The organism is Pseudaminobacter sp. Soil_N_29, from assembly GCF_057656055.1.
Map to the genome: position 1 here is coordinate 109,084 of NZ_JBDGLC010000009.1, position 109,697 is coordinate 218,780.

General features: G+C 65.3%; 113 protein-coding genes, 1 tRNA gene and 1 riboswitch (2 of these 115 only partly in view). Of the genes, 61 read left to right on the forward strand and 53 right to left on the reverse strand.

The window, feature by feature from the left end; genetic code table 11:
* The 3 genes from AC3A4H_RS19665 to AC3A4H_RS19675 all read left to right on the forward strand — a co-directional run.
* Positions 1-861, forward strand: the 3' portion of a protein-coding gene (locus AC3A4H_RS19665) for a cell division protein FtsX (protein ID WP_487768221.1). 108 nt of this gene lie to the left of the window's left edge; 861 of the gene's 969 nt are visible here — the last part of the coding sequence; the start codon falls outside the window, past its left edge; its stop codon occupies positions 859-861.
* 138 nt (positions 862-999) lie between these two features.
* A complete protein-coding gene (locus AC3A4H_RS19670; RefSeq protein WP_487768330.1) occupies positions 1,000-1,686 on the forward strand; it encodes a YdcF family protein in 687 nt (228 codons plus the stop codon).
* Between the two features lie 89 nt (positions 1,687-1,775).
* A complete protein-coding gene (locus AC3A4H_RS19675) occupies positions 1,776-2,564 on the forward strand; it encodes a lysophospholipid acyltransferase family protein (protein ID WP_487768222.1) in 789 nt (262 codons plus the stop codon).
* 50 nt (positions 2,565-2,614) lie between these two features.
* Here the strand turns inward: AC3A4H_RS19675 and AC3A4H_RS19680 are convergent, their stop codons facing one another.
* Positions 2,615-3,127, reverse strand: coding sequence for a gamma-glutamylcyclotransferase (locus tag AC3A4H_RS19680; protein WP_487768223.1), 513 nt, complete (start codon positions 3,125-3,127; stop codon positions 2,615-2,617).
* Positions 3,128-3,260: 133 nt separating this feature from the next.
* Here AC3A4H_RS19680 and AC3A4H_RS19685 point away from each other — a divergent pair, with 133 nt between their 5' ends.
* Complete coding sequence (locus AC3A4H_RS19685; RefSeq protein WP_487768224.1) at positions 3,261-4,271, forward strand: DUF2125 domain-containing protein; 1,011 nt, start codon at positions 3,261-3,263, stop codon at positions 4,269-4,271.
* A 251-nt stretch (positions 4,272-4,522) separates the two neighbouring features.
* Here AC3A4H_RS19685 and AC3A4H_RS19690 read toward each other — a convergent pair whose 3' ends face one another.
* Together AC3A4H_RS19690 and hisC are read right to left on the reverse strand one after the other, a co-directional pair.
* The gene (locus AC3A4H_RS19690) at positions 4,523-5,467 is read right to left on the reverse strand and encodes a prephenate/arogenate dehydrogenase family protein (RefSeq protein WP_487768225.1); all 945 of its coding nucleotides are present in this window, start codon (positions 5,465-5,467) and stop codon (positions 4,523-4,525) included.
* A gap of 3 nt (positions 5,468-5,470) precedes the next feature.
* Positions 5,471-6,583, reverse strand: a complete 1,113-nt coding sequence (hisC, locus tag AC3A4H_RS19695; protein WP_487768226.1) for a histidinol-phosphate transaminase — start codon at positions 6,581-6,583, stop codon at positions 5,471-5,473.
* A 326-nt stretch (positions 6,584-6,909) separates the two neighbouring features.
* Positions 6,910-6,988, forward strand: a riboswitch (SAM riboswitch).
* A 54-nt stretch (positions 6,989-7,042) separates the two neighbouring features.
* On the opposite strand from hisC, the gene metA reads away from it, so the two are divergent.
* Together metA and AC3A4H_RS19705 are read left to right on the forward strand one after the other, a co-directional pair.
* Positions 7,043-7,975 carry a homoserine O-acetyltransferase MetA gene (gene metA, locus AC3A4H_RS19700; RefSeq protein WP_487768227.1) on the forward strand — a complete coding sequence of 311 codons (933 nt, stop codon included), beginning with the start codon at positions 7,043-7,045 and terminating at the stop codon, positions 7,973-7,975.
* A gap of 242 nt (positions 7,976-8,217) precedes the next feature.
* Entirely contained in the window at positions 8,218-9,420 is a 1,203-nt protein-coding gene (locus tag AC3A4H_RS19705; RefSeq protein ID WP_487768228.1) for an AI-2E family transporter, read from the forward strand.
* 13 nt (positions 9,421-9,433) lie between these two features.
* On the opposite strand, the gene AC3A4H_RS19710 is transcribed toward AC3A4H_RS19705, so the two are convergent.
* The gene (locus AC3A4H_RS19710) at positions 9,434-10,063 is read right to left on the reverse strand and encodes a TetR/AcrR family transcriptional regulator (RefSeq protein WP_487768229.1); all 630 of its coding nucleotides are present in this window, start codon (positions 10,061-10,063) and stop codon (positions 9,434-9,436) included.
* 71 nt (positions 10,064-10,134) lie between these two features.
* Here AC3A4H_RS19710 and AC3A4H_RS19715 point away from each other — a divergent pair, with 71 nt between their 5' ends.
* Complete coding sequence (locus tag AC3A4H_RS19715; RefSeq protein WP_487768230.1) at positions 10,135-11,421, forward strand: MFS transporter; 1,287 nt, start codon at positions 10,135-10,137, stop codon at positions 11,419-11,421.
* Positions 11,422-11,424: 3 nt separating this feature from the next.
* Here AC3A4H_RS19715 and AC3A4H_RS19720 read toward each other — a convergent pair whose 3' ends face one another.
* Positions 11,425-12,180, reverse strand: coding sequence for a class I SAM-dependent methyltransferase (locus tag AC3A4H_RS19720; protein WP_487768331.1), 756 nt, complete (start codon positions 12,178-12,180; stop codon positions 11,425-11,427).
* Positions 12,181-12,295: 115 nt separating this feature from the next.
* Here AC3A4H_RS19720 and gloB point away from each other — a divergent pair, with 115 nt between their 5' ends.
* Positions 12,296-13,063, forward strand: a complete 768-nt coding sequence (gene gloB / locus AC3A4H_RS19725) for a hydroxyacylglutathione hydrolase (protein ID WP_487768231.1) — start codon at positions 12,296-12,298, stop codon at positions 13,061-13,063.
* Entirely contained in the window at positions 13,060-13,506 is a 447-nt protein-coding gene (locus AC3A4H_RS19730) for a cupin domain-containing protein (RefSeq protein WP_487768332.1), read from the forward strand. The genes gloB and AC3A4H_RS19730 overlap by 4 nt, the downstream gene beginning before the upstream one ends.
* Positions 13,507-13,524: 18 nt before the next feature.
* Here AC3A4H_RS19730 and AC3A4H_RS19735 read toward each other — a convergent pair whose 3' ends face one another.
* Genes AC3A4H_RS19735 through AC3A4H_RS19745 form a run of 3 tightly spaced genes read right to left on the reverse strand, consistent with a single transcriptional unit; the run spans position 13,525 to position 15,903 of the window.
* Entirely contained in the window at positions 13,525-14,196 is a 672-nt protein-coding gene (locus AC3A4H_RS19735; protein WP_487768232.1) for a lysoplasmalogenase family protein, read from the reverse strand.
* Complete coding sequence (gene yddG, locus AC3A4H_RS19740; RefSeq protein WP_487768233.1) at positions 14,193-15,080, reverse strand: aromatic amino acid exporter YddG; 888 nt, start codon at positions 15,078-15,080, stop codon at positions 14,193-14,195. The genes AC3A4H_RS19735 and yddG overlap by 4 nt, the downstream gene beginning before the upstream one ends.
* A gap of 28 nt (positions 15,081-15,108) precedes the next feature.
* Positions 15,109-15,903: a DUF3108 domain-containing protein gene (locus AC3A4H_RS19745; RefSeq protein ID WP_487768234.1), complete on the reverse strand. Its 795-nt coding sequence runs from the start codon at positions 15,901-15,903 to the stop codon at positions 15,109-15,111.
* Positions 15,904-16,156: 253 nt separating this feature from the next.
* Here AC3A4H_RS19745 and AC3A4H_RS19750 point away from each other — a divergent pair, with 253 nt between their 5' ends.
* The 5 genes from AC3A4H_RS19750 to AC3A4H_RS19770 all read left to right on the forward strand — a co-directional run bounded on the left by AC3A4H_RS19750 (position 16,157) and on the right by AC3A4H_RS19770 (position 19,087).
* Entirely contained in the window at positions 16,157-16,747 is a 591-nt protein-coding gene (locus AC3A4H_RS19750; RefSeq protein WP_487768235.1) for a biotin transporter BioY, read from the forward strand.
* Between the two features lie 4 nt (positions 16,748-16,751).
* Positions 16,752-17,195 (forward strand): DUF1284 domain-containing protein, encoded by a 444-nt coding sequence (locus AC3A4H_RS19755; protein WP_487768236.1) that lies wholly within the window; start codon positions 16,752-16,754, stop codon positions 17,193-17,195.
* 118 nt (positions 17,196-17,313) lie between these two features.
* Entirely contained in the window at positions 17,314-17,607 is a 294-nt protein-coding gene (rpmB, locus tag AC3A4H_RS19760) for a 50S ribosomal protein L28 (protein WP_348780354.1), read from the forward strand.
* A 97-nt stretch (positions 17,608-17,704) separates the two neighbouring features.
* Positions 17,705-18,388, forward strand: a complete 684-nt coding sequence (locus tag AC3A4H_RS19765; protein ID WP_487768237.1) for a queuosine precursor transporter — start codon at positions 17,705-17,707, stop codon at positions 18,386-18,388.
* Positions 18,389-18,391: 3 nt separating this feature from the next.
* Positions 18,392-19,087: a spermidine synthase gene (locus tag AC3A4H_RS19770; protein WP_487768238.1), complete on the forward strand. Its 696-nt coding sequence runs from the start codon at positions 18,392-18,394 to the stop codon at positions 19,085-19,087.
* Between the two features lie 24 nt (positions 19,088-19,111).
* On the opposite strand, the gene AC3A4H_RS19775 is transcribed toward AC3A4H_RS19770, so the two are convergent.
* Positions 19,112-19,540 (reverse strand): Lrp/AsnC family transcriptional regulator, encoded by a 429-nt coding sequence (locus AC3A4H_RS19775; protein ID WP_348780351.1) that lies wholly within the window; start codon positions 19,538-19,540, stop codon positions 19,112-19,114.
* Between the two features lie 127 nt (positions 19,541-19,667).
* Here AC3A4H_RS19775 and AC3A4H_RS19780 point away from each other — a divergent pair, with 127 nt between their 5' ends.
* A complete protein-coding gene (locus tag AC3A4H_RS19780; protein ID WP_487768239.1) occupies positions 19,668-20,768 on the forward strand; it encodes a saccharopine dehydrogenase family protein in 1,101 nt (366 codons plus the stop codon).
* A 174-nt stretch (positions 20,769-20,942) separates the two neighbouring features.
* On the opposite strand, the gene AC3A4H_RS19785 is transcribed toward AC3A4H_RS19780, so the two are convergent.
* The 4 genes from AC3A4H_RS19785 to AC3A4H_RS19800 form a co-directional block, all read right to left on the reverse strand.
* The gene (locus AC3A4H_RS19785) at positions 20,943-21,965 is read right to left on the reverse strand and encodes an esterase-like activity of phytase family protein (protein ID WP_487768240.1); all 1,023 of its coding nucleotides are present in this window, start codon (positions 21,963-21,965) and stop codon (positions 20,943-20,945) included.
* Positions 21,962-23,857: a cobaltochelatase subunit CobT gene (cobT, locus tag AC3A4H_RS19790; protein WP_487768241.1), complete on the reverse strand. Its 1,896-nt coding sequence runs from the start codon at positions 23,855-23,857 to the stop codon at positions 21,962-21,964. The genes AC3A4H_RS19785 and cobT overlap by 4 nt, the downstream gene beginning before the upstream one ends.
* A 4-nt stretch (positions 23,858-23,861) precedes the next feature.
* Complete coding sequence (cobS, locus tag AC3A4H_RS19795) at positions 23,862-24,848, reverse strand: cobaltochelatase subunit CobS (protein WP_348780347.1); 987 nt, start codon at positions 24,846-24,848, stop codon at positions 23,862-23,864.
* A 119-nt stretch (positions 24,849-24,967) separates the two neighbouring features.
* Positions 24,968-25,579: a J domain-containing protein gene (locus AC3A4H_RS19800; protein ID WP_348780346.1), complete on the reverse strand. Its 612-nt coding sequence runs from the start codon at positions 25,577-25,579 to the stop codon at positions 24,968-24,970.
* A 163-nt stretch (positions 25,580-25,742) separates the two neighbouring features.
* Between AC3A4H_RS19800 and AC3A4H_RS19805 the strand changes: the two genes are divergently transcribed.
* From AC3A4H_RS19805 to AC3A4H_RS19820, 4 genes are all read left to right on the forward strand, one after another.
* Positions 25,743-26,045: a BolA family protein gene (locus AC3A4H_RS19805; protein ID WP_487768242.1), complete on the forward strand. Its 303-nt coding sequence runs from the start codon at positions 25,743-25,745 to the stop codon at positions 26,043-26,045.
* A gap of 117 nt (positions 26,046-26,162) precedes the next feature.
* Positions 26,163-26,516, forward strand: coding sequence for an ArsR/SmtB family transcription factor (locus tag AC3A4H_RS19810; protein WP_487768243.1), 354 nt, complete (start codon positions 26,163-26,165; stop codon positions 26,514-26,516).
* Positions 26,513-27,040 carry an arsenate reductase ArsC gene (locus tag AC3A4H_RS19815; RefSeq protein ID WP_487768244.1) on the forward strand — a complete coding sequence of 176 codons (528 nt, stop codon included), beginning with the start codon at positions 26,513-26,515 and terminating at the stop codon, positions 27,038-27,040. The genes AC3A4H_RS19810 and AC3A4H_RS19815 overlap by 4 nt, the downstream gene beginning before the upstream one ends.
* Positions 27,040-27,753, forward strand: a complete 714-nt coding sequence (locus AC3A4H_RS19820) for an aquaporin (RefSeq protein WP_348780444.1) — start codon at positions 27,040-27,042, stop codon at positions 27,751-27,753. Before AC3A4H_RS19815 ends, AC3A4H_RS19820 begins: the two co-directional genes overlap by 1 nt.
* On the opposite strand, the gene AC3A4H_RS19825 is transcribed toward AC3A4H_RS19820, so the two are convergent.
* From AC3A4H_RS19825 to AC3A4H_RS19835, 3 genes are read right to left on the reverse strand one after another with little or no spacing between them, the layout of a single operon-like run.
* Positions 27,698-28,996 carry an HlyC/CorC family transporter gene (locus tag AC3A4H_RS19825; protein ID WP_487768245.1) on the reverse strand — a complete coding sequence of 433 codons (1,299 nt, stop codon included), beginning with the start codon at positions 28,994-28,996 and terminating at the stop codon, positions 27,698-27,700. The two genes, AC3A4H_RS19820 and AC3A4H_RS19825, sit on opposite strands and share 56 nt — an antisense overlap.
* Entirely contained in the window at positions 28,993-30,114 is a 1,122-nt protein-coding gene (gene aroB, locus AC3A4H_RS19830) for a 3-dehydroquinate synthase (protein WP_487768246.1), read from the reverse strand. Before aroB ends, AC3A4H_RS19825 begins: the two co-directional genes overlap by 4 nt.
* A complete protein-coding gene (locus AC3A4H_RS19835; RefSeq protein WP_487768247.1) occupies positions 30,111-30,719 on the reverse strand; it encodes a shikimate kinase in 609 nt (202 codons plus the stop codon). The genes aroB and AC3A4H_RS19835 overlap by 4 nt, the downstream gene beginning before the upstream one ends.
* A 115-nt stretch (positions 30,720-30,834) precedes the next feature.
* Between AC3A4H_RS19835 and AC3A4H_RS19840 the strand changes: the two genes are divergently transcribed.
* The 5 genes from AC3A4H_RS19840 to AC3A4H_RS19860 all read left to right on the forward strand — a co-directional run bounded on the left by AC3A4H_RS19840 (position 30,835) and on the right by AC3A4H_RS19860 (position 34,783).
* Entirely contained in the window at positions 30,835-30,984 is a 150-nt protein-coding gene (locus AC3A4H_RS19840; RefSeq protein ID WP_348780339.1) for a histidine kinase, read from the forward strand.
* 7 nt (positions 30,985-30,991) lie between these two features.
* The gene (locus tag AC3A4H_RS19845) at positions 30,992-31,915 is read left to right on the forward strand and encodes a site-specific tyrosine recombinase XerD (RefSeq protein ID WP_487768248.1); all 924 of its coding nucleotides are present in this window, start codon (positions 30,992-30,994) and stop codon (positions 31,913-31,915) included.
* Positions 31,916-32,002: 87 nt separating this feature from the next.
* Complete coding sequence (locus tag AC3A4H_RS19850) at positions 32,003-32,953, forward strand: acetyl-CoA carboxylase carboxyltransferase subunit alpha (RefSeq protein WP_487768249.1); 951 nt, start codon at positions 32,003-32,005, stop codon at positions 32,951-32,953.
* A gap of 274 nt (positions 32,954-33,227) precedes the next feature.
* Positions 33,228-34,535, forward strand: a complete 1,308-nt coding sequence (locus AC3A4H_RS19855) for a L,D-transpeptidase family protein (RefSeq protein WP_487768250.1) — start codon at positions 33,228-33,230, stop codon at positions 34,533-34,535.
* Between the two features lie 11 nt (positions 34,536-34,546).
* The gene (locus tag AC3A4H_RS19860; protein WP_487768251.1) at positions 34,547-34,783 is read left to right on the forward strand and encodes a sulfurtransferase TusA family protein; all 237 of its coding nucleotides are present in this window, start codon (positions 34,547-34,549) and stop codon (positions 34,781-34,783) included.
* 28 nt (positions 34,784-34,811) lie between these two features.
* Here AC3A4H_RS19860 and AC3A4H_RS19865 read toward each other — a convergent pair whose 3' ends face one another.
* Together AC3A4H_RS19865 and AC3A4H_RS19870 are read right to left on the reverse strand one after the other, a co-directional pair.
* Positions 34,812-35,930, reverse strand: coding sequence for a CobW family GTP-binding protein (locus tag AC3A4H_RS19865; protein ID WP_487768252.1), 1,119 nt, complete (start codon positions 35,928-35,930; stop codon positions 34,812-34,814).
* A 2-nt stretch (positions 35,931-35,932) separates the two neighbouring features.
* Positions 35,933-37,087, reverse strand: a complete 1,155-nt coding sequence (locus AC3A4H_RS19870; protein ID WP_487768253.1) for a D-alanyl-D-alanine carboxypeptidase family protein — start codon at positions 37,085-37,087, stop codon at positions 35,933-35,935.
* Between the two features lie 211 nt (positions 37,088-37,298).
* Between AC3A4H_RS19870 and AC3A4H_RS19875 the strand changes: the two genes are divergently transcribed.
* The 3 genes from AC3A4H_RS19875 (at position 37,299) to AC3A4H_RS19885 (ending at position 39,237) form a co-directional block, all read left to right on the forward strand.
* Positions 37,299-38,462 (forward strand): M20 aminoacylase family protein, encoded by a 1,164-nt coding sequence (locus AC3A4H_RS19875; protein WP_487768254.1) that lies wholly within the window; start codon positions 37,299-37,301, stop codon positions 38,460-38,462.
* 130 nt (positions 38,463-38,592) lie between these two features.
* Positions 38,593-38,669 (forward strand) — tRNA-Arg (locus AC3A4H_RS19880).
* 226 nt (positions 38,670-38,895) lie between these two features.
* Entirely contained in the window at positions 38,896-39,237 is a 342-nt protein-coding gene (locus AC3A4H_RS19885) for a YciI family protein (protein WP_487768255.1), read from the forward strand.
* 83 nt (positions 39,238-39,320) lie between these two features.
* Here AC3A4H_RS19885 and AC3A4H_RS19890 read toward each other — a convergent pair whose 3' ends face one another.
* Complete coding sequence (locus AC3A4H_RS19890) at positions 39,321-40,007, reverse strand: hypothetical protein (RefSeq protein WP_487768256.1); 687 nt, start codon at positions 40,005-40,007, stop codon at positions 39,321-39,323.
* 362 nt (positions 40,008-40,369) lie between these two features.
* Here AC3A4H_RS19890 and AC3A4H_RS19895 point away from each other — a divergent pair, with 362 nt between their 5' ends.
* Positions 40,370-41,077: a carbonic anhydrase gene (locus AC3A4H_RS19895; RefSeq protein WP_487768257.1), complete on the forward strand. Its 708-nt coding sequence runs from the start codon at positions 40,370-40,372 to the stop codon at positions 41,075-41,077.
* 37 nt (positions 41,078-41,114) lie between these two features.
* Here AC3A4H_RS19895 and AC3A4H_RS19900 read toward each other — a convergent pair whose 3' ends face one another.
* On the reverse strand, positions 41,115-41,447 hold the full coding sequence (locus tag AC3A4H_RS19900) for a GCG_CRPN prefix-to-repeats domain-containing protein (protein ID WP_487768258.1): 333 nt from the start codon (positions 41,445-41,447) through the stop codon (positions 41,115-41,117).
* Between the two features lie 149 nt (positions 41,448-41,596).
* On the opposite strand from AC3A4H_RS19900, the gene AC3A4H_RS19905 reads away from it, so the two are divergent.
* The gene (locus tag AC3A4H_RS19905; protein WP_487768259.1) at positions 41,597-42,190 is read left to right on the forward strand and encodes a DNA-3-methyladenine glycosylase; all 594 of its coding nucleotides are present in this window, start codon (positions 41,597-41,599) and stop codon (positions 42,188-42,190) included.
* On the opposite strand, the gene AC3A4H_RS19910 is transcribed toward AC3A4H_RS19905, so the two are convergent.
* The 5 genes from AC3A4H_RS19910 to AC3A4H_RS19930 are packed head-to-tail and all read right to left on the reverse strand — an operon-like array spanning position 42,154 to position 47,082.
* On the reverse strand, positions 42,154-43,614 hold the full coding sequence (locus AC3A4H_RS19910) for an aldo/keto reductase (protein WP_487768260.1): 1,461 nt from the start codon (positions 43,612-43,614) through the stop codon (positions 42,154-42,156). The genes AC3A4H_RS19905 and AC3A4H_RS19910 overlap by 37 nt on opposite strands.
* Positions 43,615-43,626: 12 nt before the next feature.
* The gene (locus AC3A4H_RS19915; RefSeq protein ID WP_487768261.1) at positions 43,627-44,625 is read right to left on the reverse strand and encodes a branched-chain amino acid ABC transporter permease; all 999 of its coding nucleotides are present in this window, start codon (positions 44,623-44,625) and stop codon (positions 43,627-43,629) included.
* The gene (locus AC3A4H_RS19920; RefSeq protein WP_487768262.1) at positions 44,622-45,533 is read right to left on the reverse strand and encodes a branched-chain amino acid ABC transporter permease; all 912 of its coding nucleotides are present in this window, start codon (positions 45,531-45,533) and stop codon (positions 44,622-44,624) included. The genes AC3A4H_RS19915 and AC3A4H_RS19920 overlap by 4 nt, the downstream gene beginning before the upstream one ends.
* The gene (locus tag AC3A4H_RS19925; RefSeq protein ID WP_487768263.1) at positions 45,530-46,270 is read right to left on the reverse strand and encodes an ABC transporter ATP-binding protein; all 741 of its coding nucleotides are present in this window, start codon (positions 46,268-46,270) and stop codon (positions 45,530-45,532) included. The genes AC3A4H_RS19920 and AC3A4H_RS19925 overlap by 4 nt, the downstream gene beginning before the upstream one ends.
* The gene (locus AC3A4H_RS19930) at positions 46,267-47,082 is read right to left on the reverse strand and encodes an ABC transporter ATP-binding protein (RefSeq protein ID WP_487768264.1); all 816 of its coding nucleotides are present in this window, start codon (positions 47,080-47,082) and stop codon (positions 46,267-46,269) included. Before AC3A4H_RS19930 ends, AC3A4H_RS19925 begins: the two co-directional genes overlap by 4 nt.
* A 181-nt stretch (positions 47,083-47,263) precedes the next feature.
* On the opposite strand from AC3A4H_RS19930, the gene AC3A4H_RS19935 reads away from it, so the two are divergent.
* From AC3A4H_RS19935 to ybaK, 8 genes are all read left to right on the forward strand, one after another.
* The gene (locus tag AC3A4H_RS19935) at positions 47,264-47,989 is read left to right on the forward strand and encodes a GntR family transcriptional regulator (protein WP_487768265.1); all 726 of its coding nucleotides are present in this window, start codon (positions 47,264-47,266) and stop codon (positions 47,987-47,989) included.
* Entirely contained in the window at positions 47,982-48,332 is a 351-nt protein-coding gene (locus AC3A4H_RS19940) for a TIGR04076 family protein (protein WP_487768266.1), read from the forward strand. Before AC3A4H_RS19935 ends, AC3A4H_RS19940 begins: the two co-directional genes overlap by 8 nt.
* Positions 48,333-48,339: 7 nt before the next feature.
* Complete coding sequence (locus tag AC3A4H_RS19945; RefSeq protein WP_348780320.1) at positions 48,340-49,389, forward strand: aldo/keto reductase; 1,050 nt, start codon at positions 48,340-48,342, stop codon at positions 49,387-49,389.
* Positions 49,390-49,475: 86 nt separating this feature from the next.
* Positions 49,476-50,741: an ABC transporter substrate-binding protein gene (locus AC3A4H_RS19950; protein ID WP_487768267.1), complete on the forward strand. Its 1,266-nt coding sequence runs from the start codon at positions 49,476-49,478 to the stop codon at positions 50,739-50,741.
* A 255-nt stretch (positions 50,742-50,996) separates the two neighbouring features.
* Positions 50,997-52,196, forward strand: a complete 1,200-nt coding sequence (locus AC3A4H_RS19955; protein ID WP_487768268.1) for an aromatic ring-hydroxylating oxygenase subunit alpha — start codon at positions 50,997-50,999, stop codon at positions 52,194-52,196.
* Between the two features lie 223 nt (positions 52,197-52,419).
* Positions 52,420-53,970 carry a hypothetical protein gene (locus tag AC3A4H_RS19960; RefSeq protein WP_487768269.1) on the forward strand — a complete coding sequence of 517 codons (1,551 nt, stop codon included), beginning with the start codon at positions 52,420-52,422 and terminating at the stop codon, positions 53,968-53,970.
* 221 nt (positions 53,971-54,191) lie between these two features.
* Positions 54,192-54,914, forward strand: a complete 723-nt coding sequence (locus AC3A4H_RS19965) for a DUF1868 domain-containing protein (protein ID WP_487768270.1) — start codon at positions 54,192-54,194, stop codon at positions 54,912-54,914.
* 88 nt (positions 54,915-55,002) lie between these two features.
* Positions 55,003-55,476, forward strand: a complete 474-nt coding sequence (ybaK, locus tag AC3A4H_RS19970) for a Cys-tRNA(Pro) deacylase (RefSeq protein ID WP_487768271.1) — start codon at positions 55,003-55,005, stop codon at positions 55,474-55,476.
* Positions 55,477-55,533: 57 nt separating this feature from the next.
* On the opposite strand, the gene AC3A4H_RS19975 is transcribed toward ybaK, so the two are convergent.
* Complete coding sequence (locus tag AC3A4H_RS19975; RefSeq protein ID WP_487768272.1) at positions 55,534-55,833, reverse strand: putative quinol monooxygenase; 300 nt, start codon at positions 55,831-55,833, stop codon at positions 55,534-55,536.
* Between the two features lie 78 nt (positions 55,834-55,911).
* A complete protein-coding gene (locus AC3A4H_RS19980) occupies positions 55,912-57,324 on the reverse strand; it encodes an aminotransferase (protein ID WP_487768273.1) in 1,413 nt (470 codons plus the stop codon).
* Positions 57,325-57,579: 255 nt separating this feature from the next.
* Between AC3A4H_RS19980 and AC3A4H_RS19985 the strand changes: the two genes are divergently transcribed.
* Genes AC3A4H_RS19985 through AC3A4H_RS19995 form a run of 3 tightly spaced genes read left to right on the forward strand, consistent with a single transcriptional unit; the run spans position 57,580 to position 60,429 of the window.
* Positions 57,580-58,497 carry an ABC transporter permease gene (locus AC3A4H_RS19985; RefSeq protein WP_487768274.1) on the forward strand — a complete coding sequence of 306 codons (918 nt, stop codon included), beginning with the start codon at positions 57,580-57,582 and terminating at the stop codon, positions 58,495-58,497.
* Positions 58,494-59,315, forward strand: coding sequence for an ABC transporter permease (locus tag AC3A4H_RS19990; protein WP_487768275.1), 822 nt, complete (start codon positions 58,494-58,496; stop codon positions 59,313-59,315). Before AC3A4H_RS19985 ends, AC3A4H_RS19990 begins: the two co-directional genes overlap by 4 nt.
* 40 nt (positions 59,316-59,355) lie before the next feature.
* Positions 59,356-60,429, forward strand: coding sequence for an ABC transporter ATP-binding protein (locus AC3A4H_RS19995; RefSeq protein ID WP_487768333.1), 1,074 nt, complete (start codon positions 59,356-59,358; stop codon positions 60,427-60,429).
* Between the two features lie 164 nt (positions 60,430-60,593).
* Here AC3A4H_RS19995 and AC3A4H_RS20000 read toward each other — a convergent pair whose 3' ends face one another.
* The 4 genes from AC3A4H_RS20000 to AC3A4H_RS20015 are packed head-to-tail and all read right to left on the reverse strand — an operon-like array spanning position 60,594 to position 64,509.
* The gene (locus AC3A4H_RS20000) at positions 60,594-61,883 is read right to left on the reverse strand and encodes a flavin monoamine oxidase family protein (protein ID WP_487768276.1); all 1,290 of its coding nucleotides are present in this window, start codon (positions 61,881-61,883) and stop codon (positions 60,594-60,596) included.
* Positions 61,880-62,962, reverse strand: a complete 1,083-nt coding sequence (locus tag AC3A4H_RS20005; RefSeq protein WP_487768277.1) for a type 2 periplasmic-binding domain-containing protein — start codon at positions 62,960-62,962, stop codon at positions 61,880-61,882. The genes AC3A4H_RS20000 and AC3A4H_RS20005 overlap by 4 nt, the downstream gene beginning before the upstream one ends.
* A gap of 26 nt (positions 62,963-62,988) precedes the next feature.
* Positions 62,989-63,681, reverse strand: coding sequence for a transcriptional regulator BetI (gene betI / locus AC3A4H_RS20010; protein WP_487768278.1), 693 nt, complete (start codon positions 63,679-63,681; stop codon positions 62,989-62,991).
* A gap of 27 nt (positions 63,682-63,708) precedes the next feature.
* Positions 63,709-64,509 (reverse strand): class I SAM-dependent methyltransferase, encoded by an 801-nt coding sequence (locus tag AC3A4H_RS20015; protein WP_487768279.1) that lies wholly within the window; start codon positions 64,507-64,509, stop codon positions 63,709-63,711.
* A gap of 167 nt (positions 64,510-64,676) precedes the next feature.
* Here AC3A4H_RS20015 and AC3A4H_RS20020 point away from each other — a divergent pair, with 167 nt between their 5' ends.
* The 4 genes from AC3A4H_RS20020 (at position 64,677) to AC3A4H_RS20035 (ending at position 69,771) form a co-directional block, all read left to right on the forward strand.
* On the forward strand, positions 64,677-66,296 hold the full coding sequence (locus tag AC3A4H_RS20020; protein WP_487768280.1) for a phytoene desaturase family protein: 1,620 nt from the start codon (positions 64,677-64,679) through the stop codon (positions 66,294-66,296).
* Positions 66,283-67,986, forward strand: coding sequence for a phytoene desaturase family protein (locus AC3A4H_RS20025; protein WP_487768281.1), 1,704 nt, complete (start codon positions 66,283-66,285; stop codon positions 67,984-67,986). Before AC3A4H_RS20020 ends, AC3A4H_RS20025 begins: the two co-directional genes overlap by 14 nt.
* Before the next feature lie 277 nt (positions 67,987-68,263).
* Positions 68,264-69,523 (forward strand): aminomethyl transferase family protein, encoded by a 1,260-nt coding sequence (locus AC3A4H_RS20030; protein WP_487768282.1) that lies wholly within the window; start codon positions 68,264-68,266, stop codon positions 69,521-69,523.
* Positions 69,524-69,525: 2 nt separating this feature from the next.
* The gene (locus tag AC3A4H_RS20035) at positions 69,526-69,771 is read left to right on the forward strand and encodes a hypothetical protein (protein WP_487768283.1); all 246 of its coding nucleotides are present in this window, start codon (positions 69,526-69,528) and stop codon (positions 69,769-69,771) included.
* A gap of 198 nt (positions 69,772-69,969) precedes the next feature.
* Here AC3A4H_RS20035 and AC3A4H_RS20040 read toward each other — a convergent pair whose 3' ends face one another.
* The 3 genes from AC3A4H_RS20040 to AC3A4H_RS20050 are packed head-to-tail and all read right to left on the reverse strand — an operon-like array spanning position 69,970 to position 71,887.
* The gene (locus AC3A4H_RS20040) at positions 69,970-70,269 is read right to left on the reverse strand and encodes a GNAT family N-acetyltransferase (protein ID WP_348780303.1); all 300 of its coding nucleotides are present in this window, start codon (positions 70,267-70,269) and stop codon (positions 69,970-69,972) included.
* Positions 70,266-70,907: an alpha/beta hydrolase gene (locus AC3A4H_RS20045; RefSeq protein ID WP_487768334.1), complete on the reverse strand. Its 642-nt coding sequence runs from the start codon at positions 70,905-70,907 to the stop codon at positions 70,266-70,268. Before AC3A4H_RS20045 ends, AC3A4H_RS20040 begins: the two co-directional genes overlap by 4 nt.
* A gap of 47 nt (positions 70,908-70,954) precedes the next feature.
* Entirely contained in the window at positions 70,955-71,887 is a 933-nt protein-coding gene (locus AC3A4H_RS20050; RefSeq protein WP_487768284.1) for a VOC family protein, read from the reverse strand.
* Positions 71,888-72,097: 210 nt separating this feature from the next.
* Between AC3A4H_RS20050 and AC3A4H_RS20055 the strand changes: the two genes are divergently transcribed.
* A complete protein-coding gene (locus AC3A4H_RS20055; protein WP_487768285.1) occupies positions 72,098-73,645 on the forward strand; it encodes an alkaline phosphatase family protein in 1,548 nt (515 codons plus the stop codon).
* Positions 73,646-73,700: 55 nt separating this feature from the next.
* On the opposite strand, the gene AC3A4H_RS20060 is transcribed toward AC3A4H_RS20055, so the two are convergent.
* Positions 73,701-74,555 (reverse strand): PRC-barrel domain-containing protein, encoded by an 855-nt coding sequence (locus tag AC3A4H_RS20060; RefSeq protein WP_487768286.1) that lies wholly within the window; start codon positions 74,553-74,555, stop codon positions 73,701-73,703.
* 485 nt (positions 74,556-75,040) lie between these two features.
* On the opposite strand from AC3A4H_RS20060, the gene AC3A4H_RS20065 reads away from it, so the two are divergent.
* Positions 75,041-76,567: a sensor histidine kinase gene (locus AC3A4H_RS20065; RefSeq protein WP_487768287.1), complete on the forward strand. Its 1,527-nt coding sequence runs from the start codon at positions 75,041-75,043 to the stop codon at positions 76,565-76,567.
* Positions 76,568-76,613: 46 nt separating this feature from the next.
* On the opposite strand, the gene AC3A4H_RS20070 is transcribed toward AC3A4H_RS20065, so the two are convergent.
* From AC3A4H_RS20070 to AC3A4H_RS20085, 4 genes are all read right to left on the reverse strand, one after another.
* Positions 76,614-77,075 (reverse strand): hypothetical protein, encoded by a 462-nt coding sequence (locus AC3A4H_RS20070; protein WP_487768288.1) that lies wholly within the window; start codon positions 77,073-77,075, stop codon positions 76,614-76,616.
* A 76-nt stretch (positions 77,076-77,151) separates the two neighbouring features.
* Positions 77,152-77,487: an ElaB/YgaM/YqjD family protein gene (locus tag AC3A4H_RS20075; RefSeq protein WP_348780440.1), complete on the reverse strand. Its 336-nt coding sequence runs from the start codon at positions 77,485-77,487 to the stop codon at positions 77,152-77,154.
* Positions 77,488-77,682: 195 nt separating this feature from the next.
* On the reverse strand, positions 77,683-78,231 hold the full coding sequence (locus tag AC3A4H_RS20080; protein WP_348780297.1) for an RNA polymerase sigma factor: 549 nt from the start codon (positions 78,229-78,231) through the stop codon (positions 77,683-77,685).
* Between the two features lie 5 nt (positions 78,232-78,236).
* Positions 78,237-78,425: a NepR family anti-sigma factor gene (locus AC3A4H_RS20085; RefSeq protein WP_487768335.1), complete on the reverse strand. Its 189-nt coding sequence runs from the start codon at positions 78,423-78,425 to the stop codon at positions 78,237-78,239.
* 212 nt (positions 78,426-78,637) lie between these two features.
* On the opposite strand from AC3A4H_RS20085, the gene AC3A4H_RS20090 reads away from it, so the two are divergent.
* From AC3A4H_RS20090 to AC3A4H_RS20105, 4 genes are all read left to right on the forward strand, one after another.
* The gene (locus AC3A4H_RS20090; RefSeq protein WP_348780296.1) at positions 78,638-79,432 is read left to right on the forward strand and encodes a response regulator; all 795 of its coding nucleotides are present in this window, start codon (positions 78,638-78,640) and stop codon (positions 79,430-79,432) included.
* Between the two features lie 123 nt (positions 79,433-79,555).
* A complete protein-coding gene (locus tag AC3A4H_RS20095; protein ID WP_018429836.1) occupies positions 79,556-79,720 on the forward strand; it encodes a DUF1328 domain-containing protein in 165 nt (54 codons plus the stop codon).
* A gap of 136 nt (positions 79,721-79,856) precedes the next feature.
* Positions 79,857-80,888, forward strand: a complete 1,032-nt coding sequence (locus tag AC3A4H_RS20100) for a sensor histidine kinase (protein WP_487768289.1) — start codon at positions 79,857-79,859, stop codon at positions 80,886-80,888.
* A gap of 117 nt (positions 80,889-81,005) precedes the next feature.
* Positions 81,006-81,305: a hypothetical protein gene (locus AC3A4H_RS20105; protein ID WP_487768290.1), complete on the forward strand. Its 300-nt coding sequence runs from the start codon at positions 81,006-81,008 to the stop codon at positions 81,303-81,305.
* Positions 81,306-81,351: 46 nt separating this feature from the next.
* Here the strand turns inward: AC3A4H_RS20105 and AC3A4H_RS20110 are convergent, their stop codons facing one another.
* The 4 genes from AC3A4H_RS20110 to xylF all read right to left on the reverse strand — a co-directional run bounded on the left by AC3A4H_RS20110 (position 81,352) and on the right by xylF (position 86,556).
* Positions 81,352-83,010: a CHASE domain-containing protein gene (locus AC3A4H_RS20110; RefSeq protein ID WP_487768291.1), complete on the reverse strand. Its 1,659-nt coding sequence runs from the start codon at positions 83,008-83,010 to the stop codon at positions 81,352-81,354.
* Positions 83,011-83,101: 91 nt separating this feature from the next.
* Positions 83,102-83,890 carry an ATP-binding cassette domain-containing protein gene (locus AC3A4H_RS20115; protein WP_487768336.1) on the reverse strand — a complete coding sequence of 263 codons (789 nt, stop codon included), beginning with the start codon at positions 83,888-83,890 and terminating at the stop codon, positions 83,102-83,104.
* 14 nt (positions 83,891-83,904) lie between these two features.
* On the reverse strand, positions 83,905-85,254 hold the full coding sequence (locus AC3A4H_RS20120) for a sugar ABC transporter permease (RefSeq protein WP_487768292.1): 1,350 nt from the start codon (positions 85,252-85,254) through the stop codon (positions 83,905-83,907).
* 258 nt (positions 85,255-85,512) lie between these two features.
* Positions 85,513-86,556, reverse strand: a complete 1,044-nt coding sequence (xylF, locus tag AC3A4H_RS20125) for a D-xylose ABC transporter substrate-binding protein (RefSeq protein ID WP_487768293.1) — start codon at positions 86,554-86,556, stop codon at positions 85,513-85,515.
* A 190-nt stretch (positions 86,557-86,746) separates the two neighbouring features.
* Here xylF and AC3A4H_RS20130 point away from each other — a divergent pair, with 190 nt between their 5' ends.
* On the forward strand, positions 86,747-87,982 hold the full coding sequence (locus AC3A4H_RS20130; RefSeq protein WP_487768294.1) for an ROK family protein: 1,236 nt from the start codon (positions 86,747-86,749) through the stop codon (positions 87,980-87,982).
* A gap of 17 nt (positions 87,983-87,999) precedes the next feature.
* On the opposite strand, the gene phoB is transcribed toward AC3A4H_RS20130, so the two are convergent.
* From phoB to AC3A4H_RS20165, 7 genes are all read right to left on the reverse strand, one after another.
* Positions 88,000-88,689 (reverse strand): phosphate regulon transcriptional regulator PhoB, encoded by a 690-nt coding sequence (gene phoB / locus AC3A4H_RS20135; protein WP_348780289.1) that lies wholly within the window; start codon positions 88,687-88,689, stop codon positions 88,000-88,002.
* 19 nt (positions 88,690-88,708) lie between these two features.
* Positions 88,709-89,422, reverse strand: a complete 714-nt coding sequence (gene phoU, locus AC3A4H_RS20140) for a phosphate signaling complex protein PhoU (protein ID WP_348780437.1) — start codon at positions 89,420-89,422, stop codon at positions 88,709-88,711.
* A gap of 47 nt (positions 89,423-89,469) precedes the next feature.
* A complete protein-coding gene (gene pstB, locus AC3A4H_RS20145) occupies positions 89,470-90,294 on the reverse strand; it encodes a phosphate ABC transporter ATP-binding protein PstB (RefSeq protein WP_487768295.1) in 825 nt (274 codons plus the stop codon).
* A 17-nt stretch (positions 90,295-90,311) separates the two neighbouring features.
* A complete protein-coding gene (gene pstA / locus AC3A4H_RS20150) occupies positions 90,312-91,631 on the reverse strand; it encodes a phosphate ABC transporter permease PstA (RefSeq protein ID WP_487768296.1) in 1,320 nt (439 codons plus the stop codon).
* Positions 91,628-93,094 carry a phosphate ABC transporter permease subunit PstC gene (gene pstC / locus AC3A4H_RS20155; protein WP_487768297.1) on the reverse strand — a complete coding sequence of 489 codons (1,467 nt, stop codon included), beginning with the start codon at positions 93,092-93,094 and terminating at the stop codon, positions 91,628-91,630. The genes pstA and pstC overlap by 4 nt, the downstream gene beginning before the upstream one ends.
* Before the next feature lie 71 nt (positions 93,095-93,165).
* Positions 93,166-94,203 carry a PstS family phosphate ABC transporter substrate-binding protein gene (locus AC3A4H_RS20160; protein ID WP_487768298.1) on the reverse strand — a complete coding sequence of 346 codons (1,038 nt, stop codon included), beginning with the start codon at positions 94,201-94,203 and terminating at the stop codon, positions 93,166-93,168.
* Between the two features lie 199 nt (positions 94,204-94,402).
* Positions 94,403-97,672 (reverse strand): PAS domain-containing hybrid sensor histidine kinase/response regulator, encoded by a 3,270-nt coding sequence (locus AC3A4H_RS20165; protein WP_487768299.1) that lies wholly within the window; start codon positions 97,670-97,672, stop codon positions 94,403-94,405.
* Between the two features lie 197 nt (positions 97,673-97,869).
* Between AC3A4H_RS20165 and AC3A4H_RS20170 the strand changes: the two genes are divergently transcribed.
* Positions 97,870-98,130, forward strand: a complete 261-nt coding sequence (locus tag AC3A4H_RS20170) for a hypothetical protein (protein WP_487768300.1) — start codon at positions 97,870-97,872, stop codon at positions 98,128-98,130.
* A gap of 5 nt (positions 98,131-98,135) precedes the next feature.
* Here AC3A4H_RS20170 and AC3A4H_RS20175 read toward each other — a convergent pair whose 3' ends face one another.
* A complete protein-coding gene (locus AC3A4H_RS20175; RefSeq protein WP_487768301.1) occupies positions 98,136-99,059 on the reverse strand; it encodes a LysR family transcriptional regulator in 924 nt (307 codons plus the stop codon).
* A gap of 91 nt (positions 99,060-99,150) precedes the next feature.
* Between AC3A4H_RS20175 and AC3A4H_RS20180 the strand changes: the two genes are divergently transcribed.
* The 8 genes from AC3A4H_RS20180 to AC3A4H_RS20215 all read left to right on the forward strand — a co-directional run bounded on the left by AC3A4H_RS20180 (position 99,151) and on the right by AC3A4H_RS20215 (position 108,647).
* Positions 99,151-99,960: a phytanoyl-CoA dioxygenase family protein gene (locus AC3A4H_RS20180; protein ID WP_487768302.1), complete on the forward strand. Its 810-nt coding sequence runs from the start codon at positions 99,151-99,153 to the stop codon at positions 99,958-99,960.
* A gap of 214 nt (positions 99,961-100,174) precedes the next feature.
* Positions 100,175-101,236, forward strand: coding sequence for a dipeptidase (locus AC3A4H_RS20185; protein WP_487768303.1), 1,062 nt, complete (start codon positions 100,175-100,177; stop codon positions 101,234-101,236).
* Between the two features lie 37 nt (positions 101,237-101,273).
* Positions 101,274-102,920, forward strand: coding sequence for an ABC transporter substrate-binding protein (locus tag AC3A4H_RS20190; protein ID WP_487768304.1), 1,647 nt, complete (start codon positions 101,274-101,276; stop codon positions 102,918-102,920).
* A gap of 37 nt (positions 102,921-102,957) precedes the next feature.
* Positions 102,958-104,004 (forward strand): ABC transporter permease, encoded by a 1,047-nt coding sequence (locus tag AC3A4H_RS20195; protein ID WP_487768337.1) that lies wholly within the window; start codon positions 102,958-102,960, stop codon positions 104,002-104,004.
* Positions 104,001-104,918, forward strand: a complete 918-nt coding sequence (gene nikC, locus AC3A4H_RS20200) for a nickel transporter permease (protein WP_487768305.1) — start codon at positions 104,001-104,003, stop codon at positions 104,916-104,918. Before AC3A4H_RS20195 ends, nikC begins: the two co-directional genes overlap by 4 nt.
* On the forward strand, positions 104,915-105,748 hold the full coding sequence (locus AC3A4H_RS20205; protein ID WP_487768306.1) for an ABC transporter ATP-binding protein: 834 nt from the start codon (positions 104,915-104,917) through the stop codon (positions 105,746-105,748). The genes nikC and AC3A4H_RS20205 overlap by 4 nt, the downstream gene beginning before the upstream one ends.
* Complete coding sequence (locus AC3A4H_RS20210) at positions 105,745-106,494, forward strand: ABC transporter ATP-binding protein (protein WP_487768307.1); 750 nt, start codon at positions 105,745-105,747, stop codon at positions 106,492-106,494. The genes AC3A4H_RS20205 and AC3A4H_RS20210 overlap by 4 nt, the downstream gene beginning before the upstream one ends.
* 638 nt (positions 106,495-107,132) lie before the next feature.
* Positions 107,133-108,647 carry an ATP-binding protein gene (locus AC3A4H_RS20215; protein WP_487768308.1) on the forward strand — a complete coding sequence of 505 codons (1,515 nt, stop codon included), beginning with the start codon at positions 107,133-107,135 and terminating at the stop codon, positions 108,645-108,647.
* Positions 108,648-108,669: 22 nt separating this feature from the next.
* Here AC3A4H_RS20215 and AC3A4H_RS20220 read toward each other — a convergent pair whose 3' ends face one another.
* The gene (locus AC3A4H_RS20220; protein ID WP_348780273.1) at positions 108,670-108,849 is read right to left on the reverse strand and encodes a hypothetical protein; all 180 of its coding nucleotides are present in this window, start codon (positions 108,847-108,849) and stop codon (positions 108,670-108,672) included.
* Between the two features lie 365 nt (positions 108,850-109,214).
* Here AC3A4H_RS20220 and AC3A4H_RS20225 point away from each other — a divergent pair, with 365 nt between their 5' ends.
* Positions 109,215-109,364, forward strand: a complete 150-nt coding sequence (locus AC3A4H_RS20225; RefSeq protein ID WP_348780272.1) for a hypothetical protein — start codon at positions 109,215-109,217, stop codon at positions 109,362-109,364.
* Between the two features lie 64 nt (positions 109,365-109,428).
* Here the strand turns inward: AC3A4H_RS20225 and AC3A4H_RS20230 are convergent, their stop codons facing one another.
* Positions 109,429-109,697, reverse strand: partial view of a hypothetical protein gene (locus AC3A4H_RS20230; RefSeq protein WP_487768309.1) — the 3' portion only. It continues 13 nt past the right edge of the window; the window shows 269 of its 282 coding nt (coding positions 14-282); the start codon falls outside the window, past its right edge; it ends in the stop codon at positions 109,429-109,431.

Consider the following 109,697-nt stretch of genomic DNA (forward strand, 5'->3'; position numbering starts at 1 on the left):
GTCATCGCCATCATGACCTTCCTGTCATGCCTGACGCTGGGCGCCGTGACCCTGGTGCGCGACACCGCTTCGACCTGGGAAAGCCAGATCGCGCGCGAGGCGACGATCCAGATCAGGCCGGTCGACGGGCTCGACATGGAGGCCGCACTGCAAAAGGCCGCCGAGATCGCCGGCCAGTTCGCAGGCGTGCGCGGCGTCAAGATCGTGGACCGACAGGCCACCGCCCGCCTGCTCGAACCATGGCTGGGATCGGGCCTCGACATGGACGAGTTGCCGGTGCCGCGGCTGGTCATCGTCACCATCGACGAGGACAACCCGCCCGACTTCGTGGCCATGCGCCAGCATCTGCTGCCGGCCGTGCCCAGCGCCACGCTGGACGACCACCGGACCTGGGTCGACCGGCTGGTCGCCATGGCGCACACCACCGTCACGCTCGGCATGGCCGTGCTGGTGCTGATGCTGTCGGCCACGGTGCTCACCGTGGTGTTCGCCACCCGCGGCGCCATGTCGGGCAATGGCCACATCATCGAGGTGCTGCACTTCGTCGGCGCGGAGGCGCGCTTCATCGCCGCGCAGTTCCGCAAGCACTTCCTGCTGAGCGGCATGAAGGGCGCGGCCGCCGGCGGCCTGGCGGCCATGATCGTCTTCGTCGTGTTTTCGTGGTGGTCGTCGCGCAACCTGGCCACGCCGCAGGCCGACCAGGCGACCGCGCTGTTCGGCAATTTCGCCATCGGCGCGGCAGGCTATGGCGGGGTCGCGCTGGTCGTACTTCTCATCGGAGCGCTGACGGCAGCCACCTCGCACGTGACCGTGGTGACCTACCTCAAGGACATCGAGGTCGGGCATCACGACGGGCTATAGACCGGAGCAGGACTGATCGCATCATCCTCTCACGCAGCACGACCGGCCGTAACCGAATGTGCGGAAACCTGCATGGCGTCCATTCGCAAATTTCCATGATATGATGACGTGGTTCGAAAAGAGGATGCCAGCGACGGCATGAGGGACGATCCGGTGGCGGCCACAGCACAATCCAAGCGCACAGGCGACGTTCTGCGCACGGCGGCCGTGGGGTTCGTCTGCGCAGGCATGCTGTTTGCCGCCGGCTTTGGCGTGTTTGCCCACCATATCAGCAGTCTCACCACGCCCACAAATCCGCCCAGCGCCGATGGCATCATCGTTCTGACCGGCGGCCAGGCGCGCCTCGACGCCGCGCTGGAACTACTCAAGTCGGGCAAGGGCAAGCGCCTGCTCATCAGCGGCGTGCACCCTTCGGCCGGGCGCAAGTCGCTGCAGATCGCGACCGGCGCCGACAAGGCGCTGTTTTCCTGCTGCGTGGATATCGACCATGCCGCACTGGACACGATCGGCAATGCCGAGGAAAGCGCCAAGTGGATCGAGGACCACGCCTATTCCAGCGTCATCCTCGTCACCAACAACTATCACATGCCGCGCAGCATGCTGGAACTGGGCCGTCTCATCGCCGATGCCGACCTGAAGCCCTATCCGGTGGTCAACACGCGGCTGGACGGCGGCGGCTGGATGACCAATCGCGGCGCGCTGAGGGTGCTGTTCACCGAATACACCAAATATGTCGCCGCGCTGGCACGCGCCGTCGTGCCGTTGCGCTCAACGGCGGGCGGCGTCGCGGTGGTCGATGCTTCGTCGAAAACCGCCGCCAACTGAGATCTCTTGCCGTCACGGCGTCGCGCCATGGTTTTCCTTTGGCGGTTCTTGGTGTAACCAGCCCTGACCTTCCGTCTCAGGTTTCATCCATGGTTCAAATTCGCTCGCTGGCGTTCAACATCGTCTTCTACGCCAACCTGATCCTCCAGATGCTGTTCTGGACGCCGTTCTATTTCCTGGCGTCGCGCCAGCGCGCCTGGTTCGTGCCGAAATTCTGGGCCTGCTCCAGCCTGTGGCTGCAGGAGAAGATCGCCGGCACGAAAAGCGAGGTCACGGGACAGGAGAACCTGCCGCAAGGCTCCTACATCCTCGCGCCCAAGCACCAGTCCTTCTGGGACACCATCGCCTTCCTGCCCTACATTCCCGACGCGCTCTACATCCTCAAGCGCGAGCTGACCTGGATTCCCTTCTTCGGCTGGTACATCGCCAAGATGCGCATGATCCCGGTCAATCGCGGCAGCCGCTCCAAGGCGCTGAAGGCCGCCGTGGCCGCCACCAAGGCCGAGCTTGCCCGCAACAGCCGCCAGCTCATCATCTATCCCGAAGGCACCCGCCGCGCACCCGGCGCCGAGCCCGCCTACAAGTGGGGCATCGTGGAGCTTTATTCGCAGCTCAACCTGCCGGTGGTGCCGGTGGCGCATGTGGCCGGGCTCTACTGGCCGCGCCGCAAGTTCCTGCGCCATCCGGGCACCATCCACGCGCGCTTCCTGCCGCCGATCCCGCCAGGGCTGGGCAAGGAGGAGTTCATGCAGCGGCTTATCGCCGAAACGGAAGCCGCCTGCGACCAGCTTCTCATCGAGGCGGCAAGGTCGGAAAACCCGCCGCCGCTGCCGCCGACCGCCGTGGAGCGGCTGAAGGAACTGGGCGCGAAGGTCTAGGGCCCGTTTTCCTCAGCCCTCGGCCCTCACGCCTGGCGAGGGCCGATTGTCTAGAGCCGCCGCGCCACAGCTTCCAGCCAGTGGTCGCGAATGCCGAGCGCTTCCAGATGCCGGAGCGTATTGAGCACATATTCCTCGTTCGGACCCGATTGCCCCACCGCGCCGGCAACGATGCGCGCCGCGTCGACCTCGTGGAGGTTGCCGGCATATTGCTCATGCGCGCGGTCGACGATGTAGCAGAGCGCCTCCACCCTCTCGCCTGCGGCGAGGCGCACGACATGGGTGCGCTCGACATAGACATTGGTGACCAGTTCGCGCTCGCGCAGGTAGCTCACCACCTCCTCGCGCAACTCGCCGGGAACGCGGAAGGCAAGGCCGACACAGGAGCCGCCTCGGTCGAGCCCCAGCACCAGGCCGGGACGTTCCTTCGTGCCGCGATGGACATAGGATTGCACGCATAATGAACGGCGAAAGCCATGCAGATGCGCGCGCTGGGTCTCGACATGCGCAAAGCCGGGACGCCAAATCAGCGAGCCATAGCCAAAAACCCAAAAATCGCCCATATCGAGAAGCCAACTCCGAATGCAGCGCACTGCTGCCTCGAAGCCATGCATAAAATATCGCCGCCGAAAGGAAAGACCGGATTTTGCCGGATCGGCCCGTTTCGGAAAAAGGATGCTCCCGAAAAGGAGCGCCGTGAAGAAGAGGATCTTCGCCAAGATGCCGTCAGACGACAGCCACAAGCCAAACTACAGCCGCCGCTTCATGTGGCTGGCGCTTTTCATCGTGGTGCTGTTCGGCGGCTACAGCCTTGGCTGGTTCTACCTTGCCGACAAGCTGGAGGCGCAGGCAAAGTCCCGCATCGCGGCGCTGAACCATGACGGCGTGACCGCCGACTGCGCCAACCCGGTGGCGCGCGGCTTCCCGTTCAGGCTCGGCCTGTTCTGCGACCGCGTCGCCTTCACGGACCCGGCGCGCGGCATCAGTATCACCGCCGGCAGCTTCCGCTCGGTGGGCCAGATCTACGATCCCGCCCATCTCATCGCCGAGCTTGACGGCCCTGCCCGCATCGACGTGCCGCAGGCACGGTCGCTCGCGCTCGCCTGGGGCAATCTTCGCGCCAGCGTGCGGCTGGCCCAGCCGCTGCCGCAGCGCGTCTCGCTGGAAGGCAGTCAGTTGAACGCCGACACCACTGACGGCGCGCACCTGGCAACCGTGGAGACCTTCGAGGGCCACATGCGCCCCAACGGTGCGGACGTGGACCTCGCCGGCACATTCTCCAGCCTCTCGCTCGACCCGTCCGTCGTGGACGGCCGCACCGTGCCGCCGCTGTCGGGTGAGACCGACCTCACCATCAACAACGGGGTCCAGCTGATCGGCAGCCGGACGCAGAGCCTGCGCGGCCAGTCCGGCACCATCCATACGCTCGACCTCTCCACGGCCCAGACCACCGGCCTCTCGCTGAGCGGCCCGTTCTCGGTTGATCAGGACGGCCTGCTGGACGGCGATTTCAAGGTAAAGGTTCGCGACCCTCAGGGCCTCGCTACCGTGCTGGGCGGCGTGCTGCCGGAAAAGAGCCGGGAAATCCACCAGGGCTTCATGGGCCTTTCCCTGCTCGGCAGGGAGCCGTCATTGCCGCTGAAGATCGTCAAGGGCAAGGCATCGCTGGGCTTCATCAAGCTCGGCCAGGTGCCGCCGCTGCAGTAGAGCAATCGGACAATAGAATTCGACCCCCACTCCGTCTCGGCTTTGCCGAGCCACCTCTCCCCCGCTCGACGGGGGAGAGGAAGAGCCGGCCGCGAACCTGGCGCCCTTCCTCTCCCCTTTTTGAGGGGGAGAGGTGCCGAGCGAAGCGAGGCGGAGTGGGGGTAATCACATCGTATGCGATTGCCTCCCTTCGGGAGAGGACGCGAGCGAGTGAGGGGCAACTGTCAACGCAGCCCCCAAACCAGCAGGGCTCAGCCCTTCGCCAGCTTCTCCGGATGCGCCACGACCTGGCGGCCGAAGTCGGGCGCGTCGATGTCCTGGCCCGCGTCGATGATCGAGCGCCGGATGGTGCGGGTGCGCGTGAACAGATCGAACAGCTTCTCGCCGTCGCCCCAGCGGATCGCCCGCTGCAGCGAGGCAAGATCCTCCGAGAACCGCGCCAGCATTTCCAGGATCGCGTCCTTGTTGTGCAGGCACACGTCGCGCCACATGGTCGGGTCGGATGCGGCCAGGCGCGTGAAGTCGCGGAAGCCGGAGGCGGAATACTTGATCACCTCGGACTTCGTCACCGTCTGGAGATCATCGGCGGTGCCGACGATGTTGTAGGCGATGATGTGCGGCAGGTGCGAGACGATCGCCAGCACCATGTCGTGGTGCTCGGGGTCCATGGTGTCGATGTTGGAGCCGCAACGGCGCCAGAACTCCGACAGCTTCTCCAGCGCCTCCGGGTCGGTGCCCGGCAGCGGCGTGAAGATGCACCAGCGGTTCTCGAACAGTTCGGCAAAGCCGGCGTCGGGACCGGATTTTTCCGTGCCCGCCAGCGGGTGTCCGGGAATGAAGTGCACGTGCGGGGGCATGTGCGGCTTCATCTGCGCGATCACCGAGCCCTTGGTCGAGCCGACATCGGTGACGATGGCGCCGGGCTTCAGCGCCGGCGCGATCTCGGCCGCCACTGCGCCGGACGAACCGACCGGCACCGAGACGATGACAAGGTCGGCGTCCTTCACCGCCTCGGCGGCGCTGGTGGTGTAGGAATTCCCGAGATCCAGTTCCTCGGCACGTTTCAGCGTGTCGGGGCTGCGGGTGGCGATGGCGACATGGCCGGCGAGGCCCTCGCGACGAATGACCCGCGCCAGCGACGACCCGATGAGGCCGATGCCGACGAGGGCGATCTTCTCAAACAATGGAGCGGACATTTTCTAGCTTTTCAAAAACTCGGTGAGAGCGGCGACGACGCCGCGATTGGCTTCTTCGGTTCCGACTGTCATCCGCAGCGCGTTGGGAAAACCGTAGCCTGCAACGCGCCGCAGAATATAACCGCGCTCGCCTAGATAGTCGTCGGCCGCCGCCGCCGAGTGCTTCCCGTCGTCGGGGAAGTGAATGAGGATGAAATTGCCGACGCTGGGCGTAACGCGAAGGCCGAGTTTGGTCAGCTCTTCCGTCAGCCATGCCAGCCACTGCTCGTTGTGCGCCACGGTGTGCTCGACATGGGCGCGGTCGCGCATCGCTGCCACGCCCGCCTCGATGGCCGCGGCATTGACGTTGAAGGGCCCGCGCACGCGGTTCAGCGCATCGACGACATGGGCGGGCGCATAGGCCCAGCCCAGGCGCACGCCGCCAAGCCCGTGGATCTTCGAGAAGGTGCGGGTCATGACCACGTTCTGCGAGTTCGAGACCAGCTCGATGCCGGCTTCGTAGTCGTTGCGGCGCACATATTCGGCATAGGCGGCGTCCAGCACCAGCAGCACGTGCCCGGGCAGGCCGGCGTGCAGGCGGCGAACCTCCTCGAAGGGAAGGTAAGTGCCGGTCGGGTTGTTCGGGTTGGCCAGGAAGACGATCCTGGTCTTGTCCGTCACCGCCGCGAGGATGGCGTCGACATCTGCGGTCTCGTTCTTCTCCTTGGCCACGACCGGCACGCCGCCAGCGGCCTGGATGTAAATGCGGTAGACCAGGAAGCCGTGCTCGGTGAAGATGCCCTCGTCGCCCGGCTGCATGTAGGTCTGCGTCAGCAGGCCGATGACCTCGTCCGAGCCGTTGGAGCAGATGATATTGGCCGGGTTCAGCCCATAGGCCTCGCCGATCGCCTCGCGCAGCCTGGTCGCCGAGCCGTCGGGGTAGAATTCGAGCCGGCCTGCCACATCGCGCACCGCCTCGATGGCGGCGGGCGAAGCGCCGAGCGGATTTTCGTTCGAAGACAGCTTGTGCACCTTGGTGACGCCCGCAGGCGCGCTGCTCTTGCCGGGCACATAGGCAGCGATGTCCATGATGCCTGGCTTCGGCTGCGGGCGGCCCACGTCATTCGCTTGCGTCATGGCTGAAAAATCCGGCTTTCCACGGTCAAAAGGGACGCGAGGGAAATACCCGCCAGGGCGCGGATTGTCGAGAAAAAGCTTTTGGTCCTCGGCTCGAGGACACCGGTCGGCTTATACCCCCACCCCTGCCCCTCCCCACAAGGGGGAGGGGTTTCTTGCGGCGTGGCTGCCCGGCGCCAACCTTCGCCGTTTCGGGTGGCAACGGTCCCGAAAATCGTCCCCCTCCCCCTTGTGGGGAGGGGTTAGGGGTGGGGGTCCATCGGGTGCAATTGCAATGCGACACCCCTAAGTGATTGACGCCGCCCGGGCACGGACGTAAAAAAGCTGCAACGTTCCGTGGTGATTTGGCCGGTCGGCTTGCAGCCACGTTAAACAAGTCGCTAAAGGGACCGATTACGACAAATTCGTTCGGACCGGTCGCGATTTCGCCACCGGTCTTTTTTGTTTGGAGTTTGTGCGATGCCGATCAAGATCCCCGATCAGCTCCCCGCCCGCGAGGTGCTCGTGCGCGAAGGCGTGTCCGTGATGGACGAACGGACGGCGCTGCGGCAGGACATCCGTCCGCTGCAGATCGGGCTCCTGAACCTCATGCCGAACAAGATCCGCACGGAAACGCAGATCGCCAGACTGATCGGCGCCTCCCCCCTCCAGGTGGAGCTGACGCTGGTGCGCATCGGCAACCACAAGGCCAAGAACACGGCCGAGGAGCATCTCATCTCCTTCTACCAGACCTGGGAAGAGGTCAGGCACCGCAAGTTCGACGGCTTCATCGTCACCGGCGCGCCCATAGAACTGCTGGACTTCGAAGACGTCACCTATTGGGACGAGCTCAAGCGCATCTTCGACTGGACCACCACCCACGTCCATTCCTCGTTCTTCATCTGCTGGGGGGCGATGGCGGCTGCCTGGCATTTCCACCGCATTCCGAAGTACACGCTCGACAAGAAGGCCTTCGGCGTCTTCCGGCATAGCAACAATGCGCCCGCCTCGCCCTATCTGGCCGGCTTTTCGGACGATTTCGCCATTCCCGTCTCGCGCTGGACGGAGGTGCGCAGCGCCGACATTCCCACGGGCGCGGGGCTGGACCTGCTGATGGAATCGGACGTGACCGGGCCCTGCCTGCTGGCCGAGGCGACCGGCAACCGGCTCTATATGTTCAACCACATCGAATACGACTCCACCTCGCTCAAGGAAGAGTATGACCGCGACGTGGCCGCCGGCACGCCAATCGAGGTGCCGCACGGCTATTACCCCGACGACGATCCGGCCCGCCGGCCGCTGAACCGGTGGCGTTCGCACGCCCATCTTCTGTTCGGTAACTGGATCAACCAGGTCTATCAGACAACGCCCTACGACCTGGAAAACGTCGGAAGTTCTCCCGAGAGGCCATAACCCTCGCTGAGGCTTCCGCAATCTCTCGCCCGGCAATGGCGGCGGATCGCATTGTCCGGCGAAAACTCCTGGCTGGTCACAAAGCGGTACGCTTCCGCTGCTATGCTTTCGGCAGTCGACTTCGCCGGGCCCCGAGCTTCCGGCGTGCGGCAGATGCTCCCCCTTGCGCGAAATCCCTTGGTGCGGCCCGCGCAAGAGAGTAGTGAAGAAGACGCCGCGTCAACGCTGAGGAGAAAAGGCATTTGAGCGAACAGGAACTCGGGCCCTCGAAGCGGGAACCTCGCCTGCTCGGGCTTTCCACGCCCGCCCGCATCCCGCTCATCCCGCCGCTCACGGCGGCCCGATGGCTGTTGGTGCTGATCATCGCGGCGGGCGTCTATTTCTTCAACGGCTTCCTGGTACCGGTGCTCGCGGCGCTCGTCATCGCCTTTGCGAGCTGGCCGCTCTACCAGCGGCTGCGCGACGCCGTGGGCGGAAGTCGCACCGTCGCGGCCACGCTGGCGCTCGTCTTCATCATCACCTTCCTCGTGGTGCCGATCGTTCTGGCCGGAACCTACACCGTCAACGAAGTGCGGGAATGGTTCAGCTGGGCGGTCGAAACCAACCGCAACGGCGCGCCGACGCCCGAATGGATGACCGCGCTGCCAGCCGTGGGCGAATGGCTGGACCAGCAATGGGTGCGCCATATCGGCCACCCAGGCGCCATCGGCGAGCTTATCCAGATCGTCAGCGGCGCCAATATCGGGAGCATCTATCGCGGCGTTCTGGCGGCCGGCGGCGGCGCCTTCAACCTGCTTTTGACGCTGCTGTTCATGCTGATTGCGCTGTTCTTCGTCTATCGCGACGGCGAAAGCTTCGCCAGGCAGATAGACAAGTTCGGCGAGCGCATCCTGCCGACCCGCTGGGAACGCATTTCCCGCGTGGTGCCGGCAACCATCAGTTCCACCGTCACCGGCATGACGCTGATCGCCATCGGCGAAGGCGTGGTGCTCGGCACCGCCTACTGGGTCGCCGGCGTACCCTCGCCGGTCACGCTCGGCGTGCTCACCGGCGTCATGGCCCTCATCCCCGGCGGCGCGCCGCTGTCGTTCACGCTGGTTTCGGCCTATCTGGTCGCGCGCGGCACGCCCATCGCCGGCGTCGGGCTGTTTGCCTGGGGCTCGATCGAGCTGTTCATCGTCGACAAGACACTGCGGCCCAGGCTGGTCGGCGGCCCGATCAAGCTGCCCTTCCTGCCCACCTTCTTCGGCCTTGTGGGCGGCGTGAAGACTATGGGCTTCCTAGGCCTGTTCATCGGCCCGGTGCTGATGGCGCTTCTGGTCGCGATCTGGCGCGAATGGCTGCGCGAACTCGACCCCGCCGAAAGCCCTGCGGGCGGCGTAGTCCAGGCAACCGAGGAACTTCTGCCCGAGCGGGAGCCGAAACGGCTCGTGAGTTCGGAATAATCCTGCCGGCTTGCTAGCGCGCCTTCAGGCTCGCCGCAATCAGACGGTCGGCGTTGTCGGCCACGCTCGCGGCAGGCCCTCCGGGTCCGAACAGCTGGCCCGAGACATAGGCGCCCTCGATCAAGAGCAGCAGCCCGTCGCCGAGTCTGTCGGCATCTTCCGCGCCCATCTCAGCCGCCATGGCGCGCAGGCGCCGGCGCAACTCGCGCTTGTTGGCTTCGCTGACCAGCCGCGCCGGGTGGCCATGCTCCGGATATTCGATCGCGGCATTGGTCATGCCGCAGCCGCGGTAGTCCGGCTGCACGGCGCGCTGGCCTACCCCTTCCAGGAAAGCACGGATCTGCTTGCGCGGATCGCCTGGATGGTCGGCCACCGCCTTGTCGAAGCGCTCCCAGAACTCCGCCTCGTAGCGCCGCAGATAGGACGCTGCGAGTTCGTCCTTGGACGAGAAACTGCGATAGAGGCTCGGCTTGGTCACGCCCGCCTGGCGCACGATCTCGTCCACGCCGATGGCGCGGATGCCCTGGCGATAGAACAGGTTGCGGGCCGCGCCCAATATGCGCTCGGCTGCGCGCGGCGGTTGCTGGGCTGCGTCCGGCCTGGCAGCATCTGGCAGCTTCGTGATGCTCGTCTTGGTCGACATGCACTGGCTCTCTTGACTTTGTTACTGACCGGTACGTAAAAAAGACGACCCGCAACGTACCGGTCAGTAACATGAGCTTAGTTCAAAAGCGTCCCTTTGGCCAGCGTTACGCCTTCGTGGTCGTGGCGGTGATCTTCCTTTCGCTGCTGATCGCAGCCGGCCTGCGCTCGGCGCCGGGCGTTCTGATGCTGCCCCTGGAAGAAGCCTTCGGCTGGCGCCGCGACGTGATCTCGCTTTCCGCGGCGATCGGCATTTTCCTCTACGGACTTGCCGGCCCCTTCGCCGCCGCGCTGATGGAGCGCGTGGGCCTGCGCCGAACTCTGCTCGCCTCGCTGGCGCTGATGTCGGCCTCCACCGGGGCCAGCCTGCTGATGAGCGAGCCCTGGCACCTGATCGCAAGCTGGGGCGTGTTTTCCGGCATCGGCTCGGGCGCGGTGGCTTCCGTGCTCGGCGCAACGATCGTCAACCGCTGGTTCAAGACCAATCGCGGCCTGATGATGGGGCTTATGTCGGCATCCAGCGCCACCGGCATGCTGGTGTTCCTGCCCTTTCTCGCCGCCATTGCCCAGTCCGGCGGCTGGCAGCCGGTGGTGATTGCGGTCTCGGTCGCAACCGCCGCGCTCATCCCGCTGGTTTATCTGCTGGTGCCCGAACGCCCGGCCTCCATCGGCATCAGCCGCTATGGCGCCGAGCCGGGCGAGATCGAGCAGCCATCGCTCGCCGCCAGCGGCAACTTCCTGACCGTGACATTCGGCACGCTCAGGCAGGCGGCGGGCACGCGCGTGTTCTGGTATCTCTTCGCCACCTTCTTCATCTGCGGCTTCACCACCAACGGGCTGGTCGGCACCCATCTCATCGCCTTCTGCGGCGACATGGGCATTCCGGAAGTGCGCGCGGCGAGCCTGCTTGCCCTGATGGGCATATTCGACCTCGTCGGCACCACGCTGTCTGGTTGGCTCACCGACCGCTTCGACCCGCGCAAGCTGCTCGGTATCTATTACGGCATACGCGGCCTGGCGCTGGTCTATCTGCCCCTTTCCGGCTTCTCCGGCACCAGCCTGACCATCTTTGCCGTCCTCTACGGGCTCGACTGGATCGCCACCGTTCCGCCGACGCTCAGGCTCTCCAACGAAGCCTTCGGCGACCGCTCGGGGCCGCTGGTATTCGGCTGGATCGTGGCCGGCCACCAGATCGGCGCGGCCACCGCCGCCTATTTCGGCGGTGCCTTGCGCGAGATGCAGGGCGACTATGCGCTGGCCTTCCAGATCGCCGGCATGACGGCGATCGCCGCCGCCGCGCTTTCGCTGCTTATCGACCCGAGCGAGACCTTGCGCCGCCGGGCGCCGCAGCCAGCGTGAAGCCTAACGGCCTTTCGCGGCTTTCCTGGCGTGGCCGCTGATGCCTTGCGGCGTCAACACCGGCACGAAGACCCGGCGCGAGGCGCGCTGGGCCACCGGCACGCCCTGATACAGGCGCTTCTGCGCCTCCACCACGACGACGCCGGAAAAGATCGGCCAGAAGCGGCGGCCGGTGCGCTCCAGCAGGTTGTGGAAGCGCATGACGAGGCCGCTGTGCGAGGGCGGAAACAGCAGCGCCTCCGTCCAGGCGGCGGGCGTGAAATTCGCGTCTCGCAACAGTTCCATGAGCTGGCCGCGCGAAAACGGCCGCCCGGTGCCGAAGGGCGTGTGTTCGAAGCGGGCCCAGACGCCGCGCCGGTTCGGCACCACGATGACGACGCGCCCGGCCGGCGCCAGAACCCGCCAGATCTCCTTCAGCGTCTCGCGCGGATTTTCGGCGTGCTCCAGCGAATGCACCAAAAGCATGCGGTCTATCGAAGCATCGGGCAGCGGCAGTTCCTCGTCGAACACCAGCGCCGTAGCCGAAGGCTGCGCCGGCGGCCAGGATACCGCACCTTGCGTGGCCGGCATGAAGGCGAAGACGCGCTCGGCATCGGCGCCGAATCGGTCGAGCCAGGGCAGCGCATAGCCAAGCCCCACCAGCCGCTCGCTGGGAATGCTGGCCCAGATCGAGGTCAGCGCCATGCCGATCGCGTCTGCGACCGCATGGCCGAGCGGCGTGCCGTAGAAGGAGCGCAGGTCGACGATGTCCGAATTCATGGAGCCGACGGTAGCGACCTTGCGAGGCGAGTTCAACAAAGCCTTCCTGGAAGCGCCGCGGGGATGACAGAAGGCACCCGCCGCCCTATCGTCCCCGACAGCAAGGAGAGTAGCTATGACGCTCGAGTTCGAACAATTCATGTGCCGCAGCGACAATTTCGGCGTGCTGGTGCACGACGCCGCAAGCGGACAGACGGCGTTGATCGACGCGCCGGAGGAAGCCTCGATTCTCGCCGCGGTCCAGCGCACCGGCTGGAAGCCGACGATGATTCTCACCACCCATCACCACGGCGACCACGTCGAGGCCAATCTGGCGCTGAAACAGCGCTTTGGCCTGCGCATCGTGGGGCCGAAGGCCGAAGCCGAAAAGATCCCCGGTATCGACCACGGCGTGGAGGAAGGCGCCACCATCCCCTTCGGCAGCCACCTCGTCTATGTCATCTCCACGCCGGGCCACACCGCCGGCCATGTGTCCTACTACATCCCCACGGCAAATGTGGTGTTCACCGCCGACACGCTGTTTGCGCTCGGCTGCGGGCGGCTGTTCGAGCGCCCGGCGGCGGTGATGCTCGAATCGCTGAAGAAGCTTGCCGCCCTGCCGCCGGAGACGAAGGTGTTTTGCGGCCACGAATACACGCAGGCCAATGCGCGCTTTGCCCTGACCATCGACCCCACCAACTCGGCGCTTAAGGAACGCGCCGCCCGGATCGACCGCCTGCGCGCCGAGGGCAAGCCGACGCTGCCCACCACCATCGGCGAGGAGCTTGCCACAAACCCGTTCCTGCGCTGGCACGACCCGGCGATCCGCCGGAATCTCGGCATGGAAAATGCCGCCGACGAGGCGGTGTTCGCCGAAATCCGCAAGCGCAAGGACCTGTTCTGATGCCGGCCGAGATGACCGCTGCAGCCATCATCCAAACGCTAGGCATGCAGCGGCATCCCGAGGGCGGCTGGTATGTGCAGACCTTCCGCGACGCGACTGCCTTCAACCCGCGCGGCCATTCCACCGCGATCTATTTCCTGCTCGAGGCGGGCGACGTTTCAGCCTGGCACCGGGTGAAGGATGCGGCCGAGGTCTGGCACTTCTATGCCGGCGCGACGCTGGAGATCACCATGCACGAGGAAGGCGGCGAGGTGACCCGCCATCGCCTCGGCCCGGATCTTGCCGCCGGCGAGCGCCCGCAGCAGATCGTGCCGGCAGGCGTATGGCAGACGGCGAAAAGCCTCGGCGAGTGGACCCTTGTCGGCTGCACGGTCGCGCCGGGCTTCGAGTTCTCGCAGTTCGAGCTGGCAAAGGAAGGCTGGGAGCCGGGCAAGGCGGAATAGCTTCCCGCCCCGCCAGTTTCACGCCACTGTCAAAAATCCGAGCGCGATCAGCGCCTGCGCGGCATAGTAGAACGCCCACACCCCGTGGAGCATCCAGAAGCGCAGCGTCGGGTTCGGTCCCAGCAGGAACCTTTCCGTCGCCAGCAGCGCATCGGACGCGATGAACAGGACCGCGCCGACAATGATGCGCCAGTCGGACAGCGTCAGCGCGGCCAGGCCCATGGCCAGGATGGCGACGACATAGATGGCGATCGGCACCCGGAGGCCGGCCTCCACGCGCGGCCACAGCACAGCCAGCATGCCCAGCGCGAGCACGACAATGACGGCCGCCAGCAGCAGGCGAGGCGTCGAAAACAGGGCCCCAACGCCGCCGCCGGCATGCGCAAACAGCACGACATAGAGCAGATGCGCGGCAAGGAAGCTGGCCAGCCCGGCCAGAAAGGCCTTCTCGCCCTCGCGCGACAGGAAGGCATCGCCCAGCGCGCTGAGCGCCAGCGCGCCTGCCAGCAGCTTCGGCCCGCCAACCGTCACCGTCAGCGCCGCCAGGAGGGCCACCGGAACCGTCTTCACCACCGTGCGTCTGATCGACACCGGCGCGTCGAGGAGAAAGAAATAGATGCAGGCCGCCGCCACTGAAAACAGCAGCATGCCGTTGGCCGTCGCTTCAATGCCGCCGGAAAAGGGCATCATGCTTCGGCTCCCGCAGGCTGGTTCCTTCCAAACAGCATCGATTTGGCGGCCAGCACCGCGCCGCCGGTGATCAGTATGCAGGCGGCGATGATGCTGGGCGTCGGCGCGGCAAATCCGGCGACGATCAGCACCAGCGTCGACAGCAGCGGCGCGGCATAGCTCGCCGCCCCCAGAACCTGGATGTTGCCGCGCTTGACGCCGTGGTCCCAGGCGTAGAAGGCGGCGCCCACCGGCATAAGGCCGAGGCCGATAACGGCCAGCCACTGGCCGGCATTTGCCGGAAGCACCGTCTCCTCAAGCGCGAAGTGGCACAGCAGCGACAGAACGGCCGTCGCCGCGCAGAACCAGGTGACGATGGTGGTGGGCACGGAAGGGAAGCGGCGCGACAGCAGCGAATAGCCCGACCACAGGAAGGCGCAGACACCGGCCATTGCGTAGCCGAAGGTATAGCGGCTGTCGAAGGAAAGCCCGCCGCCCTTGGTGACGATGAGAAAGGTGCCGGCAAGTCCCAGCAGCGCGCCGGCAATGTGGTTCCAGCGCAGCCGCTCGCCCGGCATCAGCGCCGAGCCGAGCACGATGAACAGCGGCCACAGATAGGCGATCAGGCTCGCCTCCACCGCCGGCGCATTGCGCAGCGCGGTGAAGTAGAAGAAGTGGTAGCCGAACAGGCCGGCAATGCCGATCAGCCAAACCTGCGGCGGGATCTTCGGCTGTTCCGCCGGTTGTGCCATGAACAGCCGCGCGACGAGGCCCACGCAGGTGCCGATGGCGAAGGTGATGGCCGAGAGCAGGAATGGCGGAACCTGGCCGGATGCGTCTGTCAGAAGCGCCAGCAGCGCCCACATGGCAACTGCCGAAAAGCCGATAAGCGTGGCACGACCCATATTCCCCCCGGTCGGGGCTGCCAGGCCCCTAGTTCACAGCCTCGAAATTCCGCGCCCGGATTGTTATTGTGCCGATCTGCGTGCCGACCGTGGCGTGGACAGGCGCATATACCCCGGTTGTGCCGATTGGCGCAAACGAGATGGCTATCTTGCTGCGGTTTTTCAGGTACTCGATCGACTTGTGGCCGCTGCGATAGCCGCCGACCGGCACGAAACGCGCGCTGCAGGTCACCGCCTCGCCCGAATAGCCTGGTATCGAAACCGTCCCCGTCGAGACGTAGCTGAGCACCAGGTTTGCGCGCATCTCGCCGTCGAACATCTTGACCGTGCGGCCGCAGACCTGCTCCGGCCTGTCGGCGCGCACCAGCGTCGCCGACAGCGGGTCCAGCACGGCGCGCAGGTCGGCCTTTGCCACCGGCACCCAGTCGTCGCCGCGCTTCTTCGGCGCCGGCACGTTGACCACCTTGCTCACATTGCCGCCGGCAAAGCCGATCTCCGTCTTCTTCGCCTTACGCCCCGACACATAGTTGGTGACGAAGCCGTCGGGCCGGGGCGATGTGCCGGAGAATCGGCCGGAAGCCGAGACCGTGCCCTTTGTGTCGTCGAATATCTGGGCAATACCGGCACTCGACATGCTGCCGCGCACCCGAAAGCGGTCGCCCTCGAAGCTGCTGTCGAATTTCGAGCGCGCGAGAGTGAGCCCGAGGAAGGAAATGGTGTATTCGCTGCGGAACGACTGCGCCGCCGCAGCCCCCGACAAAAGCGGGGTGAAAACAAATGCAGCCGCAATCGCGGCCGAAACCGGCTTGAAAATGCTCGCCATGGCTGGCGCCCTCTATGCTTTGCGCGTCCGAAGCGCGACGCGCGAAAATCCCTTCGCGGCGATAAAACGTATAATTTCGGCGGATATATGGGCCGCGGCCGGTAGCCGGCCAGCCCCCAGCGCGCACGCCGCGCGGGTTTTGCAGCCGGCCTTATTGCACTGCATCATCAGACTGTGGAATACCATGCGCCCGCGATGCGCGCCGGCAGAGGCCTGCGACGTCCACGGAACATCTGATATCTGGAGACCCGAGATGAACAACCTTTCCACCGCGACCGCCAGCAGCGCCTATGTGCCGCTTCGCCTGCGCGACCGTCCGCTTGCGCTGCGCGCCGCCGTCGTGGCGCTGGGCACGCTGTTTCTGGCCGCTTCGTCCTGGGTCGAAGTGCCGATGGTGCCTGTGCCCATGACCATGCAGACCTTCGCGGTCACGCTCATCGGCGCGCTTTATGGCTGGCGCCTCGGCGCCATCACCGTTCTGGCCTGGCTCGGCGAAGCAGTGGTGGGCATGCCTGTGCTGGCGGGCGGCGCCGGCGGCCTCGCGCATTTCGCAGGCCCGACGGCCGGCTATCTCTTCGCCTTCCCGATTGCGGCCGCCATGGTCGGCTGGCTGGCCGAGCGCGGCTGGACCGGCAGGGGCAACCTGCTGAGCAGCTTCCTCGCCATGCTGCTGGGCAACGCCTTCATCCTGGTGATGGGCGGCGCCTGGCTGGCCGCGATGATCGGCGTGGAAAAGGCCATCACCTTTGGTGTCACGCCCTTCATCCTCGGCGCCATCGTCAAGTCCGCGCTCGCCACGGCAAGCGTCGAAGCCACCCGCCGCGCCGGCAAGCCCACGGCCTAAGGCTGTGACAGTCCGTATTCGCGCCCACCATCTCCTGTGCATGCTGACCTATGCCGGCAAGGGATACGGCGGCGCGTTTACGGCAAATTTCGACGGGATCGTCGAAAGGCTCGGCAATGGCGAGGACCTGATTCTCGTCACCGGGCCCGACGACATCTGCACCCCGCTTCTGGCCGACAAGGACGAACATTGTTTCGGCCAGAGCGTTGTCGAGCGCGACGAAAACGCGGCGCGGGCAGTGGAAACGCTGCTCGGCCGCCCGATGCGACCGGGCGAGCGATTCTCGCTGGACGGGGAATGGCTGGCGCGCATGCGCAAGGCTTTCGCGGCGGGGGAAACCCGCCAGCCTTGCGAAGGATGCGAATGGAACGACCTCTGCACCGAAATCGCGGGAAAAGCCTATCAAAACACCCGCCTCGCCATCGAAGCGCCGAAGCCTCGCCCTTGACGGGTCAGCCAAACCCGATTAAGGAACGCCAACTTTTCCATGCGGCCGCTTGACCAGATTGCGCGCCATGCACTTTTGGTGCGCCGCATTTGGCCGTCTCGAACCGAAGGTAAGTAATATGTCTCGCGCTTGTGAATTGACCGGCAAGGCCGTTATGACCGGCAACAACGTAAGCCACGCCAACAACAAGACCCGGCGCCGCTTCCTGCCGAACCTGGTCAACGTGACGCTGATTTCCGAAGCGCTGAACCAGAACGTGCGCCTGCGCATTTCGGCCAACGCCCTGCGCTCGGTCGAGCACCGCGGCGGCCTCGACGCCTTCCTCGTGAAGGCCGATACCGACGAACTGTCGCAGCGCGCGCGCCTGCTGAAGAAGCAGATCGCCAAGAAGCTGGCCGAGCAGACCGCCTGATCGCCTTTCCGGCGGGGGACGACCGCCTGACAGAGAGCGCGATTCGGCCATTTTACCGGCGTCGCGCTCCACTGGTTCCATCACCCAGGTTAAAAAAATGAACTTTTCAGCTCGTTATTTGCCCTTCGTGGCTGCCATGGCGATTGTCGTCGTGGCGTCGAACATTCTCGTTCAGTTTCCCGTACAGGGGCAGCTCGGCTCTCTCGCGCTTGCCGACCTCCTGACCTGGGGCGCCTTCACCTACCCCGCCGCCTTCCTCGTCACCGATCTTGCCAATCGCCGCTATGGTCCGCAGATGGCGCGCCGCGTCGTCTTCATCGGCTTCATGACCGCGGTGATCTGCTCCATCGTTGTGCCGCCGCTGCTGTTCCGCCACGGCCTGATCGAATACGGCACCGCCGCCGACCGGCTGGCGCGCATCGCCGCCGCCTCCGGCGCAGCCTTCCTTTTCGGTCAGCTGCTCGACGTCACCGTGTTCAACTGGCTGCGGCGCCAGAGCTGGTGGCGCGCGCCGGTGTTCGGCTCGCTGTTCGGCTCGGTCATCGACACGATCATCTTCTTCTCCATCGCATTTGCGCCGGCCTTTTTCTTCGTCGGTCCGAGCGACGATTTCGCGCTTGAAATGGCGCCGCTGTTCGGCGTGTTGCAGCACGAGGCGGCCCGCTGGCAGTCCTGGGCGCTGGGCGACCTGTCGGTAAAGCTCATCATCGCCGTGGTCGCGCTTATTCCCTACCGCCTCATCGCCGCCCGCTGGAACCAGCCGGCAGTGGCAACGGCATAGCCGATGCTGCCCTGGGTCCAGCTTGATTCGGCGACGACGCCGGGCGGCGGAGAGCTTCGCCTGAAAAGGCGCGGCGGCGAGTTCTCGATCATGCTGGGTACGAACGAGCTGATGAACAGCCGTCTCAGCGGCTCGGAGGAGGCGCTGGCGACATTGTCCTGCCAACGGATCGGCGGGCGCCGTTCGCCTCACATCCTGATTGGCGGACTGGGCATGGGCTTTACGCTTCGCGCCGCGCTTTCCGCGCTCGGCGCCGATGCCCACGTCACCGTCGCGGAACTGGTGCCCTCGGTCGTCGCCTGGGCGCGCGGCCCGATGGCGGAAGTCTTCGGCGACTGCCTCGACGACCCGCGCGTGACCATCCGCGAAACCGACGTTGGCCTCCTGATAAAGGAAGCCTCGTCGACCTACGACGCCATTCTCCTCGACGTGGACAACGGGCCTGAGGGGCTTACCAGGCAAGCCAATGACGCCCTCTACAGCCTGCCCGGCCTGCACCGCGCACGCTCCGCATTGCGGCCGGGCGGCGTGCTTTCCGTATGGTCGTCGGGGCCGGATCGGTCGTTCACGAACAGGCTGCGCCAAGCCGGGTTTTCGACCGAGGAAGTGAAAGCCCGCGCAGGCGGCAAGCGCGGCGCGCGCCACGTCATCTGGCTGGCCACCAAGCAGGGCGAATCAGGCTCGGCAAAAGCCGGCTGATTCCATCAGGCGGCACTGCCCGCTTCAGCGATCTATCCGAGTAGACAGGATGATCGACGACAGGGTGCGTTCCACACCTTCCAGCGCACCGATCCGGTCGATCAATATGTCGAGGTCGCGCACCGAGGGCGCCTCCACCACGATGATCATATCGAAGCTGCCGCTCACCGAATGCAGCGTGCGCACCTCGGGAATACGCCTCAGCACCGTCTCGACCGAGGCCGACAGCTTTGGCAGCGCCGTCACCAGAATATGCGCGCGCACGAGGTTCTTTTCATAGTCCGCCGACAGCTTGACGCTGTAGCCGGCAATGACCCCGCTTCTTTCCAGCCGCTCCAGGCGGCTCTGCACCGTCGTGCGCGACACACCCAGCCGGCGTGCCAACTCGGCGGTGGAGGCGCGCGCATCCTCCCGAAGCAGGGCGATCAGGGCGCGGTCGGCATCGCTCGTCATTATGTCCAGTCCCCTCGGCAGATTGGCAATCATGTACCGATATTTTGCGCAAAGTGATACTGCCTTCCGACGTGGCTCCGGATTACCATCTGCCATTCTTTGCATTTGCATTTCGAGGGGCACTACCATGCACGAGATCGTCGTCGTCGGCGCAGGCAAGATCGGCGCAACCATTGCAGACATGCTGGCTGGCAGCGGAGACTATAGCGTCACCGTCGTCGATCGTTCGCAGGCGCAGCTCGACGCGCTGGATGTCGGCGCCGACATCGCCACCCGGCAGATCGACATCGGCGAGGCCGGCGCGCTGGAAGCCGTGCTTGCCGGCAAGTTCGCCGTACTGAGCGCCGCGCCCTTCCACCTCACCACACGGATAGCCGAGGCTGCGGCCGCGACCGGCGTGCATTATCTAGACCTCACCGAGGACGTTGCCAGCACCCGCCGCGTGAAGGAACTGGCCGCCAGCGCCTCCAGCACCTTCATCCCACAGTGCGGGCTTGCGCCGGGGTTCATCTCCATCGTCACCAACGACCTGGCCAGGAACTTCGACACGCTGGACAGCGTGCGCATGCGCGTGGGCGCGCTGCCGCAATATCCGTCCAACGCGCTGAACTACAATCTCACCTGGAGCACCGACGGCGTCATCAACGAATATTGCGAGCCCTGCGAGGCGATCGTCGATGGCGAACTGACCGAGGTGCCGCCGCTGGAAGAGCGCGAGGAATTCTCGCTCGACGGCGTCACCTACGAGGCCTTCAACACCTCGGGCGGGCTCGGCACGCTGTGCGAAACCTACCAGGGCAAGGTGCGCACGCTGAACTACCGCACCATCCGCTATCCCGGCCATGCAGCCATCATGAAGGCCCTGCTCAACGATCTCGGCCTGCGAGACCGCCGCGAAGTGCTGAAGGACATCCTGGAAAACGCCCTGCCGGCCACGCTGCAGGACGTGGTGGTGATTTTCGTCACCGTTTCGGGCCGCAAGAACGGCCGCCTGATGCAGGAAACCTACGCCAACAAGATCTACAGCCGCCGCGTTGGCAACACGGTGCGCAGCGCCATCCAGATCACCACAGCCTCCGGCATTTGCTCCGTGCTCGACATGCTGGCTTCCGGCGCCCTGCCCGCCAAGGGCTTTGTGCGCCAGGAAGACATCGCGCTCGACACGTTCCTGGCCAACCGCTTCGGCCGCAACTACGCGCTGGCTAACAGCACCACGCTGGCAGCCTGAGGCGCCTTGGGCGGCAAGGAGGAGATGAACGCGTCTTCTCCCGAAGCCGGACCGCAGCATCCATTCTCCCAATACGCTTTGCCTCACCACCTCTCCCTCACGAAGGAAGAGGTGGTTTTTTTACGCCAGAGAGCCGCAAAGGGGCACGCGATTCGGCGCCTTGAGGAAAAGCGCTCACTCCCCCTGCAGCAGGAACTCCAGATAGAGATTGCGCTGCAGGATTGACTGGTTGTCGTCCGACATCAGCGACACCACCAGCGCACCGTCGGCGCGGCGCCAGACGTCCATCGCTTCCATATTGTCGATCTGGTAGTTCATGTCGGCCTGCATCAGCACCGGCCCATCGGCCACCTTGCCCTTGCCGATGGCGGAAGCCGGAAGGCGGCGGATCCGCATCTTCACGCCCTGCATCATGGAAAAGCTGCGCTCGAGCAGCAGCAGGTCGCCGCTCGGCAGGAATGCGCCGTCGGTGATGTCGAAGCCGTCGCTGCGCACCACGGTGAAGACGCCCTTGCGCGGCCCGTCGAGCACGGCAGCAAAGACGTTCCCTTGGCTGTCGAGGCTGCGTTCGGTGACGACGACCAGCGCGCCCTTCAGCGCGCTGTCGGCCGGCGCATAGGCTACCGTCTCGAAGCTGCGGTTCATGCGCAGCTCATGCTTTGGCACCAGGAAATCGAGCTGCCGAAACGGTGCGCGCATGTCGTCCGGCTTGATGCGGAACTGCGCCACACGGTGATCGCGCTCGAAGCCGACGGTGGCAACACCGTCCTTCACCGCCAGCCCCTCGGCATCGACCCGCCATTTGTCGTCGATCGGCTGCCCGGCCGCATCCACCATCTGCACCATGCGGAAATCGCCAATGCCGGTGGGGCGTTGTTCTGCGTCTCGCGTCACCTGTCCGAAGAACCAGAAACCGGTGTCGGCCACGCCGATGAAGCGGCCTCCCGGCGTCAGGAAGCGCATGGCCGAAAAGCCGCCGAAGTTGCGCGACGACGAAACCATCTCCAACCCGCCGACGAATTCCAGCGGGCCGAAGCGGGTTTCATTGCGCCCGATGTGAAACTGGGTGATCTGCCGGGTCGAAACTTCTGCCCGCTCCACCGGAGCGGGCTCGGCCTGAGCCGGCGCGACAATCGCCGCCCCGCTCAGCGCTGCCGCCAGCAACAGGCCGAGCAAGCGCGCCGGAAAGAGCCTCATCCGGCCCGGCGGCGGCCGCCGCGGCGAACCTCGCGCACGGTCTCCTCGCCGAACAGCGAGGCAAGCTGCTCGGTCATCGCGCCGGCCAGTTCCTCGGCGTCGACGATGGTGACGGCGCGGCGATAGTAGCGGGTCACGTCATGGCCGATGCCGATGGCCAGCAGCTCCACCGGCGAGCGCGTCTCGATGAGCTCGATCACCCCGCGCAGGTGGCGCTCCAGATAGTTGCCCGGATTGACCGACAGGGTCGAATCGTCGACCGGCGCGCCGTCCGAAATCATCATCAGGATCTTGCGCTGTTCGGGGCGGGCGATCAGGCGCTGATGCGCCCACAGCAGCGCCTCGCCGTCGATGTTCTCCTTCAGCAGGCCCTCACGCATCATCAGGCCGAGATTGCGCCGCGCGCGCCGCCAGGGCGTGTCAGCGCTCTTGTAGATGATGTGGCGCAGGTCGTTGAGGCGGCCGGGATTTGCCGGCTTGCCGTCCTTCAGCCACTTCTCGCGCGCCTGCCCGCCCTTCCAGGCGCGGGTGGTGAAACCGAGGATTTCGACCGAAACGCCACAGCGCTCCAGCGTGCGGGCCAGGATGTCGGCGCAGGTCGCCGCCACCGTGATCGGCCGACCGCGCATGGAGCCCGAATTGTCGAGCACCAGCGTTACCACCGTGTCGCGGAACTGCGTGTCGCGCTCCTGCTTGAAGGACAGCGGCTGCATCGGATCGATGACGACGCGCACCAGGCGCGCGGGATCGAGATAGCCCTCCTCAAGGTCGAAGTCCCAGGAGCGGTTCTGCTGCGCCATCAGGCGGCGCTGCAGCCGGTTGGCAAGCCGCCCGACCACGCCCTGAAGATTGGCAAGCTGCTTGTCGAGGAAGGCCCGCAGGCGGTCGAGTTCCTCGGCCTCGCACAGGTCCTCGGCGCCCACCGTCTCGTCGAAGGCGGTGGTGTAGACCTTGTAGTCGATCTCGCGCGGCAGGTTGGCGAAGGGGTCGTCCTTGCGGCGGGCCTCGCCCGGCGTCTCGGCGTCGGCGTCCTCTTCGTCCGACATCTCGTCGGTGTCGGCGTCGGCCGCCTCCATCTCGCCGGCCTGGTCCTGCTCGGAGGCTTCGGTTTCCTCGGGCTGCGACTGCTCGGAGCCGGTGTCTTCCTCGCCGGCTTCCTCGCTCTTCTCGCCGCCTTCCGGCTGATCCTCGGTCTCGTCCTCGCTTTCCTCGGACTGCTCCTCGTCGCCGAGTTCCTCGGCCATGTTCATCGAGGCCAGCATGTCGCGCACCACGCGCGCGAAGGCGTTCTGGTCGTTGAGGTTCTCGGCCAAGTGGTCGAGGTCGGCGCCGGCCTTTTCTTCCACCCAGTTGCGCCACAGCGAAACCAGCTTCTCGCCGCTCTTGGGCGCCGGCCGGCCGGTCAGCTTCTCGCGCACCAGCAGTGCCACGGCTTCCTCGAGCGGCGCGTCGGCCTGCTCGCGCACGTCGGCCAGATTGGCCTTGGCGTATTTGTCCTCGAGCATCTGGCCGATATTGTCGGCAACGCCTGCCATGGCCCGGCTGCCGATGGCCTCGACGCGGGCCTGCTCGACGGCATCGAACACCGCGCGCGCCTGCTTGCCCTCGGGGGCCAGCCTGGTGTGGATGCGATTGTCGTGGCAGGCGCGCCGCAGCGCCATGGAATCGCCAAGGCCGCGCGTGATCGCGATGTCGGCTTTGGACGCCTTCTTCGGCAGCTCGGGCAGCCGCGCCCGGTTGCCGGCCAGCGCCGGCCGGTCCTTGGCAAAGGCGACCTCGAGCTCATTGTCGCCGGAAATGGCACGCATGCAGACCGTGACGGCGCGCTTGAACGCGTCCGTATCGGCGCCCGCCTTGGACCTGCCGCGTATGTTGTCGCCCGGACCCGCCACCTGCTTATCCCAAAACGACGTTGGCCGAAGATTCCGGCAGATCCTCGCCGAAGGCGCGCTGGTAGAACTCGGCCACGATCGGCCGCTCCAGCTCGTCGCACTTGTTGACGAAGGTCAGGCGGAAGGCCAAGCCGACATTGTTGAAGATCTCGGCGTTCTCCGACCAGGTGATGACCGTGCGCGGGCTCATCACGGTGGAAAGGTCGCCATTGACGAAGGCCGAGCGCGTCATGTCGGCCACGCGCACCATCTTGTTGACGATGTCGCGGCCCTTGTCGTTGCGATAGTGCTTCGACTTGGCCAGCACGATCGCCACTTCATTGTCATGCGGCAGGTAGTTCAGCGTGGTCACGATCGACCAGCGGTCCATCTGCGCCTGGTTGATCTGCTGCGTGCCGTGATAGAGGCCGGTGGTGTCGCCCAGGCCCACCGTGTTGGCGGTGGCGAACAGGCGGAAGGCCGGGTGCGGGCGGATGACGCGGCTCTGGTCGAGCAGCGTCAGGCGCCCCGAGGATTCCAGCACGCGCTGGATCACGAACATTACGTCGGGGCGGCCGGCGTCATACTCGTCGAACACCAGCGCGACATTGTGCTGGTAGGCCCAGGGCAGGATGCCGTCGCGGAATTCGGTGACCTGCATGCCTTCCTTGACCACGATGGCGTCCTTGCCGACGAGGTCGATACGGCTGACATGGCTGTCGAGGTTCACGCGCACGCAAGGCCAGTTGAGACGCGCCGCGACCTGCTCGATATGGGTGGACTTGCCGGTGCCGTGATAGCCCGAGACCATGACGCGGCGGTTATAGGCAAAGCCCGCCAGGATGGCCATCGTCGTCTGCTGGTCGAACAGATAGTCCGGATCGATGTCCGGCACATGTTCGGTGGCCACCGAATAGGCGGGCACAACCATCTTGGACTCGAAGCCGAATTTTTCTTTCACCGACACAGTCGTATCGGGCAGGTTTGCGATGTCGCGTTCGACCTTGTTCATCACATCTCCACGCGCGGAAGCAAATCTTCCGCCGTCATTCTAGCCTTGTTCGGGAGCGGTCTTAGAGCTTTTTCCTTTCGGGCGAAAGCCGTAGCGGAACGCTCGTTCAAACCTGTCGCTCAACACAAGCCGGCTTGCTTGAGCACGCGATACGCCTGAAGCACATCGCGGAATCGATCTTCCGAACCCCTGTCTCCACCATTGGCATCCGGATGGTGGCGTTTCACGAGTTCCTTATAGCGCGCCTTGATCTCGGTTCCAGTCGCCTTTGCGGTAAGGCCAAGCGTTTCCAGCGCCTTGGCCTCAAGGGGCCTGGCCTTGCGCTGGCGTGGGGCGGCGGTGTCGCTGCCGAACATGTTGAACGGATCGCGGATGTTGCGATAGTAGCCGGCACGCCCCGAGCGGTGCTGTGCCATCTCCGGCGCGGAGCGGTAGCTGCTATTGGTGCCCATGGTCCAGGTCGGGCGGTGACCGGTCAGCGCCTCTTTCTGGAAGCGGGCGATCTCGCTGTCGGCCAGGCCGGAAAAATAGTTGAAACCCTTGTTGTATTCGCGCACGTGCTCGAAGCAGAACCGGAAATACTCGCCTTCCCGCATCCGCCCCACAGGCGCGCGGTGGGTTCCGGCTTCCTGGCAGCCGTCCCACTGGCAGATCGGCGCATGCGCCTTGGCCTCGGCCTGCGGGTCCGGGCGCACGCGGATCTTCTCGAAATATTTCGGATAGGGTTTCATGTCGGCCCATTTAGGGGATTTCCCCCCACGGAAACAAGAATTGACATTTCGACAATCATCACCCTAACCGCTGAATCGACGGTGAACGGTCGATAGACCGCCAATCGGCGCTTGCGACACTTATATTGGGTGAACGTGACATATGTGGGCAAAGGAGATGGCAATGTCCATGAAGACGACGATGGAAACCAAGCTGAAGAATGCCTTCCAGCCGCAACGCCTGGAGGTCGTCGACGAAAGCCATCTCCATGCCGGGCATCATCACGAAGAATCAGGCCACCACGTGACCTATGACGGCACGGGTGAGACGCATTTCCGCATCCGCATTGTTTCCGACAAGTTCGAGGGAATGAGCCGCATTGAGCGCCATCGCTCGGTCAACGAATTGCTGGCCGACGAGCTGAAGGCCGGCGTGCATGCGCTGGCGATCGAGCCTGCCGCGCCCGGCGAAAAGACGCGCTGGTAAGACATTCGGACCGGCGCGGGCGAGGCACCAACTTCGGTTCCGAACTGCCTGCGCCACGCTGGCCCCCAACCGGGCCTATGTCACGCGGTTGTCATACATATCCACTATTCTGGATTTATGGATGACCAACGTACAATCGACGCGCTTTCGGCCCTTGCCCAGCCGACCCGGCTCGACGCCTTCCGCAGGCTGGTCGCTGCCGAGCCCAACGGAATCGCTGCCGGCGAACTGGCCCGCGTGCTGGCCGTCCCCCAAAATACTCTTTCGGCTCATCTCGCCATTCTCGCGCGCGCCGGGCTGGCAACGAGCGAGCGCCAGGGGCGCTCGGTAATCTACCGGGCCGGCATCGAAAGGTTGCGCGAGACGGTGCTTCTCCTGGTGAAGGACTGCTGCGGCGGCAGCCCTGAGGTTTGTATCCCCTTGTCCGTTGACCTCGCCCCCTGCAACCCTCCCGCACGAGCCATGCCATGACCAACCGGCCCTACAACGTGCTTTTCCTGTGCACTGGCAACAGCGCCCGCTCCATCCTTGCCGAGAGCATCCTGCGCAAGGACGGCGCACCGCACTTCAACGCCTTCTCAGCGGGCAGTCAGCCCAAGGGCGCCGTGCATCCGCTCGCCTTCAAGGTGCTCGAAAGCTACGGCTATCCCACCGACGGATTGAGGTCGAAGAACTGGGACGAGTTGGCCGCCCCCGGCGCGCCGCAGATGGATTTCATCTTCACCGTCTGCGACAGCGCCGCGGGCGAAGCATGCCCGGTCTGGCCCGGCCATCCGGCCACTGCCCACTGGGGCATCGACGACCCGGCTCATGCCGAAGGCACCGAACTCGAGAAGGAGACGGCCTTCGTCACCGCCTTCAAGCACATGAAAAACCGCATCTCCGCTTTCATCGCGCTGCCGCTGTCCAGCCTCGACCGCATGGCGCTTGCCAGCCACCTGACCGAGATCGGCAGGCTGGAAGGCGCCTCGGCAAAGACGGCCGAGAACTCATGATGCGCGAGCCTCTCGCCCGTCGCCTGCTCGCCGAAGCGCTGGGAACGGCGCTGCTGCTGGCGACTGTCGTCGGCTCCGGGATCATGGCCTCCAGGCTCGCCGGCGGCAACGCGGCCCTGGCGCTGCTTGGCAACACCTTGCCGACCGGCGCGATGCTGGTGGTGCTCATCCTGATCTTCGGACCTGTTTCAGGCGCCCATTTCAATCCTGTCGTCAGCTTTGCCCTAGCCCTGCGCCGGCGCTTCGCGCTGTCGGACTGCGCGCCCTATATTTTGGCCCAACTGGGCGGGGCGGTTCTCGGCGTGTGGGCCGCCCACATGATGTTCGAGCTTCCGCTTTTGCAGGTGTCGATGACGGCGCGCACCGGAACCGGCCAATGGCTCGCAGAGGCAATCGCCACTTTCGGGCTGGTCCTGGCCATATTCGGCTGCGCGGCGCGCACGCCCGCCGCCGTGCCTTTCGCGGTCGGCCTCTACATCACCGCCGCATACTGGTTCACCGCCTCGACATCCTTCGCCAATCCAGCGGTGACGGTCGCGCGCGCCCTATCCGATACGTTCGCCGGGATTGCGCCAGCAGACGTCCCGGCCTTCGTCGCCGCGCAATGCATCGGCGCGTTCGCCGCGGCCGCGGCCAGCATGCTCCTATGGCCGGCGCCTATTGAGGAGGACGCGGTATCGGCTGGGTCAGGGGCTCCGCAGGCCGGATCCTGATGCGGGTGATGCGGTTCTTGTCGCGCTTCATCACGATGAAACGCTTGCCGTGGAAGGTGAAGGCCTGCTTCTCTTCCGGGATCGACTGCGTCTCATGGATGACCAGACCAGCGATGGTGGTCGCCTCCTCGTCGGGCAGGTTCCAGTCCAGCGCACGGTTGAGGTCGCGGATCGGCACCGAGCCGTCGACCACTATTGAGCCGTCGGATTCCTGGCGCACGCCCTGCACGTCGACATCGTGCTCGTCGGCAATCTCGCCGACGATCTCCTCGATGATGTCCTCCAGCGTCACCAGCCCTTCCAGCTCGCCATATTCGTCGACGACGAGGGCGAAATGGGCCTTGCGGCGCAGGAAGGCACTGAGCTGATCCTGAAGCGAAGTCGTGTCGGGCACGAACCAGGGCTTCGAGGCGATCTTCAGCAGGTCGATCCTGGAAAAGTCGTTGCCGACTTCCTCCAGCGCGCGCAGCAGATCCTTGGCGTGCAGCACGCCGACGATGTTGTCGGAGGCGCCGCGCCACAACGGCATGCGCGTATGCGGGCTCTGCAAAATCTCGCGCACCACCGTCTCGGGCGGGTTTTCGACATTCACCGAGCGCATGTTGGTGCGGTGCACCATGACGTCGGAGACTTCCAGCTCATGCAGGTCCAGCAGGCCGCCCATGCGGTCGCGATCCTGCTTGACCACGCCGCCCTCGCGATGCAGCACCGCCACCGTGCCGCGCAATTCGTCATGCGCCGACAGAAGCGGCTTGTCGCTCGACAGGCTCACGCCGAACAGCCACAGCAGCATGCGCACGGCCCAGTTTGCCGCCACCGACAGATAGCCGAACACCAGCACCGCCAGCCGCGCGAAAGGCGCCACCCGCAGCGCAAACTGCTCCGGCCGCGCCAGCGCCCAGCTCTTGGGCAGGATCTCGGAGAAGATCACCAGCATCACCGTCATGACTGCGGTGGCGTAGGCGACGCCCTTGGCGCCGAAGAGCTCCAAAAACAGGCTGGTGGCCAGCGCCGAAGCCAGGATGTTGACCAGGTTGTTGCCGATGAGCAGCGCGCCCACCAGTCGATCCTTGCGCTCCAGCAGCCGCTGCACCAGCCCGGCGCGCTTGTCACCGGCGGCACCCAGCGAATGGAGTCGCGCGCGAGACGAGCCCGTCATGCTGGTTTCGGCCCCGGAGAAGAAAAAGGACAGGACCAGGAGTACGAGGATGATGCCGACCGTAATCCAGATATCCCAATTCATCCGGGATGATTCTCCTTCAGGAAGGCCAGCACCTCGGCAGCCGGCACGTCCTTGGCAATGAACGACTTGCCGATGCCGCGCGTCAGGATGAAGGTCAGCGCGCCGCGCGACACCTTCTTGTCCTGCGCAATATACTCCAGAAGCCGCTCTGCGTCGGGCAATTCTCCCGGAATATCGGCCATGCGCCACGGCAGGCCGACCGCTTGCAGATGCGCTTCCACGCGAGCAGCATCGTCGGGCGAGCAGAGATTCATGCGCGCGGAGAAACGGTGCGCCAGCGCCATGCCGATGGCCACGCCTTCGCCATGCACCAGGCGCGTGCCGTCATAATTTGTCGCCGCCTCCAGCGCGTGGCCGAAAGTGTGGCCGAGATTGAGTAGCGCGCGATAACCCGTCTCGAACTCGTCGCGGGCCACCACGTCGGCCTTGGCTCGGCACGATTCGGCGATGGCCTCCGCGCGCGCCGGCCCGCCGGCAAAAACGTCCTGCCAGTTCTTTTCCAGCCAGGCGAAGAAATCCGGCCGGTCGATCAGGCCGTATTTGGCGACCTCGGCATAGCCGGCGCGGAATTCGCGGGCTGGCAGCGTGTCGAGCACGTCGGTATCGGCCAGCACCAGCCGCGGCTGATGGAAGACGCCGACGAGGTTCTTGCCATGCGTGCTGTTGATGCCGGTCTTGCCGCCGACCGACGAATCGACCTGCGCCAGCAGAGAGGTGGGCACCTGCACGAAATTCATGCCGCGGCGCACGATGCCTGAGGCGAAACCGGCAAGATCGCCGATCACGCCGCCGCCGAGCGCCACCACCGCATCGCGCCGCTCCAGCCGCGCGGCCAGAACGCCGTCGACCACCTGCTGCAAATGGGCGAAGCTCTTTGTCTTCTCGCCGGCCGGCAGCACGATCGCGGTCGACAAGATACCGGACTTCTCCAGCGAATTCGTCAGCGCATCGAGATGCGCCCGCGCAACATTCTCGTCGGTGACGATCGCCACCCGGACGCCGGGCAGTCGCGCCGCGATCTCGGCGCCGGCGCGAGCGACCAGCCCCGAGCCGATCAGGATGTCATAGGCCCGCTCGCCCAGCCCCACCTCGACCTTGACCGTGTCGCTGCCCGTCATATCGCATTCTCCCGGGCGCCCCGGCCCTGTCCGCCCAAATATTCGTCCAGCGCTGCGATCACCTCGTCGGCGATGACCTCCTTGCGCTCGTCGCGCGTCAGCACCGTCACATCCGCCGTCGTGTAGACGGGATAGCGCTCGGCCATCAGCCGCTGCATCACGCCGCGGGGATCGGGCCCCTGCAGCAACGGCCGAGTCGGCTTCTTTCCTACCCGCTCCATGAGCGTGTCGATATCGGCCTTGAGCCATACCGAGACACCCTGATCGAGTATCAGGCCGCGCGTCTGCGCGTTCATGAAAGCGCCGCCGCCGGTGGAAAGCACCTGCGGGCCGCTCTCCAGAACCCGCTGGATGACACGCTGTTCCAGCGCGCGAAACTCCGGCTCGCCATAACGCTGGAACAGCTCTGGAACCGTCATGCGCGAAACGGTTTCGATCTCATGGTCGCTGTCGATAAAGGGCAGGTCCAGCGCCGCCGCCACCTTGCGACCGATCACGGTCTTGCCCGCACCCATCAGGCCGACGAACACAATCGAACGCTTGCCGAGCCGCTGCAGCAGCTCCGCATGTTTGTCGGCCGTGTCGTGGGGCGTTTCGCTCGTCATGCTGGCGTTTCGACATGAAAATACCTGACACGTCAAGGCTTCGAAGTACCCTTGAAATGACATCCGTACGGACCCATAACGGGATGGACGAGCAGAGACGGGGCGCAACCGAAAAATGCCGACCTTATTCAGGTTTCTCGTGACGCTTGGCGTCCTGGCGGGTCTCGCCTATGGCGCGATGTTCGCGCTCGTCACCTTCGTGCAGCCCAAGCGCGGCGAAATCACCATCCGCATCCCGGCCGACAAGCTCAATCCCAAGAAGTGACGCGACGATGAAAAGCGGCGCGCGCATCGAGGCGTTCCTGGAAATGATGAGCGCCGAGCGCGGTGCTGCCGACAACACGCTGGCGTCCTATCGGCGCGACCTGGAAGACGCGGCCGAGCATGTCGGCGACCTTGCCGGCGCGGATGCGGCGGCCATACGCTCCTATCTCGGCGAAATCGCCTCGCGCGGCTTTGCCGCCAGCTCGCAGGCGCGCCGGCTATCGGCGCTGCGCCAGTTCTACAAGTTCCTCTATGCCGAGGGCCTGCGCCCCGACGACCCCACCGGCACGCTCGATAGCCCCAGGAAGGACCGTTCGCTGCCCAAGATCATGAGCGAGGCCGAAACCGGCCGCCTGCTCGACCGGGCAGCGGCGGAATCCGCCGACGCCTCGCTCGGCGACAGCGCCCGCATTTCGGCGCGGCGCATGCATGCGCTGGTCGAGGTGCTCTACGCCACGGGCCTGCGCGTTTCCGAGCTGGTGGCCCTGCCGGTAACGGTCGCCCTGCGCGACGAGCGCTTCTTCATCGTGCGCGGCAAGGGCAACAAGGAGCGCATGGTGCCGCTGTCGGGCAAGGCGCGCGCGGCGATGAGCGCCTGGCTTGCCGAGCGCGACAGCGATCCGGCGCTGGCGGAAAGCCCTTACCTGTTTCCGGCCGCGTCCCAGAGCGGCTACCTGCCCCGCCAGGTCTTCGCCCGCGAGCTGAAGGGGCTGGCCGCCCGCGCCGGCATTCCTGCGGCCAAGATCTCGCCGCACGTGCTGCGCCACGCCTTTGCCAGCCACCTGTTGCAGAATGGCGCCGACCTGCGCGCGGTGCAGCAACTGCTCGGCCATTCCGATATTTCCACCACCCAGATCTACACCCATGTGCTCGAAGAACGGCTGGTGCGACTGGTCAACGACCATCATCCGCTTGCCGATGAAGGGCGCTGAGGTTATGTGAAGGCAAGTTTTCGCGGCGCCGGCCTATCTTTCGAGGCGTCGGCGGTCTTTTCTTCAGGCGTATCGGTCAGCTCACGCATGTACAATTACCTCGATTTCGAAAAACCCGTCGCGGATCTCGAAGGCAAGATCCTGGAGCTCAAGAAGCTTGCCGAGAACGGCGAGGCCGTGGACGTGGCCGAGGAGATCGCCCGGCTGGAAAAGCGCTCGCGCGATGCGCTTCGCGACATCTACAAGTCGCTGACGCCGTGGCAGAAGGTGCAGGTGGCCCGCCACCCCGACCGCCCGCACTGCCTGGATTATATCGACGCGCTGTTCACCGAGTTCACGCCGCTTGCCGGCGACCGCACCTTCGGCGAGGACAAGGCCATCGTCGGCGGCTTCGCCCGCTTCCGCGGTCAGCCCGTCGCGGTCATGGGCCAGGAAAAGGGCTCCGACACAAAGAGCCGCCTGGCGCATAATTTCGGCTCGCCGCGGCCCGAGGGCTACCGCAAGGCCGTGCGCATCATGGAACTGGCCGACCGGTTCTCCCTCCCCGTGGTGACGCTGGTGGACACCGCCGGCGCCTATCCCGGCGTCGGCGCGGAAGAGCGCGGCCAGGCCGAAGCCATTGCCCGCTCCACCTCCGCCTGCCTGTCGCTCAAGGTGCCGTCGATCTCGGTGGTGATCGGCGAAGGCGGCTCCGGTGGCGCCATCGCGATCGCTACCGCCAACCGCGTCTTCATGCTCGAGCACGCGATCTATTCGGTGATCTCGCCGGAAGGTGCTGCCTCCATCCTGTGGCGCGACACCACGCGCTCGAGGGACGCCGCCACCAACATGAAGATCACCGCGCAGGACCTGCTGGCGCTCAAGGTCATCGACGCCATCATTCCCGAGCCGCTGGGCGGCGCCCACCGCGGGCCGGAAACGGTGATCCAGGCCGCAGGCGATCTGATCGCCCGGACGCTGGCGGATTTTGCCGCCAACCCCGTCGACTTCCGCGAACAGCGCCGCGACAAGTATCTCGCCATCGGCCGCAGCCTCTGACGGTTTTTCGGCCGGCACGGCTGCCCTTCTCGGTGCAGCCGTAGCGCTCGCATTGGGACCATTTCGTGGAGCGAATGGGGCAGATGGCGGCGCATTGCCCATTCCTGCCACAAAATTGCCGCCACTCTTTCGTCAAACGGCCATCTGTCGCCAGGCGCCGTTAACCCTTGCGGTAATCAATTCGCAAGGTTAACGGTTTATGTTCGAGCCTGAACATAGGTCGGCAGGGGATTGCAGTTCCCGCCGTAACCGACGGAAACGAAGACGACATTTGATGCCGAAACTCGCCAGTATCGCTCGTTCTGGTCTGCTGGTCGCCGCGCTCGCCGTGGCCGGCTGCAATGAATCCCAGTCCACCTTCGAGGGTTTGACGGCCAAGGGCGAGCTGCACATTCCGCAAAAAATCCTGGCCGAGATGAAGGCCAAGGACATGCCGCGCACCTCGCCGGTGCTGGCGCGCATCTTCAAGGAAGAAGGCAAGCTGGAAATCTGGAAGCAGAAGTCCAACGGGCGCTACGACATCATCGCCAGCTACGACATCTGCAAATGGTCGGGCAAGCTCGGGCCGAAATTCATCGAGGGCGACCGCCAGGCGCCCGAGGGCTTCTACACGGTGCGCCCGTGGCAGATGAAGCCGAACTCGCAGTTTTACCTCGCTTTCAACATCGGCTACCCCAACGCCTATGACCGGGCCAACGGCCGCACCGGCTCCAACCTGATGGTGCATGGCGCTTGCTCCTCGTCGGGCTGCTATTCCATGACCGATGCCCAGATCGAGCAGATTTACGCCTTCGGCCGCGATGCCTTCTCCGGCGGCCAGACCGAGTTCCAGGTACAGGCTTTCCCCTTCCGCATGACGGCAGCCAACATGGCGCGCTATCGCGACGACCCGAACTACGAGTTCTGGAAGATGCTGAAGGAAGGCTACGACCAGTTCGAGATCACCAAAGTGCCGCCCAAGGTCGATGTCTGCGAGAAGCGCTACGTCTTCAACCAGATTCCCGAGAACGGCGCCGCCTTCTCGCCGACCGGCGCCTGCCCGGCCTCGACAATGCCCGATTCGCTGAAGATGGCCTATCAGAGCTACATTTCGGACTACGAGAAGGCCTTTACCAGCGCCATCAAGAGCTCGACCCCGGAGCCCGCACCCACCATCGCCGGCCTCAACGAAGCCACCATCGTTTCGGACTGGACCCGCAAGCGGGCACGCGGCGAGCGCGTGCCGGTCGAGCCGCCGTCACTCGAGCCGGACGGCAGCGTCAAGGTGACGAGCCAGATGGGCCGCATCGACTCTCCCGCCGGCCGCCGCATGGCAGCCCTCGAGGCAGCCGAGGCGGAAAAGAAGCGGCTGGCCGAAGAGAAGAAGCGCGCGGCCGAGGAAAAGGCGACAGCGATCGCTCTCGCCAAGGCTGAAAAGGCTGCGGCTGAAGCACTTGCCAAGGCCGGCCCCGCGCCGGCGCCGACCGCCTCGCCTGACGCCAGCCAGGTCGCGGCCGCGCCGGCCGACGAGGGCGCTACTGCCGAAAAGCCCGGCCTTCTGGGCGGCGTGCGCAAGCGCATGGCCAGCCTCTTCGGAGGCTGAAGGCTGGCTTCGTGACAAGCGCTGCGGACGTCTACGATCTCAAGGGGCTGAACTGCCCCCTCCCCGTCCTGAAGGCGCGCAAGCGCCTGGCCGCAATGGCCCCGGGAAGCCTTCTGTGGCTCGAAACCACCGATCCTCTGGCGGTCATCGACATTCCAGCCTTCTGCACGGAAAGCGGCCACCGCCTGGTGGAAGCCCAAGCGCAACCCGGCGGCCACCGTTTTCTGGTCGAGCGCGGGGCCGGGTAGCCCAATTTTCCCGACGTGAAGACGCCGCTTACCGGCGCATGCCCGCAATCGCCAGCGGGTTGTCCTCGATCGCAGCGCGGTCGGGCGTATCGATGGCCGGCCGGTTGGTGATGGCGGAAAACAGCCGCTGCACATAGTCTTCCGGCATGTCCAGCGTGATCAGCACCAGCCGCGTTCCGCGTCGCTCGTCGGGCCAGAAAGGCAGGCGCGCGGGCGGATGCAGGATCTTCTGCACGCCGTGCACCACCAGCGGCCGCGCGGGGTCCTCCGCCAGTTCGATGACGCCCTTCATGCGCAAAAGCCGCTCACCATGGGTCGAGCGCAGCAAGTCGAGGAACATCTCGATCGCCGCATAGGGCACCGGCCCGTCATGCACCAGGCTGAAGGAGCGCACGCGCCCGTCGTGGTGGTGATGGTGGTGGTCATGGCCGTGGTCGTGGTCGTGCCCGCAATGGTCATGCGAGCCATGCGCCGCCTCTTCGCCCAGCCAGCGGCGCACATCGGCCGTCTTTGTCTCCGGATCGTAGAGCCCGCATTCGAACAGCGCGGCCACGCCGGTGGCCTCGTCCGAGACGTCGAGCTGCGGCGCGGACGGATTGATGCGGCCGAGCCGCGCCTTCAGTGCCTCGAGCGCGGTGGCGGCGTCCGCCAGGTCGGTCTTGGTGATCACCAGCCGGTCGGCCACGGCCACCTGCTTCACCGCCTCCACATGCGCGTCGAGCGTCGCTTCGCCATTCACCGCATCCACCAGCGTGATGACGCCGTCGAGCCGGAACGCCTGCACCAGGGCCGGGTGGCCCATGATGGATTGCAGCACCGGCGCCGGGTCGGCCAGGCCGGTGGTCTCGATGATCACCCGCTTCAGCTTCGCGATGCGGCCGGTCTGCAGCCGGTCGACGAGGTCGGCCAGCGTGTCGACCAGTTCGCCGCGCACCGTGCAGCACAGGCAGCCGTCCGAGAGCTGGATGACGCCGTCGGATGCCTGTTCCACCAGCAGGTGGTCGATGGCGACGTCGCCGAATTCGTTGATGATGACGGCGGTGTCGGTAAGCGCCGGGTCTTTCAGGAGCCGGTTGAGCAGCGTGGTCTTGCCGGCGCCGAGAAAGCCGGTCAGTACCGACACGGGAATTGGGTTGAGGTGTTGCATGGCTATTGCGGCCGGCTCGCGGCGTCGCCCTGCGCCGCCACCGGCGCTGTCGGCGCCGGCCTGTCGGGCCGCCAGGTCGGTATCGGCACGTTGGCCTGGTTGTTCTTGGCGTCGATCGCGGCAAAGGCCGCCGGCGCCGGGCCGGTCGCGCCGCCCAGCCCCACCCGCACGAACTGCAGGTCGCGATTCAGCTCCGCCATGTAGGGCGACTTGAACTTCGGCTTGCCGTTGGCGTCGAGCCCGTCGGAGCGCTCCGAGGCGCCCGCCTTGCTGCAGACGATTTCGCGCATGTCGGTCGGCGTCGTCAGGTTCTCGCCATAGGGCTGCAAGGTGCCCAGCGTCACGCTTCCGCTGGCCGCGGTGGAAAAACCCTGGCCCAGAAGGTCTGCCGCCCGGTCGGCGCGGCCCCACGGCGTGCGCTCGCCCAGAACCACCGCCGCAAGCGTGCGCCCGTCGCGCGTGGCCGAGCCGGCGAGATTGTAGCCGGAAGCGCAGACGAAGCCCGTCTTCATGCCGTCGGCGCCGGCAAAGCGCCCGAGAAGCGGGTTGAAGCCGCGTATCCTGTTCTTGCCGTTGGTGGTCAGGCCCTCGATCGTGAAATAGGAGCCATATTGCGGGAACTCGAGCCGGATCGCCCGCACCAGCAGCGCCATGTCGCGCGCGGTGGTGTAGTTCTCGGGGTCGTGCAGCCCGTTGGGGTTGGTGAAGTGGCTGCCGGTCATGCCCAGCCGCTGCGCTTCCGCATTCATGCGGCCGGCGAAGGCGGGCAGCGTGCCGCCGACGTTCTCGCCGATGGCGGCGGCAATGTCGTTGGCCGACTTGCCCAGCATCATCTTCAAGGCGTTGTCCAGCGTCATCACCGAGCCCGGCTTGTAGCCCATCTTGCTCGGCGGTTCGGCCGCGGAAATCTTGGTGATCTTGATCGGCGACTGCAGGGTCAATTCCCCGGCATTGATCGCGCGGAAGGCGACATAGGCGGTCATCATCTTGGTCAGCGATGCCGGATGCCAGCGCCTGAACGCCTCCTCATGCTCCAGCACCTGGCCCGTCTTCACGTCGAACAGAATCGACGGATTGGCTCCCGCCGGTCCGGCCACCGAGGCGCCAAGTACGACCAGACCCGCGAAAAGTCCTTTTGATAAAAAGAGATGCCGCATGGTTAATTCCGAATTCGCCTCTTGCCGTATCCGCCTCGGGGTCCTTAAGATTTTCGGATCGGGTCTCGAAAAGCGCGGGAATTGAGTTGAGATGCCCCGGACCGCGCGCCCTGCGTGCTATTTAGCCTATGTGACCTCAAGATGGCAAAGCGTATGCGATCAACATTGCGAATAGCGGGGCCAACCTTTTGAACAGCGAAAGTCCTAAATCATGCCGATCCTGAACCGAGCTGCCGAACTTCAAGACGAGGTCACCGGCTGGCGCCGCACGCTGCACCAGAACCCCGAATTGAACTATGACGTATTCCAGACCGCGCAATTCGTGACCGACAAGCTGAAATCCTTCGGCTGCGACGAGGTAGTGGGCGGCATCGGACGCACCGGCGTGGTGGGCGTCATCCGCGGCAATCTCGGCGCAGGCAGCACGATTGGCCTGCGCGCCGACATGGACGCGCTGCCGATGACCGAGGCTTCCGGCAAGCCCTATGCCTCGGCCAATCCGGGCAAGATGCACGCCTGCGGGCATGACGGCCACACCGCCATGCTGCTGGGCGCTGCGAAATATCTCGCCGAAACGCGCAATTTTGCCGGCTCGGTGGCGGTGATCTTCCAGCCGGCGGAGGAAGGCGGCGCCGGCGGCCTCGCCATGGTCGAAGACGGCATGATGGACCGCTTCGGCATTTCCCAGGTGTTCGGCATGCACAACATGCCCGGCCTGCCGGTGGGCCAGTTCGCCACCCGCGCCGGCCCGATCATGGCCGCAACGGCCGAATTCACCATCACCGTGAAGGGCAAGGGCGGCCATGCCGCAATGCCGCATCTGGCGATCGACCCGATCCTGATCGGCAGCCAGATCGTCGCCGCCTTCCAGACCATCGCCTCGCGCACAATCGACCCGCTGGAGTCGATCGTGGTCACGGTGACCAAATTCCACGGCGGCGATGCCTACAACATCATACCCGAACAGGTGCAGCTTGCCGGCACCGTGCGCACGCTGAAGAAGGAAGTGGCGGCCATGGCGCGCGAGCGCATCCACGCCATCTGCGCCGGCATCGGCGCCGCGCACGGCGCCAGCGTCCATGTCGACTACGATGCCAATTATCCGGTGACCTTCAACCATGCCGCCGAAACTGCCCTGATCGGCGATGTCGCCGCCACCATCGCCGGCGAGGCGCAGGTCCACCGCGAAATCCAGCCTCTGATGGGCGGCGAGGACTTTTCCTACATGCTGGAAGCGCGCCCCGGCGCCTTCATCTTCATCGGCAATGGCGACAGCGCCAACCTCCACCACCCCGCCTACGACTTCAACGATGAGGCGATCTCGCATGGCATCAGCTACTGGGTGAAGCTCACCGAAACCGCGCTGGCGGCATGATCGTTGCGGCGGGCGCCGGCCAGCGCCCGCCAGCAAGCCCCCGCGGGCCGCCGCGCATGGGGTCTTCATTGGAAAATTGTCCAAAACCCGTTGGCGAAACGGCCTGAAGCGGCTATGTGTCGTCTCGGCTGGTCCCGTAGCTCAGTAGGATAGAGCGGCAGATTCCTAATCTGTAGGTCACAGGTTCGATTCCTGTCGGGATCACCAGCAAAATCAGAGATCTCGTCAGTCCATAACGACGGCGCCGCATCAGTGTCGGTGCAATCCGCGCCGGCCACGACGCCTCGAGATGGCTTATGGCTCGCCTGCACTCGTTCAAGTAGCAGAGGACGGAAATTTCCTGCACTAGTTGTCGGATTCCGGTCCGCCCGTTCGTCAATATCGTGAAGGCAGGTCAACCGGACCGCTCGAAGACTGTTGCAGGAGAGAAGCCATGGCGCGGTACCTGGTCGCCATTCACCATCCCGACGACTACGACCCGTCCGTCGCAGAGGACGACGCAATGACCCGCGATATCGACGTGCTGAACGAGGAGATGAAGGCTGCCGGTGTCAGGATCTTCGTTGGCGGCCTGCACCCGGCAAGCAGCGCGAGGTCATTGCGGGCACAGCGCAATGGCGAGGTGGTCATCACCGACGGCCCGTATCTGCAGACCAGGGAGCACGTGGGCGGTTTTTGGGTGCTGGAAGCCGCTGACCTCAACGAGGCGCTGGCGTGGGGGCGAAAGGCCGCCATCGCCTGCCGGGCGCCCGTCGAGGTGCGCCCGTTTCACTGACGGCTGCCACACACCGCCGGACAGCTTTCCCGAAACGCAAAGAACCCGCCGCCACGGAGAGCGGCGGGCCGGCAAACGTCACGTCAGTGACGGTATACGCAAACGCGGTGGCCCCGGTGCCAGCGATAGTGGTGGCGACACCAAGCGGAGTGCCTGTGGTGCCATCCGCCGTAGTAATACGCCGGACGATAGCCGTAGTAGCCTCCGTCGTCGTAGCCTGCGTACCAGGGGTATAGCCAGGGCAGGCCCAGACCGAACCAGCCCCACCCCCAATCATCCCAGTCTCCGCCGCCGCCAAAGAAGCGGTTGCCGTGGAAGTGTCCGCCATGGAACCCATGGAACCCGCCATGCATGCCGTGGAACCCATGGAAACCGCCGCCCATGCCATGAAAGCCTCCGTGAAAGCCTCCACCCATGCCGTGGAAACCGCCACCCATGCCGTGAAAGCCTCCGCCCATGCCGTGGAAACCGCCCCCGAATCCGCCGCGGACGAACTGAAGGCCGCTGGCTCCGCGGTCAGAGGGCTTTTTCACCAGCACGGCTGGCTCGAGCTTGCCTTGGCATGCTGTGGTTGTGCAGGGCAGCTTCGATGCCTGGCCGTCTTCTGTTGGCTGCGCCGTTGGAGTTCGGAAAGCCCCACCGGCTGCTTCGACCGTCGGGGCAATCTCGGGAACTGACCTTGGAATGCCTGCGGCAAACGCGGATGCGCCTGCGAGCGCTCCAATGCTCAGCAACCCCGACCATGCGAGTGTTGAGAGATAGCGTTTCATCTTCTTCTCCAAGGAAACACGTCCGTGGAGCTCAGGCCTGCGATGAACGCGGGAAATGGGCCTCCAGGCGACAATCGCGAAGGCTGGCCCTATCGAACGAACCTTTAGAAACGAATAGGGAACAGAAAAGTTCCACGCGCGGCAAAACGTTGCCCCATCGAGGCGACAACGCGACTCGCAGACGCGCCCTTGTTCCCATCAGTGCGCGAACGAGGCGGCCAGCAGCGGCCGCTCTCCGCTGGTGCAGGTGCCGATAGGGAAAGTCGCGCATCGAACGCGATTTGGATTGACCGGCAGGGCGAATTTGCGCACCCTTTCGGCAACGTAAAAGGCTAGTGCCTGCAGCAGCTTGTGGAGAAGATATGCTGACGAGACGTAATTTCTGCGGCTGTCTTCTGGGCAGCCTGCCGTTGATCGCCACCGCCGCTCATGCGCAACAGCCCGAATGCGCGGTTTTCACGCACACGCGCCAGGAAGAGACCTCGCCAGACGACGCGATCGCCCTGCTCAAGGCCGGCAACGAACGGTTTGTAGGCGGCCACTCGATCAACTGCGACCTGATGCAGCAGGTCAAAGGGACGGCGGGGCAACAATCGCCCTTTGCGGCAATTGTCGGCTGCATCGATTCCCGGGTGCCGCCCGAGATCGTCTTCGACCAGCGGATCGGCGACGTTTTCTGCGCCCGGGTGGCAGGCAATTTCGTCAATGTCGATATTCTCGGCAGCCTCGAATACGCCACCCAGGTGGCCGGCGCCAAGGCGATCGTCGTTCTCGGTCACAATTCCTGCGGGGCGATCAAGAGCGCCGTGGACGGCGTGAAGCTGGGCCATATCACGGACCTTCTCGAGAATCTGGACCCGGCCCTCGCCACGCTCACGCCATCCGACGGGCCGCACGATTCGCACAACGCAAAGCTCGTCCAGAAAGTGGCCGAGGCGAACGCAAGGCTGACCGCCGCAAGCCTGACAGGCCGCAGCGAAATCATTGCCAAGCTGGTCGACGGCGGCAAGCTGAAGATCGCGGCCGCGATGCACGACATCACGACAGGCCGGGTTTCCTGGCTAACCTAGGCAGCCCCAATCGAGCCTCGCCGTCGCCGGCAGAGATCTACCATCTGTTGGCGACGCAGAAGCCTCGCGGCGTGAGGTGCATTCCTCTCGGGCACGGCCGGACGAACTGACGGTTGGGAACGCACCTGCCGAAGCGATTGAGATGCCAGCCTCTGCCGCAGACGCCCCGCAGCCTTGCACGGTTCGGAACGCAGCGGCCCCAGCGGTTCATGTGCCATCCTCGCCCGCATCGCCAGCCGACATATTCGACCGAGTTGCCCGTTGCTTGCTGCGTCTGCTCGGGCACGACCGGATAGGAAAAGGCCGGAAATGCAAACGTCATCAACGCGCCGGCAGCCGCGAGCGCCACGAAGTTCTTACGAGAGAACATCTTTGTATCCTCCAGTACAGCACTCCCCGCGCGAAAAACTAGTGCCTTCGGTTGGGAAAGGAAGGTGACCGGCAGCTTCTCCAGCGGCTATGAAAGCATTCGAACCGGCGAAGCAGGCAGATGGGAGCCGTGATATTCTCCGACACGCCATGAACATCAGAAGCTTTTTCGAACGAGACGCGGTTGCCGTCGCGCCGGACCTGATCGGTGCCGAAATCCGTGCCCATGGTGTCGGCGGCATCATCGTCGAGACCGAGGCCTATCGCCGCGACGACCCGGCCTCGCACGCCTATCGCGGTCCCACCGAGCGCAACGCAGCCATGTTCGGGCCGGCGGGCCACGCCTATGTCTACCGCTCCTACGGCATCCACTGGTGCCTGAACTTCGTCTGCGAACCGGGCAGCGCCGTGCTGATCCGCGCGCTGGAGCCCACCGCCGGCATCGAGACGATGCAGGCCCGGCGCGGGCTCTCCGACATCAGGCAGCTATGCTCCGGTCCCGGAAAGCTCTGCCAGGCGCTCGCCATCGACCGCTCGCATGACGGGCTGCCGCTCGGCGGGCCGGAGATCCTGCTATCGCCGCGCAACGGCAAGGTCGGCATCGTGTCCGGCCGCCGCATCGGCATCAGCCGCGCGGTGGAGCATCCCTGGCGCTTCGGGCTTGCCGGCTCACGCTTCGTCAGCCGGCGCTTTGCTCACGAAGAGGTTCAGACGATCGCCTCGGCCTCGATTTCCACCTCGTAGTCGCCGATCAGGTCGCCGGCCTCGATCAGCGTGTTGGCCGGCAGCACCTCGCCGAACACGCGGCCATGGGCGCGCGACACCGGCTCCCACTTGGCGGCATCGCGGATGTAGATGCGCGTGCGCGTCACGTCCTCGATGCGGCCGCCGAGCGCGGTGATGGCGGCGGCGATCTTGTCGAGGATGTAGGTGGTCTGCGCGCCGGCATCGCCCGGCGCCACGCAGCGGTCGGCGCCATGGGTGGCGGTGGTGCCCGAAACGCGGATCGCGTCTTTCACCCGCACCGCGCGGCTGAAGCCGGCGATCGGCTCCCAGACGCTGCCGGAGGAGACGCGCAGCCGGTCGGGCCGGCCTGCTATCTGCTCGGCCTTATAGACCGACGGAATGGCGTCGAGATGGTGGCTGAGGTCGCCCGAGGCGGTGAGGAAGGGCGGCCGGCGATATTCATCGCCGCAGTCGCCCGGGATCGGCTTTGTGGCCGCGAATGCCTCTTCCAGCCGGGCCTTGTCTTCGGCATCCAGCGCGAAGCTGAAGACGTTGAGGTTGTCGGCGCGGTGCTCGTTCTCGCTGATGCGGGCGCCGATGATGGTCGCCGCCACCGCCTCATGCTCCAGCACCCAGCGCGACGCGACATTGGAAATCGACACGCCATGCTTCCTGCCGATCTCGGCGGCGGCCGACAAGATGCCCTGGAACGGCTCCCAGCCGCCGGCAATGTCGATGAAGCGCTTGTATTTCGAGCGGCTCCAATCGGGTATCTCGGTCGGCTCCGGCTTGCCCAGCCACTTGTCCGACAGGAAACCGCCGCACAGCGTGCCATAGGCGAACAGTTTTGTGCCTGTGCGGGCGCACAACTCCGAGAGCGCACCTGCAGCGCGGCGGTCGACCAGCGAGAACGAGACCTGGTTGGTGGCCAGCGGCACGCCGTCTGCCAGCGCCACGGCCAGATGCGCGGCATCGAAATTGGTGACGCCGATGGCGCCGATCAGCCCCTCCTCCTTCAGCCGCGCCATCTCGTGCAGCGCGTCGAGCCAGGCCGGATGCTCGAAGGTCCACCAGTGGAACTGCAAAAGGTCGACCTTGTCGACGCCGAGCCGGTCGAGCCGCTCCTGCACGCCCTTGCGCACGATCTCGGCCGTCATCGGCCCCGGCTCCGGGCACCATTTGGTGAAGGCGAGCGGACGCTTTTCGCCCTTGCCGTAGCGGGCCAGCAGCCGCCCGGTGATGATCTCGGCGCTGCCGTAGTGGTCGGCCATGTCGAATGTGTCGAAGCCCGCCTTCGCGTAGGCTTCCAGCGCGTCGCCCGCCCTTTCGGGGTCGAGCGTGGTGCCGTCCTTCTCCAGGTCGGCCACCTGCCACAGCCCGCAAACCAGGCGGCTGATGTTCAGCCCGCCGCCGAGCTCGATGTGGTCAGGAATTTTCTGCATGGAAGGCACCGTTCATTGCTTGGGAGTTGCCGGCTTTGCGCCGGGGCGCAAGGCGGAAGAAAGCTTGCCGAGATGGCGCGACACCACCTTCTCCTCGCCCAGTATGCCGCGCGGGCGCAGGAGCAGGATGGCGCAGAGCCCGACGCCGATCATGACGATCTGCAGCGCGGCCGCGCGCGCCTGCTGCCCGGGCGGGAAGAGTGACGCAATCGCGCCGGCCGAGGCCGCCCACAGCCCCCACACCAGCACCGCGCCGAGGATGGCGCCGCGATTGTTGCCCGAGCCGCCGACGATCAGCATCGCCCAGACCTGGAAGGTCAGCATCGGCAGGTAGTTTTCGGGCGCGATGAAGCCGATGAAATGCGCCTGCACAGCACCGGCAAGCCCCATGATGCCGCCGCCGATGGCAAAGGCCTGCAGCCGGAATTTCACCGCGCTTTTGCCCAGCGCAAGTGCTGCCGTCTCGTCCTCGCGGATGGCGCGCAGCACGCGCCCCCAGGGGCTGCGCACCAGGCGCTCCAGCGCCAGATAAAGCAGCGCCACCACCACGACGAGCACGCCGAGATTGAACAGCGAAAACAGCAGCGGGTCCCCCGCAAAGCTGGCGAATGGCCGCGGAATGAAGCCGATGCCGAAGGGGCCGCCGGTGATCGGCTCGAGGTTGAGTGCGCAGAGCTGCACCGTCACTGCCACGCCGAAAGTGGCGATGGCGAGATAGTCGGCCCTGAGCCTTATCGTCAGCGCGCCGATGAGGAAGGCCAGGAGCGCCGCCACGAGCGCCCCGCCCAGCCAGCCGACGAGGATCGGCATGTCGAAGCCACCGAAGCGGTTCGCGGTTTCGGGCGTGGTCAGAAGCGCCGAGACATAGGCGCCGATGGCGACGAAGCCGGCGATGCCGACATTGAACAGGCCGGTCTGCCCCCACTGGACATTGAGGCCCAGGCACATGATGGCGTAGGTCAACGCCATGGTCAGGAAGAAACAGCCGTAGCCGATCAGCTCGACGCTCATTCGGGCCTCCCGAACAGGCCCTGCGGCCGCATCAACAGCACCAGCACCAGGATGACGAAGGCCACCGCCGCGCGCCATTCGGCGCCGACGAGCTGCACCGCGAAGGCTTCGGCCAGCCCGACGATCAGGCCCGCCAGCATCGCGCCCGGTACGCTGCCGATGCCGCCGAGGATGGCGGCGGCAAACAGCGGCAGAAGCAGGTCCAAGCCCATATGCGGGCGGATCTGCACCAAGAGCCCGGCCATGATGCCGGCCATGCAGGCAAGCCCCGCGCCGAGCATCCACACGATGCGCACCACCTTGCGCACGTCGATGCCGACGACGCCGGAAAGCTGCTGGTTTTCGCTGACCGCGCGCATGGAGCGGCCGATGGCCGTGCGCGTGAGCAACAGGTGCACCGCCACCACCAGCACGGCGGCAACGCCCAGCGACAGCAGCTGGTCCGGCGTGGCGCGCAGGCCCCCGCCAAGCGGCAGCGCGATCTGCAGCGCCTTGGTGTAGTAGGCCGGCTTGGAGGTGAAGATGAATTCGAGCAGGCTGCGCAGGGTGAGAGCGGCGCCGAAGCTCGCCATCACCATGATGATGACCGAACTGCGCTGCGCCCGCAGCCGGCCAAACAGCAGCGCATCCACCAGCAGCGCCAGCCCGCCGGTGAGCACGACCGCCACTACCGCCGCAACCGGCAGCGACCAGCCGAAGGAGAACGGGCCGATCGGCGCCGGCAGGCCGCCGGCCATGTAGCCCAGCGCGCTGCTGACGGCGAGCGCGATATAGGCGCCCCAGGCGATGAATTCGCCGTGGGCAAAATTGGAGAAGCGCAGGATCGAGTAGGTCAGCGTCACGCCGATCGCGCCGAGGCCGATCATCGAGCCGGTGATTAGCCCGTCCATGAGTGCCTGCGGGTTCATGGCGTCACCGTCCGGGTTTCTCGGCGCGCGCCGAGATAGAGTTCGGCCACGATCGGGTCGTCACCAAGCGTTGCGGCCGGGCCTTCATGGCGCAGCCGCCCTTCGACCAGGATGACGGCGCGGTCGGCAATGGCCAGCGCCGCCTTCACATTCTGCTCCACCAGCACGATGGTGACGCCTGCCTTGTTGATCTCCTTCAGCCGGGCGAACACCTCAGCCACGATCTTCGGCGACAGCCCGGCCGACGGCTCGTCGAGGATCAGCACCGAGGGCTCGACGACCAGCGCCCGCGCCACGGCCAGCATCTGCCGCTGGCCGCCCGAAAGCTGGCCCGCGCGCAGCGAAGGCCGCGCGGCAAGGTCGGGGAACATGGCGTAGACGTCGGCGACGCGTCGGCTGCGTTTCTCCTTGGGCAGGATGTTGGCGGCCAAAAGCAAGTTGTCGTTGATCGACATCGTACCAAAAATGTTTTCGGTCTGCGGCACGAAGGCCAGGCCGTGCCTGATCTTCTCATGCGCAGGGACAGTGGTGATGTCGAGGCTGCCGAGCGCGGTCGTGCCCGAATGGATCGGCACCAGCCCGGCAATCGCCTTGACCAAAGTGGACTTGCCGGCCCCGTTCGGGCCCAGCACCACCACCAGTTCGCCTTGCTTCACTTCGAGGTCGACGCCGCGCACGATGGGCAGGTCGCGCTCGTAGCCGGCCACAAGCGCGCGGGTGGAAAGTGCCGCCGTCATGCCGCGACCCCGCCGAGATAGGCTTCGATGACGGCCGGGTCGCGCGCCACCACGTCCGGGGCGCCTTCGGTCAGATATTTGCCGGTGGCCATGACGACCACGCGCCCGCACAGCCGCGCCACCATTTCCATATTGTGCTCGATGAGCAGGATCGACTTGCCCTGTGTGTTGAGTTCCAGCACGCGGTCGATGATGAGTTCCAGAAGGCTCGGATTGACGCCGGCTGCCGGCTCGTCGAGCAGGATCGCCTCCGGATCGGCCATAAGGATGCGCGCGAGTTCCAGGAGCTTGCGCTGGCCGCCCGAAAGCACCCGCGCCGGTTCATGCTCCAAGGCCGAAAGCGTGACGAAATCGAGCAGCGCCCGCGCCTTCTCGACCGCCGCCCGCTCCTGCGCGGCCACGCGGCCGGGCCGTAAGAAATTCTGCCAGATGTGTTCGCCGGCCTGATGCTGGCCGCCGGTCAGCACATTTTCCAGCACCGTCATCTCGGCGAAGGGCCGCGGGATCTGGAAGGTGCGGCCGACGCCGCGTGCGATGCGCCGGTCCGGCCCTTCCTGCGCCACCTCGCGGCCGGCGATGCGGATCGAGCCGGAATCCGGCTTCAGGCTGCCGGCAAGCAGGTTGAAAAGCGTGGTCTTGCCGGCGCCGTTCGGGCCGATCAGCCCGGCCATCTCGCCGCGCCGCAAGGTGATCGACATGCCGTCGACGGCAGATACGCCACCGAACCGCTTGGCAAGGTCGCGCGCCTCGATGAACGGCGTCGGCGCTTCGGCGTCTCTGTGGCCGTTCTGGGCGGGGGAAGCGGTGGGCATGGTTCCTGGCATCAAAATTCTGATCGATGATGTTTGATCAAACTTTACATCATACATGATTGCAACTAAAAATTTGCCGTCGCAGACCTGCGGCATCCGAGTTTCGAATGGCGGTACCCATGCCCGATCGGAAGCATCATCAAATGACGCAAGGCGGCTCGCCTCGGCCGGGGCCGCGTCCATGAGCAGCCAGCGCAGTGCCCTCTCGCCCGTCGGCCGCGAAACGCTGCACGAGCGCGTCTATGCCGAACTGCGCCGTTCGCTCATCTACGGCATGTTCGACGCCGGCGACATGCTGCGCATCCAGGACCTTGCGGCAACCCTCCAGACCAGCACCATGCCGGTGCGCGACGCGCTGGGTCGGCTGGTCTCCGAACAGGCGCTGGAGGCGCTGCCCAACCGCTCGGTGCGCGTTCCAGTCATCACCCGCGAGCGGCTGGAGGACCTAGCCCGCGCGCGCTGCCTGATCGAGGGCCAGATGACCGCGCTGGCCGTGCCCAATCTCACGGCGGAAGACTTCGTCCGGCTCAAGGAACTGACCGTCGCCTGCGAGCAGGCCTTCCGCAGCCATGACGACGAGATCGACAAGGCGCAGGCCACCTCCGAGCTGAACCACGCCTTCCACTTCTACATCTACCGCGCCGCCGGCTCGGAGGTGCTGATCCCGATCGTGGAAAGCCTGTGGCTGCAGTCCGGCCCCTATGTGCGCGCCGCCGCCCACATCCACGACGAGTTCCGCGACATTTCGGCCACCCATCACCACTGGGCGCTGATCGAGGCGCTGGAGCGTCGCGATACCGCGGGCTCGGTCAAGGCGCTGACCGACGACATCACCCGTTCCTTCAATCTCATTCGCGGCCGCCTCGACGCCGAGGAAGCCGCAGAAAGGGCCCCGCACAATGGCTGACGCCAAGGACGATTCCTTCGAGCTCTACGACCTGCGCGTCGAAGTGGTCGCGCCCGAAGGCGGCGCCATCTATTGCGGCGCCAAGGTGGGCGACTATTTCGAGCTGCGCGGCGAGATGCTGCACCTGCCGCCCGGCCAGGCCTTTTCGATCTATTCGCTCGCCTCGCTGTTGCCGCTGCTGCCGGCCAAGCAGCGGCCGACCCACAAGAACGACTGGATGACCACCGACGCCGAGGTGGCCTGCCCCGACCCCAACTGCACCTCGCGCCTCCGCATTACCCGCACCGGCCTGCGCCGCTTCAGCCATGCCGCCACCACGGCAGTGCCGCTTCAGGACGATTGAGACAAGCATGCAAAGAACCAGACTGACACCGGACTACGAAATCTCGCGCGTCATCCGTGGCGGCTGGCAGATGGCCAGCGGCCATGGCGCGCTGGTGAGCGACGATCCGGTCTCCGACATGGTGGCCTTCGCCGATGCGGGCATCACCACCTTCGACTGCGCCGACATCTACACCGGCGTCGAGGAGCTGATCGGCCGCTTCCGGCTGCACTATCGCGACCTGCGCGGCGAGGCAGCGCTGAAGCGCATCGGCGTGCACACCAAGTTCGTGCCCGACCTCAACGTCCTGCCGCGCCTCACCAAGTCGCATGTCGAGGACATCATCGACCAGTCGCTGCGGCGGCTCAACGTCGAGCGGCTCGACCTCGTCCAGTTCCACTGGTGGGACTATGCCGCGCCGCGCTGGGTGGAAGCGGCGCGTTGGCTGGAAGAGCTGCGCCGGGCCGGCAAGATCCGCAACATCGGCGCCACCAATTTCGACACGCAGCACATGCTGGACATCATCAAGGCCGGCGTGCCGCTGGTGTCGATGCAGGTACAGTATTCGCTGCTCGACAACCGCCCGGCCAAGCAGATGGCGGCGGCAGCGGCCGAGCACGGCGTCTCCTTCCTCTGCTACGGCACGGTGGCCGGCGGCTTCCTCAGCGACCAGTGGCTGGGCGCACAGGAACCGGGCGACGACCTGGAGAACCGCTCGCTGGTCAAATACAAGCTGATCATCGACGATATCGGCGGCTGGGAGCTGTTCCAGGCCCTTCTGCGGACGCTGCGCGGCATCGCAGACCGGCACGGCACCGACATCGCCACGGTGGCGAGTGCGGCCATGCTCAAGCGGCCCGGCGTCGCTGCCGTCATCGTCGGCGCACGCAACCGCTCGCACCTGCCCTCCAACCTCGCCATCTCCGACCTCGCGCTGACGGCGGATGACCATGCCCAGATCGACAGTGTACTGGCGCAGGCCAACGAGCTCGACGGCGACGTCTACACGCTCGAGCGCGACCGCCACGGCCGCCACGGCTCGATCATGAAATACAATCTCAACAAGGGCGCGGCATGAGCGCGGCGCCTTCGACAGACAGCCCGGAATCGAAACAAGACCGGCATCCGGACGACAAACCGGCAGCCACAACCAAGGGGAACCAAATGCGCAAGACACTTCTCGCCACCACCCTGCTGACGGCGCTCGGCGCCTCCGCCCTGCCGGCGCTGGCCGCCGACTGCGACATCACCGTGGGCCTCGTGATGGAACTGACCGGCCCTGCCGGCGAATACGGCCAGGCCGGCGCCAAGGCCGTCGAAATGGCGTTTCGCGACGTCAATGAGGCCGGCGGCGTCGACGGCTGCAAGCTGGTGACCGACACCCGCGACAGCCAGAGCCAGGGCAACGTCGCGGTCGACCAGGCCACCCAGCTCGTCAACATCAAGAAGGTGCCGGTCGTCATCGGCGGCATCATCTCCTCGGTGTCGATCCCGATCCTCACCTCGGTCACCGCACCTGCCGGCGTGGTGCAGGTTTCGCCCGCCTCCTCCTCGCCGACGCTCACCGAGCTCGGCCGCGAGGGCAAGACCAACGGCGTGTTCTTCCGCACCATCACCTCGGATGCGCTGCAGGGCACGGCCGCGGCGAAATACGCGCTCGACCAGGGCCTGAAGAAGATCGCCATCATCCACGTCAACAACGATTTCGGCGTGAACATGGTGCGCGAGTTCAAGGCGGCCTATGAAAAGCTCGGCGGCACCGTCACCTCGGTCACGCCCTACAACGAGAAGCAGGCCAACTATTCCTCCGAAGCCAGCGCGGCGATGAACGGCGACCCCGAAGCGCTCTACCTGATCAGCTATCCGGTCGACGGCGCCACTATCGCGCGTGCCTGGATCTCGGGGGGCGGCGCCGCGAAATTCCTGCTCAATGACGGCATGAACTCGGCCGAATTCGTCGAGAGCGTCGGCGCGCAATATCTCAACGACGCCTTCGGCACCTCGTCTGGCACTAGCCCGACGGCCTCGACCGAATATTTCAACGGCAACTTCGAAGCCTTCTCCGGCGGCATCAAGGCCGACGCCCCGGCCGCCGACCGCTCCTATGACGCCGGCGCCATCGTGGCCCTTGCCATCGCCAAGGCCGGCAAGGCCGATGCGGCGGCAATCAAGGCCGCCATCCCCGAGGTGGTGGCCGAGGGCGGCGAGCCGATCCACGCCGGCAAGGAAGAATTCGCCAAGGCGTTGGCCCTCATCAAGGAAGGCAAGCCGATCAAGTATGAAGGCGTCATCGGCCCGGTCAGCTTCGACCAGTATGGCGACATCACCGGCCCGTTCCGCCTGTGGCGGATCCAGGACGGCACCGTGACCACGGTGGGCGAACTGAGCGCCGACGAGGTCGGCAAGATCAAGGCCGAAACCGAAAACTGAGGCCGCCTCCGCGGCTCAATCCAACAATCAGAATCCCCTCTGCGCCGGCCTCCGAGCCGGCGTCTTTTTTTGTTGCCCCTGCTTTCGATTAACGCCCGGAAAAGACGCGGCTTTTTCGGTTCGCAGAGGCTCTGCAGCCAGCCGAGAAAGCGGCTCGCGCCACCCTTGGAAAATAGTTTGAAATCATAAACTATTGCAAATAAACGATAAATATGTTTATATTGAACAACAATTCAATATAAGGGAGGTGGAGCAATGAACCCGCACATTCGCGATATAAGGGTTCCAACCGACTGGGATCGGCGCGGGCTGCCCGGCTGGGCCTATCACAGCCCGGCCCTGCTGGAGCTGGAAAAGGAGCACCTTTTCCGCAATCATTGGCAGATCATCGGCCATGTCTCGGACCTGCCGGAGCCCGGCGATTACCTCACCATGGACATCGTGGGCGAGCGCGCGCTGGTGGTGCGTGGCAAGGATGGCGTGGTGCGCGGCTTCCACAACATCTGCCGCCATCGCGGCAGCCGCGTGGTGGCCGACGAGCGCGGCAACTGCAAGAACGCGCTGGTGTGCCCCTTCCACGGCTGGGTCTACAATCTCGACGGCACGCTGCGGGGTGCTGCGCAGCCAAAGTCCTTCCCCGAGCTCGACAAGAACGAATTCGGCCTGCCCCCGCTCGACCTCGAGATCTGGATGGGGCTGATCTTCATCCGCTTCCGCAAGGGCCCGCAGCCCTCTGTGGCCGAGCTGCTGAAACCCTTCGAGGAAGAGCTGTCGCACTACCGCATCCCCGAAATGGTGCCGGCAAACGGCGTGTGGACGCAGACCAGCCCGGTCAACTGGAAGTCGGTGCGCGACGTCGACAACGAAGGCTACCACGTCGCCATGGCGCACCCGGCGCTGCAGGACCTCTATGGCGCGAGCTATTATGACGAGCCCTTCGTCAACGGCGTCTCGCGCTCGTTCGCTACCTACAATCCGCATGCCGGCCGCCGCTGGAGCGTGGGGCGTTACGTCAATGTCGCGCCCGAGCCGACGCACCTGCCCGAGCGGCTGAAGAAGGCCTGGATCTATTACGGCATGTTCCCCAATGCGGTGATCGCGGTGACGCCGGAGACCGCGCAGTTCTACCAGGAATTCCCGCTCTCGACCGGCGAGACGCTGCTGCGCGGCGCGATCTACCGCTACCGCAACGAAAGCCGCCAAGCGGCCGCCGCGCGCTACCTGTCATCCCGCATCGACCGCGACACCCAGGCCGAGGACGTGCAGCTCTCGGTCTGGTCGAATGAGTCCATGCTGTCGAAGGGCTTTGCCGGCTTCTACCTCTCGGACCTCGAATATGGCGTGCGCACCCACCACGACCATATGCGCGCGCAGATCCCGGTGCTGTCGCTGGAAACCGCCCCGGAGGAGAATGACATGGCCAACCTCAACGCGGCGATGCGGTCGCGCGCATAGCGCAGTGCTGCTTCCTACGACGACCGTTTCTGGCAGGGCCACGATCCGTCGCGGCTCTCGTTCTATAGTCGATCGGAAGCCACAGCCCAGGCAGGCATGGCGGCGCAAGTAACGGTGGGACGAAGCTCTTGCCGAACGGCAAGCGCGGCCTAGCTCTCTGACAGCAATTGGCAGGCATTCGACGCGAAGTTCGAGCCACCAGCTCGCTCCAGAGGAGCCGACCATGAAAAGGCGTACGTTCCTGACCGGCGGCGCAACCGCCGCCGCTGCCGCTTTGTCCGCAAATATCGCTCATCCGCAGTCACCGCCTGCGGCCGGCCAGCCCCTGTCACCGGCCGACGCCGCTTCGGCCGCAGCTCGTCTGCGCGCCCAGTTCGCCGCCGGGTTCGACCCCGACTACTTCGAGAACGTCATCGTCCCCTATTTCCTCGTGAGCACCTATCACGGGGAGGAGCCCATGCTTCCCATGATCGGTGTTGCCCTCACCAAGGAAAACGCCCTGCCCTACGACCTCTGGGGCCTGCTGAGCGACAGCTGGCGGCCGGCTCCCGAACACGGCGTGACGGTTTTCCTGCAGGGGCTCGAAAAACGCGGCCCCGACAATCGCAGGAAGCGGATCTACATGTCGGCCGTGACGCCTGATCTCTACCGGGAGAAATACGGCGGGAAAGTCACGACATTTTTCGACAAGCTGATGTCGGAAGAGAATGCCAGGAAGCCGCTGATGCGGCCCTATCTCGAGGCCTATTGGGATCTCTATTGGGACCTGCACCTAGGCCTTACGCACGACCAGATACCGGACCGCATCCGGCAGATCGGAAATGCCTTCAATACCGTCCTCGCCTACCGCGATCCGACGCAACGCATCGTCTACGACAACTACATGATCGTCCACTCGAACCTGGACTACCTCAAGGCCTGGATCGACGAGAAGATTGCCGACCTGAAAGGCGGAAAGATTCCGAACCCGGACAAGACCTTTGCCTGGTACTGGATCAAGAATGCCGGGGACGGCGAATTTTTCAGTCCCAAGGACGTCGTCTTCGAATGCTTCCACAATTTCGTGGCGTTCAGCCAGTGGGGGAACACGCTCTACAACATCATGCTGAAGCTCGGCACCGGCACAGGCGACCCGGAAGCCAGGTCATGGTTCAAGCAGACCATGGAGAGCGACTTCGACAACGCCAACGGCGCTCCGTTCACGCCGCTGGAGCGCTTCACGATGGAACTGTTCCGCACCATTTCGCCCAATGGCGGCAGCATTTCAGCCCTGACCGAAACCAGGCCGCCATATTTCGAGCGGCATGGCTATATCGTGACCCCGCACACTTCAACGAGCAAGGATCCGGTGCACTGGAAGAACCCGACCGACTTCGACCCATCCCGCTATGAAAACCAGCCCACTAGCCAGGACATCGACGAAGCCAAGGCGCTTTCGCTGGGCTTTGCCAAATGCCCGTTCGACAAGACGAGCTTCGAATTGAAGGATGGCCGCAAGGGCTCGATGGAAAACAGCGCCTTCGGCACGGTGTTCGGCAAGGTCGCCGACAAGCCGCTTCCCGTGTGCGACTATGCCGGTTTCGCACCTTTCGGGTTCGGCTACCGGCGCTGCCCCGGCGAACAGCTCACCATTCTTGCCTTCTCCGATTTTCTCAAGAAGGCATGGAAGGACAGACTGGAGTTCGTGCAGCTTGAAATCAGCGATCCCGAACCGCTGCCAATCGGCCCAACAACCGTCATCGGCGACAATATGGGCTTCGTGAGAGCTGCCTGACGGCTCGAACCCTCGGTCCCGTCAAGCGGAATGACAGCGCAGCAGAGCCGGGAACCGCCCTTGTTCCCGGCTTGCTGCCATGGGCACATGACTGGCAACTGCCCAATCCCCTGTCCGCAACCATCCATCTTGCGCGATGTCCTCAACCTGCCGCCGGGCCGTCATCCATCCTTCTTGGTCAGCACGTAAAGGCTGAGATCCACCAACCGATGGGTATCACGATGCTTCTCGATTCTGTTTCTCCCGAACTGCTTGCCTATGCCAGGACCCGCAATTCGACCCCGCCGCCACATCTGGGAACCCGCTACGGCAAAACCGGGGGCTTTCTGCCCGAACCCGGCAACACCATTGTCAGCCATGTGACGAAGGGTTCGCGCACGCAGGATGTCCTGATCGAAGCGCGCGAGAAATTCCTGGCCATGCCCGAAGCGCCCCAGTTCGTCTTCACGCCGATCACCAGCCTGCACATGACGCTCTTCCAGGGCATCATCGAATACCGCCGGAAGCCGGAATATTGGCCGGAGGGCATTTCGCTCGACACCCCGATCGACGAAATGACCGAGATCATGGTCGATCGGCTGGAGGCGCTTTCCTTCTTCGAGCCGTTTCAGGTCGAGGTGACGCATGCCCGGCCGTCGGGGCTCCTGGTCGAGGGTGCGACGCAGCATGACCGCAAGGTCATGCGGGACTGGCGCAACGCTCTCGCCGACCTTCTCGGCTATCGCCATCCCGACCACGACGAATACCCCTTCCACATCACTTTCGCCTACGCGATCGATTGGCTGGAAGAGGACGCGCTTCCGCGCTGGCAGGCCATGCTGGACGAGGTTGCCGCCGATATTCGCCGGCAGATGCCGGTCCTCGAACTCGATCCGCCGGCCTTCTGCTCGTTCGAGGACATGAACCACTTCAGCGAACTGCTTATATTCGACTTCGAGGGCTGACACCTCCATCCGGCTTTCTGGGCTACCCGGGGCCCCTTTCCCGGGTAGCCTGCTTGCCCAGCGCGCCGGCTCTGCTACACAAAGGGCCATGTCCAAGACCACGCCCGCCACGCTCGCGCTGACCAAGGCCGGCATGCCCTTTGCGGTGGCCGCCTACGACTACGACGCCAATGCCGAGCGGGTTGGGTTGCAGGCTGCCGAGGCGATGGGCGTTCCGGCTTCCATCGTGCTGAAGACGCTGATGGTGGAGGTCGACGGCAAGCCTGCCTGCGTGGTGGTTCCCTCCGATCAGGAGGTCAATATGAAGAAGGTCGCGGCCGCATTCGACGGCAAGTCGGCCAACATGATGAAGCCCGCCGACGCCGAGCGCCTGACCGGCTACAAGGTCGGCGGCATCAGCCCCTTCGGCCAGCGCAAGCAGGTGCCGACGGCGGTGGAGGAAATGGCCACGCTGGAGGACGAGATTTTCCTCAACGGCGGCCAGAGGGGCCTGCAAATTCGCATGCGCCCCGACGATCTTGTTCGGGCTCTGGGAGCCAGGGTGGCGGATCTCATTCGCTGAAATCCTGAGACGAACAGCCAGGGCGAACGTCCGTCGGGTGGGAACTCGGCTCCCTATTCAGGTCGAGCGAGGGGGCCCCACCTCGTAAACCCGCAGGTTACGCTCGCCTATCCCAAGTTCCTGCCATGTCGTGCGCCATGCGGCGATGTGTTCCGAGGCAAAATGCCGATCCAGCGCAGCCTGGTCGCTCCACACCTCTTTGACGTGGATGAGCCCGGGATCGAGAACATCTTCCGCATAGGAATATTCCTCGCAACCATCCTCAGCACGGCTGGCCAGAACCATCCGAGACATCACTGGACGCGCGGCCACTAGATTATCAGGCGGCAACCGGATTGTTCCAACAATCAGCAACATGCGGCATTCATATCGCGGGATTCTACGCCCGTGAAGGGTTCACTCCAGCGTTCGTCGCCGTTGCAGCCATCGCCGCCCTCACCCGTTCCAGACACCCTCTTTCCTGAGATCGTCCATCGTGCGCGAAATGCCCTCGCGCAGGATGCCCACCATGTCGTCGATCTGCGCCCTGGTGATGATGAGTGGCGGCGACATCACGCACATGTTGATCAGCGGCCGGACAAGTAGGCCAAGCTCGTGGCAGTGCGCGTCGATGCGCATCCCCACATTGCGGTCCAACTCCAGGGGGTTCCTGCTCTCGCGGTCGGCCACGCATTCCACGCAGGCCATGAGGCCGAGGCCGCGTACCTCGCCCACCAGCGGCAGCTCTTCCAGCGTCTTCAGCTGCGCCTGGAAATAGGGCGCCACGGTCTGCGCGTGGGCAAGCACGCCGCCTTCGAGCAGGTCGAGGTTCTTCAGCGCCACCGCGCAGCCAACCGGATGGCTCGAATAGGTCAGGCCATGGGCATACATCGCCGTCGGATGGTTGGAGCGGCGCAGTTCCTCCAGCAGGCGCTCCGACACCACCATGCCGCCGAGCGGGAAATAGCCAGAGGTCACGCCTTTGGCGAAGGTGATGATGTCGGGCTCGATGCCGAACACGTCCTGCGAGGCGAAGACGTGGCCAAGGCGACCGAAGGCGGTGACGACCTCGTCGGAAATGAACAGGATGTCGTTGTCGCGGCAAATTTTGCGGATGCGCGGCAGATAGTTTTCCGGCGACACGATGACCCCGCCCGAGGCCTGCACAGGCTCACCCACGAAGGCGCCGATCCTGTCGGCGCCGATCCGCTTCACCGTCTCCTCGAACTCGGCAACCAGCTGGTCGGTGAAGGCCGTCAGGCTCATGCCCGCCGGCCGCCGGAACGGATCGGGCGACGAAAGTTTTATCACCAGATCGTCGGCGCCATCCATCCAGTCGCGGTCGCGCGGGCGGCCGTTGAGCGAGGCAGACAGATAGGTCGAGCCGTGATAGGCGCCGCCGCGCGACAGGATCAGCTTCTTCTCCGGCCGGCCGCGCACATTGTTGTAGAACTGCATGAAGCGCAGCGCGCTTTCCACCGCCGAAGAGCCCCCGGTGGTGAAGAAGACATGGTTGAGATCGCCCGGCGCGTGCCCTGCGATGCGCTCGGCAAGCACGGCGGAAGCCTCGCTCATCGTGTACCAGGGCGTATTGTAGGAAAGCTGCATGGCCTGGTCGTACATGACCCGCGCCAGCTCCTCGCGGCGGTGCCCGACATTGACGCACCACATGCCCGCCGGCCCGTCGATCAGCCGCCTGCCGTCGCCGTCGGTGATATAGATGCCCTCGCCCTCGCCGATCAGGCTGCGCGCCTCCGCGCCGATTTCGCCGGCTGTCGGCCAGGGCTGTATCAGATGGCGCCTGGCAAGCTCGACCGCCTCCTCATGGCCCAGCGCATTCGCCGCCGTCATGTCCTGTGCCGCCGCCATTTTCCTAGCCTTTCCATGAGCCTGGTTTCGCGCTTCCGGACCGCTCCGCCCTTTGGAAACAGGCGATTCCAAAGTCCTCATATTGAATGTCCGTTCAATCAATATCGCAGAAATAGCGCTTGATTTCAATCCACGAATGGGCTCTTGTTGAGAGAAAGAAAGCACGGTGCGCGACGGGAACCGCGACGCCGTGCAACGAATGGGTGGGAACATGCCGGAAGCCTGCGCAGCCGCACTTTTGCGAGAACCGCACCAATGACAGCGGCCGCGGAAGGGTCACCGCCGCTCGCTTTGGGCAGGCGCCGAAGAAACTCCCTTCTGCAATCGGAACCCGCGCAGGGCTTTGCCCTGATCAGCCCGACCTTTCTTTACGCGCTGGTGCTTCTGGTGGTGCCGATCCTGGTCGTGGTCGCGCACAGCTTCTGGACCCAGAACTACCTCACCATCGACCGCACCTTCACGCTGGAAAACTACCGCATCGCCCTGACCGAACCGATCTACCGCGACCTGCTCATGCGCTCGTTGTGGATCTCGCTTTTGGTCAGCCTCTTCACTGTCGTGCTGGCCTACCCCATCGCCTACTTCATTTCCTTCCACGGCGGCCGACACAAAGGGCTGTGGCTGTTCCTCATCACCATCCCCTTCTGGACCAGCTATCTGCTGCGCGTCATGTCGTGGAAGGTCATCCTCGGCTACAACGGCGTGCTCAATTCCGGCCTGATGGGCCTCGGCCTCATCAGCGAGCCCTCCACCGCCCTGCTCTACAACACCAGCGCCGTGGTCATCACACTCACTCACGCCTGGGCGGCCTTCGCCATCCTGCCCATCTTCGTGTCGCTGGAAAAGGTCGACCGCTCGCTGATCGAGGCCGCGACCGATCTCGGCGACGGGCCGCTGCGCCGCTTCCTGCGCATCACGCTGCCGCTGTCGTCGCCGGGCGTCGTCGCGGCGCTGCTCATCGTCATGATCCCGACGGTGGGCGACTTCGTCACGCCGCGCCTCGTCGGCGGCAAGGATGGCGTCATGATCGCCAACGCCATCCAGGCGCAGTTCAGCAAGGCCGCCAACTGGCCGCTGGGCGCGGCACTCGCGGTCACCACCATGGTCATCGTCACTGCCATGGCGGCGGCCGCGGTGCTGATCATCCGCAGTGCATCGAGGCTGGCGCGATGAAGGTCCTGCGCAAGATTTTTTCCAGGTGGCTGCCGGTCTATGCCGGCCTCTACATCGTCTTTCTCTATTTGCCGGTGGTCTTCCTGCCGATCTTCTCGGTCAATACCGCGGTTACTCCCAAATTCCCGCTCGCCGGCCTGACCCTCAAATGGTACGAGGAGTTGCCCAACACGCCGGCTCTGCTCGACGCGGCCTGGAACAGCCTGCTCGTCGGCATCGCCGCCGCCATCCTTTCCACCGTTTTCGGCATCTGCGCGGCGCGCGCCATCACCCGCTATCGCTTTCCCGGCCGCCGCACTATCAACGGGCTGATCATGGCCCCGCTGGTGCTGCCGGAGATCATCGTGGCCGTGTCCATGCTCCTGGTCATTATGCAGATGGGGCTCGACCTGTCGCTGATGACCGTGGTGCTCGGCCACGTGCTGGTTTGCATCCCCTATTCGCTGACCGTGCTGACCTCGGGCTTCGAGGGCTTCGACCGCAGCCTTGAGGAAGCCTCCGCCGACCTCGGCGAGACCGCCTTCGGCACCTTCCGGCGGGTGACGCTGCCGATGGTGTCGCCCGCAATCATCTCCAGCCTGCTCGTCTCGTTCACCATCTCGCTCGACGAGTTCATCATGGCCTTCTTCCTCACCGGAACCAAGCCGACGCTGCCGATCTACATCTGGGGCCAGTTGCGCTTCGCCGCCAAGCTGCCGGGCGTGCTGGCGCTCGGCACGCTGCTGCTGGTCGGCTCGTTCCTGCTGCTCACCATCGCCGAACTGCTGCGCCGCCGCGCCGCCCGGCGCACACAAAACACCGGAGGCGTCCTTGCCTGAGAAACCGATGCCCGAACGCACGTCCGCCGATCATCGCACGATGATCGAGATCTCACATGTCACGCGCAGCTACGGGGCCTTCAAGGCGCTGGACGACGCCTCGCTGACCATCCGCGAGGGCGAGTTCTTCTCGCTGCTGGGGCCATCCGGCTGCGGCAAGACCACGCTTCTGCGCATGATCGCCGGCTTCGACAACCCCACCAGCGGCACCATCGCCGTCGACGGCCAACCAATGGACGGCATCCCGGCCAACCGGCGCCCCACCAACATGGTGTTCCAGAGCTACGCCATCTTCCCGCATCTCAACGTCGAGCAGAACGTCGCCTACGGGCTGAGGCGCCTGAAGCTCGGCGCGGCGGAGGAAAAGCGCCGCGTCGAGGAGGCGCTGGCGCAGGTCTCGCTCACTGGGCTGGGCAAGCGCGGCGCCACCGAGCTTTCCGGCGGACAGCGCCAGCGCGTCGCGCTTGCCCGTGCGCTGGTCATGCGGCCCAAGGTGCTGCTGCTCGACGAGCCGCTGTCGGCGCTGGACAAGAAGCTGCGCGAGCAGATGCAGGTGGAGCTGCGCCGGCTGCAGCAGGCGGTGGGCATCACCTTCATCCTGGTCACCCATGACCAGTACGAGGCGCTGGCCATGTCGGACCGCATAGCGGTGATGTTCGGCGGCCGCATCGCGCAGGTCGCCTCGCCCAAGGAGATCTACCAGCGCCCGGTGAACCGTCAGGTGGCCGACTTCCTCGGCGGCATGAACTTCGTCAAGGCCGAGATCGTGGAGGAGAACGGCGCCTCGCTGGTGGTCGACACGCTCGGCTTCGGCCGCGTCAGGACCGACAAGCCGGCCGCCTTCATGCGCAACGGCAAGGCGGCCACGCTCGGCATCCGGCCCGAGCGCCTGCGCGTGCTGTGGGACGACGCAAAAGCGAAATTCGAAGTGGCCGGCCGCGTGGTCGAGCGCCACTATTTTGGGGAGATCACCCATCTGATCGTGGAAATACCGGGGCTGGAAAAGCCGCTCTCCGTCACCGAGACCAACGATTTCGGCGCCGACGACATTCCGGTCGGCGCACCCATCCGCCTCGCCTACGATCCCGACGCGCTGGTGGCGCTGGCGGATTGACGGTGCGCCCTTCGAGGCTCGCTATGCTCGCACCCTCAGGATGAGGGATGTTGGCGCCATACGCTGCCGAAATGCCGCGCACAACATCCCTCATCCTGAGGTGCGACCCTGAGCTTGCGAAGGGGAGCCTCGAAGGACGCACCTGATGACGTGGGAAACCGGGCTCAACCCCGCTCTTCCGGCCCGGCCATCACCTTCCGCGCCGCGATCCGGCCCGCAATGATCGCCCCCTCGATATAGCCGGGGAAGGACGGCGACAGTTCCGACGACGCGAAATGCACCGGCGGGGCGCCGGCCAGAAGCACGTCTTCCGCATCCGTGGCATTTACATCGAGAATGAGGTCGCTGTAGGCGCCGCCGCTCCACGCATCATCGATCCAGCTTCGATAGCTGAAGTCGAGCACGGTCCCGGCCTCGGGTCCTAGCGCCGCCACCAGCCGCGACATCACTTCGCCGCGCAGCGCCACCTCGTCCAGGCCGCCCCAGCGCAGCGCCAGCGGCCCGCCGATGAAGACCACCAGCGCCGGATGGTTTTCATCCTTGCCGACATCGCAGGCGAACAGCCCGGGCAGGTTGCGCCACATGACCATGCCGCTCAGCCCCTTATCGCGCCAGAAGGCATGGGGGTAGCGGACCAGAACCTTGATCACCACGCCGCTGTGCCAGACGCCGAGCGCCCGTGATAGTTGATCCGGCAACGGCGGCGAGAAGGCGAGCTTCGACGCCATCATCGGCGGCACCGCGACCAGTACCGAACGCGCTTCGAACACGCGGTCGCTCGCCAGAACCCGCACCCCATTCTCCGCGTGCTCGATGCCCGTTACCGCCGCGCCGAGCCGCAGCCGGTCGCCGAGATCGCGCGCCAGGTCGTCGGCCAGCGACTGCATGGTCTCGGCCAGAAAATACTGCAGCTCCGACTGGTCGTTGGTGATGCGGCGGTCATTGTCGATCAGGTGCCACAGCGGAATCTTGTCCAGGCCCTGGCACCAGAGGCCCTCGATCATCGAGCGGAACCCTGCCTTCGCGTCCGCCGAGTCCTCCTGCCGCTCCAGCCATTCGGCAACGGTCAGGCCGGCGATCGCCGGATCGTCCGGCTCGATGCCGTTCATGCGCTCGCGGATTTCCATGACGCGGACATAGTTCCGCTCGGCATCGTCGGCCGCCAACGGCGGCTGGGCGATGAATTCGCCGTCGACAAAGGCTTCCACCAGCGTCTTGCCGCGCGCCTTCACCAGCGCCATCAGTTCCGGCATGTCGTCGCACAGGAACTGCCCGCCCGTGTCGACCAGCTCGCCGAGGCCGTTTCGCCGTGCCTCGACGCGCCCGCCAACCCTGTCGCGCGCCTCCAGCACCACGAAGTCCACGCCGGCGCGGCGCAATTCATGCGCCGCCGAAAGGCCGGTGAACCCGGCCCCGACGATCACGACATCCGTCTTTGCCTGCTTGCGGCTCAATAGCCCGCCTTTATCTTCTCGAACTCGGCGATCATCTTCAGCTTGAGCTCGTTGGGCAGCGGCGACTGGAACAGCGTCTTGTCGAGGAACTTGTCGACATCGGCATAGCCTTTCTCCTCGAGCACCGCCGGATCGACCGAGGCCATGCCCTTGGCGTTGGCCTGGCCGTAGCCCCAATCGCCCACGAGGTAGCCCGCAATGGCGGGGTCGTTCACCGCGTTGAGGTAGTCGTAGGCCTTTTCCTCCGAGCCCGGCGCGTCCTTGTAGCGGACATAGCCGCAGACCCAGGTGGAGATGCCCTCGTCGGTGTCGCGCTTCATCTTCACCGGCGCGCCATCGTTGGCGAGCTGCGTGGCGGCGTCGTTCCAGGCCCAGGCGAGCTCGACCTCGCCGCCGCTCATGGCCTGCACGATCTCGGTGTTGTCGGTCCAGTAGAGGCGGACATTCTTGTGCACCTGGCGCAGGAAGTCGGAAGCCTGGCTGAACTGCTCGTCGGTCATCTGCGTCCAGTCCTTCAGGCCGATGGCCAGGCTCGCCAGCGCATAGGCGTCGTCGACATTGTCGCCGATCGAAACCCGCCCCTCGAACTTCGGATCAGCGAAGGCCTTCAGCGACTGGATGTCCTTCTCGTCCACCTTCTCGCTGTTGAAGGTCACGGCGGTGTTGCCCCAGTCCCAGGGCATGAACCAGACCGTGCCGTTCTCGTCGGTGGCGAGGTTCTTCATCGCCATGATGCCGGGGTTGAGATCATTCCAACCGGTGATCTTGGAGGTGTCGAGCGGCTGCAGCAGCCCTGCCTCGCGCCACTTCACCACGCTCTGCGAGCAGGGGTGGCCGAGATCGGCCTTGAAGCCCGAGCGCGTCTTCTCGAAGGCTTCGTCCTCGTCGCCGAAGAAGGTGAAGGTCGGCGAATCCCCATGCTTTTCCGCATAGGCGGGATGGAATGCGGGATCCTCGTAGCCGGCCCAGTCGAAGATGACCAGATCCTTGTCTGCGGCTGCGGCAAGGCCGGCAGCAGACACCCAGAGCGCTCCTCCCAGCGCCAGTTTCATCGAAAGCCTTCTGGTCAATTCCCTCATCGTTCCACCCTCTGGTTGTTATCGTGTCATGAGATCTTCCGCCGGCCTGCGGCTTCCCGCGAAAAATGCTTCGGAAAGACCGAGGCCAGATAGTCCACTGCTGCCTGGTGGGCCGTTTCGCGCGTCACGCTCTCGGCGTTGATCATCAGGCGCAGCCACAGCCCCTCCAGCATGGCGCTCAGGCCCAGCGCAGTCGCCTCCGCGTCGTAGTCGTAGCCGGCATCCTGCTTCAGCTGCGTGCACAGCTCGACGATGGTCTGCTGGTAGGCCTCGTCGCGCGCGCCGCTCAGCATCTGGTAGGTCGGTCGCGACTTGGCCTCGCCCCAGAAGGCGCACCAGGCGGCCAGCTTGCGCTTGTTGCAGATCGAACGGTCGAAATCGGCCGCCACCAGCGCCTGCAGCCGGCGCGCCGGATCGTCGCCGGCCTTCTGCAGCGCGTTGCGCCAATGCGCGGAATATTCGTCGTACATGTGCTGCAAGGTGGCGACGAGCAGCTTTTCCTTGCTCTCGAAATGGAAGTTGACGATGCCGCGCGACAGGCCCGCGCCGTCGGCCACGTCGGCCATGGTGGTTTCGGAATAGCCGCGCTTGGCCAGTGAATCGATCGTCGCCTCAATGAGCTGCAGCTGCCGCGTCTCCTTGGAAGCCTTGCGGCCGCGCCGCTCCGCATCGCCCTTGCCGGCGGCCTTGTCGGCCTCCTTCTGTGTCGTCGATCCCATCGTTGCCGCCATGCTCCACATCGCCGGCTAACGACCCTCGTCCGGCTTCCATCCGCGCAGATGAGTGGGGCGGTGCTCCCCACTGTCAAGCACCTTTTGCATGGCCTCCCAGGTTGTGATGTTCTTGTCGACATAGGCAGCGCCGACCACCGCCGCGACCGGCGCATAGAGCGGGCCTTTCAGCCTTTCGAGCTCGCCGCGCGCCACCTCGCGATACCAGGGGTTGCGGTCGGTGACGGTGATGTTCTGGAAGCCCGCCGCCTCCATCGCCTTGCGGTAGTGCGCGGGCGAGCGCATGGCAAAGCTCAGCCCTTCCGCCGCAACATAGGCCTTCATCTGCGGCGACGGCTCGCCGTCATGGCCGATCATCCAGTTCGAGGCGGCAAAAACCCCGCCTGGCTTCAGCACGCGAAAAATCTCGGCAAACAGCGCCTGCTTGTCGGGCACGTGCAGCAGAGCATCCTTGGAGAACACAATGTCGAAAGAGGCATCGGCGAAGGGCAGCGGGCCGGGCGGCGCCTGCACAAAGGAGACGCGATCGGAAAGGCCGCGCCTGTCTGCCCACCCGCGCGCGACTTCCAGCACCGGCGCCTCGACGTCGAAGCCGGTCACATGCGCCGCGCCGTGCCTCTCCACCAGATGCAGCGCAATGCCGCCCGCCCCGCAGCCGATGTCGAGGATTTTCTTGCCCGCCAGCGACAGGCCTTCGACCACCCGGTCGACCTCTTCCGGCCCGCCGGGCGACAGATAGCCTTCGCCCCACAGCGCCTCCAGGAAGCGGATGGCGGTGTCGTCATATTCCGGCTCTGCATCGGCCGTTTCGATCATTGCCCCACCCCTCCAAGCGGAAATGCCAACGTCGAAATTTTTCGAAAGCCTACTCCACTTACGACAAAACGCAACTCTCATTTGTTGAACATTCATTCAAAATGGCTGGACAGCATCGAGGCCCTCGTGCCAGACTTGCGAAAAAGAAAACAAGAGCGGGAACCGGAATGAAGACTTGGGACGCCATCGTCATCGGCGCCGGGCACAACGGGCTCGTCAACGCCTGTTACCTGCAGCGCGCCGGGCTCGACGTGCTCGTGGTGGAGAAGAACGACTGGATCGGCGGCGCGGCCACCAGCCGCTCGCTCACGCCCGGCTTCCTCTACTCCAACTGCTCCTATGTCTGCTCGCTGTTCCGGCCAGAGATCATGCGCGACCTGGAGCTGCCGCGCTTCGGCCTGCAGGTCATCTCCTATGAGGGCGGCGCGGTGTTCACCCGTGATGGTGACTATCTCGCCAATTACCGCGACCACCATGCCCACCGCCGCGAATTCGCGCGTTTCTCCGCCCGCGATGCCGAGGCCTATGACCGCTACGCTCGCGACGTGACGCGCCAGTGCCGCTTCATCCAGCCGCTCTTGATGCGCACCGCGCCGGACCCGACCAGTTTTCGCCCGCGCGACATCGGCGAACTGATCTATCTCGGCAAGAAATTCGCCGGGCTGGGTGCGGCCGAGATGGCCGATACGCTGCGCTTCTGGACCATGTCGATCTCCGATTTTCTCGACGAGTATTTCGAGACCGACGTCATCAAGGCCAATTTCGCGCTCTCGGGCATCATCGGCACGGCGCTCGGCCCCATGTCGCCCGGCACGGCCTATGTGCTGCTGCACCACTACATGGGCGAGGTGGACGGCTCGGTCGGCGCCTGGGGCTATGCGCGCGGCGGCATGGGCGCGGTCACCAAGGCGCTGGCCGACAGTTTTCGCGCGTCCGGCGGCACCATCCGCACCGGCGCGGAAGTGGAGCAAGTGCTGGTGAAGAACGGCAAGGCGCGAGGGCTGGTCCTGGCCGGCGGCGAGGAGATTTTTGGCAAGCTCGTCGTCTCCAATGCCGACGTGAAGCGCACCTTCCTCAAACTCGTCGAAGAGAAGGAATTGCCCGACACGTTCCTGCGCCGGGTCCAAAACTTCAAGATGCGCGGCTCGTCGGGCAAGGTGAACATCGCGCTGGATTCGCTGCCTGAATTCCCCGCTTTGCCCAAGGATTCGCCCTGCTACCGCGGCGACATGCACTTCACGGATTCCGTCGAGCGCATGGAGCGCGGCTATGACGACTGGAAGGCCGGGCGCTGGTCGGCCGATCCCTTCCTCGACATGATGATGCCCACCATGCTCGACCCGACCATGGCCCCGCCGGGCAAGCATTTCATGAGCTGCTTCGTGCAATATTGCCCGCCCAAGGTGGAAGGCCGCGACTGGACCGACGCCGACCGCGACGCCTTCGCCGAAACGGTCGTCTCGCAGATCGCCGACTATTCGCCCGGCTTCCGCGACCGCATCGTGCATATGGAAGTGCGCACGCCGCGCGAGATCGAAGCTGAGGTCGGCCTCACCGAGGGCAACATTTTTCAGGGCGAGCTGACCTTCGACCAGCTGCTGTTCAATCGCCCGGTGCCCGGCTATGCGCAATATCGCTCGCCCATCGACGGGCTCTACATCTGCGGCTCCTCCACCCACCCCGGCGGCGGCGTCATGGGTGCGCCCGGCCGCAACGCCGCAAACGAAATCCTGCGCGACCTCTCGCGCGACACCAAGCATATGAGCCCGGCCCATGACGTCATTTGATGCCATCATCATTGGCGGCGGCCACAACGGTCTTGTCGCCGCAGCAACCCTGGCAAAGAGCGGCCGCAAGGTCCTGGTGCTGGAAGCCGCCGGCGAGATCGGCGGCGCGGCCCGCACAGAGGAATTCGCGCCCGGCTTCCGCGCTTCGCCCGCCCATCTCCTGAACCGCTTGCACCCGGAGGTGGTGAAGACGCTGGAGCTGGAGAAGCATGGGCTCGTTTTCTCTGGAAGCACCCCCACCCCTAACCCCTCCCCACAAGGGGGAGGGGAACCTGCTGCCGGCTCCGCCCAGCGCCAGCCTTCAACGGCCGTAGCGGAAGCAGCGCCAATATCCCCCTCCCCCCTGTGGGGAGGGGTTAGGGGTGGGGGTATCCAGCTTGCTCCCAGCGTTGCGCTGTCGCGCGAGGGCAAGCCGCTCACGCTCCACGGCGCGTATGGCGAAAGCCTCTCCGGCGCCTCGGCCTCGGAAGCCGCGGCGTGGCAGGAATTGCGCGCGCAGCTCCTGCGCTATGCCGGCATCCTGAAGCCGCTTCTCACGCGCCGGCCGCCCGACCTCGGCAACATGTCGCTGATGGAGACCTCGGCCTTCGCCATGACCGGCCTGTCGCTGCGCCGGCTCGGCAAGGAGGACATGCGCGATTTCCTGCGCATGCTGCTGATGAACGTTTCGGACGTCGCCGACGAACATCTGGACGACGACCGGCTGAAGGGCCTGCTGGCCTTCGACGCCACGCTCGGCAGCCATCTCGGGCCCCGCTCGCCCACCTCGCTGCTCGGCCTCTATTATCGCCTTGCCGGCGAGATCGGCGGCCAGCCCGGCGCACAGGTGCTGCCCGCAGGCGGCATGGGCGCGGTGGTAGCAAGCATCCTGCGCGCGGCAAAGGCTGCCGGCGTCAGCATTCGCACTGAGGCGCCCGTGGCGAAAATACTGGTCGAAAAGGGTCGCAGCGTCGGCGTCGCCCTCGACAGCGGCGAGGAAATCCGCGCCCGCACGATCGTCTCGGCAATCAATCCCCAAAACACTTTTTTGGACCTCGTCGGCACGCGCGAGATCGACACCGGCTTTGTCCGGCGCATAAAAAACATCCGCATGAAGGGCGATGCGGCCAAGCTTCATCTGGCCCTCGACCGGCCGCCGGAATTTGCGGGCGTCGATGCCGCCGGCCATCGCGGCCGCCTTGTCATCGCGCCTTCGTCCGACGATGTCGAACGCGCCTTCAATCCGGCCAAATATGGCGAGTTTTCCCCGGAGCCGATGATGGAGATCACGCTTCCGAGCCTGTCCGACCCCACACTCGCGCCAAGCGGGGCCTGCGTGCTCTCGGCCGTCGTGCAATATGCACCCTATGCGCTGAAGGAAGGCTGGGAGACCGGCAAGCCAAAATTCCTGGCCGCCATCATGGCCCAGCTCGAGCTTTATGCGCCGGGCATCGGGAAGACGGTCCGCCAGGCCGAGCTGCTTACGCCCGCCGACATCGAAGCGCGCTACCGCATGCCCGGCGGCCACTGGCACCATGGCGAATTGCAGGCCGACCAGATGCTGATGTCGCGCCCCGCCTTGGGTGCTGCCGGCTACTACACGCCGGTGGACGGGCTTTTCCTGTGCGGCGCCGGCTCGCATCCGGGCGGCGGCATTTCCGGCGTGCCGGGCCTCAACGCAGCGCGGCGCATCATCGAGATGAGGGGATAAGCGTGCTCGATATCTCAGCAGACTCGGCGCAATCGCAGATGTGGCGACCTACCCCCACTCCGCCTCGCTTCGCTCGGCACCTCTCCCCCTCAAAAGGGGAGAGGAAAGGTGCCAGGCTCGCGGACGGCGTTTCCTCTCCCCCGTCGATCGGGGGGTCCGAAGGACGGGCGAGACCCGTGGCTCGCCCCGGAATGGTGTCGCGCGAAGCGCGACGGAGTGGGGGTCGACGTCCAGATACGACAACCCTGCCACTGTCTGGTGGACGGAGAGGTTTTTGATGGCACAGGCAACCAGGAAGAAACCGAAAGCCGCGGAAACCGGTCTCGTGCGCCCTCTCCACTCGCCCGCCCAGTTGCACTTCCGCACGCTGCGCCTCGGCACGCCCTTCCAGCCGCGCATCGACGCGCTGATGAAGACCAATGACTGGTACGACTGGGGCGGCTATCGGGCGCCGGCATCGCTGTGGGACGAGGAGCTCGAATATTTTGCGATCCGCAGCCAGGCGGCGCTGTTCGACATCTCGCCGATGACGAAATACCGGATCGAGGGACCCGAAGCGGAAAACTTCCTTAACCGCCTCACGCTGCGCGACGTGACCAAGCTGAAAACCGGCCACGTCCACTACACCGCCTGGTGCGACGATGCCGGCCATGTGCTGGACGACGGCACCCTCTTCCGCCTCGCGCCAAACCTTTTCCGGCTCTGCTGCCAGGAACGCCACCTGCCCTGGCTGCTCGACAGCGCCATCGGCTTCGACGTCGCGATCTCGGAAGAAACCGAGGCGGTCGCCGCGCTCGCCTTGCAGGGCCCGACCTCCTTTGCCATCCTGCGCGAGGCCGGTTTCGAAGGCGTGGAGCGGCTAAAAATCTTCGACCTTGCGGAATTCCCGCATGAGGACGGCAGCGTCACCATCTCCCGCACCGGTTTTACAGGCGATCTGGGCTACGAGCTGTTCATCGAAACGCGGCTCGCGCTGAGCCTCTGGGACCGCCTGTGGCAGGCGGGCGAGCTGCGCGGCATCCGCGCCATCGGCTACACCGCGCTCAACCGCGCGCGGCTGGAGGCCGGGCTGATCGTCGCCAATGCCGACTTCGTCACCGCCGAGCACGCCATCCGTGCCGACCGCGTGCGCATGCCCGACGAGATCGGGCTGGGTTTCATGGTCGATCTGGAAAAGGGCCATTTCAATGGCCGCCGCGCCATCGCCGCAGCGCGCGCCAAAGGCAGGCTGCAGCATGTTCTGGTCGGGTTGGAAATCGAAGGCAACATTCCTGCCGAGCACGCCATCGTCTATCATCGCAAGAAGAAGGAGGTCGGGCTGGTGAGCGCGGCCATCTGGTCGCCCATGGCCAAGCGCAACATCGCGCTGGCGACCCTTGCCCGGCCCTACGGCGACACGATCACCGGCGACCTGTGGGTCGAGATCTATGCCATGCGCGAGCTGAAATACGAACGGCTGATGAAGCGGGCGAAGGTGGTGCAGAGGCCCTTCATAAAGCTCGACCGCCGCACCGCGAGCCCGCCAGCGGAGTTCTGAGCATGAACGACGCCGAATTCGCCGAACAGTGGCGGCTCATCAACACGCCGCTGGGCGAAGAATGGTCCGGCCGCGCGCGCTATGCGGCGGCGATGTGGTTCCACAAGCGCGGCGACATGGATGCCGAGACGCTGGAGGTCTACCGCATCTGCTCGCGGCTGGACTCGACCGACCCGCTGCCGATCATCCGCGACCGCGGCGTCGGCAAGGACTGGCTGAAGCGGATGGAGGAAGGGAAGCGGGGTTGAGGTGTCAGCTTTGGCTTTGAACCCCCACCCCTAACCCCTCCCCACAAGGGGGAGGGGAACTTTGCTGCATGTCTGCCCGGCACCAACTCTCACCGTTTTGGATGGCAAGGGCTACGAGATCGTTCCCCTCCCCCTTGTGGGGAGGGGTTAGGGGTGGGGGTCATTTCAAATGCAATTGCCCTTGGCCGTGCCGCGCTCTTACCCTTCCAGCACGTCCGCCCATTCGGGGTGGTGGCGGAACTGGGCGTGGGCGAAGGGGCAGAGCGGAATGATCTTCTTGCCCGCTGCGCGGGCGTCCTCGATGGCGCGGGTTAGCAGCATCAGTCCGATCCTCTGGCCACGAAAGATATCCGGCACGCCGGTGTGGTCGATGATCATCCGGTGCTCGCCGACGCGCGTAAAGGTCAGTTCGGCCTCGGCGCCGTCCGGCCCGCGCAGCACATAGCGGCCTTTGCTGCCGGTCTCTTCCAGCTGAATCTCAAGCGTATTGTCGGTCATGTCCGCACCTCCTGTTCGGCCTGCGCCAGGCGATAGGGCGCCAGAAAATTCCTGGCTGCGACAAGCTCGTTCTGCCGCATCTCGTGGCCGCCCTCGTGCCATTCCAGTGTGACATCGGCGCCGTCGCCACGCAAATAGCTGTCGAGCCGCGAAGTCAGTTCCGGCGGGCAGATCGGGTCGTGGCGCCCGGCGGTGATCAGGATGCGTTTTCCCGCAAGGCTGCCCTTCACCTCCGGCTCGAACGGGATCAGCGGGTGCATCAGGATCGCTGCGTCGAACAGCTGAGGCTCGGCGAAGATCAGCGATGCCAGGATGTTGGCGCCGTTGGAAAAGCCGATGCCGATGACGGATGATGGCTTGGCCGCATCCACATGCGCCTTCACGAAATCGCCCATCTTGGCCGTGCGCGCGGCAAGGTCGTCCATATCGTAGACGCCCTCGCCGGTGCGGCGGAAGAACCGTGCGGAGCCGAATTCCGAAACGTCGCCGCGCGGCGAGATGGCGGCGACGCCGGGCAGCAGGTCCAGCGCCAGCCCCGTCATCTGGTGCTCGTTGCCGCCGGTGCCGTGGAAAAGGAAGAGCAGCGGTCCGCCGGGCTTCCCGGGCAACTGCGCGTAGATGTAGCTGTCCTTTGCCATGTCGTTCTCCTGTGCGGGCTTCATGGCCCGTTCCGTCTCAACGGCCTTCAGTCGCCCAGCGGCTGCAGGTGCTGTTCCAGCCACGGGCGCAGATGCGCATGCTGGCTCGGCAGCTTCAGCGCCTCGCCCAGATGCGCGGTGTCCTCGTCGCGGTCGAAGCCGGGCTCGTTGGTTGCCACCTCGAACAGCACGCCGCCGGGGGTGCGGAAATAGATCGCCCAGAAATAGTCGCGGTCGATCACCGGCGTCACCTGGTAGCCCGTGTCCATCAGCGCCTTGCGCACCTCCAGCTGCTTGGCGCGATTCTCCACCGCGAAGGCCACGTGGTGCACCGAGCCCGCGCCGAGATCGGCATAAGGCACGCCGGGCAAGGTCTCGATGTCGACGAAATCGGCGCCATTGCCGTCCTTCACCGCCAGGCGCTTCACATTGCCGGCGGTGTCGACCTCCTCATAGCCCATGAACTTCAAGAGCTCCTCGGTCGCGCCGCCGTCCTTCAGCCGCAGCGACACCGAGTGGAAGCCGTGGATGGCGTCATCCTCCGGCACGCCGCCCTTCAGCCAGGGCAGCCGCTTGTCGTCCCTGACCTCCACGAGGGCGAAGCTGTCGCCGTCGGGCCCGTCGAAGGCAAGCCGGTTCTCGCCGAACAGCGTTTCGCGCTTCAGCCCGGTCACGCCCTGCTCGGCAAAGCGCTTCTCCCAGAAGTCGAGCGTGCCCTGCGGAACCGAATAGACCGTGGTGCCGACCTCGCCGGTGCCGCGCCTTCCCTGGCCGATGTTGGGGAAGGGGAAATAGGTCATCACCGTGCCCGGCGTGCCCACCTCGTCGGCATAGTAGAGGTGGTAGACGTCGGGCGCATCGAAATTCACCGTCTTCTTCACGCGGCGCAGGCCGAGCTTGTGGGTGAAGAAGTCATTGTTCTGGCGCGCATCCTTGGCCATCGACGTGACGTGATGCAGGCCCTTGATCTGGTCCAGCATGTCCAGGTTTCCTTTCGCTGTGCAGCCCCGCTGCATGTGTTGCCCCATATGTCGGTCAAGCGGCACAAAGGGAAAGAGCCCGGGTGCAGAATGGACTGTCTCCGGTTATCGAACGATAGCGGCAAAGCGTTCATAGCTTCATGAAAGCTTCGCTTGCGCCGTGCCAGAAATTCGGCTCCATGTGCACGACGCATGATGGGGGAAGCGCGCGTGGCACGCAAAGGCAATCGTCCGAACATTCTTCTGATCACCTGCGACCAGTGGCGCGGCGAATGCCTTTCGGCCGCCGGGCATGGCGTGGTGAAGACGCCCAATGCCGACGCGCTGGCCGCCGAGGGCGTGCTGTTTCGCCGGCACTTTGGGGGCGCTGCCCCCTGCTCACCGGCGCGCGCCAGCCTCTATACCGGCCTCTACCAGATGAACAACCGCGTCTGCCGCAACGGAACGCCGCTGGCCGCCCGCCACGACAACATCGCGCTCGCCGCCCGCCGCCTCGGCTATGACCCGACGCTGTTCGGCTACACCGACGTCTCGCCCGACCCGACCATCCTGCCTCCCGGCGACCCGTTCCTGCGCAGCTATGAGGGCGTGCTGCCGGGCTTTTCGGTGCGCCAGCTCTTGCCGGAGCACCAGAAGCAGTGGCTGTCCTGGCTGGCAGGGCGCGGCATCGACACCAGGGCCGGCAGCCCCGACATCCATCGCCCCGCCGACAGAGTTGCTGGAGACGACGTATCGAACGCTCCGCCCGTCTATTCGAAGGACGAGACGCCGACCGCCTTCATCGCCGGCGAGTTCATCCGCTGGCTGGGCGAGCAGGAGGAAGCGCAAAGCTGGTTCGCGCATCTTTCCTTCATAAGCCCGCATCCGCCCTTCATCGTGCCTGAGCCCTACAACACGATGTACGATCCGGCCGACGGCCCGGCCTTTCTGCGCGCGGAAAGCTGGCAGGACGAGGCCGCCACGCACCCCTATCTCGCCTATGAATACGAGCACCAGAAGCGCTCCAAATTCATCCCCGGCGCAGAAGGCAAGGTGCGCGACTGGGGCGACGAAAACTACCGCCGCATCCGCGCGCTCTATTACGGCATGATCTCGGAGGTGGACGCGCAGCTCGGCCGCCTTTGGGCAGCCCTGAAGGCTGCCGGCGCATGGGAGAACACGATCATCGTGCTAACCTCCGATCACGCCGAGATGCTGGGCGATCACTCCATGCTTGGTAAAGGCGGGTTTTATGATCAAAGCTATCATATCCCGCTGATCGTCCGCGACCCGTCGCGCCGGCAGGCCGCTGGCACGCAGGTCGAGCATTTCACCGAAGCAGTGGACGTAATGCCGACGCTGCTCGACCTTCTGGAACACGATGTGCCGCCTCACCTCGACGGAAGCTCGCTGAAACCATTCATCGAGGGAGAGGCGCCGAAAAACTGGCGCGACGCAGCGCACTGGGAGTTCGACTTCCGCTCGGTTTCGAAGGGCACCGCGGAGCGGCATTTCGGCATCGGCCCGCGCGATTGCAACCTGGCCGTCATCCGTTCGGAACGGTTCAAATACGTCCATTTCGGCGGCGGGCTGCCGCCCCTGCTGTTCGATATGCAGGAAGACCCGGGCGAGCTTCGCAACCTGGCGAGCGACCCGGCTTTCGCCTCCGTCAGGCTGGAATTCGCCGAGCGCCTGCTTTCCTGGCGCGCGCGCCATCTCGACCAGTCGCTGGCGCTGGTGGAGCTCACGGACCGCGGCGCGCTGACCTACAAGCCCTGATGCGAAAACGGCCCGCGCCTTCCCGGCGCGGGCCTCGTCGCTAGCCGGCACCCCACTACTCTACGATGATCATGCGCTGCTCGTCGCGCTTCTGCGTATAGGTGCTCTTGTCATAGGCCGGCTGGGCTTCGAGCTGGTCCTTGGTGAAGTCCGTGTAGAGATATTTCTTGCCGTCCTTGTCGGCCATGAAGGCCAGGTTATCCATGCCGACGGCGACCTCCTTCTCGCCAATGCCGAGGAAACCGCCCACGTCGATCACCACCGCGTCGACTTTGCCGTCGCCCGAAAGCACCACGTCGCCGATCTCGCCCACCTTGGCGTCCTCGGCACCATAGACGGTGGTTCCGGTCAGGTCGGTGGACCGGATCTCGCCCACCGGCACCTTGGTCAGCCGTGACTTGTCGTAGGCCGCCGTCGTGGTCGGGTCGACTGTGGTCGAGTTGGCCGCCGGGGCCTGCGACACGCTGCTGCTGGCCGGCGCGGCCTCATAGGCGCGGCGGTCGAACTCGGGCAGTGCCTCCAGCTGCTCCTTGCTGGTGTTCACCACCAGCCACTGGTCGCCGTCCTTCGCGGCCCAGCTGGCATCCGAATAGGCCACAGCCACATATTTCTCGCCAATGCCGAGGAAACCGCCCACGCCGATCACGATCGCATCGACCGTGCCGTTGGGCGAAATCACCAGGTCATTGACCTTGCCGATGTCCTGGGCATCGCTTTCGGTGCCGTTATAGACGGTCTCGCCGATGATGGCGCTGGCGAGATGTCCATCAGCCCGTTCCACCGGGGCCGCCTGCGTAACGCCTTCCGTCGGCGCGGGGCGGGCTGGCGCCGGCGTCATCGTCTCCTGGGCATGGGCAGCGGTCGTCAGAAGCGCGGCGATGGCGGTCGTAGCCAAGAGGTTGCGAAACATGATAATCTCTCCTTGTGCGTGAACCCTATGCACTGCCGCGCTTGGTCTGACCGTGGCAGGGAACACCAGGCGCGGCATCACGTGTTCACAACGTCGTGACCAAAGGGCTGGTTCCGAATTTTTTCCTGGCGGCCGTGCTGCCGGGCAGGTTGTCGCACTCGTGCCAACGGGCGGAACCATTCGCCAGCTGCCGCATTTTCCGCAGGCAAAGTTTCAATTGGGCGGGTCGGGGACGGCCTGCCCTTCCGCGCGTTTGGAGACCGAAAAATGCATTTCGTTGTCGTGCTTGACGGCACGCCGCGCATGACAAGCGCACCTCCGCACAACTGCCATCGCCGTCCCCACCAGGCCCGCCGCACGCACATCCGCCGGAATGGAAAATTGACCTTCAGCCCCTCTCTGCTCGCACGCTGCCCGGTTTGCAGCCGGAAGCACTTTTCAAGCCTGCCTCACAGGCATAGAAATGCTACGGAAGAGGACTGAGCGTGCGGGGCACACTGAACACAGCACAGAAGTTGCCGACCGACGTTCTGCTGGCGGTGAATGACGACCGGCGGAACGCGGTGCTGCGCGGCCTCGACGTGCTCGATGCGGCAGGCGACGCCGATTTCGACCGCCTGACCGGGCTTGCCGCCTCGCTGATGGAAACGCCCGTCGCCTTCATCAGCCTTGTCGACGCCGAACGCCAGTGGTTCCGGTCCTGCGTCGGCATGGAAGAGGCCGAACTACCCGTCGAACTGTCCTTCTGCGCCCACACCATCGCCGGCGACGAGGTACTGGTCGTGCCCGATGCCAGCGCCGACCCGCGCTTTGCGGTGAACCCGCTGGTCACCGGCAAGCGCGTGCGTTTCTATGCAGGCGTGCCCATCGTTGTCTCGGGGCAGCCCATCGGCACATTATGCGTCGTGGACACCGTGCCGCGGCCGCGGCCCGACGAAGCGCTTCTCAAGCAGTTGCAGGCGCTCGCCGCCCTGGCCGCCAGCCTGTTCAAGCTGAAAGAGGAAAACCACGCCGGCCTGGCAGCCCAGGCGGCGCTTGCCCGTGAGATGGAGCGCCGCGTGGTTGCCGTGGAAGCATCGTCACTGGCCAGCTGGGCCTGGGACGTGCGCACCGACACCATCGAATGCGACGCGCTGTTCGCCGAACTTCTGGACCTGCCGGCCTCCTCGCGCCTCACCGCCCGGCGCATTTTCCGTGCCATCGACCGCCGCGACGTCAAGAAGGCCGAGGCGGAATTCCGCGCCGCTCTGGCCAGCGGTCAGGACTATATAGGCGAATACCGCATCGCCGGCGTGCATCCCACGCGCTGGCTGGCCGCGCGCGGCCGCGTCATCGAACGCGACGAGAACGGCGAGCCGACCCTGGTCTTCGGCGTCAATTTCGACATCAGCGAGCGCAAGGCCGCCGAGGAGCGCCAGCGCCTGCTGCTGCGCGAGCTCAACCACCGGGTCAAGAACACGCTGGCCACGGTGCAGGCCCTGGCCACGCAGACCGTGCGCCACGCGCAAAAGCCCGGCGAGTTCCTCGAGGCCTTCAGCGCCCGCCTGCGCGCGCTCGGCATGGCGCACAACCTGCTGTCCGATTACGAGTGGCGCGGCATCGCGCTCGCGGAGCTTGTCCGGCTGGAGGTGATGCCTTTCGACGACGCCGAAAACCCACGCATCAGGGTTTCGGGCGAGCACCTGCTGCTGTCGCCCGACCAGGCGCTGGGGCTCGGGCTCATCCTGCACGAACTCGGCAGCAACGCGCTGAAGCATGGCGCACTCGCCAGCCCGGAGGGCGTGGTGGATCTGGTTTGGGAGATCGAGCGCGGCCGGCTCTCCAGACGGCTCGTGCTGACCTGGACGGAAAGCGGCGGCCGGCCCGTGGAGCAGCCGCGGCGCCACGGCTTCGGCTCCATCCTCATCCGGCGCAGCTTGTCGAAAATCCTGTCCAGCGAGGTGAGGCACGAATTCCTGCCCGAAGGCGTGCGGGCGGAGATCTCCATGCCGCTGGACGAAACATTGCTTTGACTGGCGGCGCCGTGGGCGCCGCCGCTTGCCGCGCGGGTGCGGTCGCTCAGCCCTCGCCTCGGGGACCTGTATCTCTTGGCGGCCGGGCCGCGTTCTCGCGATAGATGGCGTGGGCCAGCAACGCCGCCGCCGGCATGAGAAGAACCCCCACCCCGGCCCGGCTACGCAGCAATGTGGGCAGCACGGCAAGCGCCGACGCGGCAGCCACCGCTGTCAGCTCCTTGTTGCGGCGCCGGATCTCGCGCTGGAGGCGCCCGCCATCGCCCATCAGCTTGTGGATGAGCAGCACGATACCGGCCAGCACCAGGAAGCCGGCGCCGAAGGCCAGGGTCGCCTCCAGCGATCCCAGCCTGCGGGCGGTCCAGATGTAACCGGCACCGATGAAAAAGCCGAGCGCGCACAAGATGGCGGCACCGGCAAGCACAAATGCGATCGCCGCGCGGCGTGCGCGGCGCAACACATACATCGTTTCGCCGGAAGCGAAACTGGCGATCAGCGATGCGATCATCACTCTTCCCCCTCCGTCGCGGCCTAAAACAGGACCGACTGATCTCGTCAAAACTGGTTAAACGCAGGTCCGAACTCTAGCGACGCGACATCAGCGCAAGCAGATAACCAAGGCCCGCCGCGACCGCCAGCGAAGTGACCGGCTTCTCGCGCACCGTGGCCATCAGCTGTTCCTCGATGTCCCTGGCGTTGCTGCGCAGGCCCTCCATCGCGGCCTCGCCTTGCTGGCGCAACTGTTCCACGCCCTCGCGCGCGGCGCGCCGCGCCGTGCTGTAGGTATGCTCGCCGGTGAGGTTCAGCTGTGCAGTCAGCCTGGCGATGTCCGCACGCAACTGGCGGATGTCTGCATCCAGCTCGGCGCTCGTGCCGACGCCCAGGTCGGCGCTTGTGCTGGCTTCCAGTTCTGGGCTCATGCCGGTTTCGGGCTTGTCGGTTTTGCCTGGGGCTGCGGCCATGTTTCAACTCCTTGTTGGTGACGAGTTGGTAACGGCTTGGCCGCCGCAAAGGTTCCGGCACGAACTGCACTGAACAAGGGCCATGCGGCGCGTGCGCGCCAACGCGCGCAAGAGCCCGCAGGCTCCCATGCTTGGACGCCGAGTGCGGCCGCTTCAGGCGGCGTTCGACCCGGTCACCTGCGCAGAAATCGCGTCGGGGCCGTATTCGGCCTCGCCGGAGATGTCGAGGATTTCCTGGAGCCTGTTTCGGGCGCGGCTCACCCGGCTCTTGATGGTTCCGACCGCGCAGCCGCAAATCTCCGCAGCCTCCTCATAGGAGAATCCGGAGGCGCCGATGAGAATGATGGCCTCGCGCTGGTCCTGGGGCAGTTGCTCCAGCGCGCCGCGAAAGTCCTTGAGGTCGAGCAGGCCGTGCTGGCTGGGGTGCACCGCCAGCCGCTCGGTCATCACGCCGTCGCTGTCCTGAACCTCGCGCCCGCGCTTGCGCATCTGCGAATAGAATTCATTGCGAAGGATGGTGAACAGCCAGGCCTTGAGGTTCGTTCCCATCTGGAAGCTCTCGTGCTTGTCCCAGGCCTTGACCAGCGTCTCCTGCACCAGATCGTCAGCCTTGTCGGCATTCTGGGTGAGAGAGACCGCGAAAGCGCGCAGGTTTGGAATTGCTCCGAGCAGATCCTTCTTGAAGGCGGGGGAAACGGCCATGCGGATCAACCCTTCCCTTTCTGAAGAGGCTCTGTTTCCTCCAGCTGCGACAGCAACTGGGTGAAACGCTCCGGCACCTCGTCAGTTAACAGCTGATCATAATATTGCTTCAGTTTGCGGCCAATTTCTGAATTTGCCCCCAGTGGGTCGCCCGAGCCCTCCTGGTGCAAGGCGGCAGTCTGCTGTTTTGTCATGCTGTAGTTTTGTCCCGTTCTACCCACCGAGCGGCTCGTCATCTTCCTGAAAGCAAAGCGCACGAAGCCGCTCCCCGGCTGCCCAATTTTGTTTCTAACGCCCATCGGCCAGATTCGTTCCAATCGAGCGGAACTTTTTGGGACGTGCGTCGTTGAACCTGCTGGTGTTTCAAATTATCAATTCTGAGGTCATGCGAGGGAAACATCCTATCATGAGTCTATCCGCTACCATCTCCCCCCATCTGCCCTATCTGCGGCGCTTCTCACGTGCGGTCTCCGGATCGCAGCAAAGCGGCGACGCCCTGGTGGCGGCCGTGCTCGAAGCCATCATCGCAGATGTAAGCATCTTTCCCAAAGCATCCAGCGATCGCATCGCGCTCTACAAGGTCTTCGCCAGCCTCTTCACGTCGGTTGCCATCCGCGTGCCGCAGGAAAAGGCGGAATCGGCCTGGGAGCAGCGCGCCGCGGCCAATCTGACGGCGCTGTCACCGCTGCCGCGACAGGCGTTCCTGCTGGTCACCGTGGAAGGCTTCACGCACGAGGAGGCGGCCGAAATCCTCGGCGTCAACGAGGCGGAGTTCGCCGACCTGCTGTCGCAGGCCAGCAACGAGATCTCGCGCCAGGTCGCAACCGACATCCTCATCATCGAGGACGAGCCGCTGATCGCGATGGACATCGAGCAGATGGTCGAGAGCCTCGGCCACCGCGTCGTCGGAACGGCGCGCACCCATGCCGAGGCGATCGAGATGTTCGCCAAGGCGCGGCCGAAAATGGTGCTGGCCGACATCCAGCTCGCCGACGGCAGCTCCGGCATCGACGCGGTCAACGAGATTCTCGCCGCCACCCCGGTGCCGGTGATCTTCATCACCGCCTTCCCGGAGCGCCTGCTCACCGGCGAACGCCCCGAGCCTGCCTTCCTTGTCACCAAGCCGTTCAACCCGGAAATGGTCAAGGCCTTGATAAGCCAGGCACTTTTCTTCGACCGCCAGGCCAAGGCCGCGGCCTGAGAGCCTCCGGCACAGACATGTTGAAAAGGCCGTCCCCGTGGCGGCCTTTTTCGCTATAAGGGCGCGATTGGAACCAAGCGCGTGCGTGCACGTTTCTCCAGCATTACGAAAGGGAGATGAAAGATGCTGTATTGGGCCCTCGTATTTCTCGTAGTCGCCATTATCGCCGGTGCCCTGGGCTTCGGCGGAATAGCCGGTACGTCGGCTGGTATCGCACAAATTCTTTTCTTCATTTTCCTGGCGTTCCTTGTAATCTCGCTGATAGCCGGTCTTTTCCGCAGGGCCTAGCGGGAAGGCCTCCGTCCGCTACGCGGGCGGAGGCGGTCCGGGGGAAGCATTCGAGAGCACAAGCCTACCAAGGGTATCTAGCGGGAAACCCATCACAGATTGAAATCGTTCAACCTGCGCTGGGGATAGTTGGACGATGATCACAACGGCCAGCGGGCAAGGGAAAGACGGCAAGGAAAGGCAGACCGCCGTTCCGAAAGCGCCGGTTGTCGCCCGCGGGCTCGTTCAGGCCATGCACAATGCCGGCGTGGCCGCGATCTACCAGGACAACAACCTTCGCGTCCTGTGGGCCCATAACCTCCCCAGTTCCTGGACCTCCGACGCTGCGGCCGGCAAGACCGACGCCGACTTCCTGCCCGCCATCCAGGCCGAACGCATGGCCGCAGCCAAGCGGGCCGTCCTTGAAAGCGGCAAGCCGATGCGCCTGGAAATCCGCGTTCCGCAGGACGAAGGCGCCAGATGGTTCGAAATCTGGATCGATCCCGACAGGGAAGGCCCCGAGAGGCCTGTCCAGGGCCTCATCACCACCGCCGTGGACATAACCGAGCACAGGCGCCGGGAGCAGACGCTGCGGGCGCTGCTGCGCGAACTCAGCCACCGCTCGAAGAACCTTCTCGCCATCATCCAGAGCATCGCCACGCAAACCGGCCGCTATTCGGGCTCGATCGAAACATTCCTGTCGCGCTTTCGCGGCCGCCTGCAATCGCTCGCCGCGTCGCAGGACCTGGTCACGTCGTCCAACTGGCGCGGCGCCGACCTGCACGAGCTCGTACTCAGTCAGGTCGGCCGATACAGCGCCGACATCAGGCATGCCGTCGTGTTCGAGGGCATCAATCCCTATCTCAATCCCAATGCCACGCTGCATATCGGGCTCGCCCTGCACGAACTGGCAGTCAATTCGGCCAATTACGGCGCGCTCGCCAAGCCGGGCGGCTTCGTCACCGTTGCCTCCAGGCTCGTGCCGGACGGCGACGGCGAGAATTCGCTGTCGCTTGCATGGACGGAGGCGATCAGCGCCGACCAGGCTCGCAACGAGAAGCGCTTCGGCAGCGTGACGCTTGAGCGCGTCGTACCCACCTCGCTCAACGGCGCGGCCAGCTTCCAGATGGACAGCGGTCGGCTCCGCTACGAACTGGTGATCCCCGCCGAGAGTTTCGAAATCGAATAGGCGGGCCGGCCTCCCCCATTTCAGGCGGTCTCCGACGAACGGGTGACGGTTTTCATTCCCGAAGGGCGGAACTTTGCGGCGCTTCCAGTCGTTTCCCCTGCGGAAGGGAGACACCCCATGGAACACGTTGCTGCACTGCTGCTGATCATCGGCTGTTCGGGCGATCTGAAGCAATGCGGCGAGCTGCCGGCGCCGGTGCCGCTGTTCGAAACCGCCGAGGAATGTGCAAGCGCGCTGCCCTTCGCCTTGCAGGACTGGCAGGGCCGCAAGCCGCGTGTGTTTGCCCGATGCGTGCCCGTGGATCCGGCCATGGAGGAAGAGGACGCCCAGCTGGCCTGGAGCGTTTCGCTGGAGGAGGGCCTGACGGCGTCGATCTATGGGGCGGAAGCCGATGCGGTCGCCATGTCCGGCTTCTAGCGGTTCCGGACCGGGCTGCTCTGATCCAAGCTCGTGATCGTCCTGCCTAGAAGCTTTCCGGCGCATCCGTAAGGGGAATTTCGATCTTTACCTCCAGGCCGGCAAGGCCGTAACTGCGCTGGATCGACCCGTTCAGCTCGCGTTCGATGTTCATGTCGATCAGCTTGGTTCCGAAGCCTATCCTGTTGGGCAGCTCGATCGGCCTGCTGCTGTGTTCGGCCCATGCGAGGTGGAGGCGCCTTTCCCTTCCCTCCGAAACCGACCATTTGACGGTCAGGGCGGACATCGACTCGCCGACCTCGCCATATTTCAGCGCATTGGTCGCCAGTTCGTGGAAAGTCAGGCCAAGAGCCTGGGTCATCGTCTCGTCCAGCAGCACGGGCGGCCCCGACAGCATCTCGTCCGGCAGTTCCTTGCCGAAGACCTGCCGGAGCTCGATCTCCACCAGTTCACGCAGGTCGGCCTTTTGCCAGCGCGAACGGGTCAGCATGTCCTGGGAGGCGGCCATCGCCTGCAGGCGGTCGGAGAAGGAAGCGGAGAATTCGTCGAGGTTTTGCGAATGCACGGCCGTCTGGCGCGCGATCGCCAGCACACGGCTGATCGAATTCTTGATCCGGTGCTTCATCTCCTGCAGCATCAGCTCGCGCTCCAGCAGGCTCTTCTCGGTCGTCGCGTGAAGCTGCGAAGCCGCCTCATAGGCGCGCTCCTGGTAGCGGGCAATCATGGCCATCGCGCCGGCCAGCAGCAGGCCCGCCACGCCCAGCATCACCGGTATGCTCGGCGAGGTCGGCTCGGAGAAGCCATTGGTCGGGCGGAAGCGCAAGGTCCACGGCCGTCCGCCCAACAGAGTGGTCCGCACCACCTGGAAGTCGCGGCCATAGGCCGGGGACGGTTCGTCCCGCGACCGGTAGAACAGGTTCTTGTCCTCCGGCGTGCCGTCGAAGACCTCGGCAGCGACCGGCAGGTGCGGCGGGGCGCCCATTGCCGCCTGGAAGAGGTCGCCGGTGCGGAACGCCACATAGACCAGGCCGGAGACAGCGCCCGGGTCGGCTGCCGTTTCCTGCGGGCCGGAGTTGCCGTCCACGCTGGCAAAGATCAGGAAGCCGGGCACGAGATCGCTGCCATGGCTTTCCTTGCCCAGCAGCACGCGCCCCGTCGCCCGCGGCTCGCCCGACTGCACCGCCAGCTCGATGGCCGAACGACGCGCCGGATCGGTGAACATGTCATAGCCGATCATGTCGAGATGATTGCTCTGCAGCGGCTCGTACAGCAGAACCGGCGTGCGCCACTGCTGTGTCGAAGGCGGGTGTATCGGCATCGCGTTGCCGTGGACTTCCGCGATACGGCTTTCCAGCGAACGCTCGTTTCCGTGCTTGTCGAGACCGAGCAGGCCGATGCCGTGCAGGCCCTTGAAATTCTCGGGGACGTCTAGCGCCGCGAAATAGGCGGTGAACTCCGCGCTCGACATTTCCCCGCCCCGCGCCTGCAGAAAGGCCTGGGTGGAGCGCAAGAGCGAAAGCTGCAGGTCCAGGCGGCCCTCGACGCGGTTCATCGCGTCGTCCACGACCGCCTCGAACTTGAACCGGGCGGCCTCCTTGGAGGCGACATAGGCGAAGCCCGCCATTCCCAGGCTGGCAAGCGCTACAGCCAGGAACGCCGCAAGGGAAAAGACCTTCTTCACAGGGCGGGCTTGTCCGTCGCTCATATCAAACCCTTCTTAAGGGGTGATAAGACTATTGCAACGACGAGGCCATGGAAACGGTTCTAAGCGGCATCAACCATTCGGCCGATGCCATTTATGCCGCGCGCGCCATGGCCCCCGGCCCGGGTATCGCGCCGGGCGGGCATTTGCCGAGAATGATCATGCCGAGCACCTCGTCCTTGGTAACGTCGTGCGTGCGTGCGGTGCCCACGACCTGCCCGTTCTTCATCACGCAGACGCGGTCGGCGAGGTCGAAGACATCGTGGATGTCGTGGCTGATCAGGAAGATGCCGATGCCGTCGGCCTTGAGCTGCCTGACCAGTTCGCCCACCTGCGCCGTTTCCTGAGGCCCGAGTGCCGCCGTCGGCTCGTCCATGATCAGGATGCGGGCGTTGAACAGGATCGCCCGCGCAATCGCCACCGACTGGCGCTGGCCGCCCGAAAGCTTGCTCACCGGCTCCTTGAAGCGCTGGAAGCGCGGGTTGAGCCTGCCCATCACCTTGCGCGCCTCGGCCTCCATGGCCACGTCGTCCAGCGTGCCCCAACCGGTCCTGAGTTCCCGGCCCAGGAACAGGTTGGCGGCGGCATCGACATTGTCGGCCAGCGCCAGCGTCTGGTAGATCGTCTCGATGCCGTATCTCTTGGCATCGCGCGGATTGCCGATCGCCGCCTCCTCGCCATTGACGAGGATGGTGCCGGCATCGCGCCGGTAGGCGCCCGACAGGATCTTGATCAGCGTCGACTTGCCGGCGCCATTGTGCCCGAGCAGCGCCACCACCTCGCCCGCATGCAGGTCGACCGAGGCATCGTCGACGGCGCGGATGCCGCCGAAGGCGATGGAAATGTTCCTCAGTTCCACGAGGGGAGTGCGCATCTGGTCCATCATGCCCTCCGGTTTCACTGCACGCGCCGGCGGTAGAGCGTGTCGAGCCACACGGCCGCGACCAGCACGATGCCGACCACGATGTTCTGCAGCGGCGTGTCCATGCCCAGAAGCACCATGCCCGACTGCAGCGACTGCATCAGCACCGCGCCCAGCATCGCGCCCGCCACCGTTCCGACCCCGCCCGAAAGCGAGGTGCCGCCGATGACCGCTGCAGCGATCACCAGCAATTCGTCCAGCGTGCCCTGCGCATTTGTGGCCGCGTTCAGCCGCGCCGTGGAGATCGCCGCGCCGATGGCCGCCAGGAAGCCCATGAGCATGAAGATCTTCATCGTCACCCAGCGGGTGTTGATGCCGGCCAGTTCCGCCGCCTCCGGGTTGCCGCCGATGGCGAAGACATAGCGGCCGAAGCGGGTGCGGGTGGCGATGAAGGTCATGATGATGCCGGCCGCGATCGCGATCAGCACCGGAATGGCGATGCCATGGGCGATGAACAGCCCGCCATCGGGAATGGCGATGTTGTTGGCCTCGGCATATTTCCTCACCGTGCCGCTCGGCCACGGGTAGGAATTGGCCACCCAGACGGCCAGCAGGATGACGAGGCAGGCGACAACGCCCAGAAACATTTCGGCCCAGACCGGGCGCAGCGGAAAGCGGAAGCGCTTGCGCTGGTTGCGGCCCGAGACCAGCATCAGGATCACCGCCGCGCAGGCGACGAGGCCGACGACCCAACTCCAGGTCGCGCCAATCGCGCCTTCCGGCCCGCCGCCCATCAGGCGGAAGGTGGCGTCCATCGGCGCCACCGTCTGGCCGCTGGTCACCCACCAGGCCGCGCCGCGCCATACCAGCAGCCCGCCCAGCGTGACGATGAAGGCGGGCACCCCCAGATAGGCGATGATGAAGCCGTGCAGCGCCCCGATGGCGAGGCCGACAGTCAGGCCGGCCGCCAGCGCGATGATCCAGATCGACGGATCGCCGAGCGAATAGCCGGCGAAGCGCGGCAGGACGATCGCCTGGGTCACCCCCATGATCATGCCGCATACGCCCAGGATCGAGCCGACCGAGAGGTCGATGTTTCGCGTGACTATGACCAGCACCATGCCCGTCGCCATGACAGCGACCGACGAGGACTGCACCGAAAGGTTCCAAAGGTTGCGCGGGGTCAGGAACAGGCCGTTCGACAGTATGTGGAAGCCGATCCAGATCAGCAGCAGCGCGCCGACCATGCCCAGCATGCGCGTGTCGAGTTCCGTCGCCTGCAGGAAACGCCCGATGGCCCCGGCCTCCGAGGCTCGCGCCCGGTCCGCAAGCCCGTGCCCGGCGGTGTCCTGCGCCGCGGGTTCCTGCGTTGTCACTTCGGTCATGACACCCTCCCGCCCGGTCCGGTCTTGCGCCGGTCTCAGGACATCATCCTAGCGCACGCCCTTGGAAACACGGAATCGATTTTCCGGAGAGGCACTTTGTACGAACTGAATGCCGCGCGCCTGACCGGGCATGCGGCGGCGAATGAAACGCCGCGGTTTCTCCTCAAACCGCGGCGTCCAACGAGCCGGACAGCGGCAGGCGGCCGCGTCTTGCCCGCCCCGTGCGGAACCGAACGAGCCTTGTGGCAAGCGTCCGGCCTAGTCGCAGGCTGCGACCGACCCCGCCTTCACGCCCTGGCAGACCACGTCCTTGGAAACCCAGCCGGCGTCGATGACGACGTTGAGGTTGTCCTTGGTGATCGGCATCGGCTTGAGGAAGACCGAGGTCATCTCGACCTTGTTGGGGCCATCCGACCACTTGGTCGCGTTCGGGATCTCATCCATCTTCTTGCCGTCGGCGAGCTGCGCCGCGATCTCGGCCGCGGCCTTGCCCAGCTCACGCGAATCCTTCCACACCGACACGGTCTGCGTGCCGAGCGCGATGCGGTTGAGCGCGGCATGGTCGCCGTCCTGGCCCGAAACCGGCACCGAGCCGGCCAGGCCCTGTGCCTCGAGCGCCGCCACCGCGCCACCGGCGGTGCCATCGTTGGAGGCCACCACCGCGTCAACCTTGTTGTCGTTGGCGGTCAGAAACTGCTCCATGTTCTTCTGGGCGTTGGCCGGCAGCCAGCCGTCGGTATAGGCCTCGCCGACATTCTTGATCTTGCCGGCGTCGATGGCCTCCTTCAGCACTTCCATCTGGCCGGCGAAGAGGAAGTCGGCGTTCGGGTCGGCGCCGTTGCCCTTGATGAAGACGTAGTTGCCTTCGGGCTTCACGGCATAGACGGCCTTGGCCTGCAGGCGGCCGACTTCCTTGTTGTCGAAGGTCAGGTAGAAGGCATCCTTGTTCTCGATCAGGCGGTCGTAGCCCACCACCGGAATGCCCTCGGCCACGGCCTTCTCGACCGCCGGCCCGATGGCGCTGGCGTCCTGCGCCAGGATGATCAACGCGTTGGCGCCCTGCGAGATCAGGCTTTCCACGTCGGTCAGCTGCTTGGCCGCCGAGGACTGGGCGTCGGCGGAAATGTATTTGTCGCCCGAAGCTTCGAGGGCGGCCTTGATCGCCGCTTCGTCGGTCTTCCAGCGCTCCTCCTGGAAGTTCGACCAGGAAACGCCGATGATCTTGTCCTTCGCCTGCGCCACGCCTGCCAGCGACACCGACAGCGCGACACCCGCCAGCAAGGCGGTTGCAAACATCTTCATGATTTCCTCCCTGCGCCCCCTCCAGGGCGCGATGACGATGGCCTGGGGCCCTTGTCGAGGCTATTATTTCGAACCTCGAAAAAATAGTGTCGTAACCCTGAAGTTCTGTCAACATCCCGCCGAAGGTTGACGCGGCGCACGCGAACTGGAATCTGCGCAGCGCAACAAGGCTCCGGGAGGAAATGCCGAAATGCCGGTGGCGATCCGTCACGACGATCTGCGCAAGCGCAACCGCGCCATGGTCATCGCGGCCGTGCGGCGCGCGGGCCAGCCGTCCCGCACCGAGATCGCGGGGACCACGGGCCTCAGCCATTCCACCATCTCGGCCATTTCCGCCGACCTCATCGCCGAAGGCATCCTCGCCGAAAAGGCGGCTGAAGCCGCAAGCTCGAAGCGCGGCCGCCCGCAGGTAGCGCTCGGCCTCGCCCCGGAAGCCGCCGAAGTCATCACCGTGGTGCTGTCGCTCAATTTCCTGTCGGTCGCCGTGGTCGATTACGCCGGGCAGGTGGTCGCATCGGAAGAGCGCCGGCTGGAGACGCTGGCCACCGGGCGCGAAGCGCTGCTCGGCGACTGCGTCGCCATGGTGCGCCGGCAGGTCGAGGCCCGCCGGGCCGCCGGCCATCGCGTGCTGCGCATCGGCATGGCCGTGCAGGGCATCACCGATGCCGGATCGCGCATGATGCTGTGGTCGCCCATCACCCCGCACGCGGATCTCGAATTCGCCGACCGGCTCGAAGCCGCCACCGGCATCCCCGCCACCGTGGAGAACGACTGCAACATGATCGCGGTGGCGCTGCGCTGGCGAAAGCCAGAGCGCTACCGCAACGACTTCATCGCCATCCTGCTCTCGCACGGCATCGGCATGGGAATGGTGTTGAAGGGGGAACTCTTCACCGGCACGCAATCGTCGGGCTGCGAGTTCGGCCACATGATCCACCGGCCCGATGGCGCGCTGTGCCGCTGCGGCCGTCGCGGCTGCGTGGAAGCCTATGCCGGCAACTACGCCATCTGGCGCAATGCGCGCGGGGAAAGCGAGGACCAGGCGCCGCTGGCCGACATTTCGGACGAGGAGATACGCGCCATGGCCGACAGGGCGCGGGCAGCCGATGGACCGGAGCGCGAAGCCTTCCGCATCGCCGGCGAAGCCATCGGCTTCGGCCTCGGCAGCCTGTTTGCGCTGATCGACCCCGCGCCCGTCGCGCTGGTCGGCATCGGCGCGACCGCCTTCGACCTCATCGAGCCGGCGCTGCGCTCAGCTATCGACAAGACCGCGGGCGGCCAGCACAACAAGGCGATCTCCTTCGACACCTTGCCGAACGAACGGCCGCTGATCCGCGAAGGCTGCACAATGAACGCCCTCACCTTCGTCGACCGGGAGATCTTCGCGCCCGGCCCTGCCCTGATAAGCGCCGCGGGGGCGGCCTGAGCCGCGGCCAGCCGGGCTCAATCCTCCCGGATGGCGTAGCCCGAGCCTCGGATGGTGCGGATCACGTCCGGCAGGTTGCCGGGATTGATCGCCTTGCGCAGCCGGCCCACATGCACGTCCACCGTGCGCTCGTCGATATAGATCGTCTCGCCCCAGACATTGTCGAGCAGCTGCCCGCGCGAGAAGACGCGGCCGGGGTGGCGCATCATGAATTCCAGCAGGCGGAATTCCGTGGGCCCGAGCTTGATCTCGCTCTTGCCGCGATAGACGCGGTGCGCCTCGCGGTCGAGCATGATGTCGCCCACCTTCAGCACGCTGGACAGAACCTCGGGCTTGGCACGGCGCAGCAGCGCCTTCACCCGCGCCATGAACTCCGGCGTCGAGAACGGCTTGACCAGATAGTCGTCGGCGCCGGTGGAAAGGCCCCGCACGCGGTCGCTCTCCTCGCCGCGCGCCGTCAGCATGATGATGGGCAGGCGCTCGGTCTCGGGGCGCATCCTCAGGCGGCGGCACAGTTCGATGCCGGAGACCGCCGGAAGCATCCAGTCCAGCACCAGAAGGTCGGGCACGTTCTCCTGCAAGCGGATTTCCGCCTCGTCGCCGCGCGGCACGACCTCGACCTGGTAGCCTTCCGATTCCAGATTGTAGCGGAGCAGGACGCCCAGCGGCTCCTCGTCCTCCACCACCATGATTTTTGGGGCGATCATCACTTTTCCGGTCTCCCGCTCAGGTCGTCGATTCCGGCGCCGAAAGCGAGGTCTCGTCGAACTTCGGCCGGTTGGGCGGCAGCTGCTGGCCGGTCATCACATAGTAGGCGTTCTCGGCGATGTTGGTGACATGGTCGCCGATGCGTTCCAGGTTCTTGGCGCAGAACAGAAGATGCGTGCAGGCGGTGATGTTGCGCGGATCCTCCATCATGTAGGTCAGCAGCTCGCGGAACACTGAGGTGTACTTCACGTCGATGTTCTCGTCCGCCGCGCGCAGCGCCTTCAGGCCTTCGGGCTGGCGCGTCACATATCTGTCGACCACGCCGTTGATCTGCTCCAGTACCATGTCCGACATCGTCTCGATGGAATGGGCGAGGCTGCGGGGCGTGGCGCTCTCGCCCACGGCGCCGACGCGCTTGGCGATGTTCTTGGCAAGGTCGCCGATGCGCTCCAGGTCGCCGGCCATGCGGATCGCGCCCACCACGGCGCGCAGGTCCTGCGCCATGGGCTGCCGCTTGGCGATCAGCGTGATGGCGCGGTCGTCCAGCTCGCGCTGGCGCGCGTCCATCACCGCGTCGTCGGAAATCACCCGCTGGGCAAGCGCATTGTCGGAATTGACCAGCGCCCGGATGGCGCCACAGACCATGGCGCCGGCCAGATCGCCCATGTCCCGCAGCAGCCGGTCGATGTGCCCCAGTTCCTCGTCAAAGGACGTGACGGTGTGTTTGCCCATGATCATGTCTATGCAATCCTTTGTCCGGCGTGCGGATCAACCGCGGGTCAGCCAAACCGGCCGGTAATGTAGTCCTGCGTGCGCTTGTCGTCGGGGTTGGTGAACATCTTGTCGGTGTCGCCCTCCTCGACCAGCTGGCCCAGATGGAACATGGCCGTGCGCTGCGATACGCGCGCCGCCTGCTGCATGGAGTGGGTGACGATGACGATGGTGTAGTTCTGGCGCAGCTCGTCGATCAGTTCCTCCACGCGCGCGGTGGCGATCGGATCGAGCGCCGAGCACGGCTCGTCCATCAGGATCACCTCGGGCGAAACGGCAATGGCGCGGGCGATGCACAGGCGCTGCTGCTGGCCGCCGGAAAGCCCGGTGCCCGGCTCGTTGAGACGGTCCTTCACCTCGTTGAACAGGCCGGCCTTCTTCAGGCTGGTCTCGACGATGGCATCCAGGTCGGCCTTCTTGCGGGCGAGGCCGTGGATGCGCGGGCCATAGGCAACGTTCTCGTAAATCGACTTCGGAAACGGGTTCGGCTTCTGGAACACCATGCCCACGCGGGCGCGCAGCTCCACCACGTCGATGCTCTTGTCGTAGATGTCCTGTTCGTCCAGCGTGATCTGGCCGGTCACGCGGGCGCTGTCGATGGTATCGTTCATGCGATTGAGGCAGCGCAGGAAGGTCGACTTGCCGCAGCCCGAAGGCCCGATCAGCGCCGTCACCTGGTTTTCGCGCACGTCGAGGTCGACGTCGAACAACGCCTGCTTGTCGCCATAGAACACGCACACCTTGCGGCCGCGCATCTTGATGATTTCCTTGGGCGTACCGTTCATCTTGTCGTTCACCGCGTTCTCGAGTGCCACTTCCGTCATGATGTTCATACTAAAGCATCCTTCGCCTACCAGCGCCGCTCGAAACGCCGTCGCAGCACGATGGCCGTGATGTTCATGGCCATCAGGAACACGAGCAGGATGATGATGGCGCCCGACATGCGCTCCACGAAGGCGCGCTCGGCCTCGTTGGCCCACATGTAGATCTGCACCGGCAATGCGGTCGCCGGTTCCAGCGGCGTCGCCGGATAGTCGGCCACGAAGGCGACCATACCGATCAGCAGCAGCGGCGCCGTCTCGCCCAGCGCGCGCGCCAGGCCGATGATGGTGCCGGTGAGGATGCCCGGGGTTGCCAGCGGCAATATGTGCTGGAACACCATCTGCATCTTGGAGGCGCCGAGGCCAAGGGCGGCCGAGCGGATCGAGGGCGGCACGGCGGCGAGGGCGGCACGGGTCGCGATGATGATGGTTGGCAGCGTCATCAGCGTCAGCACCAGGCCGCCGACCAGGGCGGCCGAACGCGGCAGGCCGAGGAAGTTGATGAACACCGACAGGCCGAGCAGGCCGAAGACGATCGACGGCACCGCGGCCAGGTTGTTGATGTTGACCTCGATCAGGTCGGTCAGGCGGCTCTTCTTGGCGAATTCCTCGAGATAGATCGAGGCCGCCACGCCGATGGGCAGCGCCAGCAACAGCACGATCACCATCATGTAGAACGAGCCGATGATCGCCACGCCCATGCCCGAGGTTTCCGGCCGGCTGGAGGCGCCGAAGGTGAACAGGCCCTTGTTGAAATGCTCGGCCAGCGAACCGTCGGCGGCAAGCTGATTCATCCATGCCACCTGCTGGTCGGAAACCTTGCGCCGGCTTTCGTCCACCGAAAGGTCGATCTGGCCCTTGAAGGCGGAATCGATGTTGGCGGCAACGAGGATGTCGACATTGCGCGTCGTGCCGATGACCGACGGGTCGTCCATAACCACCGCGCGCAACTGCGCCCGCACGCCGTCCGAAAGGAAACCCTTGAGCTTGCGAATGGCAGCCTTGTCGTGCGGGTCGATGCCCAGCTTCGCCACAAGCGCGCTTTCGGCCAGCTTGGGATAGTTGGCCGTGATGAGCACGTTCGGGTCGGTCGCGCGCTTGCCTTCGGGGTCGATGACCTTCTCGTTGAAGGTGATCGGCAGCGTCACCGTCGTCTGCCAGAAGGCGGTGTAGCCCTTGGAGACCACGGAGGTCAGCATCACCGCCAGGAACACCAGGCCGATGGAAATCGCCAGCATCCCATAGATGCGGAAACGACGCTCGGCGGCGTAGCGGCGCTTCAGGCCGATGTCGCGGCGCGGGCGCGCAACGGTGCCGCTGGTAATGCCGTTCAAGGGAATGTCGGTCATTCGTACTGTTCCCGGTACTTGCGCACGATGTAGAGCGCGAAGATGTTCATCACCAGCGTCAGGGCAAACAGCGTGATGCCGAGCACAAAGGCCACCAGCGTCTGCGGCGAGTTGAACTCAAGGTCGCCGGTGAGCTGGTTGACGATCTTCACGGTGATGGTGGTCATCGCCTCGAACGGGTTGAGCGTCAGGTTGGCGGCCACGCCGGCGGCCAGCACCACGATCATGGTCTCGCCGATGGCGCGCGAGGCAGTGAGCAGGATGGCACCCACGATGCCCGGAAGTGCGGCCGGCAAAATAACCCGCTTGATGGTTTCCGAGCGCGTCGCGCCGAGCCCCAGCGAGCCGTCGCGCAGGGCGCGGGGAACCGCGGTGATGATGTCGTCGGAGAGCGAGGAAACGACCGGGATGAGCATCACGCCCATCACCAGGCCGGCGGTCAGGATGCTCTGGGCCTGGATGAAACTGGTGCCGCCAGCAAGTGCCGCACTCAGGTCGCGCAGGAAGGGCCCGAGCGTCACCAGCGCGAAGATACCGTAGACGATGGTCGGGATGCCCGCCAGCAGCTCCAGCGCCGGCTTGACCGTGGCGCGCAGCCTGGGCGAGGCGTATTCGGCCATGTAGACGGCCGACATCAGCCCGACCGGCACGGCCACCAGCATGGCCACGAACGCGATGTAGAGCGTGCCGGCCAGGAGCGGGATCAGGCCGAACTGGCCTTCCGCCCCTCCCGAGCCCGCGGCCGCGAAGCGCGGGTCCCACACGGTGCCGAAGAAGAAATTGGAAAGCGGCACGCGCTCGAAGAAGTGGATGGTCTGGAACAGCATCGACAGAACGATGCCGATGGTGGTCAGGATCGCGATGGTGGAAGCGGCCAGCAGGCCCCACAGCACCACCGTCTCGACATTGTTGCGCGCCCGCGCGCGCAGGCGGATCTGCGAGAGGCCGAAGGCCGCACCGGCCACCGATAGCGCAAGGATCGCCACCGCGCCGACCATGCGCAGCATGTCCTGGGTGCGGTTGGCGTCCACCGCAATCGGGATCATGTAGTCTTGCGTGTCGGGCGCCAGCGCCACGCCACGCGCGGCCAGCAGCGGCTGCAATTCGGCAAAGCTGGCCGGGGGATTGGTCGCCATCGGCGCGTCGAGCCGGCGCAGGCCGTTGGCCAGGCTCTTGGTCAGGCCGGCGGCAAGCGTGCGGCTGGCAATGGTGCTCTCGGCCGTCTGCTCGGGCAGATGCCACTTGATCCGGGCTTCGACGTAGAGGTTGGAGCCGACGCCCCAGACGACGATCAGAAGCAGCGCCGGAAGCGTGGCAAGCAGGGCTGCCCACCAGCCGTGGTAGTGTGCGCGGGAGTGCGGCTTGGCCGTGCCGTCGTCCTGCGCAATGGCGCGCTGGCGCCCGACAAGGAAGGCGGCGGCGCCGACGACCAGCACGAGCGCAAAGACGAACATCAACGACATGGGCTACTCCGGGCGGACAGGCTGCCCCGGGGCGCGGTAGTCTGGCGCGCCCCGGGGCATCGGTGTTCTATTTACATGGTCTTGCCGGCATCGAAAGCCTCGCGCTGTTCCTTGCGCTCGGCTTCAGGGGCGGCGACCAGGCCATACTCGGCCAGCGGGCTGTCCGGGCCGACCATCTGGTCGTCGAGGAAGAAGTCGACATATTCCTTCAGGCCGGGCACGACGCCGAGATGCGCCTTCTTGACATAGAAGTACAGCGGACGCGACACCGGATACTCGCCCTTGGCGATGGTCTCGGTCGACGGCGTCACGCCGTCCACGGTGGCGACCTTCAGCTTGTCGGCGTTGTTCTCGTAGAAGGACAGGCCGAACACGCCCACGCCGGTCTTGTTGGAGGCGATGCGGGCCAGCGTCTCGGTGTAGTCGCCATCGATGTCGACAGCCTTTCCGTCCTTGCGCACGGCCACGCAGGTCTTGCCGGCAGCCTTGTCGTCCTGGCCGGCGGCCTTGATGGCCTCAAGCGCGCCGGTGGCCTTGCAGCCGATCGACAGCAGCTTCTCCTCGAACACTTCGCGGGTGCCGTGCTTCTCGCCCGGAATGTAGGCGGCGATATCCCAGTCGGGCAGGTTCGGGTTGACCTGGTTCCACTTGGTGTTCGGGTTGTCCACCAGCTTGCCGTCAACGACGATCTGGGCAGCCAGGGCCGTGTAAACGTCGGAAGGCGTCAGCGCCCAGTCCGGACCGTTGATGTCGGTGGCAAACACGATGCCGTCATAGCCGATCTTGACTTCCTGGATTTCCTTGACGCCAGCCTCGACGCAGGACTTCACTTCGTCTTCCTTGATCTTGCGCGAGGAGTTGGCGATGTCGATGGTGTTCTCGCCCACGCCCTTGCAGAATTCCTTGATGCCGGCGCCCGAACCGCCCGACTCGACCACGGGGGTCTTGAAGTTGGTGAAGGTCTCGCCAAAGTTCTCGGCCACGATCTTGGCGTAGGGCAGAACGGTGGACGAGCCGGCGATCTGGATCTGGTCGCGGGCGGCGGCAGTGCCGGCCGACGCGGCAATCGCGAGCGCGGCGGCGGAAGCCGTAAGGAAGTATCTGGTCATGAACCCTGACTCCTGTCGGAATTGACTTGCAACGCTTTTTTCGCGTCGCCAGTGGCCTTACCGACAGTTTGTAACAGTCACATGACAGTTTCGTGTCAGCCCGATTAAGTTGAAAAGCCGTCCCCTGGCCGCCTTAGCCGGCGGCTTTTCGACCCGCTTGCGTCTCCTGAAAAACCGCGCGTTGCCGGCGCGCGAAACGTCATCCCGCCGATCCGGCTGCGCAGCGTTCGGCGGCATCATCGCCGCCCCAGCGCTCCACCTTCGCCAGCAGCGCCTTGGGGCTGATCGGCTTGGCGAGATAGTCGTCCATGCCGGCTTCCAGGCAGCGCTCGCGGTCGCCCTTCAGGGCGTGGGCGGTCACGCCGATGATCGGTACCCGGTTTCCGGACGCCGCCTCCAACTCGCGGATCGCCGCCGTCGCCTCCAGCCCGTTCATCTCCGGCATCGAAACGTCCATCAGGATCATGCGCGGGTTCATTTCCTTGAAGGCGGCCACCGCCTTGCGGCCATTGCCCACGATCTCGAAGGCAAGCTCGGTCTCGTCGAGTATCTGGGTGAAGACAAGCTGGTTCACTTCGTTGTCCTCGGCGACCAGAATGTCGACGCGGTGGTCGGCGGCCCCCGCCCCGCGGTTGCGCTGACGCAGGCTGTTGGAAAGCTTTGCCGGCTCGGTGGTGACCACCGGCCCCGCCGCAACCGGCCCCGGTAGGCCGGGCGCGCCGCCGGCGCGCCGGCGCTGGATGGAAGTCACCAGCGCCTCCAGCAAGGTGGAGGAACGCGACGGCTTGACCAGCTGCGCGTCGATGGCAAGGTCGCGGTAGCTGGCGTTGGCCAGCGACTGGTCGACCGAGGTCAGCATCACGATGGGCGTGCGGGCAAGTTCCGGCGTCTGGCGAACGATGCGCGCCATGTCGGCGCCGGTCATGCCCGGCATCTGGTAGTCGAGCACGATGCAGTCCACCTGCACCCCCATGGCGGCGGCGGCGTGCAGCACCTTCAGCCCCTCCGCGCCGCTTTCGACCGCGCAGGCGTCGAAGCTCCACGACGTCATCTGCTCTATCAGGATAGCGCGGTTCACCGCGTTGTCATCGACGATCAGGATGCGCGCGCCGGTCACGTCCACCGGCGTCGCGCTGCGCCTTTCGGGCGCGCCGGCGTTTGGCAGCGCCACCGTGAACCAGAAGGTCGAGCCCTTGCCCTCGATGCTTTCCACGCCGATCTCGCCGCCCATCAGCGCCACCAGCCGCGAGGTGATGGCCAGTCCCAGGCCGGTGCCCTCGTGCCGCCGCGTGGAAGAGGCGTCGACCTGGCTGAACTTTTCGAAGACGAGCTTCAACTTGTCGGCCGGAATGCCGATGCCGGTGTCGGTCACGGCGATGTGCAGATGGGTGGCGCCATCCGCCGTCTCGCCGGTCACGTCGATCAGCACATGGCCGGCATCGGTGAATTTCACCGCATTGCCCAGCAGGTTGGTGATGATCTGGCGGATGCGGCCGACATCGCCCACGAACATGTCGCCCAGGCCGGGCGCCACGCGTACGATCAGCTCGAGGTCCTTTTCCTTGGCACGCGTCGACACCAGCGTGGCCACGTCCTCGATCGCCTCGGTCAAGTTGAACGGCGCCGGGTCCAGCACCAGCTGGCCGGCATCGATCTTGGAGAAATCGAGGATGTCGTTGATGATGGTCAGCAGCGCATTGCCCGACTTCACGATGATGTCGGTGAAGGTGCGCTGCTTGGCGTCGAGCTCCGACTTCGACAACAGCTCGGCCATGCCGAGCACGCCGTTCATCGGCGTCCGGATCTCATGGCTCATATTGGCCAGGAATTCAGACTTGGCGCGGTCGGCCAGAACGGCGCGGGTCTGCGCCTCCTGCAGTTCGTTCTCGCGCTCCTTCAGCTCGGAAATGTCGGTGCTGGAGCCGATCAGATGCACCGACCCGTCGCGGGAGACCAGCCGGCTCTTCCTGGCGATGAGATGGCGCATGCTGCCGTCGGGGTGGGTCAGCGTCTCCTCGGTCTCGCTTAGCCTGCCGGTGCGCAGCACCTCGAAATCGCGCTCGGCGAAACCGTCGCCCTCGGCGCCGAAGAAGTCGCGGTCGGTGCGGCCGATGGCTTCTTCCTTGGAGATGCCGCCGAAAGTGCACCACATCTTGTTGACGAATTCGAAGGCGAGATCGGCGTTCTTGACATAGGCCGACACCGGCAGCTCGTCGAGAACGTGCCGGTAGAGCTCGATCTGGGCCATGCTGTCGCGCAGCGCCTTTTCGCGCGTCTTCAGCTCGGTGATGTCGACGCGCACGCCGATATAGGTGCCGTCCTCCATGCGCATGTCGAAGGCCTTCGCCCAGCGACCGCTGGGGTCGACGCGCTCGTAGACCAGCTGCCTTGCATAGTAGCGCTGCAGATAACCGTCGATCCACGCCTCGCGGTCGGTGTCGTAGAGCCTGTCCAGCCTCTCGTCGCCGCTTTCGCGGAAATAGCCGACATCATGCGCCACCTCGATCGCCTCGCGCAGCGTGCGCCCGGGAACCCACACTTCGGCCATCGCCGGCAGCGACGATTTCAGCTTCTCGTTCGCCAGCACGAAGCGGTCGTTGCGGTCATAGATGATGACGCCGGCCGGCAGCGATTCCAGCACGTTGGCAAGGCGCAGCCGCGCCTCCTCGGCCTCGTCCTCGCGCGTCTTGATCTCGGTCACGTCGAAAAGGAAGCCGGCTACGTAGTTCTTGCAGCCCTCCAGGGTCACGCGGGTCTTGCGCACGATGCGCGTTCCCTGCCTGCTGTCGTGCTCGAAGTTCTGCTCCACCTCGAAGGGCTGGCCTGTCGCCAGCACGTGCCGCTCGGTCTCCTCGAAGCGAAGTCCGCTGCGCCCGCCGACGAACTCGCGATAGGTGCGGCCCAGCATCTCGCGAGGCCGACGGCCGTGCAGCGAGGCGTAGGCCTCGTTGACGAACACGTAGCGCAGATCGGAATCCTTGACGAAGATCGGGTCCTTGATGGCGTCCATCACCGCTTCGGCCAGCCGCGTCTTTTCCAGCATCTGGCCAAGCTGCTGCTCGCGCCGCTTCATTTCGCTGATGTCGTAGTAGGAAACCAGCCGACGACCGCCCGAAAGCGCGGTCACCGAATAGATCATGGTGCAGCCGTCGGCGCGCACGAATTCGCGCGGGGCCACGTCGCCGGCGCGGATTTCGGCGAGCCGGTGGGCGACATAGCCGTCCCAGTTCTCATCGGCGACTTCGTAGACTCCGGCGTAGCGGCTGATCTCCAGCAGCGCCTGGAAAGGCGAACCGGCGCCGACATCCTGCGGCGACAGGTTCCAGATCTTGTAGAACTCGTCGTTGACGATCTGGACGATCAGGTCTGCGTCGAGAAGCACGACACCCATCTTCATGGCATCGAGCACCCGCTTCAGATCGGATGACGTTCCGGGTCCGTCAGACCCCTCGGCGATTGCCATGTCCATATTGCGTCCCCCACCGCGCAACATCTTGGCCGGCTCGCCCTGCGACGGCCCTTTTGCCCGCATCGTGTCATGCAACGCTTAACGATTGACTAACCTTAACGTCGGGGTTTTCGCGCCGGCCCGGCGTTGCCGTTCGCGTCGGTCGGCCTAGCTTTCCAGGGGCGGGCAGCCCGCCCGCGCAATGGGGAGACTTGCCGATGCACGACACCAGGCCCATCGCAACCGCGCCGAAGAACGGCAGCAAGGTCCGCGTCTTCTGGACCGATGCCGACGGCCAGGAGAACGAATCCATCGCCCAGTACCGCTCGGCCGAGATGCTGAAGTCGCTGGGCGGCGATTGCGATGCGACCGATATCGGCTGGTGGGCCTTCGTCGATTCCATGACCCAGAAGAAGATCGAGCCGCATTCCTGGCAGCCGCCGAACAGCGAGGAAGAAGAAGAGGACGAGGATGAGTAGCCGCCTCAACCCTCCCGCGTGCGCGAAAAAACCTCGTGCTGCGAAAACCACTCCTTCGCCACCTCGATGAAGGCGCCCGCCGCCTTCGACAGGCGATGGCGCGCGTCATAGGCCAGGATGATGCGTTGCAGCGGCACCGGCTCGCTCAGCGGCTTGCAGGCGAGAGCCAGCCCGTCATAGCTGCGGTCGCCAGCGGGCCGCGTGTAGGAAACCGCCACCCCGAAACCGTTTGCCACCAGGCTGCGCTGCAGTTCGAAGGAGCGCGTCTTCGCCGCCACCGAAGGCGAGTGCCCATGGGCACGGAACAGGTCCAGCATGTGTTGCCAGCTATAGGGCTGGTCGGTCACGATCAGCGGCTCGCCGGCAAGGTCGGCGAGGCTCACCGTGGTCTGCCCCGCCAGCGGATGACTGGCGGCCAGCAGCGCATGCGGCGCCAATTCGCTCAGCAGGACGCGGGCGGCGTTGGGCGGCAGGCCGAGATCATAGGTCAGCGCAATGTCCACCGCGGCGTCGCCCAGCCGCTTCTCCAGCGTCTCGAAGCGCTCCTCGCTGACCGTGATGCGAACCGCCGGATGCAGTTCCGCCATGCGCCGGATCAGCGCCGGCGCGAAATGCGGCGCAAGGTCCTGGAAACAGCCCAGCACCAGCTCGCCTCCCACCGTCGCCCGGCCGCGCGCCAATGCATCGAGGTCGTCCATGTCGTCCAGCACGATCTTCGCCTTGGCGATGAAGGCCTGGCCGAAAGGCGTCAGCGCGATACCCGCGCCGCGCTGGCGCACGAACAGCTTTTGTCCTGTCCGCTCCTCGATCTGGCTGATTGCCACCGAGATCGACGGCTGCGAGACGTTGAGCTCGCGCGCGGCTGCGCTGATGCTTTCATGGCGTGCCGCCGCCACCGCATAGCGAAGCTGGCTCAGCGAATGACTCATTAAAAATGCCTATATTTGTTATGAAGACATATTATTTTATCCAAATATGAAAGCGCGCGATAGTCGCTCCGGTCCCAACGCGGAGAGAGCCATGAAGCCCGCCCCCTATGCCCTGAACCCCGAGATCATTTCCGACTACCAGCGCGACGGCGCCGTCTGCATCCGCGGCGCCTTCAAGGGCTGGGTCGACACAATTGCCGCCGGCATCGAGCGCAACCTGCGCGAAAAGAGCGCCACGGCAGTCGACATTGCCGGCGGCAAGGGCAGCTTCTTCGACGACTACTGCAACTGGGAGCGTATCCCCGAATTCGTGCAGGTGGTGCGCGAATCGCCCGCGGCGGCCATTGCCGCTGCCGTCATGCAGTCGCAGACGGCGCAGTTCTTCCACGACCACGTGCTGGTCAAGGAGCCCGGCACGCAGAAGGCCACCCCTTGGCACCAGGACATTCCCTACTACTTCGTCGACGGCCAGCAGACGGTCAGCTTCTGGATCCCGATCGACCCGGTCAAGGAGGCCACGCTGCGCCTCGTCGCCGGCTCGCACAAATGGGACAAGATGGTGCTGCCGGTGCGCTGGCTGGACGACGGCAATTTCTACGCCGGCGAAGGCGACTACCTGCCGGTGCCGGACCCGGACAACGACCCGGAGATGAAAGTGCTTGAATGGGAGATGGAGCCGGGCGACGCGGTGCTGTTCGACTTCCGCACCGTCCACGGCGCGCGCGGCAACCTGGCGCCCAACCGCCGCCGCGTCCTGTCGCTGCGCTGGGTGGGCGACGACGCCCACTACGTCGAGCGTCCGGGTCGCACCTCGCCGCCCTATCACGGCCACGACATGCAGCAGGGCCAGAAGCTGCGCGAGGACTGGTTCCCCGTCGTCTGGGACGCAAGCGCGGCCTGAACCTACCCCTGCGGCATCCGGTCCAGCCAGGTGTTTTCGGTCGAGCCAACCCACAGCGGCTGGCTCGATTCCTCTTGATCTTGGCCCGGTCATCTGCATTCATCGGCGCCCAAGGGGCCGCCTCCCCGTTCGTCGCGACAATGCCGGCGCCAATGCGCCTCGACGCATCGCCGCCATACGAGCCTGCCCGGCGGTCTCCAAACCGGGGTTTTTGATGCACGCTGTATTCGACGGCCACAATGATGTCCTGCTGCGCCTCTGGCAGCACGAGAAGAAGGGCGGCGATGCCGTCGCCGAGTTCACCGAAGGCACCCACAAGGGCCACATCGACCTGCCCCGCGCGCGGGCCGGCGGCCTGGCTGGCGGCCTCTGCGCCATCTACATCCCCTCCGGCGATCTCGTCCTGAAGGCGCCCGCCGCAGACGGCAGCTATGGCACCCCGCTTTCGGAGCCGCTCGAACGCGCGCCCTCGCTCGACATCGCGCTGGAAATGGCAGCAATCGCGCTTCGGCTCGAGCGCGCCGGAAGCTGGCGGCTCTGCCGCACCATGGCCGATATCGACAATGCCATGGCCGACGAGAAATTCGCCGCCGTGCTGCACATGGAAGGCTGCGAGGCGATCGACGCCGACCTCACGGCGCTGGAAGTGTTCCATGCCGCCGGGCTGCGCTCGCTCGGCCCCGTGTGGAGCCGCAACAACATTTTTGGCCACGGCGTCCCCTTCGCCTACCCCATGAGCCCCGACACCGGCCCCGGCCTGACCGACGCCGGCCGCGAGCTGGTCAGGGAATGCAATCGCCTCGGCATTCTCATCGACCTGTCGCACATCACCGAGAAGGGCTTCTGGGACGTCGCCGAACTCTCCGACCAGCCGCTGGTGGCCAGCCATTCCAACCCGCACGCGCTGGTGCCGGTGGCCCGCAATCTCACCGACAGGCAGCTCGACGCCATCCGCGAGAGCAAGGGCCTGGTGGGCTTGAACTTCGCCGTCACCATGCTGCGCGCCGACGGCCGCGAGAATGCGGACACGCCGCTTTCCGAGATGGTGCGCCACATCGACTATCTCGTCGACAAGCTCGGCATCGATGGCGTGGCCATCGGCTCCGACTTCGACGGCGCGCTGATCCCGCAGGAAATCGGCACCGCCGCCGGGCTCCAGAAGCTGATTGTCGCGCTGCAGGAGGCCGGTTATGGTGACGCCGAACTGGCGAAACTATGTCGCGAGAACTGGTTCCGTGTCCTGCGCTCGGCCTGGCACGAAACCGACAGCGACTGACAATAAAGACATCGTCACAACAGGGGAACAATTCGACATGATGATCGGAAAAATGAACGCACGCTTCCGTCCGCTTCTGGCGGGCGCTGCAGCCCTCTCCATGCTGGCCTTCGCCGGCGCTCCGGCCTTCGCCGCCACGCCCGCCGACACGCTGGTGCTGGCCTGGGCCATCGACGACACCATCACGCTCGACCCGGCCGAGTCCTTCGAGCTCAGCCCCGCCGAATTCCTCGGCAACGCCTATGACATGCTGGTGCGCCTCGACACCGACGACACCACCAAGGTCAGGGGCGGCATCGCCGAAAGCTGGACCGTTTCCGACGACGGCCTCACCTACACCTTCAAGCTGAAGCCCGGCATCAAGTTCGCTTCCGGCAATCCGGTTACCGCCGAGGACGTCGCCTGGTCGTTCGAGCGCGCCGTCAAGCTCGACAAGAGCCCGGCCTTCATCCTCACCCAGTTCGGCCTCACCGGCGACAACGTCACCGAGAAGGCCAAGGCCGTCGACGAAACCACCTTCGTGTTCACGGTCGACAAGTCCTACGCGCCGAGCTTCGTGCTCAACTGCCTCACCGCCACCGTCGGCGCCGTGCTCGACAAGAAGCTGGTGATGGAGCACGCCGAGGCCACCACGCCGAGCGACGACTACAAATACGACACCGACTTCGGCTACGCCTGGATGAAGACCAACTATGCCGGTTCGGGCCCCTTCAAGATCCGCGACTGGCGCGCCAACGAAATCCTGGTGATGGAGCGCAATGACAACTACTACGGCGAAAAGCCCGCACTCGCCCGCGTCATCTATCGCCACGTCAAGGAAAGCGCCACCCAGCGCCTGATGCTCGAGGCCGGCGACATCGACGTGGCCCGCAATCTCGAGCCGGGCGACTACGAGGCGGTGATGAAGAACGCCGACCTCGCCACCACCTCGGCGCCGAAGGGCACGGTCTACTACATCAGCCTCAACCAGAAGAACCCGAACCTTGCCAAGCCGGAAGTCCGCGAGGCCTTCAAATATCTCGTCGACTACGACGCGATCGGCGCGACGCTGATCAAGGGCATCGGCGAGATCCGCCAGACCTACCAGCCCAAGGGCGTTCTCGGCGCACTCGATTCCGATCCGTTCAAGCTCGACGTCGCCAAGGCCAAGGAACTCCTGGAAAAGGCCGGCCTGAAGGACGGCTTCTCGGTCACCTTCGACGTGCGCAACGGCCAGCCGGTCACCGGCATCGCCGAGTCGTTCCAGCAGACTGCCGCCCAGGCCGGCGTGAAGATCGAGATCCTGCCCGGCGACGGCAAGCAGACGCTGACCAAGTATCGCGCCCGCAACCACGACATGTATATCGGCCAGTGGGGCATGGACTACTGGGATCCGAACTCGAACGCGGAAACCTTCACCTCCAACCCGAACAACGCCGACGACGGCACGGTCAAGACCTTGGCCTGGCGCAATGCCTGGGATGTGCCGGAGCTGACCGAGCAGACCAAGGCCGCCCTTCTGGAACGCGACAACGACAAGCGCGCCGAAATGTACCAGAAGCTGCAGCAGGAAGCGCTCGACACCAGCCCGTTCGTGATGCTGTTCCAGCAGACCGAGGTCGCCGGCGTCCGCGGCAACGTCAAGAACTACAAGCTCGGGCCGAACTTCGACTCGAACTTCCTCGCGCCCGTGACCAAGGATTGATCCGGAAAGGATCGCTCCGTTGAGTACGGAAACGCTTTTGCCGGCAGGGCGCGCCAAAAGGCGCGCCTATGCCACCGCCGCCTCGATCGCCAGTTTTCTGGTCATTGTGGCCACGACCTATCTCGGCCTTCTGGCCGTCACCTTCTTCATCGGCCGCGTCGTTCCCATCGATCCGGTTCTGGCCATCGTCGGCGACCGCGCTCCCGCCCATGTGGTCGAGCGCACGCGCATCGAGATGGGCCTGAACCTGCCCTACTACCAGCAGTTCTTCCTCTATGTGAAGGGCGTGCTGCTGGGCGATTTCGGCACATCGGTGCTGACCACCAACCCGGTCATGACCGACATCCGCCGCGTCTTCCCGGCTACGATGGAGCTCGCCACCGTCGGCACCATCATCGGCGCCGCCTTCGGCATTCCGCTCGGGGTGCTGGCCGCCGTCCGGCGCGGCAGCTTCGCCGACCAGGTCGTGCGCATCATCGGCCTCATCGGCTATTCGGTGCCGATCTTCTGGCTCGGCCTGCTGGCGCTGCTGGTGTTCTACGCGCGGCTCGGCTGGACCGCTGGCCCCGGCCGCATCGACGTCGTGTTCGAATACACCTTCACGCCGATCACCGGCTTTTACCTGCTCGACGCGATCCTCAATCGCGACTGGGCGGCCTTCCGCGACATTTTCGCCCACATCATCCTGCCGGCCTCGCTGCTGGGCTATTTCTCGCTGGCCTATATCAGCCGCATGACGCGCTCCTTCATGCTGAACGAGCTGCAGCAGGAATACATCGTCGCCGCCCGCGCCAAGGGCCTGTCGGAAACGCGCATCATCTGGGGCCACGCGCTGCGCAACGCCGCCGTGCCTTTGGTCACCGTCATTGCGCTTTCCTATGCCGGGCTGCTCGAAGGCTCGGTGCTGACCGAGACCGTCTTCGCCTGGCCGGGCCTTGGCCTCTACATCACCAATTCGCTGCAGAACGCCGACATGAACGCGGTGCTGGGCGGCACCATCGTCATCGGCTCGGTCTTCATCGCCATCAACCTTCTTTCCGACGTGCTCTACCGCATGCTCGACCCGAGGACGCGCGCCAGATGAGCGAACTTGCCCTCTCCCGCCGCGAATGGCTGCTCACCGACCGGCCGCAATCGCGCATGCAGGCCCGGCTCGGCCGCGCCTATGTCACTTGGCGCCGTTTCACGGCCAACAAGCTTGCCGTCATCGGCATGCTCATCATCCTCGCGCTGATCACCGTCGCCATCTTTGCGCCGTTGCTTGCGCCCTATTCGCCCTACGTCGGCGATCTCGCCAAGTCGCGTCTGCTGCCGCCGGGCACCGAGCACTGGCTGGGCACCGACGACCAGGGCCGCGACATCCTCTCGCGCCTGATCTACGGCTCGCGGCTCACGCTTCAGGTCGTCGTGCTGGTGGCGGTCATCGCCGCTCCCATCGGCCTTCTGGTCGGCACGGTGGCCGGCTATGCCGGCGGCTGGGTCGACGCGGTGCTGATGCGCATCACCGACATCTTCCTCGCCTTCCCCAAGCTGGTGCTGGCGCTGGCTTTCGTCGCGGCCCTTGGACCCGGCATCGGCAACGCCATCATTGCGATTGCCATCACCTCCTGGCCGCCTTATGCCCGCATCGCGCGCGCAGAGACGCTCACGGTGCGCAATTCCGACTACATCGCCGCCGTGCGGCTGATGGGCGCCTCGCCCTGGCGCATCGTGCTGCGCCACATCATGCCGCTGTGCATCTCCTCGCTCGTCGTGCGCGTCACGCTCGACATGGCGGGCATCATCCTCACTGCCGCCGGCCTTGGCTTCCTCGGCCTGGGCGCGCAGCCGCCGCTGCCCGAATGGGGCGCCATGATCGCGTCGGGCCGCCGCTTCATCCTCGACCAGTGGTGGGTGGCCGCCATGCCCGGCGTCGCTATCCTCATCGTCAGCCTCGGCTTCAACCTGCTGGGCGACGGCCTGCGCGACGCGCTCGATCCGCGGGGCAACAGCCAATGAGCGCGCTTCTCCAGGTAGAAGACCTGCGCGTCGCCTTCCCCACCCGCACCGGCCTGGTGCAGGCGGTGCGCGGCGTCTCCTTCTCGCTCGGCAGGGAGCGGCTGGGCATCGTCGGCGAATCCGGCTCGGGCAAGTCGCAGACCGGCCGCGCCATAATGGGCCTGACGGCGGAACATGCCGAGATCACGGCCAGGAGGCTCGACTTCAACGGCATCGACCTCTTGAAGGCATCGGCCGCCCAGCGGCGCGCGCTGCGCGGCAAGCGCATCGCCATGATCCTGCAGGACCCGAAATATTCGCTCAACCCGGTCATGACCATCGGCCGCCAGATCGTCGAGGCGCTGCGTGCGCACGAGCCGGTCGGCAGGTCCGAAGCGCGCCGCCGCGCGCTCGACATGCTGGCCGCCGTGCAGATCCGCGACCCCGAGCGCGTCTTCGACCTCTACCCGCACGAAGTCTCGGGTGGCATGGGCCAGCGCGCCATGATCGCCATGATGCTGGTGGCCGGCCCCGAACTGCTGATCGCCGACGAGCCGACCTCGGCACTGGACGTCACCGTGCAGCTCGAAGTGCTGGGCATCCTCGACCGGCTGGTGGCCGAGCGCGGCATGGGCCTGATCTTCATCTCGCACGACCTGCGCCTGGTTTCGTCCTTCTGCGACCGCGTCATCGTCATGTACGCCGGCCGCATCGTGGAGGAACTGCCAGCCTCGAAGCTTTCGGAAGCCGAGCACCCCTATACGCGCGGCCTGCTCAACTGCATGCCCAAGATCGGCGCCGACCGGCACCCGCTGCCGGTTCTCGACCGCAAACCGGAATGGGCGCTATGATCCCCGCACTCGCAATCGACAGCCTCCGCGTCGTCTTTGACGAATTCGTCGCGCTCAAGGATGTCAGCCTTTCGGTCGCCCCGGGCGAATCCTTCGGGCTGGTGGGCGAATCCGGTTCCGGCAAGTCCACCCTGCTGCGGGCGGTGGCCGGCCTTGCACCCGTCACCGGTGGCACCATCGACGTGAGCGGCAAGCCGCTCGGCAAGACCCGTGACAAGGCTTTCTATCGCCAGGTGCAGATGGTTTTCCAGGACCCCTACGGCTCGCTGCACCCGCGCCAGACGGTCGACCGTCTGCTGCTCGAACCGCTGGCCATCCACGGCTTCGACAACACCGAAAGGCGCATCCTGCGCGCGCTGGACGAGGTCGGCCTCAGCTCCGCCTTCCGCTTCCGCTATTCGCACCAGCTTTCCGGCGGCCAGCGCCAGCGCGTGGCGATCGCCCGGGCGCTCATCCTCGAACCCTCCATCCTGCTGCTCGACGAGCCGACCTCGGCGCTCGACGCCTCCGTGCAGGCCGAAGTGCTCAACCTGCTCGAACAGGTCCGCGGGGACCGCAAGCTCACCTTCGTCATGGTCAGCCACGACCTCGCCGTCGTCACCCATATGTGCGACCGGCTGATGGTGATGCAGCACGGCCAGGAAGTGGAATTGCTCTCCTCCGCCGATCTCGCCGCGCGCAAGGTAGCACAGGACTATACGCGCAACCTGCTAGTCGCCAGCGAAGGGTTCAGGCGCAGCGCGTGATCTCCTGATTTCGGCCGTCGCACAAATTGAGATACCCCACCCCTGTCCCCTCCCCACAAGGGGGAGGGAGACGATTTCATCATCCTGCCCGCCACAAACGGCGAAGCTTGATGCCGGGTTGTCATGCAACAAAGTTCCCCTCCCCCTTGGGGAGGGGTTAGGGGTGGGGGTACAAGACCGGCGATAGCGCTCGCGCACATCTTCAACGTCGGCGATTTGCGGCGAGCCCGCATGAAACCCGTCATCCCCGACCTCGCGAGCGGGCGAAGTGAGCGGAGAGTGTCGAGAATGACGAATGCAATTGCGCTCGCGCACATCTTCATCGTCGGCGATTTGCGGCGAGCCCAGATGAAATCCGTCATTCCCGACCTCGTGAGCGAACGAAGTGAGCGGAGAGTGTCGGGAATCCATGCCTCAACGTTGGGGACGTCCGCTCCGGTCCAGATAAGCTCGATTGTCATCGCCCCGCGACCTTTCACCTGTGGGTTTCAGCCACGGGCTTGCGCAACCGCCCTGCCGGAATGCTAAAGAATGCCTGCGCTTGCGCGGCTATGGTGAGTCTCCCGCGCAGCACCCGCCTGCCCCGCAGGCAAGCCGTCGAAAACCACAAAACTCGTCCGATGCGTCGAGGAGGCGCAATGAAGGTAGGCATTGACATAGGTTCGGGACCCAACGGAACCCCTGCAATGCTCGACCTCGAGGAATTGCTGGCGACCCGTCTGCTCGTCCAGGGCAATTCCGGCTCGGGCAAGTCGCACCTCCTGCGCCGCCTGCTGGAACAGAGCGCGCCCTGGGTGCAGCAATGCATCATCGATCCCGAGGGCGACTTCGTCTCGCTGGCCGACAGGTTCGGCCACGTCGTGGTCGATGCCGCGCGCACAGAGGCCGAGCTCACCCGCATCGCCGCCCGCATCCGCCAGCACCGCGTTTCCGTCGTGCTCAATCTCGAAGGCCTCGACGTCGACCAGCAGATGCGCGCCGCAGCCGCCTTCCTTGGCGGCTTGTTCGATGCCGAGCGCGACTACTGGTATCCAGTTCTGGTGGTGGTGGACGAGGCGCAGCTTTTCGCGCCCGCCGCAGCCGGCGAGGTCGCCGACGACGCCCGCCGCCTATCGCTGGCGGCCATGACCAACCTGATGTGCCGCGGCCGCAAGCGCGGCCTGGCCGGCGTAATCGCCACCCAGCGCCTGGCGAAGCTCGCCAAGAACGTCGCCGCCGAAGCCTCCAACTTCCTGATGGGCCGCACCTTCCTCGACATCGACATGGCGCGCGCGGCCGACCTGCTCGGCATGGAAAAGCGCCAGGCGGAAATGTTCCGCGATCTCGGCCGCGGCCATTTCGTGGCGCTCGGCCCCTCCATCGCGCGCCGGCCGCTGCCGGTGACCATCGGCCCGGTCGAGACCGCCGCGCGCTCCACCAGCCCCAAGCTGATGCCGCTGCCCGAGACCGCGCCGGAAGAAGCCAGCGAGCTCATCTTCACACCCGGCCCGGAGGAACGGCGCCCGGTGGTCAAGCGCACGCCCCCGCCGCCTGCGCCGACGCCCACGGCCGACATTCTCGCCCAGCTTTCGCAGCCCAAGCCGGCGCCAGAGGCGCCCGCCGAGCCGGTCTTCGCCGTCATTGACGAGGCCGACCGCGATGAACGCATCGAGCTGGTGCTGAAGGAGATATTGGAAGACGCGGACTCCTCCTTCCGCACCGACGCCATCCTCTATCAGGATTTTCTCGTCCGCTGCCGCATCCGCCGCGTGCCGGGCGAGCCCTTGTCGCTGCCCGCCTTCCGCCGCAGGCTTGCAGTAGCGCGCGCCGGCGTCGACAACACCACCGCCTCCAGCGATGGCTGGCAACAGGCGCTCGAGCTTTCGGCCACCGTTCCCGATGATGTGCAGGGCGTGTTCCTGGTGGTGGCGCAGGCTGCGGTCACCGGCGCGCCCTGCCCCTCGGATGCAGCGCTCGCGCGCGCCTATGGGACCCACTCCGCGCGGCGGGCGCGGCGCGTGCTTACCTATTTCGAGGAACGTGGGCTTCTGGTGGTGCGGACTGATTTTCGCGGCAACCGGGTCGTTGCCTTCCCCGATCTCGACTGCGAAACCGCCCCTGGCGATCCCAACCTGCCGGACGAAGCGGAAGATGCGCAATTTGCTGCCGAATAGCAGCCCGTCAGTTCAACTGCGGTCAGGCCCTGCTTTCGTTTTCCCGCAACCTGTGCAACGCTTCCTGCTCGGCTACCGATAGAAGCGCGCCCAGATCGTTCAGCACGTAATCGCTGTCCACCGCGGCGATGGTGCGGCGCAGCAGCCTCAGCGTGTCGCAGGCTTGACGTAAAGTATCCCGTATTTCGTTGTGTTCTTCCACGGTCGCGCTCGCCCATCTTGGCGCATTTCGGCTACAACAGTTCAGTCTTGGGAAAGTTCCAAGCCTACGCCCATTTGCCGAGCCGCCCCCACCGAACGCTGAGTTGAAGCCGATTGCACCACCGCTTCAAAAGAAATTCTCGAAGGCACGGAACCTTTCTCCCGCCAAATCCTTTACCCTGCACGACAGGTAGAGCCCCCCTTCAGCCTGCCGTGCCCTTACTCAAAAAGCCGTCTCAACCCTGAGACGGCTTTTTTTTTGAGCACATCTATGCGTTAATCTCGCCGAAAGCTTGCTGAAGGCTTGATGAAGCGGGGCGATATCCTGGCGGCGGGCAAAAGGGCCTTTCGATAGGGTGCACGCAGATGCTGCTTGCTCGCATGACACTGGTGCTGTTGCTGTCGGCCGCCTTCGCCGGTGCCTTTGCCGGGGTCGTCCGCTATGCCGCCCATTCGAATTTTCGTGGCGACGAATGCCGGGTGATCGACAACCGGGCCTGCTACGGCCCCTATTAACTCTAGCTCGCCTCTCGGCGGCGCCGACCACGCCGCCCCGCCCCGCACGCCGGCGGTCAGGGCGTTACTCGCAGACCACCTTCACGCGGCCCGTGGGCTGGGTCACCTCGTGGCACAACAGCGAGGCGGCCGGGGCCGCCGCAGGCTCGGCCTGTGCCATCTCGGTCTGCGCAGCCGCCTGGCGCTTGGCCGGGGTCGTCTTCTTGCGCGTCGCCTTTCGCGCCCGCTCCGAGGCGGGAATGGGCGGCACCGGCGGGAAGGCCGCCACGGCCAGCGGCTCGCTGCTCAGCAGGCCCGGCGCCGAACCCAGCGGCCGGAACTCGATCGAACCAT

Excerpts from the sequence above, each read along its gene's own strand:
- AC3A4H_RS19670 (WP_487768330.1), top strand. The coding sequence starts at position 1,000 with ATGAGGGACGATCCGGTGGCGGCCACAGCACAATCCAAGCGCACAGGC.
- AC3A4H_RS19675 (WP_487768222.1), top strand. The coding sequence starts at position 1,776 with ATGGTTCAAATTCGCTCGCTGGCGTTCAACATCGTCTTCTACGCCAAC.
- AC3A4H_RS19680 (WP_487768223.1), bottom strand. The coding sequence starts at position 3,127 with ATGGGCGATTTTTGGGTTTTTGGCTATGGCTCGCTGATTTGGCGTCCC.
- AC3A4H_RS19690 (WP_487768225.1), bottom strand. The coding sequence starts at position 5,467 with ATGTCCGCTCCATTGTTTGAGAAGATCGCCCTCGTCGGCATCGGCCTC.
- hisC (WP_487768226.1), bottom strand. The coding sequence starts at position 6,583 with ATGACGCAAGCGAATGACGTGGGCCGCCCGCAGCCGAAGCCAGGCATC.
- metA (WP_487768227.1), top strand. The coding sequence starts at position 7,043 with ATGCCGATCAAGATCCCCGATCAGCTCCCCGCCCGCGAGGTGCTCGTG.
- AC3A4H_RS19710 (WP_487768229.1), bottom strand. The coding sequence starts at position 10,063 with ATGTCGACCAAGACGAGCATCACGAAGCTGCCAGATGCTGCCAGGCCG.
- AC3A4H_RS19715 (WP_487768230.1), top strand. The coding sequence starts at position 10,135 with ATGAGCTTAGTTCAAAAGCGTCCCTTTGGCCAGCGTTACGCCTTCGTG.
- AC3A4H_RS19720 (WP_487768331.1), bottom strand. The coding sequence starts at position 12,180 with ATGAATTCGGACATCGTCGACCTGCGCTCCTTCTACGGCACGCCGCTC.
- gloB (WP_487768231.1), top strand. The coding sequence starts at position 12,296 with ATGACGCTCGAGTTCGAACAATTCATGTGCCGCAGCGACAATTTCGGC.
- AC3A4H_RS19735 (WP_487768232.1), bottom strand. The coding sequence starts at position 14,196 with ATGATGCCCTTTTCCGGCGGCATTGAAGCGACGGCCAACGGCATGCTG.
- yddG (WP_487768233.1), bottom strand. The coding sequence starts at position 15,080 with ATGGGTCGTGCCACGCTTATCGGCTTTTCGGCAGTTGCCATGTGGGCG.
- AC3A4H_RS19745 (WP_487768234.1), bottom strand. The coding sequence starts at position 15,903 with ATGGCGAGCATTTTCAAGCCGGTTTCGGCCGCGATTGCGGCTGCATTT.
- AC3A4H_RS19750 (WP_487768235.1), top strand. The coding sequence starts at position 16,157 with ATGAACAACCTTTCCACCGCGACCGCCAGCAGCGCCTATGTGCCGCTT.
- rpmB (WP_348780354.1), top strand. The coding sequence starts at position 17,314 with ATGTCTCGCGCTTGTGAATTGACCGGCAAGGCCGTTATGACCGGCAAC.
- AC3A4H_RS19765 (WP_487768237.1), top strand. The coding sequence starts at position 17,705 with ATGAACTTTTCAGCTCGTTATTTGCCCTTCGTGGCTGCCATGGCGATT.
- AC3A4H_RS19770 (WP_487768238.1), top strand. The coding sequence starts at position 18,392 with ATGCTGCCCTGGGTCCAGCTTGATTCGGCGACGACGCCGGGCGGCGGA.
- AC3A4H_RS19775 (WP_348780351.1), bottom strand. The coding sequence starts at position 19,540 with ATGACGAGCGATGCCGACCGCGCCCTGATCGCCCTGCTTCGGGAGGAT.
- AC3A4H_RS19780 (WP_487768239.1), top strand. The coding sequence starts at position 19,668 with ATGCACGAGATCGTCGTCGTCGGCGCAGGCAAGATCGGCGCAACCATT.
- AC3A4H_RS19785 (WP_487768240.1), bottom strand. The coding sequence starts at position 21,965 with ATGAGGCTCTTTCCGGCGCGCTTGCTCGGCCTGTTGCTGGCGGCAGCG.
- cobS (WP_348780347.1), bottom strand. The coding sequence starts at position 24,848 with ATGAACAAGGTCGAACGCGACATCGCAAACCTGCCCGATACGACTGTG.
- AC3A4H_RS19800 (WP_348780346.1), bottom strand. The coding sequence starts at position 25,579 with ATGAAACCCTATCCGAAATATTTCGAGAAGATCCGCGTGCGCCCGGAC.
- AC3A4H_RS19805 (WP_487768242.1), top strand. The coding sequence starts at position 25,743 with ATGTCCATGAAGACGACGATGGAAACCAAGCTGAAGAATGCCTTCCAG.
- AC3A4H_RS19810 (WP_487768243.1), top strand. The coding sequence starts at position 26,163 with ATGGATGACCAACGTACAATCGACGCGCTTTCGGCCCTTGCCCAGCCG.
- AC3A4H_RS19815 (WP_487768244.1), top strand. The coding sequence starts at position 26,513 with ATGACCAACCGGCCCTACAACGTGCTTTTCCTGTGCACTGGCAACAGC.
- AC3A4H_RS19820 (WP_348780444.1), top strand. The coding sequence starts at position 27,040 with ATGCGCGAGCCTCTCGCCCGTCGCCTGCTCGCCGAAGCGCTGGGAACG.
- AC3A4H_RS19825 (WP_487768245.1), bottom strand. The coding sequence starts at position 28,996 with ATGAATTGGGATATCTGGATTACGGTCGGCATCATCCTCGTACTCCTG.
- aroB (WP_487768246.1), bottom strand. The coding sequence starts at position 30,114 with ATGACGGGCAGCGACACGGTCAAGGTCGAGGTGGGGCTGGGCGAGCGG.
- AC3A4H_RS19835 (WP_487768247.1), bottom strand. The coding sequence starts at position 30,719 with ATGACGAGCGAAACGCCCCACGACACGGCCGACAAACATGCGGAGCTG.
- AC3A4H_RS19840 (WP_348780339.1), top strand. The coding sequence starts at position 30,835 with ATGCCGACCTTATTCAGGTTTCTCGTGACGCTTGGCGTCCTGGCGGGT.
- AC3A4H_RS19845 (WP_487768248.1), top strand. The coding sequence starts at position 30,992 with ATGAAAAGCGGCGCGCGCATCGAGGCGTTCCTGGAAATGATGAGCGCC.
- AC3A4H_RS19850 (WP_487768249.1), top strand. The coding sequence starts at position 32,003 with ATGTACAATTACCTCGATTTCGAAAAACCCGTCGCGGATCTCGAAGGC.
- AC3A4H_RS19855 (WP_487768250.1), top strand. The coding sequence starts at position 33,228 with ATGCCGAAACTCGCCAGTATCGCTCGTTCTGGTCTGCTGGTCGCCGCG.
- AC3A4H_RS19865 (WP_487768252.1), bottom strand. The coding sequence starts at position 35,930 with ATGCAACACCTCAACCCAATTCCCGTGTCGGTACTGACCGGCTTTCTC.
- AC3A4H_RS19870 (WP_487768253.1), bottom strand. The coding sequence starts at position 37,087 with ATGCGGCATCTCTTTTTATCAAAAGGACTTTTCGCGGGTCTGGTCGTA.
- AC3A4H_RS19875 (WP_487768254.1), top strand. The coding sequence starts at position 37,299 with ATGCCGATCCTGAACCGAGCTGCCGAACTTCAAGACGAGGTCACCGGC.
- AC3A4H_RS19885 (WP_487768255.1), top strand. The coding sequence starts at position 38,896 with ATGGCGCGGTACCTGGTCGCCATTCACCATCCCGACGACTACGACCCG.
- AC3A4H_RS19890 (WP_487768256.1), bottom strand. The coding sequence starts at position 40,007 with ATGAAACGCTATCTCTCAACACTCGCATGGTCGGGGTTGCTGAGCATT.
- AC3A4H_RS19895 (WP_487768257.1), top strand. The coding sequence starts at position 40,370 with ATGCTGACGAGACGTAATTTCTGCGGCTGTCTTCTGGGCAGCCTGCCG.
- AC3A4H_RS19900 (WP_487768258.1), bottom strand. The coding sequence starts at position 41,447 with ATGTTCTCTCGTAAGAACTTCGTGGCGCTCGCGGCTGCCGGCGCGTTG.
- AC3A4H_RS19905 (WP_487768259.1), top strand. The coding sequence starts at position 41,597 with ATGAACATCAGAAGCTTTTTCGAACGAGACGCGGTTGCCGTCGCGCCG.
- AC3A4H_RS19910 (WP_487768260.1), bottom strand. The coding sequence starts at position 43,614 with ATGCAGAAAATTCCTGACCACATCGAGCTCGGCGGCGGGCTGAACATC.
- AC3A4H_RS19915 (WP_487768261.1), bottom strand. The coding sequence starts at position 44,625 with ATGAGCGTCGAGCTGATCGGCTACGGCTGTTTCTTCCTGACCATGGCG.
- AC3A4H_RS19920 (WP_487768262.1), bottom strand. The coding sequence starts at position 45,533 with ATGAACCCGCAGGCACTCATGGACGGGCTAATCACCGGCTCGATGATC.
- AC3A4H_RS19925 (WP_487768263.1), bottom strand. The coding sequence starts at position 46,270 with ATGACGGCGGCACTTTCCACCCGCGCGCTTGTGGCCGGCTACGAGCGC.
- AC3A4H_RS19930 (WP_487768264.1), bottom strand. The coding sequence starts at position 47,082 with ATGCCCACCGCTTCCCCCGCCCAGAACGGCCACAGAGACGCCGAAGCG.
- AC3A4H_RS19935 (WP_487768265.1), top strand. The coding sequence starts at position 47,264 with ATGAGCAGCCAGCGCAGTGCCCTCTCGCCCGTCGGCCGCGAAACGCTG.
- AC3A4H_RS19940 (WP_487768266.1), top strand. The coding sequence starts at position 47,982 with ATGGCTGACGCCAAGGACGATTCCTTCGAGCTCTACGACCTGCGCGTC.
- AC3A4H_RS19945 (WP_348780320.1), top strand. The coding sequence starts at position 48,340 with ATGCAAAGAACCAGACTGACACCGGACTACGAAATCTCGCGCGTCATC.
- AC3A4H_RS19950 (WP_487768267.1), top strand. The coding sequence starts at position 49,476 with ATGCGCAAGACACTTCTCGCCACCACCCTGCTGACGGCGCTCGGCGCC.
- AC3A4H_RS19955 (WP_487768268.1), top strand. The coding sequence starts at position 50,997 with ATGAACCCGCACATTCGCGATATAAGGGTTCCAACCGACTGGGATCGG.
- AC3A4H_RS19960 (WP_487768269.1), top strand. The coding sequence starts at position 52,420 with ATGAAAAGGCGTACGTTCCTGACCGGCGGCGCAACCGCCGCCGCTGCC.
- AC3A4H_RS19965 (WP_487768270.1), top strand. The coding sequence starts at position 54,192 with ATGCTTCTCGATTCTGTTTCTCCCGAACTGCTTGCCTATGCCAGGACC.
- ybaK (WP_487768271.1), top strand. The coding sequence starts at position 55,003 with ATGTCCAAGACCACGCCCGCCACGCTCGCGCTGACCAAGGCCGGCATG.
- AC3A4H_RS19975 (WP_487768272.1), bottom strand. The coding sequence starts at position 55,833 with ATGTTGCTGATTGTTGGAACAATCCGGTTGCCGCCTGATAATCTAGTG.
- AC3A4H_RS19980 (WP_487768273.1), bottom strand. The coding sequence starts at position 57,324 with ATGGCGGCGGCACAGGACATGACGGCGGCGAATGCGCTGGGCCATGAG.
- AC3A4H_RS19985 (WP_487768274.1), top strand. The coding sequence starts at position 57,580 with ATGACAGCGGCCGCGGAAGGGTCACCGCCGCTCGCTTTGGGCAGGCGC.
- AC3A4H_RS19990 (WP_487768275.1), top strand. The coding sequence starts at position 58,494 with ATGAAGGTCCTGCGCAAGATTTTTTCCAGGTGGCTGCCGGTCTATGCC.
- AC3A4H_RS19995 (WP_487768333.1), top strand. The coding sequence starts at position 59,356 with ATGATCGAGATCTCACATGTCACGCGCAGCTACGGGGCCTTCAAGGCG.
- AC3A4H_RS20005 (WP_487768277.1), bottom strand. The coding sequence starts at position 62,962 with ATGAGGGAATTGACCAGAAGGCTTTCGATGAAACTGGCGCTGGGAGGA.
- betI (WP_487768278.1), bottom strand. The coding sequence starts at position 63,681 with ATGGGATCGACGACACAGAAGGAGGCCGACAAGGCCGCCGGCAAGGGC.
- AC3A4H_RS20015 (WP_487768279.1), bottom strand. The coding sequence starts at position 64,509 with ATGATCGAAACGGCCGATGCAGAGCCGGAATATGACGACACCGCCATC.
- AC3A4H_RS20020 (WP_487768280.1), top strand. The coding sequence starts at position 64,677 with ATGAAGACTTGGGACGCCATCGTCATCGGCGCCGGGCACAACGGGCTC.
- AC3A4H_RS20025 (WP_487768281.1), top strand. The coding sequence starts at position 66,283 with ATGACGTCATTTGATGCCATCATCATTGGCGGCGGCCACAACGGTCTT.
- AC3A4H_RS20030 (WP_487768282.1), top strand. The coding sequence starts at position 68,264 with ATGGCACAGGCAACCAGGAAGAAACCGAAAGCCGCGGAAACCGGTCTC.
- AC3A4H_RS20035 (WP_487768283.1), top strand. The coding sequence starts at position 69,526 with ATGAACGACGCCGAATTCGCCGAACAGTGGCGGCTCATCAACACGCCG.
- AC3A4H_RS20040 (WP_348780303.1), bottom strand. The coding sequence starts at position 70,269 with ATGACCGACAATACGCTTGAGATTCAGCTGGAAGAGACCGGCAGCAAA.
- AC3A4H_RS20045 (WP_487768334.1), bottom strand. The coding sequence starts at position 70,907 with ATGGCAAAGGACAGCTACATCTACGCGCAGTTGCCCGGGAAGCCCGGC.
- AC3A4H_RS20050 (WP_487768284.1), bottom strand. The coding sequence starts at position 71,887 with ATGCTGGACCAGATCAAGGGCCTGCATCACGTCACGTCGATGGCCAAG.
- AC3A4H_RS20060 (WP_487768286.1), bottom strand. The coding sequence starts at position 74,555 with ATGTTTCGCAACCTCTTGGCTACGACCGCCATCGCCGCGCTTCTGACG.
- AC3A4H_RS20070 (WP_487768288.1), bottom strand. The coding sequence starts at position 77,075 with ATGATCGCATCGCTGATCGCCAGTTTCGCTTCCGGCGAAACGATGTAT.
- AC3A4H_RS20075 (WP_348780440.1), bottom strand. The coding sequence starts at position 77,487 with ATGAGCCCAGAACTGGAAGCCAGCACAAGCGCCGACCTGGGCGTCGGC.
- AC3A4H_RS20080 (WP_348780297.1), bottom strand. The coding sequence starts at position 78,231 with ATGGCCGTTTCCCCCGCCTTCAAGAAGGATCTGCTCGGAGCAATTCCA.
- AC3A4H_RS20085 (WP_487768335.1), bottom strand. The coding sequence starts at position 78,425 with ATGACAAAACAGCAGACTGCCGCCTTGCACCAGGAGGGCTCGGGCGAC.
- AC3A4H_RS20090 (WP_348780296.1), top strand. The coding sequence starts at position 78,638 with ATGAGTCTATCCGCTACCATCTCCCCCCATCTGCCCTATCTGCGGCGC.
- AC3A4H_RS20095 (WP_018429836.1), top strand. The coding sequence starts at position 79,556 with ATGCTGTATTGGGCCCTCGTATTTCTCGTAGTCGCCATTATCGCCGGT.
- AC3A4H_RS20100 (WP_487768289.1), top strand. The coding sequence starts at position 79,857 with ATGATCACAACGGCCAGCGGGCAAGGGAAAGACGGCAAGGAAAGGCAG.
- AC3A4H_RS20105 (WP_487768290.1), top strand. The coding sequence starts at position 81,006 with ATGGAACACGTTGCTGCACTGCTGCTGATCATCGGCTGTTCGGGCGAT.
- AC3A4H_RS20110 (WP_487768291.1), bottom strand. The coding sequence starts at position 83,010 with ATGAGCGACGGACAAGCCCGCCCTGTGAAGAAGGTCTTTTCCCTTGCG.
- AC3A4H_RS20115 (WP_487768336.1), bottom strand. The coding sequence starts at position 83,890 with ATGGACCAGATGCGCACTCCCCTCGTGGAACTGAGGAACATTTCCATC.
- AC3A4H_RS20120 (WP_487768292.1), bottom strand. The coding sequence starts at position 85,254 with ATGACCGAAGTGACAACGCAGGAACCCGCGGCGCAGGACACCGCCGGG.
- xylF (WP_487768293.1), bottom strand. The coding sequence starts at position 86,556 with ATGAAGATGTTTGCAACCGCCTTGCTGGCGGGTGTCGCGCTGTCGGTG.
- AC3A4H_RS20130 (WP_487768294.1), top strand. The coding sequence starts at position 86,747 with ATGCCGGTGGCGATCCGTCACGACGATCTGCGCAAGCGCAACCGCGCC.
- phoB (WP_348780289.1), bottom strand. The coding sequence starts at position 88,689 with ATGATCGCCCCAAAAATCATGGTGGTGGAGGACGAGGAGCCGCTGGGC.
- phoU (WP_348780437.1), bottom strand. The coding sequence starts at position 89,422 with ATGGGCAAACACACCGTCACGTCCTTTGACGAGGAACTGGGGCACATC.
- pstB (WP_487768295.1), bottom strand. The coding sequence starts at position 90,294 with ATGAACATCATGACGGAAGTGGCACTCGAGAACGCGGTGAACGACAAG.
- pstA (WP_487768296.1), bottom strand. The coding sequence starts at position 91,631 with ATGACCGACATTCCCTTGAACGGCATTACCAGCGGCACCGTTGCGCGC.
- pstC (WP_487768297.1), bottom strand. The coding sequence starts at position 93,094 with ATGTCGTTGATGTTCGTCTTTGCGCTCGTGCTGGTCGTCGGCGCCGCC.
- AC3A4H_RS20160 (WP_487768298.1), bottom strand. The coding sequence starts at position 94,203 with ATGACCAGATACTTCCTTACGGCTTCCGCCGCCGCGCTCGCGATTGCC.
- AC3A4H_RS20165 (WP_487768299.1), bottom strand. The coding sequence starts at position 97,672 with ATGGACATGGCAATCGCCGAGGGGTCTGACGGACCCGGAACGTCATCC.
- AC3A4H_RS20170 (WP_487768300.1), top strand. The coding sequence starts at position 97,870 with ATGCACGACACCAGGCCCATCGCAACCGCGCCGAAGAACGGCAGCAAG.
- AC3A4H_RS20175 (WP_487768301.1), bottom strand. The coding sequence starts at position 99,059 with ATGAGTCATTCGCTGAGCCAGCTTCGCTATGCGGTGGCGGCGGCACGC.
- AC3A4H_RS20180 (WP_487768302.1), top strand. The coding sequence starts at position 99,151 with ATGAAGCCCGCCCCCTATGCCCTGAACCCCGAGATCATTTCCGACTAC.
- AC3A4H_RS20185 (WP_487768303.1), top strand. The coding sequence starts at position 100,175 with ATGCACGCTGTATTCGACGGCCACAATGATGTCCTGCTGCGCCTCTGG.
- AC3A4H_RS20190 (WP_487768304.1), top strand. The coding sequence starts at position 101,274 with ATGATGATCGGAAAAATGAACGCACGCTTCCGTCCGCTTCTGGCGGGC.
- nikC (WP_487768305.1), top strand. The coding sequence starts at position 104,001 with ATGAGCGAACTTGCCCTCTCCCGCCGCGAATGGCTGCTCACCGACCGG.
- AC3A4H_RS20205 (WP_487768306.1), top strand. The coding sequence starts at position 104,915 with ATGAGCGCGCTTCTCCAGGTAGAAGACCTGCGCGTCGCCTTCCCCACC.
- AC3A4H_RS20210 (WP_487768307.1), top strand. The coding sequence starts at position 105,745 with ATGATCCCCGCACTCGCAATCGACAGCCTCCGCGTCGTCTTTGACGAA.
- AC3A4H_RS20215 (WP_487768308.1), top strand. The coding sequence starts at position 107,133 with ATGAAGGTAGGCATTGACATAGGTTCGGGACCCAACGGAACCCCTGCA.
- AC3A4H_RS20225 (WP_348780272.1), top strand. The coding sequence starts at position 109,215 with ATGCTGCTTGCTCGCATGACACTGGTGCTGTTGCTGTCGGCCGCCTTC.